At 55.1% G+C, this 115,343-nt stretch carries 92 protein-coding genes (1 of these 92 running past the window's edge); 39 read left to right on the top strand and 53 right to left on the bottom strand.

Annotation, left to right across the window (positions count from 1 at the left end; all coding sequences use genetic code 11):
- The 11 genes in view from murC to mraZ are tightly spaced (at most 30 nt apart) and all read right to left on the bottom strand, a layout consistent with a single transcriptional unit that may run on beyond the window.
- On the bottom strand, window positions 1-1,153 hold the 5' portion of the coding sequence (gene murC / locus MJ923_RS18880; RefSeq protein ID WP_240592432.1) for a UDP-N-acetylmuramate--L-alanine ligase. It extends 302 nt beyond the left edge of the window; 1,153 of the gene's 1,455 nt are visible here — the first part of the coding sequence; its start codon is at window positions 1,151-1,153; its stop codon lies beyond the left edge, outside the window.
- Between the two features lie 9 nt (window positions 1,154-1,162).
- The gene (gene murG, locus MJ923_RS18875; protein ID WP_240592431.1) at window positions 1,163-2,245 is read right to left on the bottom strand and encodes an undecaprenyldiphospho-muramoylpentapeptide beta-N-acetylglucosaminyltransferase; all 1,083 of its coding nucleotides are present in this window, start codon (window positions 2,243-2,245) and stop codon (window positions 1,163-1,165) included.
- A complete protein-coding gene (ftsW, locus tag MJ923_RS18870) occupies window positions 2,245-3,453 on the bottom strand; it encodes a cell division protein FtsW (RefSeq protein WP_126169191.1) in 1,209 nt (402 codons plus the stop codon). The genes murG and ftsW overlap by 1 nt, the downstream gene beginning before the upstream one ends.
- Window positions 3,443-4,762, bottom strand: a complete 1,320-nt coding sequence (murD, locus tag MJ923_RS18865) for a UDP-N-acetylmuramoyl-L-alanine--D-glutamate ligase (RefSeq protein ID WP_240592437.1) — start codon at window positions 4,760-4,762, stop codon at window positions 3,443-3,445. Before murD ends, ftsW begins: the two co-directional genes overlap by 11 nt.
- 15 nt (window positions 4,763-4,777) lie before the next feature.
- Entirely contained in the window at window positions 4,778-5,860 is a 1,083-nt protein-coding gene (gene mraY / locus MJ923_RS18860) for a phospho-N-acetylmuramoyl-pentapeptide-transferase (protein ID WP_126169190.1), read from the bottom strand.
- Window positions 5,861-7,228: a UDP-N-acetylmuramoyl-tripeptide--D-alanyl-D-alanine ligase gene (locus MJ923_RS18855; RefSeq protein ID WP_240592430.1), complete on the bottom strand. Its 1,368-nt coding sequence runs from the start codon at window positions 7,226-7,228 to the stop codon at window positions 5,861-5,863.
- Window positions 7,225-8,688 carry a UDP-N-acetylmuramoyl-L-alanyl-D-glutamate--2,6-diaminopimelate ligase gene (murE, locus tag MJ923_RS18850; protein WP_240592429.1) on the bottom strand — a complete coding sequence of 488 codons (1,464 nt, stop codon included), beginning with the start codon at window positions 8,686-8,688 and terminating at the stop codon, window positions 7,225-7,227. Before murE ends, MJ923_RS18855 begins: the two co-directional genes overlap by 4 nt.
- Window positions 8,685-10,421 carry a penicillin-binding transpeptidase domain-containing protein gene (locus MJ923_RS18845; RefSeq protein WP_126169187.1) on the bottom strand — a complete coding sequence of 579 codons (1,737 nt, stop codon included), beginning with the start codon at window positions 10,419-10,421 and terminating at the stop codon, window positions 8,685-8,687. The genes murE and MJ923_RS18845 overlap by 4 nt, the downstream gene beginning before the upstream one ends.
- Complete coding sequence (gene ftsL / locus MJ923_RS18840; protein WP_240592428.1) at window positions 10,418-10,729, bottom strand: cell division protein FtsL; 312 nt, start codon at window positions 10,727-10,729, stop codon at window positions 10,418-10,420. The genes MJ923_RS18845 and ftsL overlap by 4 nt, the downstream gene beginning before the upstream one ends.
- Before the next feature lie 10 nt (window positions 10,730-10,739).
- Window positions 10,740-11,681, bottom strand: coding sequence for a 16S rRNA (cytosine(1402)-N(4))-methyltransferase RsmH (gene rsmH / locus MJ923_RS18835; RefSeq protein ID WP_240592427.1), 942 nt, complete (start codon window positions 11,679-11,681; stop codon window positions 10,740-10,742).
- Between the two features lie 30 nt (window positions 11,682-11,711).
- Complete coding sequence (gene mraZ / locus MJ923_RS18830; protein ID WP_126169184.1) at window positions 11,712-12,170, bottom strand: division/cell wall cluster transcriptional repressor MraZ; 459 nt, start codon at window positions 12,168-12,170, stop codon at window positions 11,712-11,714.
- Between the two features lie 393 nt (window positions 12,171-12,563).
- Here mraZ and MJ923_RS18825 point away from each other — a divergent pair, with 393 nt between their 5' ends.
- The 5 genes from MJ923_RS18825 (at window position 12,564) to MJ923_RS18805 (ending at window position 16,965) form a co-directional block, all read left to right on the top strand.
- Window positions 12,564-13,250 (top strand): PepSY domain-containing protein, encoded by a 687-nt coding sequence (locus MJ923_RS18825; protein WP_240592426.1) that lies wholly within the window; start codon window positions 12,564-12,566, stop codon window positions 13,248-13,250.
- A complete protein-coding gene (locus MJ923_RS18820; protein WP_240592425.1) occupies window positions 13,247-14,287 on the top strand; it encodes a PepSY domain-containing protein in 1,041 nt (346 codons plus the stop codon). Before MJ923_RS18825 ends, MJ923_RS18820 begins: the two co-directional genes overlap by 4 nt.
- A gap of 51 nt (window positions 14,288-14,338) precedes the next feature.
- A complete protein-coding gene (locus MJ923_RS18815; RefSeq protein WP_240592424.1) occupies window positions 14,339-14,608 on the top strand; it encodes a hypothetical protein in 270 nt (89 codons plus the stop codon).
- Window positions 14,609-14,683: 75 nt separating this feature from the next.
- Complete coding sequence (locus MJ923_RS18810; RefSeq protein WP_240592423.1) at window positions 14,684-15,865, top strand: YjgN family protein; 1,182 nt, start codon at window positions 14,684-14,686, stop codon at window positions 15,863-15,865.
- A 2-nt stretch (window positions 15,866-15,867) separates the two neighbouring features.
- Window positions 15,868-16,965: a M48 family metallopeptidase gene (locus tag MJ923_RS18805; RefSeq protein ID WP_240592422.1), complete on the top strand. Its 1,098-nt coding sequence runs from the start codon at window positions 15,868-15,870 to the stop codon at window positions 16,963-16,965.
- Between the two features lie 32 nt (window positions 16,966-16,997).
- Here the strand turns inward: MJ923_RS18805 and glpK are convergent, their stop codons facing one another.
- From glpK to leuA, 7 genes are all read right to left on the bottom strand, one after another.
- Window positions 16,998-18,482, bottom strand: coding sequence for a glycerol kinase GlpK (gene glpK / locus MJ923_RS18800; protein ID WP_240592421.1), 1,485 nt, complete (start codon window positions 18,480-18,482; stop codon window positions 16,998-17,000).
- A 26-nt stretch (window positions 18,483-18,508) separates the two neighbouring features.
- Entirely contained in the window at window positions 18,509-18,988 is a 480-nt protein-coding gene (locus MJ923_RS18795; RefSeq protein WP_240592420.1) for a nuclear transport factor 2 family protein, read from the bottom strand.
- A 282-nt stretch (window positions 18,989-19,270) separates the two neighbouring features.
- Window positions 19,271-20,623 carry an outer membrane protein transport protein gene (locus MJ923_RS18790; protein ID WP_240592419.1) on the bottom strand — a complete coding sequence of 451 codons (1,353 nt, stop codon included), beginning with the start codon at window positions 20,621-20,623 and terminating at the stop codon, window positions 19,271-19,273.
- Window positions 20,624-21,141: 518 nt separating this feature from the next.
- Window positions 21,142-21,747, bottom strand: coding sequence for a 3-isopropylmalate dehydratase small subunit (gene leuD / locus MJ923_RS18785; protein WP_240592418.1), 606 nt, complete (start codon window positions 21,745-21,747; stop codon window positions 21,142-21,144).
- Window positions 21,748-21,749: 2 nt separating this feature from the next.
- Entirely contained in the window at window positions 21,750-23,162 is a 1,413-nt protein-coding gene (gene leuC / locus MJ923_RS18780) for a 3-isopropylmalate dehydratase large subunit (RefSeq protein ID WP_240592417.1), read from the bottom strand.
- On the bottom strand, window positions 23,162-24,256 hold the full coding sequence (leuB, locus tag MJ923_RS18775; RefSeq protein WP_240592416.1) for a 3-isopropylmalate dehydrogenase: 1,095 nt from the start codon (window positions 24,254-24,256) through the stop codon (window positions 23,162-23,164). The genes leuC and leuB overlap by 1 nt, the downstream gene beginning before the upstream one ends.
- A 69-nt stretch (window positions 24,257-24,325) precedes the next feature.
- Window positions 24,326-25,894 carry a 2-isopropylmalate synthase gene (gene leuA, locus MJ923_RS18770; RefSeq protein ID WP_240592415.1) on the bottom strand — a complete coding sequence of 523 codons (1,569 nt, stop codon included), beginning with the start codon at window positions 25,892-25,894 and terminating at the stop codon, window positions 24,326-24,328.
- Window positions 25,895-26,392: 498 nt separating this feature from the next.
- Between leuA and MJ923_RS18765 the strand changes: the two genes are divergently transcribed.
- A complete protein-coding gene (locus tag MJ923_RS18765; RefSeq protein WP_240592414.1) occupies window positions 26,393-28,147 on the top strand; it encodes a hypothetical protein in 1,755 nt (584 codons plus the stop codon).
- A gap of 29 nt (window positions 28,148-28,176) precedes the next feature.
- Here the strand turns inward: MJ923_RS18765 and recQ are convergent, their stop codons facing one another.
- Entirely contained in the window at window positions 28,177-30,006 is a 1,830-nt protein-coding gene (gene recQ, locus MJ923_RS18760) for a DNA helicase RecQ (RefSeq protein WP_240592413.1), read from the bottom strand.
- A gap of 208 nt (window positions 30,007-30,214) precedes the next feature.
- Here recQ and rarD point away from each other — a divergent pair, with 208 nt between their 5' ends.
- Entirely contained in the window at window positions 30,215-31,096 is an 882-nt protein-coding gene (rarD, locus tag MJ923_RS18755; protein ID WP_240592412.1) for an EamA family transporter RarD, read from the top strand.
- Window positions 31,097-31,194: 98 nt separating this feature from the next.
- Here rarD and MJ923_RS18750 read toward each other — a convergent pair whose 3' ends face one another.
- From MJ923_RS18750 to radC, 5 genes are all read right to left on the bottom strand, one after another.
- Window positions 31,195-31,728, bottom strand: coding sequence for a PH domain-containing protein (locus MJ923_RS18750; protein ID WP_240592411.1), 534 nt, complete (start codon window positions 31,726-31,728; stop codon window positions 31,195-31,197).
- 168 nt (window positions 31,729-31,896) lie between these two features.
- Window positions 31,897-33,219 (bottom strand): amino-acid N-acetyltransferase, encoded by a 1,323-nt coding sequence (argA, locus tag MJ923_RS18745; RefSeq protein WP_164551261.1) that lies wholly within the window; start codon window positions 33,217-33,219, stop codon window positions 31,897-31,899.
- Window positions 33,220-33,511: 292 nt separating this feature from the next.
- The gene (rpmG, locus tag MJ923_RS18740) at window positions 33,512-33,685 is read right to left on the bottom strand and encodes a 50S ribosomal protein L33 (protein WP_126169167.1); all 174 of its coding nucleotides are present in this window, start codon (window positions 33,683-33,685) and stop codon (window positions 33,512-33,514) included.
- Window positions 33,686-33,691: 6 nt separating this feature from the next.
- Window positions 33,692-33,928 (bottom strand): 50S ribosomal protein L28, encoded by a 237-nt coding sequence (rpmB, locus tag MJ923_RS18735; protein WP_011758449.1) that lies wholly within the window; start codon window positions 33,926-33,928, stop codon window positions 33,692-33,694.
- Window positions 33,929-34,047: 119 nt separating this feature from the next.
- The gene (radC, locus tag MJ923_RS18730) at window positions 34,048-34,725 is read right to left on the bottom strand and encodes a RadC family protein (RefSeq protein WP_126169166.1); all 678 of its coding nucleotides are present in this window, start codon (window positions 34,723-34,725) and stop codon (window positions 34,048-34,050) included.
- A gap of 84 nt (window positions 34,726-34,809) precedes the next feature.
- Here radC and coaBC point away from each other — a divergent pair, with 84 nt between their 5' ends.
- The 5 genes from coaBC to folE all read left to right on the top strand — a co-directional run bounded on the left by coaBC (window position 34,810) and on the right by folE (window position 40,057).
- Window positions 34,810-36,069 carry a bifunctional phosphopantothenoylcysteine decarboxylase/phosphopantothenate--cysteine ligase CoaBC gene (gene coaBC / locus MJ923_RS18725; RefSeq protein WP_240592410.1) on the top strand — a complete coding sequence of 420 codons (1,260 nt, stop codon included), beginning with the start codon at window positions 34,810-34,812 and terminating at the stop codon, window positions 36,067-36,069.
- The gene (gene dut / locus MJ923_RS18720; RefSeq protein ID WP_126169164.1) at window positions 36,066-36,524 is read left to right on the top strand and encodes a dUTP diphosphatase; all 459 of its coding nucleotides are present in this window, start codon (window positions 36,066-36,068) and stop codon (window positions 36,522-36,524) included. Before coaBC ends, dut begins: the two co-directional genes overlap by 4 nt.
- A 39-nt stretch (window positions 36,525-36,563) precedes the next feature.
- The gene (gene slmA / locus MJ923_RS18715) at window positions 36,564-37,157 is read left to right on the top strand and encodes a nucleoid occlusion factor SlmA (RefSeq protein WP_126169163.1); all 594 of its coding nucleotides are present in this window, start codon (window positions 36,564-36,566) and stop codon (window positions 37,155-37,157) included.
- 117 nt (window positions 37,158-37,274) lie between these two features.
- Window positions 37,275-39,224: an alpha/beta hydrolase family protein gene (locus MJ923_RS18710; protein WP_240592408.1), complete on the top strand. Its 1,950-nt coding sequence runs from the start codon at window positions 37,275-37,277 to the stop codon at window positions 39,222-39,224.
- Between the two features lie 182 nt (window positions 39,225-39,406).
- On the top strand, window positions 39,407-40,057 hold the full coding sequence (folE, locus tag MJ923_RS18705) for a GTP cyclohydrolase I FolE (RefSeq protein ID WP_240592407.1): 651 nt from the start codon (window positions 39,407-39,409) through the stop codon (window positions 40,055-40,057).
- Between the two features lie 104 nt (window positions 40,058-40,161).
- Here folE and pyrE read toward each other — a convergent pair whose 3' ends face one another.
- On the bottom strand, window positions 40,162-40,803 hold the full coding sequence (gene pyrE, locus MJ923_RS18700) for an orotate phosphoribosyltransferase (RefSeq protein WP_126169160.1): 642 nt from the start codon (window positions 40,801-40,803) through the stop codon (window positions 40,162-40,164).
- 104 nt (window positions 40,804-40,907) lie between these two features.
- Entirely contained in the window at window positions 40,908-41,621 is a 714-nt protein-coding gene (gene rph, locus MJ923_RS18695; protein WP_126169159.1) for a ribonuclease PH, read from the bottom strand.
- 243 nt (window positions 41,622-41,864) lie between these two features.
- Here rph and MJ923_RS18690 point away from each other — a divergent pair, with 243 nt between their 5' ends.
- Window positions 41,865-42,728, top strand: a complete 864-nt coding sequence (locus MJ923_RS18690; protein ID WP_240592406.1) for a YicC/YloC family endoribonuclease — start codon at window positions 41,865-41,867, stop codon at window positions 42,726-42,728.
- A 198-nt stretch (window positions 42,729-42,926) separates the two neighbouring features.
- Entirely contained in the window at window positions 42,927-45,605 is a 2,679-nt protein-coding gene (gene pepN / locus MJ923_RS18685; RefSeq protein ID WP_240592404.1) for an aminopeptidase N, read from the top strand.
- Between the two features lie 182 nt (window positions 45,606-45,787).
- On the opposite strand, the gene yjjG is transcribed toward pepN, so the two are convergent.
- Window positions 45,788-46,486 carry a pyrimidine 5'-nucleotidase gene (yjjG, locus tag MJ923_RS18680; RefSeq protein ID WP_240592398.1) on the bottom strand — a complete coding sequence of 233 codons (699 nt, stop codon included), beginning with the start codon at window positions 46,484-46,486 and terminating at the stop codon, window positions 45,788-45,790.
- A gap of 99 nt (window positions 46,487-46,585) precedes the next feature.
- Window positions 46,586-48,019 carry an alanine/glycine:cation symporter family protein gene (locus MJ923_RS18675; RefSeq protein WP_240592397.1) on the bottom strand — a complete coding sequence of 478 codons (1,434 nt, stop codon included), beginning with the start codon at window positions 48,017-48,019 and terminating at the stop codon, window positions 46,586-46,588.
- Window positions 48,020-48,137: 118 nt separating this feature from the next.
- Between MJ923_RS18675 and MJ923_RS18670 the strand changes: the two genes are divergently transcribed.
- Together MJ923_RS18670 and MJ923_RS18665 are read left to right on the top strand one after the other, a co-directional pair.
- Window positions 48,138-48,314 (top strand): hypothetical protein, encoded by a 177-nt coding sequence (locus tag MJ923_RS18670; protein ID WP_240592396.1) that lies wholly within the window; start codon window positions 48,138-48,140, stop codon window positions 48,312-48,314.
- 56 nt (window positions 48,315-48,370) lie between these two features.
- On the top strand, window positions 48,371-49,006 hold the full coding sequence (locus MJ923_RS18665) for a paraquat-inducible protein A (RefSeq protein ID WP_240592395.1): 636 nt from the start codon (window positions 48,371-48,373) through the stop codon (window positions 49,004-49,006).
- Window positions 49,007-49,045: 39 nt separating this feature from the next.
- Here the strand turns inward: MJ923_RS18665 and MJ923_RS18660 are convergent, their stop codons facing one another.
- The 3 genes from MJ923_RS18660 to MJ923_RS18650 all read right to left on the bottom strand — a co-directional run bounded on the left by MJ923_RS18660 (window position 49,046) and on the right by MJ923_RS18650 (window position 52,934).
- Window positions 49,046-50,083, bottom strand: a complete 1,038-nt coding sequence (locus tag MJ923_RS18660) for an MFS transporter (protein WP_240592394.1) — start codon at window positions 50,081-50,083, stop codon at window positions 49,046-49,048.
- Window positions 50,084-50,192: 109 nt separating this feature from the next.
- Window positions 50,193-51,506 carry a sensor histidine kinase gene (locus MJ923_RS18655; protein WP_240592393.1) on the bottom strand — a complete coding sequence of 438 codons (1,314 nt, stop codon included), beginning with the start codon at window positions 51,504-51,506 and terminating at the stop codon, window positions 50,193-50,195.
- A 3-nt stretch (window positions 51,507-51,509) separates the two neighbouring features.
- The gene (locus MJ923_RS18650) at window positions 51,510-52,934 is read right to left on the bottom strand and encodes a sigma-54-dependent transcriptional regulator (protein WP_240592392.1); all 1,425 of its coding nucleotides are present in this window, start codon (window positions 52,932-52,934) and stop codon (window positions 51,510-51,512) included.
- Between the two features lie 238 nt (window positions 52,935-53,172).
- On the opposite strand from MJ923_RS18650, the gene MJ923_RS18645 reads away from it, so the two are divergent.
- The 5 genes from MJ923_RS18645 (at window position 53,173) to MJ923_RS18625 (ending at window position 59,069) form a co-directional block, all read left to right on the top strand.
- Window positions 53,173-54,426: an efflux RND transporter periplasmic adaptor subunit gene (locus MJ923_RS18645; protein ID WP_240592391.1), complete on the top strand. Its 1,254-nt coding sequence runs from the start codon at window positions 53,173-53,175 to the stop codon at window positions 54,424-54,426.
- A gap of 30 nt (window positions 54,427-54,456) precedes the next feature.
- Window positions 54,457-55,182 carry an ABC transporter ATP-binding protein gene (locus tag MJ923_RS18640; RefSeq protein ID WP_240592390.1) on the top strand — a complete coding sequence of 242 codons (726 nt, stop codon included), beginning with the start codon at window positions 54,457-54,459 and terminating at the stop codon, window positions 55,180-55,182.
- A gap of 1 nt (window position 55,183) precedes the next feature.
- Window positions 55,184-57,586, top strand: coding sequence for an ABC transporter permease (locus MJ923_RS18635; RefSeq protein ID WP_240592389.1), 2,403 nt, complete (start codon window positions 55,184-55,186; stop codon window positions 57,584-57,586).
- 606 nt (window positions 57,587-58,192) lie between these two features.
- On the top strand, window positions 58,193-58,561 hold the full coding sequence (locus MJ923_RS18630) for a hypothetical protein (protein WP_240592388.1): 369 nt from the start codon (window positions 58,193-58,195) through the stop codon (window positions 58,559-58,561).
- Entirely contained in the window at window positions 58,554-59,069 is a 516-nt protein-coding gene (locus tag MJ923_RS18625) for a hypothetical protein (RefSeq protein WP_240592387.1), read from the top strand. The genes MJ923_RS18630 and MJ923_RS18625 overlap by 8 nt, the downstream gene beginning before the upstream one ends.
- Window positions 59,070-59,575: 506 nt before the next feature.
- Here the strand turns inward: MJ923_RS18625 and MJ923_RS18620 are convergent.
- From MJ923_RS18620 to MJ923_RS18595, 6 genes are all read right to left on the bottom strand, one after another.
- Window positions 59,576-61,636 (bottom strand): AIPR family protein, encoded by a 2,061-nt coding sequence (locus MJ923_RS18620; protein WP_240592386.1) that lies wholly within the window; start codon window positions 61,634-61,636, stop codon window positions 59,576-59,578.
- Window positions 61,636-62,601: a PD-(D/E)XK motif protein gene (locus tag MJ923_RS18615; protein WP_240592385.1), complete on the bottom strand. Its 966-nt coding sequence runs from the start codon at window positions 62,599-62,601 to the stop codon at window positions 61,636-61,638. The genes MJ923_RS18620 and MJ923_RS18615 overlap by 1 nt, the downstream gene beginning before the upstream one ends.
- Entirely contained in the window at window positions 62,594-65,257 is a 2,664-nt protein-coding gene (locus MJ923_RS18610; RefSeq protein WP_240592383.1) for a Z1 domain-containing protein, read from the bottom strand. Before MJ923_RS18610 ends, MJ923_RS18615 begins: the two co-directional genes overlap by 8 nt.
- Entirely contained in the window at window positions 65,254-66,732 is a 1,479-nt protein-coding gene (locus MJ923_RS18605; RefSeq protein ID WP_240592382.1) for an ATP-binding protein, read from the bottom strand. Before MJ923_RS18605 ends, MJ923_RS18610 begins: the two co-directional genes overlap by 4 nt.
- A 278-nt stretch (window positions 66,733-67,010) precedes the next feature.
- Entirely contained in the window at window positions 67,011-67,451 is a 441-nt protein-coding gene (locus MJ923_RS18600) for a very short patch repair endonuclease (protein WP_240592381.1), read from the bottom strand.
- 13 nt (window positions 67,452-67,464) lie between these two features.
- Complete coding sequence (locus tag MJ923_RS18595; protein WP_240592380.1) at window positions 67,465-69,027, bottom strand: DNA cytosine methyltransferase; 1,563 nt, start codon at window positions 69,025-69,027, stop codon at window positions 67,465-67,467.
- Between the two features lie 783 nt (window positions 69,028-69,810).
- On the opposite strand from MJ923_RS18595, the gene MJ923_RS18590 reads away from it, so the two are divergent.
- Window positions 69,811-70,014 carry a hypothetical protein gene (locus MJ923_RS18590; RefSeq protein WP_240592379.1) on the top strand — a complete coding sequence of 68 codons (204 nt, stop codon included), beginning with the start codon at window positions 69,811-69,813 and terminating at the stop codon, window positions 70,012-70,014.
- A 659-nt stretch (window positions 70,015-70,673) separates the two neighbouring features.
- Here MJ923_RS18590 and MJ923_RS18585 read toward each other — a convergent pair.
- Complete coding sequence (locus MJ923_RS18585) at window positions 70,674-71,177, bottom strand: lactoylglutathione lyase family protein (RefSeq protein WP_011758396.1); 504 nt, start codon at window positions 71,175-71,177, stop codon at window positions 70,674-70,676.
- A 270-nt stretch (window positions 71,178-71,447) separates the two neighbouring features.
- Here MJ923_RS18585 and MJ923_RS18580 point away from each other — a divergent pair, with 270 nt between their 5' ends.
- From MJ923_RS18580 to MJ923_RS18570, 3 genes are all read left to right on the top strand, one after another.
- Window positions 71,448-72,371 (top strand): LysR family transcriptional regulator, encoded by a 924-nt coding sequence (locus MJ923_RS18580; RefSeq protein WP_240592378.1) that lies wholly within the window; start codon window positions 71,448-71,450, stop codon window positions 72,369-72,371.
- An 8-nt stretch (window positions 72,372-72,379) separates the two neighbouring features.
- Window positions 72,380-73,063 carry a sulfotransferase gene (locus tag MJ923_RS18575; RefSeq protein WP_240592377.1) on the top strand — a complete coding sequence of 228 codons (684 nt, stop codon included), beginning with the start codon at window positions 72,380-72,382 and terminating at the stop codon, window positions 73,061-73,063.
- Window positions 73,064-73,260: 197 nt separating this feature from the next.
- Entirely contained in the window at window positions 73,261-75,627 is a 2,367-nt protein-coding gene (locus MJ923_RS18570) for a hypothetical protein (RefSeq protein WP_240592376.1), read from the top strand.
- Between the two features lie 56 nt (window positions 75,628-75,683).
- Here the strand turns inward: MJ923_RS18570 and MJ923_RS18565 are convergent, their stop codons facing one another.
- The gene (locus tag MJ923_RS18565) at window positions 75,684-76,448 is read right to left on the bottom strand and encodes a LytR/AlgR family response regulator transcription factor (RefSeq protein WP_240592375.1); all 765 of its coding nucleotides are present in this window, start codon (window positions 76,446-76,448) and stop codon (window positions 75,684-75,686) included.
- A gap of 65 nt (window positions 76,449-76,513) precedes the next feature.
- Window positions 76,514-78,109 (bottom strand): sensor histidine kinase, encoded by a 1,596-nt coding sequence (locus MJ923_RS20870; RefSeq protein WP_240592374.1) that lies wholly within the window; start codon window positions 78,107-78,109, stop codon window positions 76,514-76,516.
- A 26-nt stretch (window positions 78,110-78,135) separates the two neighbouring features.
- Here MJ923_RS20870 and MJ923_RS18555 point away from each other — a divergent pair, with 26 nt between their 5' ends.
- From MJ923_RS18555 to MJ923_RS18545, 3 genes are read left to right on the top strand one after another with little or no spacing between them, the layout of a single operon-like run.
- Window positions 78,136-78,441, top strand: a complete 306-nt coding sequence (locus MJ923_RS18555; RefSeq protein ID WP_240592373.1) for a hypothetical protein — start codon at window positions 78,136-78,138, stop codon at window positions 78,439-78,441.
- 26 nt (window positions 78,442-78,467) lie between these two features.
- Window positions 78,468-79,352, top strand: a complete 885-nt coding sequence (locus tag MJ923_RS18550; protein WP_240592372.1) for an ATP-binding cassette domain-containing protein — start codon at window positions 78,468-78,470, stop codon at window positions 79,350-79,352.
- The gene (locus MJ923_RS18545) at window positions 79,342-82,797 is read left to right on the top strand and encodes a hypothetical protein (protein WP_240592371.1); all 3,456 of its coding nucleotides are present in this window, start codon (window positions 79,342-79,344) and stop codon (window positions 82,795-82,797) included. The genes MJ923_RS18550 and MJ923_RS18545 overlap by 11 nt, the downstream gene beginning before the upstream one ends.
- On the opposite strand, the gene MJ923_RS18540 is transcribed toward MJ923_RS18545, so the two are convergent.
- From MJ923_RS18540 to MJ923_RS18520, 5 genes are all read right to left on the bottom strand, one after another.
- Window positions 82,757-84,187, bottom strand: coding sequence for an MFS transporter (locus MJ923_RS18540; protein ID WP_240592370.1), 1,431 nt, complete (start codon window positions 84,185-84,187; stop codon window positions 82,757-82,759). The two genes, MJ923_RS18545 and MJ923_RS18540, sit on opposite strands and share 41 nt — an antisense overlap.
- A 113-nt stretch (window positions 84,188-84,300) precedes the next feature.
- The gene (lgt, locus tag MJ923_RS18535; RefSeq protein ID WP_240592369.1) at window positions 84,301-85,059 is read right to left on the bottom strand and encodes a prolipoprotein diacylglyceryl transferase; all 759 of its coding nucleotides are present in this window, start codon (window positions 85,057-85,059) and stop codon (window positions 84,301-84,303) included.
- Window positions 85,060-85,141: 82 nt separating this feature from the next.
- Complete coding sequence (locus MJ923_RS18530) at window positions 85,142-86,206, bottom strand: phosphotransferase enzyme family protein (protein WP_240592368.1); 1,065 nt, start codon at window positions 86,204-86,206, stop codon at window positions 85,142-85,144.
- Window positions 86,199-87,065, bottom strand: a complete 867-nt coding sequence (locus MJ923_RS18525; protein ID WP_240592367.1) for an NTP transferase domain-containing protein — start codon at window positions 87,063-87,065, stop codon at window positions 86,199-86,201. The genes MJ923_RS18530 and MJ923_RS18525 overlap by 8 nt, the downstream gene beginning before the upstream one ends.
- Window positions 87,066-87,143: 78 nt before the next feature.
- Complete coding sequence (locus MJ923_RS18520; RefSeq protein WP_240592366.1) at window positions 87,144-88,724, bottom strand: hypothetical protein; 1,581 nt, start codon at window positions 88,722-88,724, stop codon at window positions 87,144-87,146.
- 211 nt (window positions 88,725-88,935) lie between these two features.
- On the opposite strand from MJ923_RS18520, the gene gmk reads away from it, so the two are divergent.
- From gmk to trmH, 5 genes are all read left to right on the top strand, one after another.
- The gene (gene gmk / locus MJ923_RS18515) at window positions 88,936-89,559 is read left to right on the top strand and encodes a guanylate kinase (protein ID WP_126169127.1); all 624 of its coding nucleotides are present in this window, start codon (window positions 88,936-88,938) and stop codon (window positions 89,557-89,559) included.
- 76 nt (window positions 89,560-89,635) lie between these two features.
- Window positions 89,636-89,914, top strand: a complete 279-nt coding sequence (gene rpoZ, locus MJ923_RS18510; protein ID WP_126169126.1) for a DNA-directed RNA polymerase subunit omega — start codon at window positions 89,636-89,638, stop codon at window positions 89,912-89,914.
- Between the two features lie 24 nt (window positions 89,915-89,938).
- The gene (gene spoT, locus MJ923_RS18505) at window positions 89,939-92,041 is read left to right on the top strand and encodes a bifunctional GTP diphosphokinase/guanosine-3',5'-bis pyrophosphate 3'-pyrophosphohydrolase (protein WP_240592365.1); all 2,103 of its coding nucleotides are present in this window, start codon (window positions 89,939-89,941) and stop codon (window positions 92,039-92,041) included.
- A gap of 37 nt (window positions 92,042-92,078) precedes the next feature.
- The gene (locus MJ923_RS18500; RefSeq protein ID WP_240592364.1) at window positions 92,079-92,462 is read left to right on the top strand and encodes a RidA family protein; all 384 of its coding nucleotides are present in this window, start codon (window positions 92,079-92,081) and stop codon (window positions 92,460-92,462) included.
- Between the two features lie 63 nt (window positions 92,463-92,525).
- Complete coding sequence (gene trmH / locus MJ923_RS18495) at window positions 92,526-93,251, top strand: tRNA (guanosine(18)-2'-O)-methyltransferase TrmH (RefSeq protein ID WP_240592363.1); 726 nt, start codon at window positions 92,526-92,528, stop codon at window positions 93,249-93,251.
- A gap of 44 nt (window positions 93,252-93,295) precedes the next feature.
- On the opposite strand, the gene MJ923_RS18490 is transcribed toward trmH, so the two are convergent.
- Together MJ923_RS18490 and MJ923_RS18485 are read right to left on the bottom strand one after the other, a co-directional pair.
- Window positions 93,296-95,695 carry a carboxypeptidase-like regulatory domain-containing protein gene (locus MJ923_RS18490; protein WP_240592362.1) on the bottom strand — a complete coding sequence of 800 codons (2,400 nt, stop codon included), beginning with the start codon at window positions 95,693-95,695 and terminating at the stop codon, window positions 93,296-93,298.
- A gap of 245 nt (window positions 95,696-95,940) precedes the next feature.
- A complete protein-coding gene (locus tag MJ923_RS18485) occupies window positions 95,941-98,511 on the bottom strand; it encodes a PKD domain-containing protein (RefSeq protein WP_240592361.1) in 2,571 nt (856 codons plus the stop codon).
- Between the two features lie 283 nt (window positions 98,512-98,794).
- On the opposite strand from MJ923_RS18485, the gene MJ923_RS18480 reads away from it, so the two are divergent.
- From MJ923_RS18480 to MJ923_RS18470, 3 genes are all read left to right on the top strand, one after another.
- On the top strand, window positions 98,795-100,450 hold the full coding sequence (locus MJ923_RS18480; RefSeq protein ID WP_240592360.1) for an AMP-binding protein: 1,656 nt from the start codon (window positions 98,795-98,797) through the stop codon (window positions 100,448-100,450).
- A gap of 219 nt (window positions 100,451-100,669) precedes the next feature.
- Window positions 100,670-101,929, top strand: a complete 1,260-nt coding sequence (locus MJ923_RS18475; RefSeq protein ID WP_240592359.1) for an anaerobic sulfatase maturase — start codon at window positions 100,670-100,672, stop codon at window positions 101,927-101,929.
- 39 nt (window positions 101,930-101,968) lie between these two features.
- Complete coding sequence (locus MJ923_RS18470) at window positions 101,969-103,540, top strand: arylsulfatase (RefSeq protein ID WP_240592358.1); 1,572 nt, start codon at window positions 101,969-101,971, stop codon at window positions 103,538-103,540.
- Window positions 103,541-103,606: 66 nt separating this feature from the next.
- Here MJ923_RS18470 and argH read toward each other — a convergent pair whose 3' ends face one another.
- The 5 genes from argH to argC all read right to left on the bottom strand — a co-directional run bounded on the left by argH (window position 103,607) and on the right by argC (window position 109,025).
- Window positions 103,607-104,977 carry an argininosuccinate lyase gene (argH, locus tag MJ923_RS18465; RefSeq protein ID WP_240592357.1) on the bottom strand — a complete coding sequence of 457 codons (1,371 nt, stop codon included), beginning with the start codon at window positions 104,975-104,977 and terminating at the stop codon, window positions 103,607-103,609.
- 80 nt (window positions 104,978-105,057) lie between these two features.
- Window positions 105,058-106,281: an argininosuccinate synthase gene (locus MJ923_RS18460; protein ID WP_240592356.1), complete on the bottom strand. Its 1,224-nt coding sequence runs from the start codon at window positions 106,279-106,281 to the stop codon at window positions 105,058-105,060.
- Between the two features lie 50 nt (window positions 106,282-106,331).
- Complete coding sequence (locus MJ923_RS18455) at window positions 106,332-107,237, bottom strand: ornithine carbamoyltransferase (RefSeq protein WP_240592355.1); 906 nt, start codon at window positions 107,235-107,237, stop codon at window positions 106,332-106,334.
- An 11-nt stretch (window positions 107,238-107,248) separates the two neighbouring features.
- Window positions 107,249-108,028 (bottom strand): acetylglutamate kinase, encoded by a 780-nt coding sequence (gene argB, locus MJ923_RS18450; protein WP_240592354.1) that lies wholly within the window; start codon window positions 108,026-108,028, stop codon window positions 107,249-107,251.
- Between the two features lie 16 nt (window positions 108,029-108,044).
- On the bottom strand, window positions 108,045-109,025 hold the full coding sequence (gene argC / locus MJ923_RS18445; RefSeq protein ID WP_240592353.1) for an N-acetyl-gamma-glutamyl-phosphate reductase: 981 nt from the start codon (window positions 109,023-109,025) through the stop codon (window positions 108,045-108,047).
- Window positions 109,026-109,297: 272 nt separating this feature from the next.
- Between argC and argE the strand changes: the two genes are divergently transcribed.
- The 3 genes from argE to MJ923_RS18430 all read left to right on the top strand — a co-directional run bounded on the left by argE (window position 109,298) and on the right by MJ923_RS18430 (window position 113,779).
- Window positions 109,298-110,449 carry an acetylornithine deacetylase gene (gene argE / locus MJ923_RS18440; RefSeq protein WP_240592352.1) on the top strand — a complete coding sequence of 384 codons (1,152 nt, stop codon included), beginning with the start codon at window positions 109,298-109,300 and terminating at the stop codon, window positions 110,447-110,449.
- A 160-nt stretch (window positions 110,450-110,609) separates the two neighbouring features.
- Window positions 110,610-113,246 carry a phosphoenolpyruvate carboxylase gene (ppc, locus tag MJ923_RS18435; protein ID WP_240592436.1) on the top strand — a complete coding sequence of 879 codons (2,637 nt, stop codon included), beginning with the start codon at window positions 110,610-110,612 and terminating at the stop codon, window positions 113,244-113,246.
- The gene (locus MJ923_RS18430; protein WP_240592351.1) at window positions 113,243-113,779 is read left to right on the top strand and encodes a YceB family lipoprotein; all 537 of its coding nucleotides are present in this window, start codon (window positions 113,243-113,245) and stop codon (window positions 113,777-113,779) included. The genes ppc and MJ923_RS18430 overlap by 4 nt, the downstream gene beginning before the upstream one ends.
- Before the next feature lie 64 nt (window positions 113,780-113,843).
- On the opposite strand, the gene MJ923_RS18425 is transcribed toward MJ923_RS18430, so the two are convergent.
- Window positions 113,844-115,118: a CinA family nicotinamide mononucleotide deamidase-related protein gene (locus MJ923_RS18425; RefSeq protein ID WP_240592350.1), complete on the bottom strand. Its 1,275-nt coding sequence runs from the start codon at window positions 115,116-115,118 to the stop codon at window positions 113,844-113,846.
- Window positions 115,119-115,343: the final 225 nt, after the last annotated feature.

Here is a 115,343-nt window from a genome sequence, read left to right as displayed (position 1 = left end):
CCCGGGTACGGGTATAGCGGTGCGGCTGATAGGCCATTACCAGACGCTTGTCCGGCCAACCGGCACGGGCAGCCTTGATGGTGGCGGCCACTTCGCTGGGGTGGTGACCATAGTCGTCCACCAACATCACTTCGCCCTTGGGAGTATCGAACTTACCCAGGTGCTGGAAACGGCGGCCAATGCCCTGGAATTCGGCCAGCGCCTTGACGATAGCCTCGTCTTCAATTTCATCTTCGGTCGCCACCGCAATCGCAGCCAGGGAGTTGAGCACATTGTGCTGTCCCGGCAGATTCACCTTCAGCGACAGGTCATCCTTGCCCTTGCGGCGCACGGTAAACCGGCAGCTGTGGCCTTCCTGAACAAAATCCAGCGCCTGCACATCGGCATCGTCACTGAAGCCGTAGGTCACTACCTGGCGGCCAATGCGTGGGATAAGCTCGCGCACCACAGGATCGTCCACACAGACCACGGCCACGCCGTAAAAAGGCAGGTTGTGCATAAAGTCCACAAACGTGGATTTGAGCTTCTCGAAGTCGCCGCCGTAAGTATCCATGTGGTCGGCTTCGATATTGGTCACCACAGTCACCATCGGCTGCAAATGCAGGAAGCTGGCGTCACTCTCGTCAGCCTCGGCAATCAGATAGCGGCTCGAACCCAAGCGGGCGTTGGTACCGGCGCTGTTGAGCAGACCGCCAATCACGAAGGTTGGGTCGCGGTCGGCCTGACCATAAATACTGGCAATCAAACTGGTGGTGGTGGTTTTACCATGGGTACCGGCCACCGCCACCCCATGGCGATAACGCATCAGCTCGGCGAGCATTTCGGCGCGGCGCACCACGGGAATACGATTGGCCTTGGCAGCCAGCAATTCCGGGTTTTCTTTGTTGATGGCGGTGGATACCACCACCACGTCCACACCTGCCACATTATCGGCACCATGGCCGATAAAAATACGGGCACCCAGACCACCAAGACGCTCGGTCACGGCGTTGTTCGCAATATCTGAGCCGCTGACCTGATAGCCTTCGTTCACCAGCACTTCGGCAATCCCACCCATACCGGCGCCGCCAATGCCCACAAAGTGGATTCGGCGTACCCGGCGCATCTCGGGGATCATGGTACGAAGCTGTCTGTACTTCTCTGTCTGTGTCATAACCAACCTTTACTTAGCCAGCTCGCGGCAAACGTCAGCCACTCGCTCGGTGGCATCCAATACGGCAGCCGCTCTGGCTCTTTCACCCATACGGGTCAATTCTTCACGGTCGCCGGCAAGCAATCTGAGCTTGTCGGCCAATAGCTCGGTGGAAGCGATGGGCTGGGGCACCAAGAAGGCCGCACCGGCATCCACCAGCACTCTGGCATTCATAGTCTGATGGTCATCCACCGCATGGGGATAAGGCACCAGAATGCTCGGCAATCCCACCGCAGCCAGCTCGGAAACTGTCAGGGCGCCAGCCCGGCACAGCACCACATCAGCCCAGCGATAAGCCGCTTCCATATCATCAATAAATTCAGCGATATTCACGCCGCCGTCCTGCCCCAGCTCCTGGTATGCCACCTGTACGGCCGCCAGGTTGTTTTTGCCGGTCTGATGCCAGACGGTCACGGCCTGTTCCTGCGCCAAACGCGCTGTCACGGCAGGCATCAGGTCATTGAATACCTTGGCGCCAAGGCTGCCGCCAACAACCAGCACCTTGAGCGCATCGCTCTGCACCTGACGGGGTTTGGCCCCCAGGGCCACCAACTCATCCCGAATCGGATTCCCCACGGTTTGCCCCTGAGTGCCAAAAGCACCGTCAAAGGCGCACAGCACCCGGCTGGCAATGCGGGACAAAAGCTTATTGGTCATCCCCGGAATGGCATTTTGCTCATGCAGTACCAGCGGGATGCCGCACAGCTTGGCAGCCACGCCGCCCGGACCACTGGCGAAACCGCCCATGCCCAGCACCACATCGGGCTTAAAGCTCTGGATAACCTTTCTGGCCTGCATCACTGAGCGCAGGATTTTCACCGGCGCCGCCAGCTTGCGCAGCAAACCATTTCCACGCACGCCCTGAATATCGATAAAGTCGATATCGAAGCCATGCTGTGGAACCAGACGAGCCTCCATACGATCGGCGGTGCCCAGCCAGCGAACCTGCCAGCCTTCACTCGCCAAACGACGTGCCACCGCCAGCGCAGGAAATACGTGACCACCGGTACCACCGGCCATCACCAAAAGACGTTTTCCTGACTGCGGGCCCATTAGAGTCTCCCCTGTACCGCCTGAATTTGACTCAGGCGTTTTTCATAATCGATACGAAGCAAAATACACACGGCCGAGGTCATCACCCACAGGCTTGAACCACCGTAACTGACAAACGGCAGTGTCAGCCCCTTGGTGGGCAGCATGCCGATGCTCGCGCCCACGTTCACCACGGTCTGGAAGCAAATCCAGATGCCGATGGCATAAGCAAGATACCCCTCAAAGGCGCGCTCCAGTCCCAGGCATTCGTTGCCGAGGCGAATCGCTTTGAGCGCTACGAACAGCAGCCCGGATAGCACCAGCACAATGCCAACAAAGCCCAGCTCTTCGCCAATCACCGCAAAAATAAAGTCGGTGTGAGCCTCGGGCAGGTACTCCAGTTTCTGAATACTGTTACCCAGTCCCTGACCAAACCAGTCACCGCGACCATAGGCAATCAGCGACTGCACCAACTGATAACCGCTGCCAAACGGGTCTTCCCATGGGTCGAGGAACGATGTCACCCGTCGCATCCGGTAAGGCTCCAGCAGTACCAGCGCCACAAACGCCAGCACTCCGGCAAAAATCAGCGCGAAGAAGTCCAGCATCCGCGCGCCAGCCAAAAACAGCAGCCCCACTGTGCCCACAAACAACACAACTACTGTGCCCAGATCCGGCTGCGCCAGGATCAGCAGGGCATACAGAGCAAACACCGCAATCGGCTTATAAAATCCCTTGGCGTTTTCACGCACTTCCTGCAGCCGCCTGACCAGATAACCCGACAGGTAAATGGCAAACACCAGCTTGGCCATCTCAGCCACCTGAATCCGGATAGGGCCAACGCTGAGCCAGCGTTTGGCGCCGTTTACCGTGGTACCCACCGCCAGCACGGCAACCAACAACAGAAACACCCCGAGCAACAGAAACGGGCTGAATTTTTGCCAGGTCTTCATCTCAACCCTGAGCACCACGGAGGCGATAACCACGCAGCCCAGCAGATAAAACACATGGCGGTACATAAAATGGAACGGATTATCTTTCAGGCTTTGGGCTTCCGGCATCGAGGCCGACATCACCATCACAAAACCAAATGCCATCAGCGACAACACAGCAGTCAGCAGCGATCTGTCATACAGCTGCGAGCCGGGGGCCTTCTGACTCCCGAACCAGCCTGACCAAAAATGACCGCTGCGCTCAAACAGATTGAGCTGTCTGCTGTCACTCGCCATAGACCCGCTCCACATTGGCCCTGAAGTCATCACCCCGGGCCATAAAGTTGGCATACATATCCAAGCTGGCGCAGGCTGGCGACAACAGCACTATGTCACCGGGATTGGCAAGCGCCTTGGCCTTATCCACCGCCTCGGCCATGTTGGCCACACGAATCGCGCCTTCCTTAAGCTCGGCAATCTTGTCGCCGTCACGCCCCAGGGTAATGAGGTGCGTCACCGAGGCAAATGCTGTCCGCAAGGGTTCAAAATCGGCGCCCTTGCCATCGCCACCGGCGATAAGAATGATGTCGCCCAGGTGATCCCTGAGGCCATTCAGCGCCGCCGCTGTGGCGCCTACGTTGGTGGCTTTGGAGTCGTTGACCCAGGCGATGTTGTCGTGGTTCGCCACCAGCTCGCAGCGATGACTGAGACCTGTGAACTCACGGGCCACTTTGACCATGGCCTCGCGAGAAATACCGGCCGCTTCGCACAGCGCCATGGCCGCCAGCAGGTTGGCATGGTTGTGGGCACCAATCAGGGCTACATCCAGCAAGTTCATGATTTCACTGGTGCCGTGATAGACCTTGCCATCCATCAGCCCCCATTCATCCCCTTCGGGAATGCCAAGGCCGAAACTGGTGGTATGACAGGGATCGTTCGGCTCTGTAGCCAGATCGTCACGGTTGAACACACTCAATTTTGACTGCGGATAGATACGCAACTTGGCCTGACGATAGGCTTCCAGATCGGCGTATCTGTCCATATGGTCTTCGCTGATGTTCAGACAGGTGGCGGCAATGCACTTGAGGCTGTGGGTCGTTTCCAGCTGAAAGCTCGACAGCTCAAGCACATAAAGCTCGGCAGACTGAGACAGCAAATCCAGCGCAGGCACGCCTATGTTGCCGCCCACGGCCACTTTTTTACCGTCGGCCGCAGCCATGTCGCCCACCAGGGTGGTCACAGTGGATTTACCGTTGGAGCCGGTAATCGCCAGCACGCAGGGGGCTCGCTCAGTAAGCTCGCGGGCAAACAGCTCCACATCGCCAATCACTTCGATGCCCATATCCATGGCAGCGCGCACCTCGGGGGTATCCACCGCAATGCCCGGGCTGATGATAATCTGCTGCGCCTGGACCAGATGACGGCAATCAAAGCCGCCACTCACCAGGGGCACATCCGGAAATTCGGCTGCCAGTTTATCCATGCCCGGCGGCTGGCGACGGCTGTCCATCACCAGCGGCGCAATGCCTTTGCCAGTCAAAAAGCGCACCACAGACAGCCCCGTGGCACCCAGGCCCAGCACTATGTGTGTATGTGGCTTATCCAGCGGCAGACCCATAAATTACCTCAGCTTCAACGTGGCCAGACCAAGCAGCACCAGGAACAGGGAGATAATCCAGAAACGGACAATCACCCGCGGCTCCGGCCAGCCCTTGAGCTCATAATGGTGGTGAATTGGTGCCATGCGGAAAATTCGCTGACCGCGCAGCTTGTAGGATCCCACCTGCAGGATCACTGACAGGGTTTCCATCACAAACACGCCGCCCATGATCACCAGCAGGATTTCCTGACGAACCAACACAGCGATGGTGCCAAGTGCAGCGCCCAGCGACAGAGAACCCACATCGCCCATAAATACCTGAGCTGGGTAAGTGTTGAACCACAAAAAGCCCAGACCCGCGCCCACAATGGCAGTACAGACAATCACCAGCTCGCCGGAGCCCGGCAGGTAAGGCACGTGCAGATAGTTGGCAAACTGCACGTGACCGGACAGATAGGCAATCAGCGCAAAGGCCGCCGCCACCATCACGGTAGGCATAATCGCCAGACCATCCAGACCATCGGTGAGGTTCACCGCGTTACTGGCCCCCACAATGGTGAAATAAGTCAGCACAATGAACATCAATCCAAGCTGCGGCAGAATGTCTTTGAAAAAAGGCACCACCAGCTGGGTTTCGCCCGGATGCTTGGCCGAATAGAACAGGTAAAAGGCAACCAGAATGGCCGCCAGCGACTGGAAAATGTATTTCCAGCGGGCAATCAGACCCTTGGGATCTTTGCGAACCACTTTGCGGTAATCGTCGATAAAGCCAATCAGACCGAATGAGCCCAGTACAAACAGCATGACCCACACGTAGCGGCTGCCCAAATCGCCCCACAGCAGCACACTGATAAAGATACCGGCGAGGATCAGCAAACCACCCATGGTTGGGGTGCCGCGCTTACTGAAATGAGACTCTGGGCCGTCGTTGCGAACCACCTGACCGATTTGCAGCAACTGCAGGCGCTCAATCAGTTTTGGGCCCCACCAGAGGCTGAACATAAGCGCAGTCAGCAGCGCCAGAATGGCCCTGAAGGTCACATAGGAAAATACGTTGAACCCAGAGTAAAACTGGGTCAGATACTCGGCCAGATAAACCAGCATTTATACTAACTCCCCGCGCCCGTGGGCGGCCGTTAAGGCCTCTACAACCCGCTCCATGGCGGCGCTGCGAGACCCCTTCACCAACAGGGTCACTTGTCCCTCTACCCCGTTGATATGTTTAATCAAATTGCTCACCAGAGCATCCAGCTCCACGAAGTGTTCACTGCCGAATGCCTCACTGGCTTGGCGGCTTAAGCTGCCAAGGCAAAACAAACTGTCGAGACCGGCTTCCTTCGCCCGCTCACCCAGTTGCCCATGCAAAAGGGCAGCATTGTCGCCCAATTCACCCAAATCGCCCAGTACCAGGATCCGGTTTGCACAAATTTCCTTCAGCCAGTCGATAGCGACGCCAACCGAGTTGGGGTTGGCATTGTAGGTGTCGTCCACCACAGTGATACGACCAAGCTCCACCGGCAGCATGCGGCCCTTAACAGGAGCGAGCTTGCCAAGGCCTTGGGCAATCTCATCGAGAGCCAGCCCAAGGGCAATACAAATGGCCGCAGTGGCCAGCGCGTTATGTACCTGATGGCGTCCGGCCAGTGGCAAGGTCACCCGGGCATGGCTGCCGCCATGACAGAGCACAAAGCTGTGGCGACCAAACGCATCACAGGCCACTTCACGGGCGGTCACATCGGCATCGCTGCCAAGGCCAAAACGCAGCACCTGTTTGCCCTGCAATTTGGCGAGCATCACATCGGCGTAGCGGTCATCGGCATTCACTATGCCCACGCCGTCCTCGGCCAGATGGTGGTAAATCTCTGACTTGGCCTGAGCCACACCGGCCTCGGAGCCAAAACCTTCCAGATGCGCGCTGCCAACGTTGTTGACCAGCGACACCCTTGGGCGCACCAGAGACGAGGTGTAATCAATTTCACCCTTGTGGTTGGCGCCCAGTTCAAATACTCCAAACTCGTGGCCCGCTTCGAGGCGCAGCAAGGTCAGCGGCACGCCGATTTCGTTATTGAAGTTACCAGCGGTGAAGAGTACCGAGTGGCGCTGTGCCAGCACTGTGGCCACCATTTCTTTCACGCTGGTCTTGCCGTTGGAGCCGGTGAGCGCCACACATACCGGATTGACGCGGTCACGCACCAGCGCGCCGATGCGACCCATGGCTTTCTGCGGGTCAGCAACCAGCAACTGCGGCACGGCGAACGGCAATTCACGCTCAACCAGCAAGGCGCTGGCGCCCAGCTCAACCGCTTTGTCAGCAAAGGTATGGCCATCAAAACGCTCGCCCTTGAGCGCCACAAACAGGCTGCCCGGGGTCATTTGGCGGCTGTCACTGCTTAAGTGATGTATAACCACATCCTCACCCAGCAGGGTACCGTCGGTTGCATTGGCCAGTTCTGACAACTTCAGCGGGATCACGATTTCTCCTCACAAAGCGCCTTTGCCAGGGCGCGTTCATCGTATTGGTGTTTCACTCCGGCGATTTCCTGATAGGTTTCATGGCCTTTACCGGCCAGCAGGATAAGGTCACCGGGATTGGCCAGCGCCACAGCACGGCGGATAGCCTGAATGCGGTCTACTTCGAACTGCGCATCTTCGGGCGCCTTCAGTCCGGCCTTCATATCATCGAGAATGGCCTGCGGATCTTCACTGCGGGCATTGTCGGAAGTCAGCACCAGCTGATCGGCAAAACGCTCGGCTGCCGCCGCCATCAAAGGACGCTTGCCTTTATCACGATCGCCGCCGCAGCCAAATACAATCCACAGCTGACCTTCGCAGTGATGACGCGCCGCCTTGAGCGCTTGCTCGATAGCATCCGGAGTGTGGGCGTAATCGACCACCAACGACAGACCATCTGCGCGGGGGAAACACTCCATCCGACCGGGCACCGGCGTCAGTTTTGCAGCCGCCTGCACCAGAGACCCGGCGCTGTAACCAAGCTGGTTCATCGCGCACAGGGCAGCGAGCAGGTTGGACAGGTTAAAGGCACCAAGCAGACGGCACTCGAGGGCAAATTCGCCTTCGGGGCACACCAGGTTGGCGCTGAATCCGGCATGGTGGAAGCGGGCCTGTTCAAACCGCCAGGCGGCCTTGGGATGCCCTTCGCAGCTGAAACCCACCGCGTGCCCCATTCCGGCAAACCAGCCTTCGCCTACGGCGTCGTCCAGGTTGATCACACTGGCCTTAAGGCTGCCAAAGGAGAACAACCGACGTTTGGCTGCGCCGTAGTTTTCCATGTCACCGTGGTAATCCAGGTGGTCGCGGCTCAAGTTGGTAAATACCGCCACCTCAAAGGGAACGGCTTCAACCCGTCCCTGCACCAGCCCGTGGCTGGAGACTTCCATGGCACATACCCTGGCGCCGCGAGTTTCGAAATGGTGTAAATCCGCCATCACCCGAATGGGGTCGGCGGTGGTGTTACCCACATCTTCAAGCTCGCCCCAAAGGCCATTGCCGAGGGTACCCATGACCGCTGCGCGGCTGCCGAGCTGCTCAGACAGCTGGGCAATCAGTTGGCTGACCGAGGTCTTGCCATTGGTTCCCGTGATACCGACTGTGTGCAGCTTACCGGGAGTCAGCTCATAGTACTGACGGGCCAGCGCCGACACCTGGCGGCTGAGCTGGAAGAAATGGATCACCAGCCCCTGCTCACGCTCCACCAATCCATGGGCCGCAGGGTCATCTGTGTGGGTCAGTACTGCCGCGGCGCCTTTGGCAAGGGCGGCAGCGATAAAATTGCGGCCATCTGCGGCATGGCCGGGAATGGCCACAAACAGGCCGCCTTCGCTGACCTGACGACTGTCGAGCACAGGTGCATTAACACTTTCAGTACCGGCATAGTGGAACCAGGGCGCCAATAAATCTTTCAACAGCATCATTCGGCCTCCCGTCCGTTGGCAGCCAATTGCATCTGTTCGCGGGAGCTGATGGGCTCCACATTCAGCATTTGCAGCGCACCGGCCATCACCTTGGCAAACACAGGCGCCGACACGTCGCCGCCGTAATATCTGTCGCCCTTGGGCTCGTTAATGACCACGGCAATGGCAAGCCTTGGGTTGTTCACAGGCGCCACGCCGGCAAAGGTTGCCAGGTAATCATCACCATAGCCGCCAGCCACGGCTTTACGGCTGGTACCGGTTTTACCGGCAACCGGATAGCCATCGATATGGGCCTTAAGCGCAGTACCGCCCTGCTCGGTTACGCCCACCAGCATGTGCAACACTTCGTCGGCAACCCGCTCAGAAATCACCTGCTGACCTTCCGGCTTTTGTTTGAGTTTGAGAATGGTAGCGGGATACAGGATGCCGCCATTGCCCAAAGTGGCGTACATCCGCGCCAGTTGCAGCGTAGTAGTGGTAAGGCCATAGCCGAAGGCCAGGGTCGCACGTTCAAAATCAGACCAGCGATGCTTTTCACGGATAAGCCCGGCGCTTTCACCCGGCAAACCTATGCCGGAGTAATTGCCCAGACCTATGGAATAGTAAGTCCCCAAAAGCTGCTCTACCGGCATGCCGAGTGACAGTTTGGCCACGCCCATATTGCTTGATTTAACGAGAATTTTCGTCAGCGACATATCGCCATAGTTGCGCGAGTCACGCACCTGGCGACCACCAATCCGCATCCAGCCCGGAGACGTGGAAATCACTTCACTTTGCTTGACGGTACCGGATTCGAGCGCCGCTGCCACCACGAAGGGCTTCACCGTGGAGCCGGGCTCAAAGGTGTCGGTCACGGCGCGGTTACGCATCTTGAAGCTTTGCCAGTCGTTGCGGCTATTGGGGTTGTAAGACGGGGTGTTGGCCATCGCCAGCACCTCGCCGGTATGGATATCAATCACCACCACAGAACCCGAGGTAGCCTGATGCATCTCGGTGGCGCGCTTAAGCTCGCGGTAGGCCAACTGCTGAATACGCTGATCGATACTGAGCACCAGATCGTTCGGGCTTTCACCTTCCTGAACAATATCAAGGCGTTCCACCACATGGCCATCACGGGATTTACGTACTTTCTGCTTCGAGGGCGTACCTGTGAGCCAGTTGTTGTAGGTGCTTTCAATGCCTTCGATGCCCACATCGTCGATATTGGTCACGCCAATCAGCTGAGCCGTGATTTCACCTGCTGGGTAATAGCGGCGCGATTCAGGTTTGAGGTAAACGCCGGGCAGCTTGAGCTGACGGATATAATCCGCCACCGCCGGAGTAATTTGACGCTTGAGGTAAGTAAAACGCTTGGCAGGATTGTCCTGAACCCGGGCAATCAGCTCGTCGGGCTTTTCGTGCAGCACATCGGCAAGCGCCTGCCAGCGTCGCATATCGGCGAAGCCGTCTTTGTCATGCACTTCTTTGGGATCGGCATACACGGCCTGCACCGGCACACTCACGGCCAGCATTTCACCGTTTCTATCGGTGATAAGGCCGCGCTGCACTTCACTGCTGCTGGTACGCAGGGTGCGCATATCGCTTTCGTGACGCAGACGGTCGGGTTCAATCAATTGAATATAGGCGGCGCGACCCACCAGACTGGTAAACAGCAAACACACAAAACCCACCACCACGTATAAACGCCATGGAATGGGTTGTGCTTTCTGATTGCGTTTTGCCTGCCTGCTCATGGCACTCTCACAACCACTTCTTCATTGGGAAGGGGTCTGACCATATTCAATTCCTTTGTCGCTATCCTTGTTATCCTGCTGTGCTCTGCCAGGGATTGTTCCTCGAGCAGCAGGTTGCGCCACTCAATGTTCAATCTGTCCCGCTCTTGCATCAGCCGCGCCTCTTCGGAGGTGAGTTTGCGACTGACATGACTTGTATATACAACTAAAACACCATGGGCCATCACCAGCAGCGCCAGCAGGACTATCCACTTGTGGTGCCACAAATCCAACAACACAACACGTGGCAAATCCAGTTGCTTACTCATCCGCAGATCCTCAGTAAGGCAGGCGTTCTGCCACCCTGAGCACCGAGCTGCGGGCTCTGGCGTTACGCTCAATCTCTTCATCGGACGGTTTCATCGCCTTACCCACAGGCAGCAGCATCCGCGACTTATTCAGCTGAGCCTCGGTTACCGGCAAGCCATGGGGCAACTCTTCCCCTTGACTGTGACGGCGGATAAAACGCTTCACGATTCTGTCTTCCAGCGAGTGGAAGCTAATCACCGACAGACGACCTTCCGGAGCCAGCACCTTGAGCGCGCCTTCCAGCGCCTGATCGATTTGCTCAAGCTCGCTGTTGATGTAAATGCGAATGGCCTGGAACACCCGGGTGGCCGGATGTTTGTTGCGCTCTTTGCTTTTGGCCACTCTGGCAATCAGATCCGCCAGTTCCTTGGTGCGGGTAAAGGGCGTTTTCTCCCGATCGGCGGCAATGCAGCGCGCGATATGACGGGCGTTGCGTTCCTCACCGTAGGTTTTAAATACCCAGGCCATGTCTTCGATTTCGGCACGGGCCAACCACTGGGCAGCGGTTTCGCCCTGGGAGTTGTCCATGCGCATATCCAGCGGACCATCGCGCAGGAAACTAAAGCCACGCTCGGCGTCGTCCAATTGCGGCGACGACACTCCCAAATCCAACAGCACCCCGTTAATCTTGCCCACCAGCCCCAGGTCTTCGACGTAAGAGGCCAGCTGACCAAAGCCGCCATGGACAATCTGAAAGCGGCTATCGTCGGCAAATTGTTCGGCCGCCTTGATTGCCTGCGGATCGCGATCGATGGCTATCAGGCGCCCATTGGGACCCAGGCGGGACAACACTTCTCGGGAATGACCGCCACGGCCAAAGGTGCCGTCGATATAAATGCCGTCCGCATGGATGTTGAGACCGTCCACGGTCTCAGCGAGCAATACGGATAAATGGGCAAATTCCTGGCTCATGGCTCTCTTCTTATCTTTTTGTATTCACTGTTACAGTGAAAAATCAGCGAGACGCTCATTGGCGGCCAGATCACCGGCGCGGATAATATCCTGCGCATCTTGGATCTGGGCTTGCCACTGGGCTTCGTCCCACAGCTCAAATTTGTTCAATTGCCCCACCAGCATGGCCTTCTTCTCCAGCTGGGCGTACTGACGCAACGGCGGCGGCAACAGCAACCGACCATTGCTGTCCATTTCTATCTCGTGGGCATAGCCGAGCAACATCCGCTTAAGCGCGCGCTCGGTGGGCTGGGTATCGGACAGCTTCAGCAACTTGGCTTCAATCAGGCTCCACTCGCTGGCTGGATAAATCAGCAGACAGTTCGCCTGAATATCCACGGTAATGACCAGCTTCCCCTCATGAGCAGACAGCAGAGGGTCGCGGTATCGCGTCGGAATCGCGATCCGTCCTTTGGCATCAAGATTGATTGCACTGGCCCCTCTGAACACTGGTGGCTGTCCCCCCTGTTGAAGTTGTTCGATCCACAAAGATCCACAATTTCCCACAATTGCTAAGTGTAGGGACAGTGCGCAACCTATGTCAAGGGTGCAAAATTGCTATAAATCCAGACGGCAAGCGGCCTCGCGCGATGTTCAAACTTTGTTGTTCGCGTGGGGAAAAGTGGCAAAAATTTGCTAAACGGTGGAAAAAACACACATTAAATGCCAGTGAATTTTTGATAATGTGCCCGGGATTGTGGAGCACTGTCCCATTTTGCAGACAAAAGGTGGATTTTCGACCTTGAATTGGCGCACACAAATCTGTGAAGATGCGTGACACCTTCGACTGATTTCCCTCTGTTCATGGCATCGATCACACAAGTTAGACGCTGGCACCGACTGTTGGCGCCCCTGATAGGTTTGCAAATCCTGCTCTGGAGCCTGAGTGGCGCCTACATGGTGCTGACCGATATTGAAGATATCCATGGCGATCATCTCATTGATGAGCCAGTACTGGTCATCGACCATGGCCAGGTTCAACTGACCTTTGCCAACGTACAAACACGCTATCCCGATGCCATGCATATCCGCTTGAAACAAACTGAGCATGGGCCTGTGTACTTCTTTACAGATGCCAGCGGCATCAAGGCCCTGGATGCGACCAGCGGCGAGCCCATTGCGCCACCGGATGTGGCGGCGATAAAAGCCAGAGCCAAGCTTGTATATACAAGTAATGAGCCCATTTCGAACATCACTCTTTATCAGGATGAAGCGCCGGCTGAAATGAGCCCCCGGCATCTGCCGATGTACCGGGTTGATTTTGATGCCCCACTGGCGCCCAGCCTGTATTTCTCAGCCATCACCGGGGAGCTTGTCGGCAAAAGATTCGACGGCTGGCGCCTGTTCGATGTGCTGTGGATGCTGCACATCATGGATTACGCCGAGCGTGACAATATCCACAACAACCTGCTGCGCGTCGCCTCTGTATTGGCACTGCTGCTTGCGCTCACCGGCACCTTGCTTGCCTGGCGCAGTCTTACTCCGGCAGTGAACTCCGCAGACGTGCCAAAGCAGGAGGCTAAGCGATGAACTGGTTGAAGCTTCATCTATACCTTGCTGCCCTGTGCGGCTTGCAGATGCTGCTGTGGCTGGGTTCTGGCCTGACGCTGAGCCTTATTGACGAAGACTATCTCGATGCCAACCGTTATCGCGTCAATGACATGGCCAAGACGACAGGGGCGCCGCGCCCCTTCGATCCCGATGGGCTTTCCCTGCCGGCTCAGGTCAGCGAGATCCGCCTCGACAGCCTATTGGCACGGCCGGTGTATCGATTGAAGCTCGGTGAGCAAAGCATGAGCCTGTGGGCAGATACCCTGGCGCCGCTTGAGCTGGACGATGCGCTTCTGCGGCAAATTGCCGCGGCCAGTATCAAGGCGCCGCTGACCAAGCGGCTACAATATCTGCCCGGTGATGCGATTGGCTTTCCCGGCTCGGCAAAAGTCGCCTTGTTTCAGGCACAAACCGACAGAAATACCCGGGTATTGGTTGATGTTGAGTCAGGTAAGCTGTTGGCGCACAAAGACAAAGGCTCAGATTTAAAAGAGCTGCTGCTGATGCTGCATTTTATGGACTATGCACCGGGCAATGGCATCGGCTTTAACCATATCGGCATCCGCCTGTTTGCGTTACTGACCTTGCTGATGGCGCTGTCGGGCACTGTGGTGGTGTGGCAGCGCTGGCGGTCAGGCTTTTATCGCTTGAGTAAGGCAGCGGCCTGCGAAGCACTGCCTTCCCTCAGCGTGCTGGATACCCAGGGTAATGAGCTTGGCCGCTTTAGCTCCGGCGCCTCACTGCTCGAAACCATCAATGCCAAAAGCCCCTTACTGCCAACCCAGTGCGGCGGCGGTGGCAGCTGCGGCATGTGTGCGCTGGTATTTATCGATACGCCGCCCGCACCAACCGAGGCAGACATTGAGCGTCTAGGGAAAAGAGTTGAGCAGGGACAACGACTTGCGTGCCAGCACGGCGCTTATCACGGCCGGGTCAGCCTCGCCAATAAAGCTCAGGAGCGCTATTGGCAAAAGCAGCGTGGCACCTGTGAACCGGACGCCAGCAAAAATGTCTAAATATTAGGCAGAATATGCCGATAACCAGTGCAGGAAGCACAGGAGGCGAGAATGAGTGGATTGGACAGCATATATGCCATGCTGGCAGCACCGGTAAAGGCAACCCTTGAACGTCGCCGCCGGGTAAAACAGCTGGAGAATGACACGGCTATCGACAAAGACAGCCATGAGGCGCCCCAATCCCAATTGCCACCGCAAACCTCAACCTCCGCCAGCAGTGGCACTGAAGAAAAGGAAAATCGGCCACGGGAAAGCGTGAATAAGCCTGCGGTAGAACGCCGGGCCCGACGCAGCGGCAGTCATATCGACATTGAAGTATAACGTACTGATTTATTTAAATTGAATTAAGTCGAAAGTACTGTATAAAATAGAGTTTCCAATGGATGGAGAACTCTAATGAATCAGGATATATCCTCTAAAAATCAAAATTATACCTTTAAATTCCACGGCAACGGCTCTGAGTTTTTCGGGATCTGGATAGTCAATATCCTGTTGTCCTGTATCACACTCGGTATCTATTCGGCCTGGGCAAAAGTCAGAACCAATCAATATTTTTACGGCAATACCGAACTCGATGGCGATAGATTCGAGTATCTGGCAACGCCGATGCAAATCCTTATCGGCCGCATCATTGCGGTGGTGTTGTTTATCATCTGGATTGGCACCAGTGCGCTGTTTCCGCTGATCAACGCCGGTCTCGCCGTGATATTGATGCTGTGCTTCCCGGTACTCGCGGCCAGAAATATTCGTTTTGATGCCCGCATGACCCGTTTCCGTAATGTCCGCTTCGATTTTCAGGGCTCCTATGGTGGTGCCTACCTGGCGTTCCTGGCGAAGCCAATCGGTGCCTACATCATTGCTTTTATTGGCCTTGCGTTCGTTGTTTCCGCTGTGCGATTCGGGAACATATTCGCCATCAGTGCAGCCGTACTCGCGATGAGCGGGTTATTTATCCTGGCTTACGGCTGGGTCACGGCCGGGATTGCCCGCTATGTTGCCAACGGCTACCGCTACGGCGACACCAAGTTTGAGGCCAAGGTCGACACAGGCGAATATCGGAAAATCGCGCTAGGCGCGGCACTGATTGTGCTGGGAGCCGTGGCGCTGCTGGCTCTTTGCGCCTTACCATTTGGATTGGCAGATGCCCTGAAAGGGCTGAACGATTCTCCAAGCGCCACAGAACCCAATTACGCCAAGCTGGCAGCCCTAAGCGGCTTCGTTATGGTGACTTATCTGTCGAGTTTCGTTGTCGGCATGTTTGTGTATGCCTATGTCAAAGCCAGCACCCGCAATTACCTGCTGGGCCAAATCCGCATCGACGACAAACTGAGCCTGAAATCCACTTTACCAGTGAAGGGCTTTGTCGGTCTTATCTTCACCAATATGCTGATCACCATTTTTACCCTGGGTCTGGGTCGTCCCTGGGTGGATGTCAGAACCGCCCGCTATCTGGCGGAGCACACCCATGCCGAAGGCGACATGAGCTTTACCAATGCCCAGGATCACAACGCTGGCCGCGACAGCGCTCTGGCCGATGAAATGGTAGACGTATTCGACCTCAATATCGGGGTAATTTAACCTTGGCGTTAGTTCTTGAGGGGCATTTACTTGCCCCTAAACAGGCACAAAAGCACCCTGCCAGCGTCAGCCTCGACAATCGCGGATTTGTGTCCCTGAGTTCTGAGCTGTATCAGTGCAAAGTTCACATCGAATTTGTTGAGGTGGCCGACGCAATCGGCACCATGGCGCGTCATCTCACCTTTGAGGGCGGCTGGGTGTTTGTGGCGGCCAAACCCGATGAAGTCAACCGCTGGCTGAAGCAACATAAACGCCACTCAAGGCTGTCAGTTATCGAACGCAGACCTCTGCTGGCAATGGCTTTTAGTCTGGCGCTGCTGGTCATCATGTGGGGCGGTTATCGCTATGGCTTACCTCTGGCTTCCAAGACCTTGGCGGCCATGGTGCCGGTTTCTGTGCAGGAGCATTTGGGCGAGTATAGCCGCGACAGCCTCGACAGCATTGGGCTGGGTGAATCTCAGTTGGATGAAGCTACCAAGGCTCAGGTGCAAAAAAGGTTCGATAGCCTGCTGGCCACACTCGAGCAGCAAGGGGTTCAATTCAGCCCTAAGCCCAAACTTTATTTTATGGGCAGCGCCGCCGAAGAAGAGGCGACTGACGACGCCCCCTCTACTTCACAGGAGTCGGACACTGCAGACGCCGGCAAACCCCATCCAGGCATGGTCAATGCCTTTGCCCTCGCCGATGGCAGTGTGGTGCTGACCGATGCCATGGTTAAGCTCGCAGACGCCGAAGGGGAATTGGAAGGCGTACTGCTGCATGAGCTTGGCCACCATCATCACAAACACCTGATGACATCGGTGGTGCAAAGTACCCTGCTGTCGGTGGCCGTGGCCATGATAATAGGCGACAGCAGCGGTCTGGCGGATGTGATGGCCAGTACCGCCGTACTGGGACTGACGCTGGGTTATTCCCGCGATAATGAGCGAGAGGCCGATGCCTTTGCCATTTCGCAGATGACATCCAGCCATGGCAGCGCCGAGCCGCTGGCAAGCCTGTACCAAAAGCTTAAAGCGCAGCCCGGTATGTTCGATGTGCCCGACTGGTTAAGCACGCACCCGGATTTGAACGAACGGATAGAAAACATCAGGGCGCATTGATTGCGCCCTTTTCTTATCTTTAACCCGCTCACTCAGCTCAGACTGCGGCGCACCGCATCCTGCCAGCCCTGATACAGCCCGGCTCTGTCCCTGTCATCCATCAGGGGCACAAAACGCCGGTCGATGCCGCTCTTGTGACGAATTTCATCGACACAGGACCAAAAGCCCACCGCCAGACCGCCAAGGAAAGCTGCACCCATGGCGGTGGTTTCGGTAAGCGCCGGGCGCAACACCTCAACGCCTGAGATATCAGCCTGAAACTGCATCAGAAAATCGTTGGCCACAGCGCCGCCGTCCACCTTGAGCTGTTTTAGGGCTACGCCACTGTCTTTACTCATGGCATCGAGCAGGTCGCGGCTCTGGTAAGCGATGGACTCCAGCGCTGCGCGGATGATGTGATTGCGGTTGGCGCCGCGGGTCAGCCCTACCAGGGTGCCGCGGGCATCCGGGTCCCAGTAGGGCGCGCCCAGGCCCACAAAGGCGGGCACCAGATACACACCATTGGTATCGTCCACCTTGGAGGCGAAATACTCAGTATCGCTGGCATCACGGATAAGCCCCAGCTCGTCCCTAAGCCACTGTATAGTCGCGCCGCCCATAAATACGGCGCCTTCCAGCGCATAGTTGATACCGCCATCGGCCCCCACGGCGATGGTGGTGAGCAGCCCATGGTTGGATTTCACCGCCTGCTTGCCGGTGTTCATCAGCAAAAAGCAGCCGGTGCCGTAGGTATTTTTGGCCATCCCGGGCTCGACACACAGCTGACCAAACAGCGCTGCCTGCTGATCCCCCGCCATACCGGCAACCGGAATTTCGGTACCTTCCCCGGCGATACGGGTAGTGCCATACACAGCCTGTGAAGGCTGCACCTGTGGCAGCAAGCTGCGGGGGATAGTGAGCGCCTTGAGCAGTTCATCGTCCCACTCACCGCTGTGGATGTTGTACATCAGGGTACGGGAGGCGTTGGTGGGGTCGGTGACGTGGACCTTGCCTTCGGTGAGTTTCCATACCAGCCAGCTGTCCACAGTACCAAACAGCAGCTCGCCCGCCTCGGCGCGCTCACGCACACCGGGCACATTGTCGAGGATCCATTTGATTTTGGTGCCGGAGAAATAAGGGTCGAGCAGCAGCCCGGTTTTATCCCTAAACAGCCCCTCCAGCCCTTCAGACTTCAGCGCCTCGCAGATGGCGGCACTGCGGCGACACTGCCACACAATAGCGTTACACACAGGCTTGCCTGTGTGCTTATCCCAGATGATGGTGGTTTCGCGCTGATTGGTAATACCGATGGCAGCAACCTGCTCGGCATGAATACCGGCACGGGCCAGCACTTCAATCAGGGTGGAGCTCTGGGAGGCCCAGATTTCCATGGGGTCGTGTTCTACCCAGCCGCCCTTGGGGTAAATCTGGGTGAATTCACGCTGAGAAACCGCCACCAGATTGGCATCGCGATCAAAAACGATGGCGCGGGAGCTGGTTGTGCCCTGATCCAGCGCCACCACATATTGCTTGTCCACTTGCATATCCTTATTGCCACAACCCATCAATGGGTTGCGCTCGCCTCGGGTGCCAGAGCCTCAGCGCTTTGCTCCATCTGGTTGTCCCTTGGCTCACACACGTGGGCGGGGTAATACCAAATGGAGGAAATTTTTTCGCCAATCAACTCGTACACGCCCAGAGAGCACTGGCTGTTTATTTCGCCATCCACGGTCCAGCTGACTTGCTCGAGAATGCTGACATAGCTGCCGGAGGCCGTCATCGACAGGATCTCGGCATGGGCGCCGGGCAGAGATTCAAAGTAGTCCTGCAGGGCGGCACCAAACTCGGCCTGGGTTTCGGCCTTGGTGTCCACCTTCTGGCCCTTGATATGGTTCCAGTACACTGCCTGATGGGTATTGGACAGCATCTGCGGAATATTCTGTTGATTGAATGCGGCTAAAAAGTCGCGCACCACGGCTTCGGGTGACGCATTGGCCATTGCAGGGAAGGTCAGCAAGGCTGTCAGTAACATCGCGGGTTTCATCCGGCACCTCTTGTTATCTTTATCCAATGAGAGAACAGGCGGGACTGTCGCAAACTGGCGCAGTATCCCGTCAAAAAAGATCCACCTTAAGCTGCACACTATACAACCTGCGCAAGCTGTACGCCATGAGTCTGGGCCGGGTGAAACCGGGAAATTTTTTGCCTGGGATTACGCCGTTAAGCCTCTTGCAATCAAGCGCTTAGTTGCGAGTAAACGAAAGTACTAGATGTGACATGAACATCAGATAGCAAAAGCCCCGCATCTGCGGGGCTTTTTGATGAATTACATCTTGTAGCTTAACTGCACACCGGCCAGCCACACGCTGCCACCGGCTTCACCGTTAAAGCTGACCTGAGCCAGACCGGCCAGATCCTGATGCTCATCGATAGGCGCGTAACCATGGGCACGAATATAGGTGATGGCCATATCCACGGTCAGGTTCTCGCTGGCGCGGTAACCGGCCCCCATGCTGAACCACAGACGGTCAGAGTCAGGGATGGTGGTGGTACGGAACTCATCGTCCACCGCAGTGCGGTCAACAGCAAAGCCGCTGCGTACGGTCCAGTCTTTGTTTACATTCCAGGTAGAACCGATGGCAAAGCGCCAGTTGTCCTTGAAGTTCTCTTCCTTCACCAGGTCGGACTCCAGGCCACCCACTGGCTTGGTTTCGCCGGGGAAGTAAGCCACCAGACGGTCGAACACGCTCCACTGGGTCCAGTTCACGCTGGCGTGCAGCGCCACATCGTCGCTCAGCTGATGGAAAGAAGACAGCTCGGCAAACGCAGGCAGTTCAAGGGGCAGATAACCTTCGATATCCAGGTTCTGGCCACCGGTGTACAGCAGGCCAGAGGCCTTGCCGGACAGTTCCAGCTCTACGCTGCTGTGGTAGGCCAGACCGAATCTGTGGTTTTCAGATGGCTGCCAGCTACCGCCGATTTGCCAGCCGTAGCCCACATCATCGCCTTCCATGGTTTTCAGCACTGTGCCTGGCTCAGGCAGACGAGCGGCAATTTGAGGTGGCAGATTAGGATTGGCCTTGATGGCACCTACCCAGTAAGGGGTTGACGCGCCAATGCTGCCTTCGCCGTAAACCACGCGCACACCGGCGCCCAGAGTCACGGCGTCGTTCAGGCGATAAGCGATGTTGGGGTTGAACTCAACCGTGGTAACCGCGGTTTCGCTGCCAAACAGGGAGGCGGCGTGGGTAGCAGGCAGTTCGGTGGCCAGACCGTAGTTGGAGTTCACCGCCAGACCCCAGGTCCAGTTGTCATTGATTTGGCTTGAGTAATAGAAGTTGGGGATAAGGGCGCTGTCGGCAACGTCATAGGCGTCGGCGTTCAGGGTCACGCCCTGTGGACCCAGCACAGGAGACGCAATGTGCACATCGCCGGTCACGTCCACTTCAGTGGCTACATAGATAGCGCCGCCAGACACCTGACGACCGCTCAGGTAAGCCAGCATGGCTGGGTTACGGGCCTGAGCAGCGGCGTTGTCGGCCATAGCCGCTTCACCGGCAAAGGCACGGCCAAGACCGGTGGCAGAATATTCGGCCAGCTGGAAACCGGCAGCGTTAACCTGAGTCGCAATCCCCATAAGAGCCGCTGATACGGCAAAAGTCAGTACACTCTTTTTCATTATCATTCTCTGCTGATGTTATTGATTTTGCGTTCGGTAAATAGAGCATTCACTCGAAACAAGTGCATGGCAGTTTATTCATACAGAAGATCTTTGCAACCAAAAGCCGCAAAACAGCGAATTCAACTACAACAATCAAGCAAGCGGAGTGAGAAAATGACCAGGATCACAGCTTTAAACAGAAAAGCAGCACACAAAAACGCGAGAACGTTCACAACACCGGATTATCACCAAAGCCAAAGCCAAACCTAAAGCACTGTTATATATAAACTTAACCATAATATCGCACAGAAACAGGCGTAAGCTAAAAGCAATGCCAATTTTCAGCACAAATCACTGGCCATTTAAATTTGGCAAACTAGAACCGGATTTAGCAAAGACTTAAACTCATAAAAATCAATGAACTACCACTGCATCACCACAATAAAAAACGGCCATTTGTAACCCGCGAAGGTTGCAAATGGCCGTATATCGAAATGGCTGTTACAGCTGTACGCCGAAATCTGTCAGCTGGCGGTTCAGCGACGCCAGGCAGGAATACGTGACTCGTATTCGCTGATGGCCGCTTCGTGGGCCAGAGTCAGACCTATGGCATCCAAGCCCTTGAGCAGATTCTGGCGGGCAGACTCGGCCAGGGTAAAGCTAAACTCGGCGCCTGAGGGCGACACCACCTTGAGGTTTTCCAGATCCACAGTCACCTCGGCGCCTTCGCATGCTTCCACTTCGTCCATCAGCTGACGAACGGCGGCTTCGGGCAGACGCACCGGCAACAGGCCGTTGTTGATGGCGTTGCCGTAAAAGATATCGGCAAAAGTGGGGGCAATAATGGCGCGCAGGCCAAAGTCCGCCAGCGCCCAGGGAGCGTGCTCGCGACTGGAGCCACAGCCAAAGTTTTCCTGGGCCAGCAGAATGGTGGCTCCCTTGTACCTTGGCTTATTGAGGTTGAACTCTGGGTTTGGGGTATCGCCGGCATCGTCCAGATAACGCCAGTCGTGGAACAGGTGAATACCAAAGCCGTCCTTGGTCACCTTGGACAGAAACTGCTTGGGGATGATCTGATCCGTGTCGATGTTGGCCGAATCTATGGCCACCGCCAGCCCCTTGTGGGTAGTAAAAGCCTGCATGATTAATCCTCCAAAGGACGGTGAACGCGAATATCGACAAAGTGACCGGCAACTGCGGCCGCGGCGGCCATGGCAGGGCTCACCAGATGGGTGCGGCTGCCGCGCCCCTGACGTCCTTCAAAGTTGCGGTTACTGGTAGAGGCGCAGCGATCGCCCGCCTCCAGCCTGTCATCGTTCATCGCCAGACACATGGAGCAGCCCGGCAAACGCCACTCAAAGCCGGCCTCGAGGAAGATTTTGTCCAGGCCCTCGGCCTCGGCCTGCAGTTTTACCTGACCTGAGCCCGGCACCACGATGGCGGTTACGCCACTGGCGACCTTACGGCCCTTGGCCTGCGCCGCAGCAGCGCGCAGGTCTTCAATACGGGAGTTGGTGCAGGAGCCGATAAACACCTTGTTGATGGCGATATCAGTCATTGGCGTGCCCGGGCTCAAATCCACATAGGCCAGTGCCTTCTCCATGCTGGTGCGCACCACGGGATTGCTTTCATCGGCAGGGTTTGGCACCACGCCATCGATGGCCACCACCTGGCCCGGGTTAGTGCCCCAGGTCAGCTGCGGCGCAATAGCGGCAGCTTCCAGTACCACTTCGGCATCAAATACCGCATCGGCATCCGTGTGCAGCTCACGCCAGTCGGCCAGCGCCTGCTGCCAGGCATCGCCCTTGGGCGCAAACTCGCGACCTTCGAGGTAAGCAAAGGTGGTTTCATCGGGGGCGACCATACCAGCCTTGGCACCCATTTCGATGGCCATATTACACAGGGTCATGCGGCCTTCCATGGAGAGGTCACGAATGGCCTCACCGCAGAATTCCACCACATAGCCGGTGCCGCCATCCATACCGATTTTGCCGATAATGGCCAGCACTATGTCCTTGGCGGTGATGCCGTCGGCAACCTTGCCGCGCACCTCGATTTTCATGGTCTTGGCTTTGAGCTGACGCAGGGTCTGGGTGGCGAGCACGTGCTCCACTTCCGAGGTACCGATACCGAAGGCCAGCGCACCAAAGGCGCCGTGGGTGGCTGTGTGGGAGTCGCCGCACACAATCACAGTGCCCGGCAGAGTAATGCCAAGCTCAGGCCCCATCACATGCACAATACCTTGATTGGGATGGTGAATGTCGTACAAACGCACATTGAAGTCACGGCAGTTGTCGGCCAGGGTCTCAACCTGAGTGCGGGCCATGGGGCTTAATGCCGTCAGGCTGGCACTCTTGGTGGAGGTGTTGTGATCCATGGTGGCGAAGGTTTTTTCCACTGCCCGCAGTGGGCGGCCAGCCATCTTCAGACCACTGAAGGCCTGAGGCGAGGTTACCTCGTGCACCAGATGGCGGTCTACATAGATGATGGGCGCTTCACCGGCAGGCTCGACCACCAGGTGGGCGTCCCACACTTTTTCATACAGAGTCTTTCCCATCACACACCTTCCCGGATTGCATTGGCGATAAAGTCGCCCATTTCTTTGGTTGATTTGGCATTGTGACGCTGGTCAGTTGACAGCAGCTCGCCGGTTAAGAAGCCCGCTTCCAAAGCGGCGCCCACGGCGCGCTCGATACAGGCGGCGGCTTCTTCCTGCTTGAGGCTGTGACGCAGCATCAGCGCAGCAGAGAGAATTTGCGCAATCGGGTTGGCGATGCCTTTACCGGCGATATCCGGCGCGCTGCCACCGGCTGGCTCATACAGGCCGAAGCCTGAACCGTTCATGGACGCAGAAGACAAAAGCCCCATCGAACCGGTGAGCATGGCAATTTCATCCGACAGAATATCGCCGAACAGGTTTGAGCAGAGCATCACGTCGAAATCAAACGGACGACGCAGCAGCTGCATGGTGGCGTTATCGATATAGATGTGCTCCAGCGTCACATCGGGGAAGTCTTTGGCTACCTCTTCCACCACCTCGCGCCACAGCACCGAGCAGGCCAGTACGTTGGCTTTGTCCACCGAGGTCACCTTGCCGCGACGACCGCGGGCCGCCTCGAAGGCGATTTTGGCAATACGGCGGATTTCACGGCGACTGTAACGCATTGTGTCGAAGGCTTCTTCCTCTTCGCCCTCGCCCTGACGGCCTTTTGGCTTACCGAAGTAGATGCCGCCGGTGAGTTCACGCACGCACAGCACATCGAAGCCCTGAGAAGAGATATCAGCGCGCAGCGGCGACATATGCTCGAGCCCATTGTGCAGCTTGGCCGGGCGCAGGTTGCAGAAAAGCTCGAAGTGACCGCGCAGAGGCAGCAGAGCGCCGCGCTCTGGCTGGTCATTGGGGGGCAAATGTTCCCACTTGGGGCCGCCCACAGAGCCAAACAGAATGGCATCGGCCGCTTCACAGCCCTTGAGGGTGGCATCCGGCAGCGGACAGCCATGATTGTCGATGGCAATGCCGCCCACATCGTATTCGCTGTATTCGATATCGAGGCCAAAACGCGCCTCTACTTCGGCCAGCACCTTACGCGCTTCTGCCATTACCTCTGGGCCTATGCCGTCACCGGCCAATACGGCTATCTGATAACTCATGCTTTGATCTACTCCTGCGACTCTTTGAATTTGTTACGTTTCGCCACGCGTTAATCTGGCTGTTGGGGCTTACACGCCGCCCAGCTCGCGGGTCTTTTGAATTTGTTGTTTGCAATAGGCGACCTTGTCGGCACGCCAGGTCAGGTTCATCACATGCACCAGTGCCTGCGCCGAGGCCTCAACCACGTCGGTGGCTAATCCCACCCCGTGGAAGTTACGGTCGTCATAACGGGCGGTGATGTCCACCTGACCCAGGGCATTCTGGCCTTCGCCCTTGGCACCAAGCTTATAGCTGCTGATATTGATGGTACGCTTGCTGGCGCGGGCAATGGCGTTATAGGCCGCATCCACAGGGCCGTTACCGGTGGCAGCCTCAGTGACTACCTCATCGCCAATGCGGATACGCACTGTGGCAGTGGCCTTGCCTTCGGTGGAGTCGGACTGCACAACGAGCTGCTCCATCACATAATGGTCGTCGTCTTCGGCCTGGGCTTCCATAAAGGCCAGCGCTTCCAGGTCATAATCGAATACCTGGCCCTTGCGGTCGGCCAGTTTCAGGAACTCGTCGTACAACACGTCCATATCGTAATCGTCTGCGCCATAACCCATTTCTTCCATGCGATGCTTAATGACATGGCGGCCGGAGCGTGAGGTCATGTTCAGGTTGTTACGGTTCAGACCTATGCTCTCGGGGGTCATGATTTCATAGGTGTTTTGCGCCTTTAACATGCCGTCCTGGTGGATACCGGATGAATGGGTAAAGGCATTGGAACCAACGATGGCCTTATTGGGCTGGATGGGCATGTTGCACAGCTGGCTGACCAAGCTGGAGGTGCGGTGGATTTCACGGGCGTTGATGTTGGTCGACAGCCCCAGCATATCTTTGCGGGTGGCCAAAATCATGGCGATTTCTTCCAGAGAACAGTTACCGGCGCGCTCGCCGATACCGTTGACGGTACATTCAATCTGGCGTGCGCCCATTTGCACCGCAGCGATGGAGTTAGCCACCGACAAACCCAAATCGTCGTGGCAGTGCACCGAAATCACGGCCTGGTCGATGTTGGGCACCCGGTTAAACAGAGTCTGGATGATGCCGCCAAACTCGCTCGGTACTGTGTAACCCACGGTATCCGGGATATTAATGGTGCGGGCACCGGCGTTAATTGCGGCCTCAACCATGCGGCACAGGTTGTCAATCGGGGTGCGGCCCGCGTCTTCACAGGAGAATTCCACATCATCGGTAAAGCGGCGGGCATATTTCACTGCGCCCACGGCCATCTCCAGTACCTGATCAAAAGAGCGCTTGAGCTTGCTCTCTACATGGATGCTGGAAGTGGAAATAAAGGTATGGATACGGAACTGCTCGGCCACCGACAGTGCCTGGGCGGCAGCATCGATATCTTTTTCAAGCGCCCTCGACAATGCACACACCCGGCTGTTTTTAATATTGCGGGCAATGGTTTGCACCGACTCAAAATCACCGGGAGAAGAGACAGGGAAGCCCACTTCCATCACATCCACACCCAAACGTTCGAGGGCCAGGGCGATCTGCAGTTTCTCTTTAACCGAAAGACTCGCGGCCAGCGCCTGTTCGCCGTCCCTCAAGGTGGTATCAAAGATGATGACTCTGTCTGACATTCCGCTTCTCCATGGAACCCTCAGGTTCTGTTTGCGTGTATTGGGCATTTGAAACAAAAAACCCCGCGTTGTTAGCGCGGGGTTTGTGTAGACTTTGCTTGGCTAGCGAGCGTGCGACACTAATTCCTCCGCGCAGAGATTGCGAGAGTAAGAAGGAGGAGACCGAGTAGCGCAACAATTCTATTCATGAAAACCAAATAATTATGCTGTAGAAAACCCAAGCGAGTGGCTAATATGTAACTTGGCCATCGGGTACTGTCAACCCCATTTTTTTCACGATGCAGAGTTCCGACCAGAGTCAGTGCGGCGTTTCCAGGCAGTAGCAGGGTAAAATCGATGCTTTTTCAGGCCACATCGCAGAGCGTGCGGCAAAGACACCGGATTACAGTCAAAAACTCAAAATGCAAATTGCATGGGTTTGATTTATGCAAAAGCATTCGAAAAATTGATATACTCCCTGCCGATTTCATGGATATACGCTGATTCTTCGGAGACCAAATGGACTTTCATCGTTGGTGTTGCTGCCTGCTGCTGTGGCTGATGCCACTGCTTGCCTGCGCGCAAGAACCCATGGATGAAATCAATACCCTGGTCTACCAATATCCCGCCGAAGCCAAACAGAAAATTGCCGAGCTGGAAGAAGCACATCGGCGCGGCTCGCCTTCCCCCTTTGAAGAATTAAGACTCAAGCTGCTTAAATGTGAGCTTTTTTTGCAGCTCGGTGAAAACGAAGCGGCCATCAACCTCGCACAGATGGGCGAAGCCACCGCCAAGCGACTGAACGCCGAGCATGTCCGGCCCTACTTTATGTCCTGCCTCGCCGATGCCTACAGCGCTTACGACAACCTACAGGTTGCACTGCCTCTGCTGGACACCGCCATTACTCTCGCAAAGCGTTATCAACAGCCGCAAGCTATGGTCGGCGCCTTAATGATAAGAGGCCAGCTGGACACTGATACCAATAACTTCGCCTCTGCCATTGAGGACCTGCGCCTTGCCCTCGATGCCTATGACAATATTCGGGGTCAGGAGGACGATTGGAGCGCCCCTCCAAAGGCTTATCTTTACGCATCAATGGGAAACCTGCTCGCTGCAACCGGCGATCTGGAACAGGCAATTTACTACACCCGCTTGGGCTTGGAACATCCTGACAGCAAAGGAAAAGTGAAGCAGGTTCTGCTTATCAATGCGGCCCGGATTGAACTGGATAGGGGCAACATCGAGGCCTCCGGCAATTTTCTGAATCAAGCTCGGCAACTGTTACCGGAACTGAGTACGCCTATCGAATTGGCTACCAGTTATGCGCTCATCGCCTCAATTGAATTGGACAGAGGCTTCCCCGGAAAAGCAGAAGATCTACTGCTGGTGGCATTAAATACCTTTGATTTACAGCAAAAACAGCTTCATGGAATGAGGAGCAGAGCCCTGTTGGCGCGGATTGAGTTTCTCAAAGGCAACGACAAGGACGCCATTGCACTGATGGAGCGAGTAATAGATACGGCGCAGCGACTTCAGCTGTATCGGGAATTGTCCGGTTACCAATTGCGCCTGGCCGATTACTTTGAATCCAAAGGCAAATATAAGGAAGCCTTTGCGCTTCTGAGCGCAAGCTACAAAGCTGCGGAAAAAGCCCATAAGGCGGCCAGCGATACCCGGATGCTGCAATTTAAGGCGCGACTGAGCCAGCGGGCAAGCGATGCCACCCTGGAAAAGTTGCTCAGTGATAACCTGGAAGAGCGCAGCAGTATCAGTTGGATGTATTTGATTTTACTGGCGATGATCCTGCTGCTATTGGCACTGGTGTTGTGGCAGCTGCTGCGCCATGTTTCGCTGCGTAAGCAATCCGGAGAGGCGCCCTTGCCTCAGTCGCCTGAGCAGCATCTGGAATATGCCATGCAGCATGCCAAGCGCGGCAACCACTCGCTATCGATTCTGCTGCTCAATATTCGCGATATACGCCCGGTTGACCTGCCGGCACTCAAAGGTGCCATTGAAAAACGCCTGCGGGAAACCGACATGATCCTGCGTTTCAGCCCGGACGAGCTGCTGTTACTGCTCCCCTACACCAGCAATCAGGGGGCGGAGCTGGTGATGAAACAACTGCAGCCGGTGCTGGACGATTGTCAGGAAGGTAAGATTTTGATTGGTCACGCCAGCATGCATCAGTTCGATACCAGCGAAACCCTGCTGAAACGCGCAAGTGTACGCGGCATGAGCCGGGCGCAGCTGGGTAGCTACAGCAAAATGAACTGAGGCTCTGTCCAGGCAATCAGACCCTTGGCTCAGTCGTTACTGATGTAAGCGGCAATCTCATCCAAAAAGGCATCGCCAAATTTCGCCAGCTTGCGCTCACCCACACCGTTCACCGCCAACAGCTCGGCTTCCGACTTGGGCAACATCCAGGCCATTTCGGCCAGGGTTGCGTCGTTGAATACCAGATACGGTGGCAGGTCATGCTCTTCAGCAATGGTACGGCGCAAATTCTTGAGCCGGGCAAACAGACGACGGTCATAGTTCACCGGCGCCCTGGCATTATTTCTGCGCCGTGGTGATTCGCTCACACTGATATTCAGTCGCGGCTCAGCCAGCATCAGTGCCACTTCTCCTTTCAGCACAGGTCTTGCGGCAGGATTAAGGCGAATAGAGGAGCCTCGGGTGATGTCCTGACTGGCCAGTCCCAGGTGAATAAGCTGACGGATAACGCTCAGCCAATATTCGTGGCTCTTGTCCTTGCCAATTCCCCAGGTCGAGAGTTTGTCGTGACCACGCTCGACCACATTGGCCGCCTTGGAGCCCCGCAACACTTCAATTAAGTGATTGATACCAAAGCGCTGTTCCAACCTGTATATACAAGATAGAACCTTTTGTGCGTCTTCAGTGCCATTGTATCTTTTTGGTGGGTCGAGGCAGATATCACAGTTTCCACAGGGCTCACTTGCTGCCTCGTCGAAATAGTGCAGCAGCACCTGACGACGACAGGTCTGCGCCTCGGCAAAGGCCGCCATGGACGACAGCTTATGGTATTCCACCTGTTGCTGTGGCCCAGGCTCCAACTGCTCAATATGGTGTTTCACCCGCCCAATATCTGCAGGGTCAAACAGCAGCAGCGCCTCGGCATCCAGACCATCCCGGCCACCGCGTCCGGTTTCCTGATAGTACGACTCTATGCTTTTGGGAATATCGTAGTGCACCACAAAACGCACGTTGGATTTGTTAATCCCCATACCAAAGGCAACTGTGGCTACAACCACATCGATTTGGTCTTTGAGGAACCTGTCCTGCACGCTGGCGCGCTCATCCTGAGTCATACCGGCATGGTAAGCCTCGGCGTAGAAGCCCTGCTGACGAAGCCTCGCAGCCACCTCATCGACCCGCCTGCGGCTGCTGCAATAGACAATACCACTGGCACCCTTGCGCGACTGGATAAACTGCCGCAGCTGATTGGCGGCATTCAGCTTCTCCACCACCGTGTAACGGATATTGGGCCGGTCGAAACTGGCGAGATGACGAAATGGATTGATGTACAGCCGTTCACAAATGCTGACACGGGTCGCTTCATCGGCAGTAGCCGTCAGTGCCATCACGGGCACATGGGGGAAACGCTGTTTAAGCTGGCCAAGCGCCGAATATTCGGGCCGGAAGTCATGACCCCATTCACTGATGCAATGGGCTTCGTCAACGGCAAACAGGCTGATATGCAGATCATCAAGGCGGCTGAGAAAATCCCCCTGCAGCAAGCGCTCCGGCGACACATACAGCAGTTTCAACTCACCAAACCTGAGCTGCCGGAGCACTTCAATAGCCACTTCGCGTGGCTGGGATGAGTTGAGATATGCCGCCGAGACCCCGGACTGACTCAGGCTGTCGACCTGATCTTTCATCAGCGAAATCAAGGGGGAAACTACCAGAGTCACCCCTGGGAGTACCAATGCCGGCACCTGATAGCACAGGCTTTTGCCGCCACCGGTGGGCATGATCACCAGTGCATCTTCGCCCTGACAGACCCGCTCCATCACGTCCCGTTGACCGGGGCGGAAATCCCGATAACCAAACACCTGTTGCAGGCAGTGGCTCAGGGGATCCGGGGTTTGACTGAGAGAAGCTGGTTCCATGAAAAGGCCGTCCGAAAATCAAGGCGCCCATTCTAACCAAGGCGGGGCTTGATGTCTTGTCGGATAAACCGATTGACCGGCACTATGGGCAATTAACCAAAGCTGGCTATACAACTTGCCAAACTGTGTCGCCGCTGTTTATTTGTATCGCTTGAGCCAACAATCAAGGGCGCTTACAATGCGCGCCCCGATTGCCGGAGACCCGCAAATGACTCAGGACCAGGAATACCGCAAAGGCATCATGCTCGCCATTGGTGCTTACACCATGTGGGGCTTCGCGCCACTTTACTTCAAATTGCTTGAGCAGGTTTCCGCAACCGATATTCTGCTGCACCGGGTGATTTGGTCGTTTGTGTTCACCATCTTACTGATGGCTTTTGTCGGCGGCTTTTCCAAGCTTAAGCAATTGCTGAAAAACCCAAAACAGCTGTTGGTGCTACTGGTGACGTCCTTACTCATAGCCGGCAACTGGCTGCTGTTTATCTGGGCCGTGAACAACGACCATATGCTGGATGCCAGCCTGGGTTATTACATCAACCCACTGCTTAACGTCCTGCTTGGTATGGTGTTTTTGGGTGAAAGGCTGCGTAAATTGCAGTGGCTGGCGGTATCGCTGGCGGGCATTGGTGTCGCTGTGCAGCTAGTGTCCTTTGGCTCAATTCCTGTGGTATCGCTGGCACTTGCAGGCTCATTTGGTATCTATGGTTTGCTGCGCAAAAAAGCCAATGTTGATGCCAAAACCGGCCTGCTGGTCGAAACCGCTATTCTGATGCCCATCGCCCTGGGTTACCTGCTGTACACCTTGCCAACGGCCGAACACAGCATGTTGGTGAATAACTGGCAGCTCAACCTGCTGCTCATTGCGGCAGGGCTGGTAACCACAGCGCCTTTGCTGTGCTTTGCCGGCGCCGCTGTACGTATCCCACTGTCAATGCTGGGTTTTTTCCAATATATCGGCCCAAGCATTATGTTTGTGCTCGCAGTCAGCCTGTATCAGGAACCTTTTGATATGGAAAAAGGCATCACCTTTGGCTTTATCTGGACTGCACTGGCCATTTTCACTGTGGACATGTTGCGGCGGCGGGGCTGACCTGTCCGCTTCCCTCACTGCAAATTGGCAAGGCCTATTGCAGCGCTGCTCGGGATTAAACTCTGAGCGGCGCTGACAGCTTGTCGAACTTATCGAGCTTATCTGGCCTGCTTGGCCTTCAGCGCCTCGAGTATGGCATCGCCTTGCGGGGTGCTCAGCAGCAGGCTGTAGCCATCTTCCACCGGAATAATCAGCAGCGGATCATCACCCGTAACTGAGGCCAGCACTTTGGCCTCGCCTCCCGTTAGGCGAAACCAGCCCAGGTTGTAACCCGGCATACCTACACCATTGGTTCGAAAACCCAGCTGCGGCGCATCGCCATCGTCTTTGCTGACAACCCTGGCTTCGGCCAATTGCAATGAACTCAGTGGGATATCCCGGCTATAAGCGGGTAAATCGAGCACTAACTTATCTTGCTCGAGCCGCACCTCAGGCGACAATGCCCCCACAAATATCCAACCCAGTAAGCCAACAACCGCCAGGATAAGCCCCGTCGTCACCGAACGCGCGGTGTGAGTGGTGGGTTTACGTCTGGCAATCGCACCGATAAGAAGTACACCGGCCAACAGGCCTATGGCGCCCCAAAGCGCGCTACCCGCCAAAGGTGAGAGTAAAAATGTGTCCGCTGCCATTTGATGTTCCTTAAAAGATAAGCGCCCTCAAGATTGCCCAATCGACATAATATGTCAACCATACTGACCCATTCACAGCGATATAAAGGCTGATTTGTCATATGAGCATAAACAAACAACCAGCCCGAAGGCTGGTTGTTTAGTGGCGATACAGAAATATCGAGCTGCTTACTGTAAATCCAAGGCGAGGATTTTCGAGCGGCGCTGATAGTTGTACAGCTGCTTTTTCTTGGTCGGCAGCGCGTCCACTTCCACCATGTCAAAGCCGTGCTCCAAAAACCAGTGGATGCTGCGGGTTGTCAGCGCAAACAAGCGGTGATAGCCCCGCACCCGCGCCTGGCTGATGATGTTCTTAAGCAGCAAGCTGCCCCGGTCGGCGTCGCGGTAATCGGGATGTACCACCAGACAGGCAAACTCGCCGGCGTTATCTTCTTCAAAGGGATACAGAGCCGCGCAGCCAATCACCAGACCATCACGCTCAATCACCATAAATTGTTCAATCTCGATTTCCAGCTGCTCGCGGGAGCGACGCACCAGAATGCCCTGCTCTTCCATGGGGCGAATAAGATTGAGGATACCGCCGATATCGGCAATGGAGGCGCGGCGCAGACGCTCGGCGCTCTCAGTCACGATTTGAGTACCAATACCGTCGCGGGAAAAGAGTTCCTGCAGCAAAGCACCATCATCCAGATAACTCACCAGGTGACAACGGGGCACGCCGTTGCGACAGGCATCGATACTGGCTTTAAGGAACGCCAGCGTGCCCACACAGGCCTGGCCGCCTTCCTGCAGCTTGGTGACAATCTTCTGGGCATCCCCCGGCATCAGCTCGGCAATTACCTCGCCTTCACGGTCGAGAATACCGTTCTGAGAGCTGAAGCCAATCATCTTATCGGCCTTGAGTTTCACCGCCACCTGGGTCGCCACTTCTTCTGCGGTCAGGTTAAAACTCTCACCGGTAACAGAAGCGGCAATGGGCCCCATCAGCACTATGCCGTGGCTGTCGAGTTGGTGTCTGAGACCCTGCACATCGATACGACGCACCCGGCCAGAGAGGCAATAATCCACGCCATCATCCACCCCCAGCGGCTGGGCAATCACAAAGTTGCCACTGACCACATTGAGCTGAGCGCCCTGCATAGGAGTGTTTGACAGACTCATCGACAGACGCGCCGTGATATCGAATTGCAGCGCACCTGCTACCTGCTTAATCACCTTAAGACTGTCTTCATCTGTGATGCGCACGCCATTGTGGTAGGCAGGCGCGATGCCGTGCAGCTCGAGGGCGGCATCGATTTGAGGGCGGGCACCGTACACCAGCACAATGCGGATCCCCAAACTGTGCAGCAGCGCCACATCGTTGATGATGGCACGAAACTGGGGTTGCACCATGGCCTCGCCGCCCAGCATGACCACGAAGGTCTTGCCACGGTGAGCGTTGACATAAGGGGCGGAATGACGGAAACCGTCAACCAATTCGGTGGTACGCACGGGCTGTATTGTCCTCACAAGCACCTGCGCAGTGACAGACTGCGCCAAGTTGAATTCTTGCGCAATTTTAGTGAATTTAAATTCACTTTAAAAGCATTTATTTTTATCACATCAATGTTTCAATCATATGAAACCTGTAAGTGGCATCAATAGCTTCCGCAGGCGTTCACAAAAACACACAGATGAATAAAAAAGCAAACGAGGGTTAAAGGGGAATGTGAAGGGAAGCAAATCGCAGCCAATAAAAAACCCCGGACCAGGCCGGGGTTTTTTCAGAAGCTAATCAGGTTAATTACTTGATTTTGGCTTCTTTGTAGATAACGTGCTGACGGATCACAGGATCAAACTTCTTGATCTCCATCTTTTCTGGCATGTTACGCTTGTTCTTGTCAGTGGTGTAGAAATGACCAGTTTTAGCGGTAGAAACCAGCTTGATCTTTTCGCGATTGCCTTTAGCTTTAGCCATTTTCTATTACACCTTCTCGCCACGGGCACGAAGTTCAGCAACAACTACTTCGATACCTTTTTTATCGATGATACGCATACCTTTAGTGGAAACACGCAGCTGTACAAAGCGCTTTTCAGTTTCCAACCAGAAACGGTGGTTCTGCAGGTTAGGTAAAAAACGACGACGGGTCGCGTTTTTTGCGTGCGAACGGTTGTTACCAACCATTGGTCGCTTGCCAGTTACTTGGCATACTCTTGACATGTCAATCTTCTCCAAACAGTTTTTAACGCTCGAGCATTAATGTACCTCGTATGGCCGTCGCCCGAGGCACAAAGAGGGCGCATTTTATACACGAAAGCCCATGGGAGATCAAGTAAAGATCAACCAATCCACCCTCGCTCGGCAAAGGAGACTATCTCCCGGTCCCCCACAACCAGATGATCCAACAGGGGAACATCGATAGTTGCCAGGGCATTTTTCAATCTATCTGTGATCCGTTTATCGGCCTGACTGGGCTCAGCCACGCCGGACGGATGGTTGTGGCAGACGATTACCGCTGCCGCACTTTTCTCCAGCACCAGTGCCACCAACTCCCTGGGATATACCGAGGCGGCGTCGATGGTGCCACGAAACAGCTCAACAAATTGGATTACCCTATGTTGACTGTCCAGCAGCAACACCGCGAACACCTCATAGGCTCTGTCAGCCAGTTGCTGTCTGAGGTAGTTCCGGGTCAAATCCGGACTGGTAAGCACCTGACCCCGCTGCAAAGATTCACCGGCAAGACGCCTGGCAAGCTCAGCGGAGGCTTGAAGCTGGGCGTATTTTACCGGACCCAAGCCCTGTAGTCGACACACCTGCTGCTTAGATGCGCTGAATAATGCTCTAAGACCGCCAAATTCCCCTATCAGCCGACGTGCTAAATCCACCGCATCTAGCCCCACAGCGCCGTTTCGAAGCAGTACTGCCAGCAGTTCTGCATCACTGAGCACCGCCGCTCCCCGCAGCAATAATTTTTCTCTCGGGCCCTCGCCCTTTGGCCAATCCCTGATTGCCATTTGTCTGCCTCCTGCCGTCCATGGCGCGATAACCGCTTCGCGTGAATAATTTGGCCTGGGTCGCTCACCCTGATGGCGGCGACTATGGTATGGTTAGCGCCAGTTAATTTTAGTCGGGATCTGTCCGTGAGCCTGAATAATCGAAAAATTCTGCTGGGGATTGGCGGCGGTATTGCTGCCTATAAAAGTGCTGATTTGGTGCGCCGTCTCAAAGAGCGTGGCGCCGATGTGCGGGTGGTGATGAGCCAAAGCGCCCGAGAATTTATCACTCCGCTCACCCTGCAAGCCCTCTCCGGCCACCCGGTTGCCATGGATTTGCTGGACCCCGCCGCTGAAGCGGCCATGGGCCATATCGAACTGGCACGCTGGGCAGATCTGGTGATAGTGGCTCCCGCTACCGCCAACCTGATTGCCCGCATTGCGGCCGGTATGGCCGATGAGCTGATTACCACTACCTGCTTGGCCACCTCCAGCCCCATCGCCCTGTGTCCTGCGATGAATCAGCAAATGTATGCCAATCAGGCGACTCAGGATAATCTCGCGACCCTTTCCCGGCGAGGCATCAAGCTTTGGGGCCCGGGCAGTGGCAGTCAGGCCTGCGGTGAAGTTGGCCCAGGCCGGATGCTGGAGCCGCTGGAAATCTGCGCCTTTGCCGAACGTCTGCTCGAAGAGGCCGCCACAGAGCTGTGTAAACAGAGCCTCAAAGGCCAAAAGCTGATGCTGACGGCAGGCCCCACCCGGGAAGCCATCGACCCGGTACGCTATATCTCCAACCACAGCTCCGGCAAAATGGGCTTTGCCCTGGCCGAAGCGGCCGCCGCCATGGGCGCCGAAGTCACTCTGGTGTCGGGCCCGGTTCGCCTTGCCACCCCGACAGGAGTGACACGCATCGATGTCGACTCGGCCCAGCAAATGCTGGACGCTGTGATGGCGCAAATCGATGAGCAGGATATCTTTATTGGCTGCGCCGCCGTAGCAGATTACCGGGTTGCAGACGTTGCCACCGGTAAAATCAAAAAGAGCAACGAGACCATGCAACTTGCACTGGTACGCAATCCTGATATCTTAGCCACGGTCGCGTCTCACCAGACAAGACCCTTTACGGTGGGATTTGCCGCCGAAACCCATGATGTGGAAACCTACGCCAGAGATAAGCTCAAACGCAAAAATCTGGACATGATTGCGGCCAACGATGTGTCTGTGCCGGGTCAGGGTTTCAACTCAGATACCAACGCCCTGCAGGTATTCTGGCCAAACGGACACCAGGAGTTACCCGCTACCGACAAGTTGTCACTGGCGTATCAACTGCTTTCATTGATAGCGACAAAAATAGCCAAAAAATGAAAACACCCATCGAACTGAAGATCCTTGACTCCCGCATCGGCTCCGAATTCCCGCTGCCGGCCTATGCCACTCCAGGCAGCGCCGGTATGGACCTGCGCGCCATGCTGGATACCGCCATTACCATAGCGCCGGGCGAAACCGTGCTGGTGCCCACCGGCATTGCAGTACACGTGGCCGACCCCAGCCTGGCAGCCGTAATCCTGCCCCGCTCAGGGCTTGGGCATAAACACGGCATAGTGCTTGGCAACCTGGTTGGCCTTATCGACTCCGATTATCAGGGCCCGCTGATGGTGTCCTGCTGGAACCGTAGCGACAAAGACTACACCCTGGAAATTGGCGATCGCCTGGCCCAGCTGGTGTTTGTGCCTGTGGTTCAGGCCGAGTTTAAATTGGTGGACGAATTCGACACCTCATCACGTGGTGAAGGCGGTTTTGGCCATTCTGGCACCCGTTAATTCCCTCGTTTTGTCAAAGTGTTGTGTGAAGGACTGTCAATGGCCACCAAAGAAAAACTGAGCCGCCGCGAACATATTCTCCAGTGTCTGGCACAGATGCTGGAAACCAACCCCGGACAACGTATTACCACTGCCAAGCTGGCCGCCGAAGTCGGTGTATCCGAAGCGGCGCTGTATCGCCACTTCCCCAGCAAGGCGCGGATGTTTGAGGGCTTGATTGAGTTTATCGAAGACTCACTGCTGTCTCGTATCAACCTCATCATGGACGACGAGAAAGACACCATGCGCCGCTGCCAACTGGTATTGCAGCTGCTGCTGTTGTTTGCCGAACGTAATCCGGGCATCTCGCGGGTACTGAATGGCGATGCCCTGCTGGGCGAAAATGAGCGCCTGCGCAGCCGCGTCAGCGCCCTGTTCGGCAAAATCGAAACCCAGCTCAAGCAAATCCTGCGTGAGAAAACCCTGCGGGAAGGCAAGGGATTCGAACTGGATGAGGCCATGCTGGCCAATCTGCTGCTGGCAGTGGCCGAAGGCAGAATAGCCCAGTACATTCGCAGCGAGTTCAAGCAAAAACCCACCGAACACTTCGATGAACAGTGGGGCTTTATTCAGAAACAACTACTACAAAGCTAGTTGATTTTAAAGAGAATTAAGGACGGTAAATCACCGTCCTTTTTTTATTGTTTGCGGCATACTTTTGTATTAACCTCCAAGACGGATTTCAATAACAACCCACAACAAGGATGTGACATGAAGCTACACCGTCTTTTTGGTGCGCTGGCCCTGTGTCTTTGTGCCTCTGCCAATGCTGCCACTCCCGAACAGGTGTTTGCCCGCGGCAGCCAGTTCAGTCAGGTAAGACTCTCCCCCGGCGGCGATTACCTTAGTGCCATTACCAAGCACGAGGGCAAAAACAAGCTGCTGATCCTCGACACCGAAACCCTGAAACTCAAACATGCGGTGTTTTTCCCTGCCAATGCCCAGGTCGGCGATTACGACTGGGTCAGCAACGAGCGCATTGTACTGGCCAAGGAATACCTCAAAGGCTGGAGCGACCACCCGCTGTACTACGGTGAACTGTTCGCGGTGAATGCCGATGGTAGCCGCGCAACCTACCTGTTTGGTTATAACGGCGGTGAGCAGCAAACCGGCTCCAACCTGAAAAAGAACACCCCCATCCGCGCCACAGCCTCAGTGCTCGATCCCCTGCCGGATGACGACAAGTACCTGCTGGTCAAAGCCTTGCCCTGGAGTGGGGTCGACTGGCAGGAAGGACTTGCCGATGTGTACAAGGTCGATGTGTACCGCGGTACCCGCAAAAAAGTCACCCGCGCCCCCATCGGCTATGCCAGCTTCCTTACTGACCATGAAGGTGAAGTACGCTTTGCCGCCGGTCGCGACAGCAACAACGACCTCAAGGTGTTCTTTCGCGATGACGGCGACTGGCAGACAAGCGACAAGCTGGATCTGGGGCTGGACGACTTCATTCCGCTGTCTTTTGTGGGCGACAACAGCAGCATTTACGCTGCCGGTACCGAAAGCGGCCAAACCATGGGCGTCTACCGCATTAATCTCAAAGACGGCAGCAAAACCAGGATTATTCAGGACCCACGGGTAGACCCGGCCAATTACTGGATAAACGGCCAAACCAAGCAGCTGTACGCAGTGGAGTTTGCCGACGGTTACCCTACCTATGCCTTCGTGGATGCCAATGACGAGCGCAGCCAGCTGCTGAAAACCCTGCTTGCCTCTCTGCCCGGCCATCAGGTACAGATAGTCAGTGAAGATCGCAAAGGCGAGCTTTTGGTTGTGGCCGCCAGCAACGACAGAAACCCCGGTGACTATTATCTCTACAATCGCAAAACCAACAAGTTGCGTTATCTGGTTTCGGTGAACGATGCTCTGGATCCCGATAAAATGGCCGAGGTAAAGCCCTTCGACTTTACCGCCCGTGACGGCACCAAAGTCCAGGCCTTCCTCACCCTGCCCTTTGGCGTCGATGCCAAAAACCTGCCCCTGGTGGTCAATCCCCACGGCGGCCCCCATGGCCCAAGGGATTACTGGGGGTTTGATCCGCAAAACCAGCTGCTGGCAAGCCAGGGCATAGCGGTGTTGCAGGTTAACTTCCGTGGCAGTGGCGGCTATGGCAACGCCTTCGAAGAGGCTGGCTACGGCAAATGGGGCAGCGAAATCCAGTACGACATCATCGATGCCACCAAAAAGGTGATAGCCGATGGCACAGTGGATAAAGACCGCATCTGTATCGTGGGCGGCAGCTTCGGCGGCTACAGCGCGCTGCAAAGCTCGGCGCTGGCCCCGGATCTGTTCAAGTGCGCTATTGGCTTTGCCGGTGTATACGACCTGGAACTGATGTTCGAAGAAGGTGATGTGCAAAAGCGCGATGCCGGTATGGCTTACCTGAAGCGCGTATTGACTCAGGACAAAGCATTGCTGCAGTCCATGTCGCCCACCCACAACGTGGATAAACTCAAGGCCGCCATCCTGCTGGTACACGGAGGTGAAGATGAGCGCGCGCCTATCGAGCAGTACGAAGCCATGGCCAATGCTTTGAAAAAGCACAACTATCCATTCCAGTCGCTGGTCATGGATGATGAAGGCCACGGTTTTTATAACGAGGCTCACCGCGCCAAATACTATGGCGAAATGCTTGGCTTCCTGAAGACCCATCTGAAGCTCTGACATCTGGCGGCAAACGCCGTGGTTATCAGCCGGGCCTGGCCCGGCTTTTTTATGGGCCGACTACAATTTCGGTATGAATTTACGCCAAATAGCGGTATCCTGCGCCACTCGCGCAATACCCAAGTAAATTGCCCTGATATTGCGCGGCGGCCAAGGCGCCGATGATGTGGTTGGAGGTAAAAATGGCACTCAGCGAAGCAGCACTCAAGGTACAGGCCGCGCTTATGGAGCGTGGACTGGAAACCCCTATGGTTCCCTGCGAACTCTCCCGCGAGGAACGCAAAGACAAAATCGAACAGCATATGCGGGCAATTCTTGGCCTGATGTCACTCGATTTGACCGACGACAGCCTTGCCGATACCCCCCGTCGCATTGCCAAAATGTACGTGGATGAAATCTTCTCTGGCCTCGACTACGAGAACTTCCCCAAAATCACCGTCATCGACAACAAGATGGGCGTGGATGAAATGGTACGGGTACAGGATATCAGCCTGACCAGCACCTGCGAACACCATTTGGTGACCATAGACGGCACTGCCACAGTGGCCTATCTGCCGCGTAAAAAAATCATCGGCCTGTCGAAAATCAACCGTATCGTGCGCTTCTTTGCCCAGCGCCCTCAGGTGCAGGAACGCCTGACTCAACAGGTTCTGGTGGCACTGCAGGCACTGCTGGAAACCAAAGATGTGGCGGTGAAAATCGATGCAGTGCACTACTGCGTTAAATCCCGTGGCGTGATGGATGCCACCAGCTCCACCACCACCACGGCACTGGGCGGCATTTTCAAATCCAACCCGGCTACCCGGGCGGAATTTTTGCATCAGCCGCGCTGAACCTTAGCGTATTCCCAATAAAAAACGCCGCAGATTGCGGCGTTTTTTATTGGGAATACGCTAAGGGCCCAAACTGGCGGGCGCTTACCTTTTATGGCTTGGGCTTAAATGCCGTACTGCTCGCGGTAAGCACGTACCGAGCTCAGCACCTCTTCCATGCCTGGCTTCTCGGCCAGGAAGGCAATCAAATCGGCCAGCTTGATGATAGCCACGATACCGCAGCCAAAGTCGCGCTCCACTTCCTGAATGGCAGACAGCTCGCCCTTGCCCTTTTCCTGACGGTCCAGCGCAATCAACACCCCGGCCAGCTCAGCGCCATTGGCCTGAATGATTTCCATCGATTCACGAATGGCGGTACCGGCGGTGATCACATCGTCCACCAGCATTACCTTACCCTTGAGCTCACTGCCCACCAGGTTGCCGCCTTCACCGTGATCTTTCTTCTCTTTGCGGTTAAAGCAGTAAGGCATATCCACATCGTGATGTTCGGCCAATGCCACGGCGGTGGTGGTGGCAATCGGGATACCCTTGTAGGCCGGGCCAAACAGCAAATCGTAGTCGATACCGGCATCCATCAGCGCTGCGGCATAGAAGCGGCCAAGACGGGCCAAATCACGGCCGGTGTTGAACAGGCCGGCGTTGAAGAAATAAGGGCTCTTACGGCCGGACTTGAGAGTAAACTCACCGAATCTCAGTACATTACGCTCGAGAGCAAACTCAATAAATTCGCGCTGATAGGCTTTCACTGTCTTTCCTCTATCATGTGTCTGGCCGCCAAAGCCGCCAATTTTACAAGGTGCAGGGTGGTAAAAAGGCCCCTGTCGGAGCCTTTAAAAATTCAATGTAATAATCAGTTCAGAGCCGCTTTCTGAGTATCGATGATCTCACGAATGCCGTGCTTGGCCAGCTCCAGCATGGTCAGCAGCTCTTCGTGGCTGAACGGCTCGCCTTCGGCGGTGCCCTGAACTTCGATGATCTTGCCGGTTTCAGTCATCACCACGTTCATGTCGGTCTCGGCGGCGCTGTCTTCTACGTATTCAAGGTCACAGATGGCTTCGCCGTTGTGAATGCCCACGCTCACCGCGGCAATCAAAAACTTAAGAGGGTTGGCCTTCACCATCCCTTTGCCACGGGCCCAGTTCAGCGCGTCAACCAAGGCCACACAGGCACCTGTGATAGCGGCGGTACGGGTGCCGCCGTCGGCCTGAATAACATCACAATCCACCACTATGGTGTTTTCGCCCAGTTGTTTCAGGTCTACCGCGGCGCGCAGGGCGCGACCAATCAGACGCTGAATTTCCTGGGTACGGCCAGACTGCTTGCCACGGGCGGCTTCGCGGTCCATACGGCTGTGGGTAGAGCGCGGCAACATGCCATACTCGGCGGTCAGCCAGCCCTGTCCGCTGCCTTTAAGGAAGCGTGGTACACCTTCGGTGAAGCTGGCGGTGCACAGCACCTTGGTTTCACCAAACTCAACCAGCACAGAGCCTTCGGCATGGGCGGTAAAGTTACGGGTGATGGTGATGGGACGGGTCTGAGCCGATGTACGGTTACCTGGGCGCATGGTAATTCCTGTGACGTGTGAACTTGGCTGTAAATTGGCTGCATATTATAGGGCTATGGGCGCCCAGTTGCCATGACCCTTTTGCATGGATTGGTTTAAAACAGCCCGCTCGGGGCCATATTGGTCACGCCCAAACCCGGGTATGTGCCCTGAGTCGCTGTTCGTAAAGCGCTTTCCATGACGCCTTGGCAACATCTGGTTATAATGGCCTTTCGACTCAGACGAAAACCAGCCGGAATCCTTATGATCCACAGCATGACCGCCTATGCCCGTATCGAGCATAAAGCCACCTGGGGCACCGCCTCCTTCGAAATTCGCTCGGTGAATCAACGCTATCTCGAAACCTACCTGCGCCTGCCAGAGCAGCTGCGCAGCCTGGAACCGGCCCTGCGTGAACGCCTGCGTAAACGCCTGAGCCGTGGCAAGGTGGAAGTGAATCTGCGTTACGATCTCGCCAGCGATAACAGCAGCGAGCTCAGCATCAATCAGGATCTGGCCCGTCAACTGCTGGGCGCCGCCAACTGGCTTAAGGCCGAAGCTGGCCAGGGCGATATCGCCCTCACCGACATTCTGCGCTGGCCTGGAGTGATTGCCACCGCCGAGCAGGATATGGATGCCATCAGCGCCGAACTGCTGGGCGCCTTCGACAAGGCACTGGTTCAGTTCATCGAGGCCCGTGGCCGCGAAGGCAGCGCCATCAAAGAGATGCTGGAAAGCCGCCTTGGTGCAGTAGAAGGCCAAATCGCCATTGTGCGTGAGCATATGCCCAGAATTATGGAATGGCAGCGAGAAAAACTCACCAACCGCCTGTCTGAAGTGCAGGGCGAACTCGACAGCACCCGCATCGAGCAGGAAATGGTACTGCTGGCGCAAAAGCTGGATGTCGCCGAAGAAATGGACAGACTCGAAGCTCACGTTGCCGAAGCCCGCCGCATCCTCAAAAAAGGTGGCAGCGAAGGTCGCCGCCTCGACTTTATGATGCAGGAGTTCAACCGCGAGTCCAACACCCTCGCCTCCAAGTCCATCAGCACCGAAATCACCGCCGCCGCCGTAGAGCTCAAAGTGCTTATCGAACAGATGCGCGAACAGATCCAAAACGTGGAATAACACCCCTTTTCGCTTCTGCAATACAAAGAGCGCCAGTTGGCGCTCTTTGTTTATCTAGCCAATATAGTTCTTGTCCGCTCTTACCCCCCACAGCCGCCAAACAACACCTCCGGTTACAATTTTTACACTGTGGCGGCCCACCCGGCCATGCTATACACGGGCACAGATTAAGAGGGGAATCCACAAGGCGATAACAGCATGAAAAGAAAAATAATTGCAGCAGCCATCACTGGCCTGCTGTTGGCGCAGGGCTGCACAAATACTGCGTCCGATAGTGCATCTACAGGCAAGCAGACTTCAGCTGCGGCAGTCGGTGCGTTTGCGCCGAGGGCAGTGCAGGATTCACTGGAGCAAGGCTATGCCGCCCAGCGCGCTGCGATTGTCAGCAATCTTGACTATCGGCTGTCGATTGACTTCACCCGTGGCGACAGCGAATTTGCCGGCACCAGTCTCATCAGTTTCGACTATAAACCACTTACCGAACTGCCACTGACGGTAGACTTTTATCAAGGCGATGTTGAGGCAGTCCTCATCAACGGCAAAGCCGCCGAATTCAGCTATCAGAAATGGTTTATCAGTATTCCTTCTGCGCAGCTCGCCAGTGGCCACAATCAACTGGAAATCCGCTACCGCGCGCCCTACGGCAATACCGGCACTGGCCTGCACCGCTTTGTGGACCCGGAAGATAAGGGCGCGTACCTCTATACCGATTTTGAACCCTACGATGCCAACCGCTTGTTCCCCCATTTCGACCAGCCGGATCTCAAGGCGCGCTATTTGCTGGATGTAAAGGCCCCCGCCGACTGGCAGGTAGTCGCCAACCAGCGGGAGCACAAAGTTGAAGCCGAGGGGGACAATAAACACTGGCAGTTCAAGCAAACCGAACGCTTCTCATCCTATATTTTTGCACTGCACGCCGGGCCCTATACCGTGTGGGAAGACAACTCAGGCGCTGTGCGGCTCAGGCTGTTTGCCCGCAAAACCATGGCCAGATACGTCAAACCCGAGGAATGGTTTGGCCCAACGCAAAAGTCGATGGCCTTTTTTAATCAATACTTTGATATCCCCTACCCTTACCACAAGTACGATCAACTGGTGGTGCCCGACTTTAACTCCGGCGCCATGGAAAACGTCGGCGCGGTGACCTTCAACGAGAGTTACCTTAGCCGCGGTGAAAAGACTCAGGATGCGCTGCGCAACCAGGCCAACACCATAGCCCACGAGCTGGCGCACATGTGGTTTGGCAATCTGGTCACCATGAAGTGGTGGGATGGTCTGTGGCTCAACGAAAGCTTTGCCACCTTTATGTCGAACCTGGCGCTGTATAAAACGGAAATGTTTCCCGGTATTTGGGAAAACTATTACAGCGGCACCAAGCAATGGGCTTACGATGCCGATGACTCGGTTACCACCCATCCCATTCAGCTGGATGTGGCCAACACCACCGAAGCCTTTGCCAACTTCGACGGCATTACCTACGGCAAGGGTGGCTCAGTGCTCAAGCAGCTGTGGTTCTATCTGGGCGAAGATAAATTCCGTGACGGCGTAAGCCACTATCTGAAGACCCACAGTGAAGGAAACACCCAACTGAGTGACTTCATTGGCGCCCTCGGTGAAAAATCCGGCGTCGATCTGAGCGCCTGGTCAAAGGAATGGCTGTACACCCCGGGCCTCAACACCCTGCAGGCAAGCTTTAGCTGCGAAGGCGACAAAATCGCATCGTTCAGCCTGCAACAGGGCCACGGCGAGCATGACAACAGCCTGCGCACCCAAAAGACCCGCATTGCCCTCTACAACCAGCGTGGCGGCAAGCTCAACAAGAGCCTGACTCAGGATGTTATTTTCAGCGGCGGCAGCACCAAGGTCACCAGCCTGGTGGGAGCCAGTTGCCCCGACTTGGTGTACCCCAACGATGAAGACTTTGCCTACATCAAGGTGCGACTGGACGCCAAGTCACTAAATACCCTGAAAACCCATATTAATCAGGTAGAAGACGCCTACACCCGGCTGATGTTGTGGCAAAGCCTCAGCAATGGCGTGAAAGAAACCGATATCAGCCCGCAGCAGTTTATCGACTTCGCCCTTGCCAACCTGCCCGCCGAGCGGGATGAAACCATCATCAACGCCGTGGCCGATGGCCTGGGCTATGCGTCCAGCTTCCTGTGGGAAGCCCGACGTCAGGGTAAAGATGTGCAGCCTTATATCACCGCCATGGAAGACTTCAGCTGGCAACAACTGCAATCTGCCAAGCCCGGCTCTGATCTGCAAAAACTCTGGTTTGATATGTATCTGGGCAGCATCGACAGCCCACATCAATGGAACATCCTCAATGCCATGGCCAGAGGCACCAAGACCATTGACGGCTTAACCCTGGATCAGGACAAGCGCTGGCGCATAGTGGCCAAACTCAATCGAGAGCTAAAAGGCGACTACGACACCCTGCTGGCGACAGAAAAGCAACGGGACGGCTCCGACAGGGGTAAACTCAACGCGCTGGCCGCCGAAGTGGCAAGACCCACAGCGGCCAACAAGGCCAAGTGGGTTAAGATTATTCAAGAGGGCAATCAAGGCCTTAAACTCAGAGAACAGCAGTACATCCTGAGATCTCTGCCCGATAAGAACCATCCTGAACTTATGGCGCCTTTCCATGCCGAGGTGCTGCAAAGCATTCCGGAGCTGAACAAAACCGCAGACGATCGCTTCCTGGTGAGTTACGTCAACGCCATGTTGCCTTCAACCTGCAGCCACGAAAACGCCGCCGAACTGGGCACGCTGCTGAATGAATGGCAGGGGCTTAAATTCCCTCTGGTACGGGCGATTAAACTCAAAAAAGAACGGGTCGACCGCTGCGTGAAAATCACTTCAGCGATGAACTAGTCTCCATAGCAGTTTGTCGGCCCACAATAAACAAAGAGCGCCTGCTGGCGCTCTTTGTTTAACTTTATTTCGATAGCTTTATTTCGATAGCTTTATTTCGATAGCTTTATTTAGATAACTCTATTTCGGGAACGTGGGGGAAATAAGCCTCGAAGTCATAACATGGCTTGGGGAAGTGCAGCTCAATCCGCTGGCTTCAAAAAGGCGCGCAGTTCACTGTAGCAACGTACTTCCATATGCGGCACTGTGGCAGGGTCGGCTGCTTTGCCATCGGGGTTGTACCAGCAAGTATGCAGCCCGGCATTGAGGCCACCTTGAATGTCGCTCGACAGGGTATCGCCCACCATCAGCACCCGTTCGCGGGCAGGGTTGCCCATGGCATCCAGCGCATGGTCGAAAATCGCCTTATCGGGCTTGGCCAGGCCCACTTCTTCAGAAATCACCAAGAGTTCAAAGTGATCGGCAAAGCCGGTGCGCTCGAGACGAATGCGCTGCAACTCGGTAAAGCCATTAGTGATAATGCCAAGCCGGTAACGGCCTTTCAGGCTTTCAAGCAGTTCGGGCACCTGGGGCAGCGGCGCACAGATGTCGGCCATGGCCTGCAAAAAGCCCGAGTTCAGTTCACCGGGGGCAACCCCGAGCCGCTCACCCCACTGGGCAAAGCGCTGCTCCTGCAGGGTTTTGGCACTGATCCGCCCATCCTGATACTCAAGCCATAAGGGCTTATTTACCTGCTGATATTCCTCGTAATGGGCCCCGTCGAACTCCACCTCAAAACGGGCAAACAAGCGCTGTAGCCCGGCAAAGGCATCGAAGTGAAACAGAGTTTCATCGGCATCGAATAATACCCAGTCAAAGCTGAGTGGTGAGCAGTTGGACATCATTTATCCTGTAAAATACGGCATCAGGGCGCCCGATTGTACGCCCAAAAAGCTGCCAGCCCAAACCCTGCATTGCTTATCCGTTGCCCGCTATCTTCTTCAGCGACGGGCCACCGGGTCTTCATTGTCTGCCAGTTGATGCCCATGGGCATGCAGGCGACGGAAGTAGTCTTTGGCGGCTGCCCGCACCCGTGGCGCCAGCAGCAGCGCTGCTGTCATGGTGGGGATGGCCATCAGACCGTAGGCGCCATCAATGATATTGACTATGTCGGTGAGGCTGTTGGTGGCGGCGAACAAAATGGCCAGCAAATACAGATACAAATACCAGCGCTCGCGCCTTGCGCCAAACAGGAAAGCGAAGCACTGGCTGCCGTAAAAAGCCTGGGTGAAGATGGTGGTAATGGCAAAAAAGCTGACGCAAATCAGCAGCAGATAAGGCCCCACACCAGGCATGGTGGCCGCAAAGGCGGCGCTGGAGAGGCTGATGCCGTTGGCACCGCCCTGCTGCCACACACCGGAGATAAGAATAATCAGCGCCGTGGCGGTACACACCAAAAGGGTGTCGATGGCGGGGCCGAGCATGGCCACCAGCCCTTCTTTTATTGGCTCAGAGGTCTTGGCGTTGCCATGTACCATCACCTCTGTGCCTATGCCCGCCTCATTGGAAAAAGCCGCCCGCTTCACCCCGGTGAGCATGGTGCCCAAAATGCCCCCGGCCACCGACTGCACCGAAAAGGCATCCTCCACTATGCGCCACAGGTGCATGGGCACATCGCCAAGGTGGCTTAAAATCACATAAAGCGCGCAGCCCACGTACAGTAGAATCATGGTAGGCACCACTCTGATGGCCACCGCCGCGATCCGCTTAATCCCGCCCAGGATCACCAGCGCCACCAGACTCATAATGGCGAGCCCCAGGCCCAACTCTAGGTAAAAGTGCTCGCCACTGCCTACGGCAACGCCAGCGTCGCCGGGGGATAAAAACAGATATTCCTTGAGGATTTGCACCAGCTGATTGGTATTGAACAACGGGAAGTTACCCACCAGCCCCACCAGACAGAAGAACACCGCCAGCGGCTTCCATTTGGCACCAAGGCCGTGGGTGATGATATACATGGGGCCACCGCGCACCCGGCCGGTTTCATCCTGGCCGCGATACATGATCGCCAATGAGCAGGTAAAAAACTTGGTGGCCATACCCACCAGCGCGCTTATCCACATCCAGAAAATGGCGCCCGGACCGCCCGCCACTATCGCCAGCGCTACCCCGCCAATATTGCCCATGCCCACGGTGCCCGCCATGGCACTGGAGAGTGCCCCGGCATGGCTGATATTACCGGCGGCACCTTCTTCGGGATACTTGCCGCGTACTATATCGATGGCATGTTTTAAATAACGAAATGGCGCAAGCCCAGAGTAAATAAGGAAAAACAGCCCACCACCCACCAGCAGAAACAGCATGTGTGGCCCCCAGGCAAAGGCGGCAAATTGTGCTGCGGCAGCAGCAAAATCGAACGAGGTGTCGGCAGTCATTTGTTGAGGATATGTTAATTGGCTTTCGGCTAACTTATCAGCCTACGTCATGGATAGAAAGGGATTAGGGGATGGGAGGGGATTGAGGGATAGAGGAATGGGGAATAAGGGAGGGAATATGCGGGTAAAGGACGGAGGGCTTACCTTGCCCGGCCAGCTCAGCTATTATCCCGTCGCCGAAAAGGCTGAACCCGCGCCATCGGGCTTCACCCAAGGGCGCAGCCGTGTTAATACCATCCTCATTGCGCTAACGGACGAAGTCATTCAGCCAGCCTTCATCTTGTATGGCGTATAACCACAGTTTTTTACCGCTACAGCCTGACTCGTTCGGGCTGGATGTACGGAGTGCGTATGACCTCAACCCGCAAATGGCCGCAACTGCTGCTGATTTTGATTGCACTGGCCCTGCTTATCCCGGGCCTCAGCCTGCCAATGCTGAGCCTCGATGGTCAGGCCGATAAATCACAGTTTGCCCAAACCACTATCGAACTCATGACCGACGATAGCGACGTGCGCGGTATTCTGGGCTCGATGTCGGCCTTTCTGGGTTTTAATCAACTGGAAGGTCAGGTCGAGATTTACCAGAAAAGCCGCAGCATTATCGGCACCATCACAGACCTGTTCGACAGCGGTAACCTGCTGGTTGGCATACTTATCGGCACTTTCTCGGTGGTGATCCCTACGCTGAAACTCTTATCGCAGGCCGTGCTGCTGTTTGTCTCAGGCACCCTCGCCCGCGGCCTTAAAGGCTTTATCGATGCCATCGGCAAATGGAGCATGGCCGATGTGTTTGTGGTGGCCATTATCGTCAGCTACCTTGCCGGCAACGCCAAAGGGCAGATGGGCGAACTTATCATCATGAACGCCCAATTCGAGCCCGGCTTTTGGTACTTCACCGGCTACTGCCTGTTTGCCATTGCATCGAATGTGATGATGAGCAGAAGGTTAAAATCGGCGTCTGACACGCTCAGTTCAAGTGCCATCTAAACCTATCGATATGAAGCGGCAGCGCTAAGCAGACAAGCCTTATGCAGACAACAGCATTGCCGCGACGGCAGCGGTTGTGGCGAGATATTTGGGGTTTGCCCTTTGCAGCAAAACCGACATGGCCAGCGGATACAGCAGCGCCTGCACCAGGCCCGCGGCAACCACAAACAGCCACACCATTGCACTGTCAGGGTCGCTGATAAGGCCACTGCAAAAATAGGCCAGAATATAGAGCGCCACTATCAGCATCAATTTGGGGATAGAGGCGCTGGGCTTAAACCAAAATAGTAGTCCGAAGAAGATCAGCGCCAACGCCATCACGATTATCGACCCATTGCTGACAAGCAAAGAATCGGCCTGCAAACCGTCTAAATGCAATTCGCCAACAAACATACTCAGCGCGCCAACCGCCAGAACGGCAATAATCCACAGCAAATCCCGCTTTGGCCAGGCACTGGCGTCTGCGCCCAGGCTTCTGGCACCACTCACCGCCGGTAATTTACCCAAGATAAACAGAATACAGCCCAGACTCAGCAGCTGAGCCAGAGCAGCACACAGGAAGCCGCCACTCCAACTGTATTGGCTGATAGCGATACCCACCAAAATGCCACTGAGCATAGCGGCAAGATTAATTAAAAAGCTGTTCAATATCATTGCACTATCCAGCTTTTCCTGTCGCTCACAAAACAGCTGCCCAATCAGTGCCAAATGGCTGGAGGCAAAGCAGCCGCTGCCCAGCGCAATCAAGCCAACGCCCACATAGGTAACAGCCGACACTCCGCTGGCCAGCAAGGCATATCCCAGTAGCAGTGTCGCCGCGCCAAGTAACAACACTTTTCGAGTGCCCAGCAGCAAATCGGCGAGCAAGCCCCCCAGCAGCTGACACGCCAAAATCGCAACGGTAAAGGTGGCGTAAAGTTCCAGAGCATCTGCATGCTGCCAACCGGGACCGTTGGCAACATCAACCAGATACAACACCAAAATGGCTCGCATCGCATAATAGCCAAGGCGCTCAAAGGCCTTGGCAAACATAAGAAAAGTAAAGTTTTGTGAAAACTGCCTGTTGGTAATGTCCATATTGATTTGCTCTTCTTTTTTTAAGTACTCAACGTGTGACTATTCATGGGTGATACAAGCTGCAGCAACCAGGCGTTTAATCGACCTGATTTCGGGCACACGCAGCCCCTTAAACAAAGCTCAGTCGCAGGCAGGCGCCGGAGGGCACGGCTACCAGCGCCAAATCACCGCCGTGGTTGACCATGATCTGCCGTGCCAGTGCCAGGCCAATGCCTGAGCCCTGCTGCTTGGTGGTAAAAAAGGGCACAAACATCATCTCGGTGGCCTCAGGCGTGACGCCGGGGCCGTTATCTAGCACCTCAAGTGCCAGATGGGCATCTGTCTCAAGCACCGAGCGGATTTCCACCACGCCACCGCCTGCGGGCCGGGCAATCGCGATGGCCTCAATGGCGTTTTTCACCAGATTAATAAGCACCTGCTCTATCTGGGCGGCATCGAGCAGCACCATGGGGCTGTCGCTCACATCACAAAGCAGCGTCACCCCGGCCTCGCGGCACTGGGTTTCCAGAATTGGCCGCACATTGGAGAGCAGCGTTGGCAAGGTCATCGGCTGCGGCTGCGGCTTGGGAATGGCCGCCACCTTGCGAAACTCCTGAATAAAAGCCCCCAGATGATGGCTGCGACTCGACAGCGTCTTCAGCGCCAGCGCCAAATCGGCCCTGTCCTCCTCGCTGTCGAAAGACAGGCCCGGTGGCACCAGGCTCTGACAGGTATCGGCCAGCGATGCCAGCGGGGTGATGGAGTTGGCCACCTCGTGGGTCAGCACCCTGGTGAGGCGGCTGTAGGCCTGCTGCTCGCGCTGATTGAGCGGGTCGTGAATAGATTGCAGGCTGATAAGGTGAATAAGCCGCCCGGCGATTTGCACCTCGCTCACCTGCAGCGACAGGGTATCCTGTCGGCCATCGAGGGCCAGTGCTGCAGTGGCATGGCCGGGGACGCGCATCAGTCGCCCCAGCTCGCCAAAGCGGTTGCCAAGTTCGGTCAGTGACTTAAAGCGGCCGCCAAGCAGCCTTGCCGCCGCCGGACTTTGCTCCAGCACCTTGCCATCGCCATCGCAGATAAACAGCGCAAGGTCGGTATGCAGCAGCACCTGACGTAAAAACTGCGCCTGCTCACCGGCCTCGGTGCGCGCACTCAGCATCCGCTGCCGAGCCTCATCAAACTGTGACCGCAGCGGATGCTCGGCACCCAGCCCCAGGGTGCCATCGCCATTGGCAAGCGCCCGCAGGAGCTGCTCGGGCAGCCGCTGCTCACGGCGAAACGCCAACAGCACGGCGCCAAGGCAGGCGATGATAAGCACCAGCACCACCAGCAGCAGCGCCCCGACACCCCGCCCCTGCCACAGGAGCGCCGCCGCCCCAGCCAGCAGCGGCAACAACCCCAGCGGCAGCGCCAATCTCAGCATTTGCTCATTGATATGCATAAATCACAGCCCGTATTTTTCCATGCGGCGGTACAGCGCGCCGCGGGTCAGACCGAGCGCCTTTGCGGCGTGGCTGACATTGCCCTGAAAGTGGCGCAGCGCCGCGGCTATGGTGCTGTGCTCAACCTGCTCGAGGTCAAACACAGGCTCGCCTTCATCCTGCGGGGGCTGACCAAGATGCCCAGCTGATGCCGGCAAAGATGCCGCTTCAGCTGTAAAGGGCAACTCAGTGCGGGCAGCAAACAGCAGCGCCGTGTCGAGCCGGTCGCCATCGGCCAAAATCACCGCCCGCTCAATGGCGTGGGACAGCTCGCGCACATTGCCGGGCCAGGGGTAGGCCATGAGTTCATTCAGCTGCGACGGCGCAAGGCGCAACTCGCGGCGGTACTTGCGGCCAAAGTGTTCAAGGTAGTGATTGGCCAGCAGGCCAATGTCTTCGGGCCGCTCGCGCAGCGGCGGCAGACGGATTTCGATGGTGTTGATGCGGTACAGCAAATCCTGGCGGAAGCGGCCATCGGCCACCGCCTGTGGCAGAGCCTCATTGGTGGCACAAATCAGCCGGATATCGGTATGAATGGGTTTGTTGCCGCCAAGGGGAGTCACCTGCCGGTTTTGCAGCGCGGCCAGCAGTTTTACCTGCTGCTCCAGCGGCAGGTTACCGATTTCATCCAAAAACAGGGTGCCGCCACTGGCGAGCTCAAAGCGCCCGACCCGGTCGGCGCGGGCATCGGTAAAGGCGCCTTTTTTGTGGCCAAAGAGTTCGCTTTCCATCAGCGAACCCGATAGCGCTCCCATGTCGAGACCAATAAAAGGCCCTTTGGCGCGCAAACTTTGCTGATGAATGGCATGGGCGGTCAGCTCCTTGCCGGTGCCGCTCTCGCCTGTGATAAGGATATTGGCATCGGTCTGGGCCGCTTTGGCAATAATCTCAAATACCTGCAACATGGCCTTGCTGTGACCAAGCAGGTCCGGCACCGCCCGTGACATCACCTGACTGAGCCCCTGAGCCTTGCGCGCCACCTGCCCCAATGCCCGCTTGTCGCGGCCATGGTTAAGTGCGGTCGCGACCGTGGTCAGCAATTGCTCGTTCTGCCATGGCTTGGAAACAAAATCAGTGGCGCCGCACTTGATGGCCTCCACCGCCCGCTGCACATCGCTGTAAGCGGTCATCAGGATCACCGCAATCGCCGGGTCGAGCCCATGGATGTGTTTCAGCCAGTAAAAACCTTCCTGACCACTTATGGCGTCGCGGCTGAAATTCATGTCCAGCAGCACCACGTCCACGGCGTGTTCGTTCAGCATGGCCTCGATGCGGTGGGGGTCGTCCAGGGTCAGTACCCGCTCATAATGGGGCTTGAGCAGCAGGCGGGTAGCCAGCAGTACATCGGGGTTATCGTCCACAACCAGCAGGGTGGCGTCCTGTTTCATGGCGCAGCATCCTTTTGCGTCTTGCATGAAGAAGCCACCAGCCTACCCAAAGCCCTGCAAAGTGTCCACAAATGGACGTTTTTCCCGAGCGCCAGTGTTCATCAGTGGACAGTGCTTTGGATGCACACTCGCCAAAATCACATAAGCCATTGTAAATATTTAATATAAAAACTTGGCATGCGCCTTGATATATCCAGTCATCACCACAGCACGACTGTGACCGCAAGGAGACAAGACCATGGATAAGAAAATCACCAAACCCGGCTGGAAACGTTCATTCAAAACCAGCGCCATTGCAGCCGCCCTCTTTTCAGTTGCCGCCATCGGCTACGCCTTCACCAATGGCCATTCCGGCAGCAGCCAGCACGTGGGGCTGCAGGGGTTGGATGTGGCCGTGGTCAAGCAGGGCGTGTTTCAGGACACCCTTGCCGTGCGCGGTCGGGTGCTGCCAAAAACTACCGTGTATCTCGACAGCGTGGCCGGCGGTCAGGTAGAAGAGCGGCTGGTGCAGCACGGCGACTACGTTGAAAAGGGTCAGCCACTGCTGCGCCTTGGCAATACCGCGCTGCAGCTTGAAGTGATGAGCCGCGAAGCTCAGGTTACAGAGCAGCTGAATTTCCTTCGCAACACCCAAATGACCATGGAAACCAATCGCCTGAACCTCAAGCGCGACCTGCTGGAGACCGAGCTGCAAATCCGTCAGGCCAAGCGGCGGTTAAGCCAAATCAGCCAGTTGGTCGACAAGGGCCATATCGCCAAGGACGATTTTTTGCAGCTGCAGGAAGACCTTAAATACTACGAAGAGCGCCGCAAGCTCACCCTGGAGCAGCAGCTGCAGGAAAACAGCATCCGCCAGCAGCAGTTGGCCCAGCTCGAAGACAGCGCCCAGATGCTGCAAAAAAACCTGACCCTGGCCCGCAGCAACCTCGACAACCTGCTGGTGCGCGCCCCGGTGTCCGGCTTTTTGAGCGAGCTAAACGTGGAAGTGGGCGAATCCAAGGAGCGCGGTGCCCGCCTCGGCCAAATCGACGTGCCGGGCGAATTCAAACTGGTGGTGCAGCTCGATGAGTTTTACCTCAATCAGGTCACTCAGGGCATGGCGGTACGGATCAACACCGCCAAAGGCCCGGTGGAAGCCAGTATCAGCCGCATCGATAACCGCGTCAACCAGTCACAGTTTCAGGTAGAAATCGCCCTGCCCAGCGATGTGCAGGACATCCGCCGCGGCCAGAGCCTGGATGCCGAACTGGTGCTGGGGCAGGAGCAGCAAAATGCGCTGCTGCTCAAGCGCGGCGCCTTTTTCTCCAGCAGCGGCGGCAACTGGGTCTATGTGGTCAATGCCAGTGGCGACAAGGCCGAGCGCCGCCCCATCCGCCTTGGCAAACGCAATCAGGATTATTTCGAAGTCACCGACGGTCTCGATAAGGGCGAGCAGGTGATAGTGTCGGGCTACGGCAACTTCGATAAAGCAGATACACTCAACCTCAGATAATTGAATATCACAGAATATTAAGGACATATCATGATTAAGCTCACCAATCTCAGCCGTGTTTTTTGCACCAGCGACGTTGAAACCACAGCGCTGGACCAGATTAACCTGACCATCAACAGCGGCGAGTTTGTGGCCATCATGGGCCCATCGGGCTGCGGCAAATCCACCCTGCTGTCGATTTTGGGCATGCTGGACTCCCCCTCGGCAGGCAGCTACCAGTTCGATGGCGCCGAGATAAGCCAGTACGGCGAAAAACAGCTCGCAGCGCTGCGAAAATCCAGCATCGGCTTTGTGTTTCAAAGCTTTAACCTGATTGATGATTTAACCGTGTTCGAGAACGTCGAGCTGCCGCTGCAATACCAGAACATCGGCAAAGATGAGCGCAAACAGCGGGTGCAGGCCATGCTCAAGCGGGTTGGCATAGATCACCGCGCCGACCACCTGCCGCAGCAACTCTCCGGCGGTCAGCAGCAGCGGGTCGCGGTGGCGCGGGCACTGGTGATTCAGCCCAAGCTGATTCTCGCCGACGAACCCACAGGTAACCTCGACTCCAAAAACGGCGAAGAAGTGATGCAGATGCTGCGGGAACTGAATCAGGAAGGCACCACAGTGGTGATGGTGACCCACTCAGAAAAAGAAGGCAGCTACGCCGACCGCCTGGTGCGCGTCCTCGATGGCAAGATACTGCTCGACCGTGCCAAGCAAGCTCAGCACAACAGCACCAATAGCAACAACATCAGCAGCGAGGTGGCCTAAGATGATCCACAACTACCTTATTACGGCGCTTCGAAGCTTTGGCCGCCACAAACTGCACTTTATGCTCAATGTTTGCGGCCTGGGTATTGGCCTTGCTGCCGCCATTCTGATTGCACTTTACGCCAACCTCGAAGGCAACTACGACCAGCAGCAGCCCCATGCTGACAGTGTATGGCGGGTCGAGCAGTACTTCTCCCAAATTGGTGCCAAGGTACCGCTGGCCAACCAGAACGTCCTCAATCGCCTCAGCAATCTGCCCGGCATCGAGGCCCTGTATCTGCTCGAAAGCCGCCCGGTGGGCGACGAGTACCGTGTCGATGGCAACAGCTTTAAGCTTGATGCCATCATGGGCGCCGAGCCAAACATTCGTGAACTGCTGAACCTCGAGGTGCTGGATGGTAACCTCGAACAAAGCCTCGCCACGCCGGACACCATTGCCTTAAGCCGCAGCAATGCCATTAAGCTGTTTGGCAGCGAGCATGCCAGCGGCAAAACTCTGCAGCAGGGCGACAAGCGCTGGACCGTGGCCGCCGTGTTTGCTGATTTGCCGCAAAACACCCACTTTGCCTTTAACGGCCTGGTGCAAAAGAGCCCGTTTTCCGATTCCTTTCGCAATAACAATGGCTATGCCTACCTGCGTATCAGCCAGGGCACCGACATTGACGCCCTGACCCAGGCGCTGCAGCAAGGCTACCTTGAACTCGCCTACCCCGGCGCCGACAGCAACATAGTCGCCTTGAGCCTTGCGCGACTGACCGACATTCATCTAAACGGCGGCGAGCGCTTTGAGATGAAAACCACCGGCTCACGCAGCGCCATCTACATCTGCGTTGGCCTGAGTGTGCTGCTGGTGCTGCTGGCGGGCTTTAACTTCGTCAATATGAGCATTGCCCAATCGGCGCGCCGCGCCAAAGAGGTAGGCGTACGCAAGGCCATGGGCGCCTCACGCGGCCAGATTGTCAGCCAGTTTTTAACCGAGTCGGTACTCACCACCCTGATAGCCGCGCTGCTGGCCTGCGCCCTGGTGGAACTGAGCCTGCCCTGGTTCAATCAACTGGTGGAGCGCGAACTGAGCTTAAACTACCTGTCGCAGTTTGGTCTTGGGCTGCTGGCCGTGGTGCTCATCACCGGCCTTGTCGCCGGTGCCTACCCGGCGCTGTTTATGGCCGCCTTCAGCGCCAAGCGGGTGCTCAGTGGCGACCTTGAGCGCGGCAAAACCGCCATCATGGTGCGCAAAACCCTGCTCACCCTGCAGTCCGGTCTGTCGGTAGCACTCATCATAGGCGCGGTGCTGTTACAGCAGCAGCTGCAACACCTGCAAAACCTGCCGGTAGGCTATCGCCACGAGGGTAAAATTCAGGTGGTCGACATCGACAGCTCACAGCTGATGTACACCCAAAACAGCCAGCTGCTGGAGCGGGTACGTGGCATCGATGGGGTAACCCAGGTCGGCGTGGTGGATATCGACATCACCAACACCTTTAACTCCTCCATGGAATTAAGCTCCGCCAACGGCGTGCTCGCCAACCAGAGCGTGCCCTTTATCGGCATGGGCATGGATGCGGCCAAGCTGATGGGGCTTGAACTCATTGCCGGGCGCGATTTCAGCAACGCCACCGCCAGCGACTGGTTCCACATGAAGAGTAAAGACGAAGCCGCCGCCGCTGTGCTGCTCACCGAATCACTGGCACGTCAGGCCGGCTTTGCCAGCCCCGAGGATGCCATAGGTCAAACCCTGAATACCCGCGATGGCCGCGACAACCCCTTTACCCTCACAGTCGTGGGCGTGGTCAAAGACATTCGCGTCGGCTCCGCCCGGGGCGAGCAAGCCGCGCCGATTATCATCTGCGGTTACACAGTCAATTGGTACAGCCGCCTGGTGATGGACATCGACATGCAAAAGCTGCCCACCATCCGCGATGAACTGGGCACAGTGCTCGGTCAGGCCATCAACATGTACGCTCCGGCGGTAGAAGTGTTGTCGCAAAACTACGCCGCCATTTACCGTAACGACGCCAAAATCGTGCAATTGGTGGGGGTTTTCAGCGTGCTAGCCATAGTGCTTGCCTGCTTCGGCACCTTTGGTCTGGCCTCCTTCTCGGCGCTGCGCCGCCAAAAGGAAATGTCAGTACGCAAGGTGCTCGGCGCCTCGCGCCTCAGCATAGTCAATCTGCTGGCCAAGGAGTTTTTAACTCTGGTCGCCATCAGCGTGGCGCTGGCCTTCCCGCTCACCTTCTATCTGGTCGGCGACTGGCTTGCCAACTTTAACGAGCGCATCGACCAGACGCTGTGGGTCTACCTGCTCGCCGCCGCTGCCGTGGCCGCCATCACCTGGATTACCGTCGCCAGCATCGCCTTCAAGGCCGCCAGCAGCCAACCGGCGCAGATACTGCGCTACGAATAACCCTTCCCGACGCTCCCGGCACAGCTTCATCAAGTGTCGGGAGCCTTTCGCCTCTCTCGTCCCCAAATGCCTTGCCAGAGCACAGGATCGAACGCCTTTCGGGCGCCCAACCAGGATATGGCCCGACAGTTCAGCATCCTCAAAATCTGACATACCACTTACTTTAAAGTGTTACCTATGTGTCCGAACGTTTTGTAACCTATGTCTCCGGTCTATACATTTCCACAGGCCCCCTGCGTCCCCCCGACGAAGCCAAACACTTTGGCTTTGGGGCTGAACACGGCCACCATGACCGACTCGCATCCTGCTCGATGGTCCCTGCCTCGACGAAGCATATCCTTATGCTTCACTCCCAGCTCGGCTATCCTGCCACGCGGAAATGAAGTACCGTAAAATCTACGAGCGAGCTGTTAGCCTACCTCAACGTCGCACCAGACCTTGGGTACTTCGTTGCGCAAAAGTGTTGTACATAGCCTTGCTTTGCTGATTCGCCCCCTCCTTAGCTTTGACTAAATTTAATGCACTCCTGTAAACTCTATAAATCAACAACATACAACTTGCTTCCCGTATTCCATGACGAATGAATTTATCTTAAGAGTCGCTAAAGTGTTGAATGCAAATAGCGTCAACTACTTCGTTACAGGCGGTGGAGCGGAGTTTATACGGGGAACAAAAACCTATACCAAGGATCTGGATATCGTCGTCAGGGTAGATGATGACAATATCAAGGCCATACGCCGCAGCTTTGACTTCTTAAACATCATTAGGAACAAGGCATTGCACGATTTGAAGGCTGGCAGAATCGTCAGAGCCTCTTTATTTCCGTTTAGTCTGGATGTCATGCCAGTTCTCGATGGATTGGATATTGATGAAGCCTTTTTGAACATTGAAACTATTCACTTTGATGGTCTTGCCATTCCCGTAATCAATAAACTTGATCTGAATAAAAACTATAAAGCGATTAATCATGAATAGAGACTGGTGCCAAAGAATAATCATCTCTGCTGACAAGGCTGAATATGAACAAGATAGGGACTTTAAGTCTATCGCCCACTTCGTCCAGCCAACCGAGTGGGGTGAAGATATGGAAACCTATGAGTTCATAATTCATTTTTATCCAACCTACAGCCTTCTGGACAACGACTTCAGTTTTAAAGAGAACAGGGCTGACGACGGCGAGTGTAAACTCCCATACCAGAAGTATTTATATCCCTGGCAAATCTGGTCACTCTCCTACTTCGATTACTCAGGCGAGAAAATTTATCGCCTGGCTATCCAAGATCAAAGCAAACACACTGATTGGGATGAGATTGACGCGAAAAACTTGGTGCTGCTCACCGGAAGGCTGCTCAAGTACTTACGCAGACACCCTCTGTCTGAGTATCAGGCTGAAACACTCGAAGAACTTGAGAAGCTCAACTTAGTCGCCAAGTTCTGTAAAAAGCACAAGTACACGATTATCGCATGGGGTGCCGACAATTGAAGGAAGGGCAGCCAGAGAACTTATCAACTCATAAGTTTTGAGTGAGTTCATTGGCCGGGAAAGGTATTTCCAGATAGTGACCTCCGGACTCCAGCCACTGGGTAATTTGCTGCAGGACCTGCGACTCAGGCAATTTCTCTGTTCCCTTGAGCGCACACTCCCACAACAGCAGTACACGCCAGCCATGTTTTACAGAGTTATCGCTGATTAAGGCGGCAAAAAAGCCCAACTTCGTTTGGCCAAAGTCGTGGGTCTCCTACCCACACCCGGGAAAAGGGCGAACGCGTACCCTTGGGCAGGGGACAGAACGGTTTCTGTCTCTTAACTTGAGCCGACGGGCCTCTGGCCCGCCACACGGAGACAGCTTCTACTGACAATTGCATCCGTGCCAATGCCATTTTGTCCAACGCCCGACGGAGAATTCTAAGAATAGATAAAGAGTGACACCCTTAAGTACAGTGTCTAAAGAATAGCGGGTATCCTCATTCTCTTCGCTCGTTAAAATACTAACAAATACCTTCAACCTTCCCTTTCTCTAAAATATCTAGCAAAACAAAACTCTGCTTTTCTGTTGGAACTTTATACGGCATTTGCATAGCCACTTTTAACACTCCCACCTCCTTCGAACTAATCTCCTCCCTTTCAGTGAGCCGCTGGAGAATCTTCCCCCAATCTTCTGCCGAAACTGACAAGACTCTGCGCTGCGCTTCAATTCCATTGTCAATCTTTTGTGTCAGCCTTGCTGAACGCACGGCTTCCTGTTCATCATCTAGCGAAACTAGCTGACTGTAAAAGTCTTCGGATAGATGCGTACCAATTGCTTCTGCACGAGCCTGAATACGTATCCAGCATGCTTCCTTTTTGCACCACTCGGAAATATTCGAAATACCCGAAGGGGGCCTCATGATGTCATCACAAACCGTCTTTGATATGACTGCAATCGCTTCTACCAATATAGAGTCAACCTTTTGAGCATTCCAAATTTTTAGAAAGTCCACACTTTGTTTTCTGTTTTTTGCAATCTCAGCTAACGTAGCCAATGTGTAAATCACTATATTGGCTCGATAGCCGCCGTTATACCAAGGCTGCGAAGAGATTACGCGCTCCGTAGTTCGAAAAATCAGGCTACGTGCTACGGCCCGTTTAAAATAAAACTCACTGAACCTATCGGATGACTTCTCCCATTCTGACCCGATTCTGGCAGCATAACGGGCAAAGTTCTTCTGAGAGCCAAGGTTTACCCATTTCGGATGGTCATCCCAGACATTGTCAAATTTCGCTAAATCAGTCTTTGTAAACATCTGCTGTTTGGGATGTTCGGCTTTAAATCGCCTTAACTCAGTAGGAGTGAGTTTCGATTGAGCGTCAGCATATTGACCACGTGCTCGCTCGTAAAACCAACGAGTTTCACGAGTTGCGCCTTTTTGAGTGGGAGCCCAGATCCGGCGGGAGAATTCCTCCATCCGCACATGAAATGGGTGATTTGAAAAGAAATCAGCAGCGTTCACCCTATTCTGAGTATTTGCGTACTCCGATATTTTTGGCACTACCTTCTCGCTTTGTAGACTATCAATGACGGATAGCTTCATTTGGACATATATTTCGGAAAGGTCAGCCTTATCTCGCTTTCGCGTATGAAAAAGCGACGCAGTAGTCTGCCCACCATTGACAATCTGGAGGTCAGAAATTCTGGTTATTATCAAGCCACATTCTGTCCTCTCGGTCTCAACACTTTGGGCCGTAGCAGTGATTCCGTTGTTATAAGCAAAAAACATTGTTGGCTCGCCAAGAATCGTTGCTCGTATACCTTTATTCACATTGCCGCGGGCTTGCAAGAACGTGCGCACGTTTTGCTCCAGAAGACGTGCGCCAAATCTTTCATAAAGAGTTGCCAGCATATTTCCAGGCATTGCCATCAGATAGGATTGATAGGTTTCAACCCCTAAGTGTGCCGGCAAGCAGCCGATACCGCTGCCAAACATGCTTACCAAGTCGAGATCGAGTGACTCCTTGTGATTACGTGAACTACGCAAGCGATGAAGTCTCGAAATATCCCAGATATGGTAAGTTGCCGCTATACCTGCCAATTCAGCATCTGGAAGCGTTTGGATCCTTTCGCTGAGAGCCCTCTCAGAGAAAAGGATTAAGTTAATCTGTCTAACGCCACTCTTACGATCCTCGATCTGTCTTGCCAGACCGTACTCTGGGGAAGTCACTTCCAAATCCGCAGCCAAATTTTTGCACACACTGGCTTCAAAGAATTTAACTACACGTTTAAATACCGCTTCCAATTCTGTCTTAGAAAGTGAAATAAGTTCAGTCCGTGAGTCAAAATCAGCAACAAAAAGGTCTAAAACGCCCTCATCATTAAACCAGTATCCGTCTACACGCATGCCACGGGGCGTGCGGAAATGACATTGCTCAAAACCCTCGCAGACTCCTATTTCTATGAGCTCGTCAGCCACGCTTTCCATGAACTCATCAAGCTGGAATCGTCCATTTATCTCAGCCCCCGCCAACAACTCCTGCCGAAAATTGTGAAAGAACTCCTCGTCTGTTTGGCCCATCATTTTTCTCCGTAAGCAGCTGAGTTATCGCACTTGAATTGGGCAATTGTTTCAAGTTTTATGTCATAGGCTACTTGATCAATACCTGAAGTAAGTTGCGAGCGGATAATACGCGGAAACCCATCTCGAACCCGATAAGTACATAAGTCACTCACGACAAACCGTGGTTCATCATAATCAGGAAGCGGTGCATAGCCGTACGCAACCAGTTTTAGATCAAATGCCTCTATGGCCTCATTATCAGAGAGCCTTGAACGAGCAGCCCTAATTATTTCGTTAAGAGAACAAGCACCTTCCGCATCAGCTAAATTACTCAGCCGATATATACGCAAGAAAAGTTCTTCTTTGAGTGTTTCGAGCTGATCTTCTGATGAAATCCGAATACTGTTTCTTTCTGATCCCGATAGTGATTTGACCTCGACGGCTGTATTACCAAACATGAAATCTTGGTGCGACCGCTCTGGACCAAGCCAAGATTCAACAGCGGTATTAACTGCCCTCCCCCTATCAATCAACTCCATCAAAAAGACGATTTCAGAGTATAGACCCCTAACTTCATTTGCTGTCAGACGTTGTACACAACCTGAGAAAAATACCTTCCAACGGCGGATGTGATCCATAGAAACAGCCAAAGAACTTGCCGAGTCCGCGGCCTTTTCAAGAGCAAGAATAAGACCACGACAGAGTCTCTCGAATAAATCCCGGTCGACTTGTTTTTCCAGAGAGAGAACCAAGTGCTGTAGCCCCTGAAAACCTGTGCGAAAATCTACATTTACCCCATTCACTATCACGGCGCTTTTTCGATACTGTGTAGAGAGGTCCCCCTCCAGCTCTACAACAAACAGGCAGGAACCGCTCGTATCACGCCCCCAAAAGCATGGCACGGCTGTATTTGCTGCAACCTGCCGGACATTAAAATCAGCTACAGGAACGGTAATATCTTCCCAAGGTGAAGAATCAGTCATCACAGTCCTCCTCTTCACTGGGATCATCGGCATACCCCACCATCTGTTGGAGCCAGACCTTATTCACAACTACATTGATGGTTGTTGAATGATCTCCGTTAGGGAAACTAACACCGAATGCAGCTATCGGACCTTTCACTAACTCGCCCTTTGGCTCCAAACTATGGATCATTAGGAGCGGCTTATTCCTCACCATGCGGTAGTGAGTATCTGATACCGATCCAGAACCATCTTCCTCACCAGCAAGTTTCCTTGCTTCATCACATTCAGATGAACTAAGTCCTAATTTTTCGTCACCACGTGAAGCAACTCTGTCTTTATTCAAGCGCCATGCGGTTCCATTAGGCTGCCCCTTACTAAGAGCACGAGCTTGATTCCTCAAGGTATACTTACCTTCTCCGCCGGAGCCACCCGAAGGAGAGATCAACAAAACATCAGCAAACGGATGCTTGATTGCTATCCGTTCTAAATAGCTAACTACGTTAGACTTCTCACCTGAAAAGCTGGAATGGCATTCAAAATGGTTGAGGAAGTCACTTATCACGTCAACGGATACATCTCTAAAAATAAGCCCTTTCCCAGTATTCACCCCTTGATGACCACCGAACCCATTTAACCAATAATCGGATATCAGCTTGAAGTTCTTGGAGTTCACGTTGGGGTCTGTAGAAACGATGTAACTCTCACGTAACCGCCCACTGAAGCTCTGTTCAACAGTGAATTCTTGTCCGGTACGCATCTTATTAGCAGCCGTGATTAGCAAGCGGTCAGGGTGAGAAAGGACATACAGTCCAAAATCTACTGGACTGAGGCCGTCACGCCGCATCCGCTTGACCTGCTGTACAAGTTCTTCGGATGCCTCTGCAATGTGTGAATACCAATTGATAGAATCGAGTGAAAGATGAACACGGCAGAGATCTTCAAAACCCAGTCTGTATCCAAACCACCTGCCCATCTGCATGAGAGTGTCGTACATCTTGGTATTGCGATACATATAGCTAACTGTCAAGCCCTCAATTGTCAGGCCTCGTGAAAGACTCAGGCCACCAATAGCGATAGCTGTCAGCCCAATGCCATCTTTTTCGTATCGGCTGTAGTCAAGCACCTCATCACTTTTGCTATTGATGACGTAAAGGTGAAGGTGGTCGAATACACCTCGGAGAGCCGACTTCACCTCCTCCCAAGTAAATTCAGCGCCAGCATACTCGGCGCTGAAGGCATCCTTCAACCCTTGCATATAAATATTTCTTGAAGAAATATTCTCGGGCATCGCATAGTTCGCAAAAACAGCGTCCCTAATCTTTTTCTCCCTGAGGCTTAGAAAATCACGCACAGCTTTCTGCACAGGGACAAAGCGCGACACATTAACCATCATTGAACAATGCTTGCGAACTTGACCACGCAAATTCCGAATCGCACGAGCAACAATAAACTCGTCCAGTGCACGATAAAGACTTGGGGGCAATTCAAAGACAGGATTTTCGCGTTTGTGTGAATAAGGTATGAAGTCCTCACAATCATCGATCTGTCTGACGATAGATTCGCTACTCTTCTCATCAAGAAAGACCTTTTTAGCCCCAAAATAATCTGGTTCTGGCGCATCTAAGCAGTAGATGAAATCACGGGGGAAAAGCTCTTCCCGTACATCATCATCATAAGAATCCGGATTAATGAAGATATTGGCGAACGGTGTTGCCGTATAGCCTACATAGCAGGACTTCGCAAACAACCCAAGGATGCGTCGAATCATTGCATTCGTACGAGTCGGGTCCAAGTCCTCTTTATTAGTGTTAATCGATGCGTTGTCCGCCTCGTCGTCAATAAGCAACATTGGTACATCGGAGATACGCTCGCTCCCTCCAGCGTTTAGTTCTTTCAACCACCTATGCAAAGCTGTGAGCGTCGTTACATTTTTCTTAATGACTAATATTATAGGCTTGCTGAAGTCATTAATCTTCCACCCGCTTTTTGCAGCAGTGTTTTTGTTGAAATCTTCATTGACGTTAGTGAGCGTTGCCGGATGCGGGTAACCGGGGTTTAGACCAACCCCTATATTACGGCGGTCCTCCGGATCACTTGAGCGACCGATAAAAGCCTCATCAATTCGCCGCTGTGTCTGCTTACGAAGGTTATTGTGAATACCCGCTATAACGATAATAAACTTGTAACCAGCATCAGCTGCACGCGCGATCAGGCCCGTATAGTTAGCAGTCTTGCCTGATTGCACATGGCCGATAACCAGGCCACGCCGATTCCAGGCTGTACCTTCACTAAAAGGATCTTGAAGATGGCCAAGAATCCTAGTAGTCACGTCGCTAAGAGACTGAACCATCTGCGGAGCCCAACTTTCGGTTCGAAGGAACTCCTCATATGCCTCGGTATAAGTCCAATTAAGATGCTCACGCTTATGAACCCATTGATCGTCATGCTTGGCAGTCACATCAACCAAGGATACACCTGCCCCCATACGAGTCACTACCGATGCCATTGCTTCTGTAACAATACTACGAAGATCTCCTGAATATCCAAATATTGCAGCGATCTGCTTTGCCTTTTCCTCAACCTGTTCTCGCGTAGGAGTTTCAGGCATATTCGCAAGGCCAGAAATTAGGGCATTTGCAATATTTCTCTCTTCCTTTATCGTGCATTTATTCATTTAAATGTCTCATTTACGAACTTTTCAGCCAGTTCTATCTGACCGTCAAAAATATGGGTAGAATGAACAATTTGAAGAAAAGCTCTTACGTCACATGGCCCATCACCGTATAGGGCCTGTCGCAGACTTATCAAGCGTTCGAGTGTTTGAGTTTCATCGATGGTTTTTTGATTAATTTCACGTGGATGAGTTGAGTAGTCAGAATAAATCATTTCTATTGGCAACGAAGCAGCTACCGAACTCAATACTGTACGCAACAAAGTTGCGTCCTCCTGAGAAAGTCTTCTTGCAAGCGAAGCAATTATTGGATGCTGCTCATTTAGAGTGAATCGAATGCCATCATGATCAGCATAACGCTCCCAAATCGGAGATTCGGCATCTTGAAATAATTTTTGTCCTCGCCCACGATGAACCGTCACGCTACGATTAGTAATCTTAGCAATGATTTGTCGCAATCGCTCACGCACCAAATGAGGTGGCTGCGCGCGCGATTTCTTTATGTCAATTGTCCATGCTTCATCAAAGCTGCTCGGAAAATCAATCTGAACGCGCGCTAGCTTGGTAGCTTCTCCCTTGGGAACCAAACGAAACCAATCGCCCCACGCCATAAGCCGTCCGTTTCGATAGACGTAACAGCCTTGATTTGAAATGAAATCACTACGGCTCTGATAGTAGTCGTAATCTGCGGCAGATAATCGGCTATGGTGAGGTAGTACATAGGGCTGAATGCGAACTTCCGCTCCATCTATTCTGACAATTTCTTCAGGAAGAGTCTGAGTAGCAGGATTTTTCCTGCAAAAGGGATCGAATGCAGACAGTGGATGGCCATTAATCGTTAATGAGATCTTCTTGTACCCTTTTACCTCTCCAGAAAGAAAACGGTGAAAGACCAAAGACAAATGCCGACCAACCCCAGCGAGCTTTTCGTTCACAATTTCCTGACTGCGAGAACCGGACTCGTCCTCAGTCAAACGATCAAGCTGCTGCCAGATAACGGAAGTACCCTGCTCACTAAGATTGTCTATAAAGGGCAGTTTGCTTATTTCCGCCGCATCAAGAATCCTGAGGATCCAATCATCTCTTGTGTCAATAAGATCCAAATTCCACTCAGCCGCACATATTGAAGAGTCTTTTTTACCTACAACGGTGAGGGAGCGACACTGGGAGAATGATGCAGTTTTCAATCCCAAACCAAAGCGACCAAGATCTTTTGTCGAACGCATCGCTTTGGGGTTGATTGACCCATGGCGCATTGCGTGGATTAGTTCTGCTTCTGACATTCCCTTGCCATTATCGTGAATGACTACAACCGGATGCAATCCAGACACATCACAAATGATATCTATCTTGTCAGCTTCTGCAGCAATACTGTTATCAATCAAGTCTGCGATCGCTGTTTCAAGTGAATACCCCAGATCCCTCATCGAGGCTGAAAGGCAAGCGGCACTGGGTGGGTGTCGATATTCGCGGGTCATTGTTATCCTTTTTGCAACTCTTAATAAACCACCCTATCTATCTCCCAGTCTGATTGGTTCAATGGCAGATTGGCGAGTGGGTGACGAATTCCCTGTCATTGACAACGCTCAAGGCTATTCTAAAGCCAAATATTAAAAAGAAAATTAAATCAAGCAATTGTAACTGTCAAAGTATTCGATCTAGGTCTAACAAATTTTCACCGGTTTGTATCGCCAGAATTCATGCGGCAAATTTAAGTAAAGAAACAAAGGAGCTAATGGTATTTCCAGCTTGCTGGTTATACATCATCCGGGAAAGGTATTTCCAGATAGTGACCACCGGCCCCCAGCCACTCGGTGATTTGCGCTAAGACCTGCGGTTCCGGCAACCTATCCTTCCCCTTGAGCGCACACTCCCACAACAGCAGTACACGCCATCTAAGCTCACGACACTTTTCGATGTTCTCAAGATCCCGCTGCCGATTGCCAATCAGTTTCTCCCGCCACCACTGCGGCCCACGCCCTTGGGTGGAGGAAGACGCAGGGAATTGAAAGAAGCGACATTGATGCATGTGCCAGAAGCAGCCGTTTACAAAAATCACGGCGTGATATTTAGGGAAGACAAGGTCGGGCTTCCCCGGCAGGCGTTTGTCGTGCAGCCGGTAACGAAACCCCAGCCCATGGAGCCGTTTCCTCAGCCACATCTCGGGGCGGGTATCCTCACCCCGAATGCGTGACATGTTGTAGCTGCGCTTATCCTTCAATAATTTCCTTCACAATCTTGGCTATCTTGTACGCCAACAGAGGAGGAACAGCATTGCCAACCTGATGGAATTGCTGAGTTCTGTTACCCTGGAAAAAGTAGTTGTCCGGGAATGTCTGCAATCTGGCAGCTTCCCTCACGGTTAAACTTCGACACTGTACCGGATCAGGGTGAATAAAATAGTGGCCATCCTTGGAGATATGACTAACCACTGTAGTTGACGGTCTGTCATAAATCTGAACCCTGAATCGGTCGGCAAATTTACCGCTTTCCCAATTTTCATGTGCAGGAGCCAAGCCTTTGTAATTAAAATCTTTATGCCCCTTCGGTGACACTCCGCGTGCCTGAGCAAAACACGCGGCATACATGTATCGTTTTAAATCCGAGTCCATGTGGCCTCTGGCCTCATGATTTAAAACAACGCTCAGCATATCTGCGTTTTTCCCATACCACCAATCCAAGGTGCCAGTCTTTTGCTCACTAAGATTCCATTCGTAACGCAAAGAGCCTTTAGATAAATCTCGACGAACACCATTTAAGGTGTTTTGAAACTCATGCTCTAGGTCCTCATCACCCCGCCCCCGGGACTCTGACAGCAGATTCTCTAAGTGGTGTCTGATAACAGAGTGCCAATCTTTCTCTGCTTCCGCTCCACGAGACAAAGTGCTCCGCAGTTTTGGAAGATCACCAATCACATCTCTGACTGAGATCTCTGGAGCTTTCTCAAGAAGTGGGAATGCTCCCTTAGCAATGACAGTCTCAAAATGCGATTGCTTGATACCCAACAAAATCACACGATGCCGGGCTTGCGGAATGCCGTAGTCTTCGGCACGAATTACAAACTGACCAGCATCAAACTTAGAAGCGTCATCGCCATGATGGTACTGGGCATCAGTAACGAGAGAGCAAATAACATAGCGTTCGCCGCTGTCGGACACGCCTAAAGCCGCATCTGGATTCGACAAGTCATGAAGAATTTCATGAAAAACTCGCTTCCCACCTACGGTTGAGGAGAGAATACCTTTAACATTTTCCATAACGAAAACCGTAGGCTTATTCTGCTGAATAATCCTCAGGTACTCTTTGTACAAGAAGTGACGATGGTCTTCTTCAGGTCTGTAATCTTTCTTCCCTTTATTTCGGGCTCGACCAACCATAGAGTATGCCTGACAGGGTGGCCCGCCAATCAGTACCCATGGTGCATCTTTATTAAGGCTTTTCTTAATTGCACTGTCCAGGCGAGCATTACCTTGCTCCGAACCCAACACAAGTTGCAGGGCTTCTTCGCCAGCCTCTTCCCATAATGGTTCAGTTTCCGAACTATAGGGTTTGTCAAAAACACCATTACAGAACGCAAAGTAATCATCCAATTGGTTGGGTGCATGGTTAGAAAGCAAGCGATAAAAAGCTCTCAAACGGAGAGTTTGATGAGCGAAAGGGTCCATCTCCGCAGAGACCAAAATTTGAAAAGTCCCACCTACTGAAGAAAAGCCTTCACCCAAGCCTCCAGGCCCTGCAAATAAATCAACCACTTGCACAGTTTTTTCAGTCATGCGTCACACTTAAAATCAATTATGCCTTTGATTGTACACGCTATATTTAAAACGAAGAATTAATTCTTTTAGCCACGGCCCACATTGAACTGCATTTGATCAATATCCCTTGATCCCGATTAAAATTAACTTCTGGTGCAAGCAAAGTTTCTCCCTTAGACATGTAAATGGACTATACAAACCAACTCGAAAGGACCTCTAGGTGTGTATGGTCAATGCATGATGGAGTCAAGCAGGGAAATTCGAGAAGCTGATCGTTGAAATTAATTCCTAGTACTTGCCACACTAACCAAGTCGTTCCTAGTCAGCGCAAGGAGCACTTCAATCGCAGATACCACCTCACTTTCATTCCCCCTTCGAAGCCGCCAAAGGGCGTTGGACGAAATGGCGTGTGCGAGGCAGGACGCCGAGCCAGCTTCAGTCGAATCAGGGATGAGCGTCTGAAGCGTTAGCCAATTTCGTCCATGAGACCGAGGGAATTTCGGCTTCGTCTGGGGTCGCCAGGGGATTGGACAAGGGGGCAAGTCGATACTGCCCCCTTTCCTCGGGTGTGGGTTGAAGTCCCACGACTTTCCGGCCGCAGCAGCGGCCAGTCCCGCAGGGACATGATCTCCCGAGAGAAATACGTCCCCATGCCACTGGCACTGCCACAGGCACAGGCACAGGCACAGGCACAACTATATATGACACCAGAGGCCCAATGTGACTCATAGTCCGTGGCCTACCCAGGCCAATCCTCATAATCTGTATCCAAGACTTCCCGCCCACAATCGAGGTAGCACTATGACAATTCAAACAGAGCATGAAATAGCACTTGGCGATTGGCGCATCTACATCGAGCCTAATCCGGACAGATATCGTGGTGGCCTCATGTGGTGGATATTCAAAGACGATGGCATTTGGGACGACGGCTTAGCCTGGACGACTGAAGAGGCAGAATCCGCCGTTATAAAGGCCATGACCTCTATACAGTGCAGTGAGATGTAAAAAAGCCCATCGTCCAGGCTTGGATAAAAAGAGTAGTAGCCATAACGCTTCACTCACAGATCACACCGTACTCAAACCCCGCTTGAAGCGGCTGAGGGTGTTGCTGAAAATGGCGTAGCGAGGCAAGGATGCCGATGCAGCGCCAGTCGAATCAGGGAAGAGCGTCTGGCGCGTTAGCCAATTTTCAGCATAAGCCCGAAAGAGTTTTCCGCTTCGGGGCGGGTCGCTGGGGGATTGGACAAGGGGGCAAGTCGATACTGCCCCCTTTCCTCGGGTGTGGGTTGGCGAGTGTCGCGCAGCGGCATGCTCACGAGCGAGAGCCAAGGAAGGCGAACTGGCCGTTGTACATGGATGTATTTGACCCACGACTTTCCGGCCGCAACGAGCGGCCAGTCCCGCAGGGACAGCTACGGCGTGGTCGATAGTCAAAGACGATGACATCTGGAACGCAGGGACAGCTACGGCGTGGTCGATAGTCAAAGACGATGACATCGGGAACGCAGGGTTAGCCTGTACGACTGACGAGGCAGAATCCGCACTATCAATCACAACGCTCAAGCAGCCCTCCCAACACGTTGCAGACACAAAAAAGCCCGCTGTCTCGGCTCTGGGAGCGCAAAGAAGCGGGCTGGATAGCAGTGGCTAAAGCCTGAAAACGCTTAGCCGGTATAAGCACCACTCGAATAGTGCAGCTCATAACTGTGGCTGTAGATCTCAAGGATATTTCCGAAGGGATCTTCCATATAAATCATGCGGTAAGGCTTTTCACCCGGGTAATAGTAGCGTGGGGCCTTCATGCGCTTTTTACCACCGGCGGCGACGATTTTCTCGGCCAGACCTTCGACATCCGGGTCCTGCACACAGAAATGGAAGATACCGGTTTTCCAGTATTCAAAGTTGTCTTCCGGGTTCTCTTGGTTTTTGAACTCGAACAGCTCGACGCCAATGCGATCGCCTGTGGACAGGTGGGCGATGCGAAAACGCTCCCAACCGGCACCGAAAACATCGGTACACATTTCGCCTATGGCGGAGTCGTCTTCCACAATCTCGGTGGGCGGCATGATGAGATACCAGCCGAGTACCTCGGTGTAAAACTTCACTGCGGCCTCAAGATCGGGCACAGAAATACCAATGTGAGAAAAACTGCGTGGATATGTGTTCATAGCTAACCTCGTATGCGTTGCAATGATGGGCTTCGCTCGTCTGGTTGCGCTTAAGTACTCGTGTTCCATTGCGCTGACGCACTGTTATTCCGTTGCGTGACGCGTTTGGGTTTGAATGCTCAGACGCTGGAGCCTTGCCCGATGCGACAAAGATTAGGCTATCGATGGCTCAATGAGAAATTATCATATATTCTTATTTTGATAATTTTTTGTAATGCATAATGCAGAATGCCAAACAGCAAGTGCCCGCTATCAGGAGTCCACAGGCCCATGCTCAATCCCCTCTGGTTGAAAACCTTTATCACCTTGGTAGAAACCGGCCACTTTACCCAAACCGCAAACAAGCTGTTTATGACCCAGCCCGGGGTTAGTCAGCACCTCAATAAGCTGGAGCAGGCCTGTGGCCACCAGCTGCTGATGCGCAGCCGCAGCGGCATTGAGCTGACCGAAGCGGGGTCGCGGCTGTATCAGTACGCCCTAGAGCAGGCTAAAGCCGAGGCGGCGCTGCTTGGCAGTTTGGATGAAGACAATCCCTACAGCGGCAGCTGTCGCCTCGCCTGCTCCGGCTCGCTGGCGCAGCTGTTATACCCACAGCTGCTGGCGCTGCAAGCAAAGCATCCGGGGCTTAAGGTGCATATGGAGGCCGCGCCCAATGCCCGCATCATCAATGAGGTTCAGCAGGGCGAAAAAGACCTTGGCATTATCACGGCGCCGCCGCCACGGGGGCTGTTTAATGAAACTGACATAGGCACCCAGGCGCTGTGTCTGGTGTTACCGGCGAGCAGCGAAGCCAGCAAAGATGAAACTACTCTGCCTTCAATAGAGGAGCTTAAAACCCTTGGGCTTATCAGCCACCCGGATGCGGCCCATTATCTGTCGCTGTTTTTTGCCCACAGCGGCAACCCGGGCTACCAAAACGCCTTTGTCGAAGACTTTCCCATCAGCAGCTACATCAACCAGTTAGGGCAAATCCTGTTACCTGTATCCATGGGGCTGGGTTTTACCGTGCTGCCGCTGTCTGTGGTTTCGCAGTTCAACCAGCGGGACAAACTCAGGGTGTGTGTTGGGCTGGAGCGAGTGTTCGAGCCCCTGTATCTGATTTATAAACGCCAGCGGCAACTGCCTGCCCGATTTGAGACTATCCGCAGCCTGATCCAATCCGTGCTGACAAGCACAAGTGACAGCCAGCAATGAGCCAGCCTTTGAACAAGACTTTTATTATCAGCCTGCCGCGAACCGGCACCACCAGCGTGTGCGTGGCGCTGCTTGAAGCAAAAACCAAGGCCGGACAGCAGCCACTCAAGGTGGCACACATGGCCTTTACCCAGGCGAGCTTCGAGGCCGCCGATGCCATTGCCGATGCGCCCGTGTTCAGTGATTATCAACAGCTGGACAAACTCTATCCCGGCAGTAAGTTTGTTTACCTTGAGCGCACAATTGATAGTTGGCTGCCGTCGATGCAGCGACTTTTAGCACGGATGCTGCCAAGGCTTACCCCTACCGCCAGGGGCGCGTTTCACCCGCAGCTGCGGCGCAGTTTTAATGAAGTATTTGAGCTGAATAAGGCGCTGGCAGGCACAGTGGATATTATGAGCCCGGCGCACCTTGAGCCCTGTTTTACCCGCCACAGGCAAGGGGTAGATACGTATTTCCATGGCCGCGATGATCTGCTTTGTCTCAATCCCGCCGCGCCCGGCGCACTGGCGGCGCTGCATCAGTTTTTACAACTCGCCGAGGTGGCCGAAGGCACGCCCTTCCCCCACCTGAATCAGGCGGGCCGGGTGGCGGCATTTGATGAGTTCAAACATCCCAATAAAATCCCCGCCGAGCTGTCGGGCCCACAGCGGCGCGCCTTTTTCGACTACGCCAGCAGCCGCAAGGGCTGATCCTCCCCATTATTCGACCTATCTTTACCAATTTTCCCTGCGACCTTCGGCTGAGGTTCTACACTTTGTAAGGTTCGAAGCAGCTCAATCACACCGAGGGAGACCAACTCCCCGGGCAGGCATGCGCAGCCGGATGAGTGCCAACAGGCACACGCTTTGAAAAACGGAAATACAGCGAACATCAGCGGAGCGAACACATGGATTTCAATAAACTACTTATTGCCGCCGCCCTTGGAACGGTACTGACCGCCTGCGGCGGCAGCGACAACAATGATGCGCCCACTCCCCCTACACCACCAACGCCCCCCACCACCATCAGCCTCGATGGTAAAGTCGCCGATGGCTATCTGGTGGGTGCCAAGGTGTGTCTGGATCTGAACCTGAATAAAGTCTGCGATGATGGTGAGCCCAGTGCCACCACAGGGGCGGGCGGCAGTTTCTCTATTACAGATGCCACTCAGGAGCAGCTGGATACTTACCCCCTGGTGGTGGAAGTGACCGCCGGCACAGTGGATGAAGATACCGGCGAAGCCATCACCAATGGCTATACCCTCAGCGCCCCGGCGGGCTATGAGTTTGTCAGCCCACTCACCACCATGGTGCAAGGGGAGATGGAACAGGGCAGCAGCGAAGAAGAAGCCGAAGCGGCGATTAAGGCATTGCTGGGGACCACCATCGAGCTGACTCAGGATTATGTAGCAGCCCAGAATGACGACAGTCTCAGCGACGAGCAAAAAGCCGAATATGAGCAACTGCATCAGGTGGCGCAGGTTACCGCCAGAGTGATTGCCAACAATCTGGTGCAAATCCAGGCCGCCGCCGATGCGGCGGGTATTTCGGCGGACGATCTGATTGCGCTGATTGTGGACACTGTGGTTGATGCGCTGGAGACCATAGTGGCGCAGGTGGAAGCGGCCAACGAGGCCGGGGATGATTTTGACCCCGATGCCATTGCCGGTTCTGACGAAGTAGAAAACGAGGCGTCGGTTTCCGAAGACAACCTCGAAGAGCAAGTTGAGGTACTGAACGCCGAGGCCAATGCGGCGGCGGCCAATCTGGTCGCCGAAGTAAGTGGCGACGGCATTTTCTGGTTTGATGGCGACTATGATGTTGATGGCCTGTGGCTCGAGTACGGCCATGTGAAATACGATGCCACCAACCAGAGCACCACAGAAGTGTTTTACGAGTTGGTCAACGGCGAGTTTGTGGCTCACAACAGCAACGAGTTCGACACTGACGACTTTATTCTGACCGCCAACGGCTGGCAGGCCACCACAGATGAGTTTGTGATCACCGCACTCAATGACGATGGCACCATCACCCTGGGCCACCCGGACTTTGCGCAACTTGCCGAAACCCTGAGCGCCACCGAGTACGCCCTCAGCGGTCTCAATATCAAGGTGCTGCTGGCCAAGCAAGACAATACCTGGCCCTGGCACAAGGTGATGCCAGCCGATGCCGCTTTCAGCGAAGGCGCCAAAGCCTTTGCCATTAAAGCCAAAACAACCAGCGACCAATACCGGCTTTACTATTGGGACGACTGCGGCGAAGGCGACATGGTGGGCGGATACTGCAACAGTGTCTGGTCGCGGATGGCAGGCGGCAGCGAAGGCCCGGCTACCAGCCTGAGCGCCCTTATCTCAGCCACCGCCTCAGATGGCACCCTGGCCAATCTGGTGGGCCCTTATGTGGCCTGGCACGGCGATAAGCAAATCCTTGCCGAGCTGATTGAAGGCGGCATGGTGAAGTATCACAAGGTGTATTGGGGCCAGAGCAGCACCGGCGAGGCCGAGCAATCGGTCATGCTGTATGCCACTGGCGAGTGGCGGCAGGTGACTGAGGCAGGCCAGACCCTGGTGCTGATGAAGCTGCCAGACGATGTGCGCCGCTTTGGCGAGCACGAAGACGATGGTGAGCTGCTGCTGGCTGTGTATCAGGGTGCAGTGCGCCGGGGCGAGTTTATCCCCGCAGGCAGCGGCGACGACGATGAAGTGATATTTAATCAGACGGCAAAAAACGACATTCTCACCAAGCTGGATTTGAGCCTGATGTCTGGTTCAGGCACAGAAGAGCCCCAGAGCAGCTTCCTGTGTGAAACCGGCGACTCCGAATGGGACGACAGCAGCGACAGCCCTGTCACCGCCACCCTCAAGTCGCTGACCCAGTACCGTGCACTGGTGAGTGAATGCCGCAATGGTATGGATGCCATAGCCTTCACCAGCGAGATGTTGGTGGGTTTCCAGTTCAAAGAGTATGACTCTGACGGCACCCTCGAAACCCTGATTGTGTTCAACGCCGAAGGCGGTAACTTTACCGATTATCACGAAGATCCGGTGGAGACTACTGATTTCACCTGGGGCATCAATGACATGGGTGAGATAGTCGTGGAAGTAGCCGACGGCAATGGCGGCGTGGCAATGCGCGCCTACCTCAGCGTCATCCGTAAGGACGGCGACTATTACTCCATGAAGGGCTACAGCGAAGAGGCAGAGTGGTCGCAGATGGACGGCAGTGCCGGTGAAGTATGGAGCGACAAATGGCAGCGAATGGCTCAGGCCAATTAACCCACTGAGCTCTGGCTCTGTAAGTGTTAAAGCCCGGCAGTGCCGGGCTTTTTTGTTTACCAAACCTGCGACAGCCCTGCCTTATAGGCCTGACCAATCCGGAGTTTCACACCGGATTTCAGGGTCAGTTGCTGGCTGCCGCGCCCGGCAATCTGCGCCACATTCACGGCAAAGGATTTATGGATCTGTACGAAGTGGCCATTTGGCAGCCGCCCCAGCAACTGCTTTAAAGTACTGGCCGTGAGCAGGCAGTGATCGCCAAGCCAAATCTTGACGAAGTTGCCGTAGGCCTCAAGGTAGTGAATATCGGCCAAAACCAGTTTGCGATCTTCCCTGTCGACCCGAACGAGCAGGCTGGCGTTGCCATCTTCCCTGCCGCCCGCTGGGCTTGCGATAGCGGCAGCCTTGCCCATGACATGCTCTGCGACAGGCGCATCAGGCTGCACCGCCAACGACGCCAGTGCCCGGCGGCGCACCTTTTCGAGCGCCTCAGCAAAGCGTACCGCCCCCACAGGTTTTTGCAGATAATCGGTCACGTCCAGCGCAAAGCCTTCCAGCGCATAATCGCTGTAGGCGCTGACAATCACCACCTGCGGCCGATTGGCCAGTACTTTAAGCAGCGCGATGCCACTAAGCACCGGCATCTGGATATCCAGAAACAACAGGTCGACCTCATTGTCAGCCAGAAACGCCAGCGCCTCGGCGGCGTTGAAGCAGCTTTTCAATACTTCAATGTCCGGATGCTGACTCAGATGGTGGCGCAGCACCTGATGGGCCAGCGGCTCATCGTCAATCAAGAGCGCGCGAAGAACAGGACGCAAACCTCATCTCCTCTGGTACAGGGCAATCACGGCCATCCGTGTCACTGTTTATCAGCTGCAGGCTTTCAGGATGCAAGTGTCACCTCCAGTTGGGCAAACCAATGCTGGCCCCGCTGCTCACTGACAAGCCGGTGGCGACCGGGATACAAAAGCTCAAGGCGTCTGGCCAGATTGTCGAGCCCCATGCCGCCAACCTGTTTGGTGGGCGCGACCCGCGGCAGCGAGTTTTCACAGCTGAAACAGAGGCTCTGGCCTTGCTGCCAAAAGCGCATGCGAAGCAGCCCCTGCCCCTCCCCGGGCTCAAGCCCGTGCTTAAAGGCGTTCTCCAGCAGCACCAGGTACAGCAGCGGCGCAATCAACAGGGTTTCGCAGTGCTCATCGGGCCATTGCACCTCCAGCTCGAGCCGACTGCCCTGACGGATTTGTTGCAGCGCCAGATAATCCTTGAGACAGGCCACCTCTTCAGCCAGGGTCACCTCGCTCTGCTGACCACGGTAAACGCTATATCTGAGCAACCCCGACAGCTGCAACAGCCGCTCGGGCGCTTCGTCGGCTTTCATCAGGGTAAGCGCGTACAGGCTGTTGAGGGTGTTGAACAAAAAGTGCGGATTCACCTGTTGCTGCAACAGTTGCAGTTCGGTCTGGGCTTGCTGCTGGGCAATGGCGGCGAACCTCGAGGCCTGTTGCTGGCGCTCAAAAGCCAGAATGATGGGGGTAGAAAGCAGCCATACCACAAACATAAAGCGGTAGTTGTGGGCATCGAAGGGGTTGCGGTTTCCGCCGGGCACCACCAGCTCAATCCCCTCGGGCAACTGGTTCACCGGCAGCGCAATGATCAGGCTGGCAAATAAAGGGGTCAACAGCAGCAGCGCCAGCAAAGCTGCCATAACAAAGGTAGGCACCCCAAAACGATGCAGGCATTGGCGGATAAGCAGATAGCGATTAATCCAATAAAAGCTGAATACCAGCAGGGCCATCAGCACAAACTGCCAGCCGTAACTGAAAAGTGATGGCAGATGCTCAAGCTGCCTGCCAAGGTCGAGCACCAGTTCAAAGGGCTGATTGAGCATAGGATCGTCAAGACTGTTAAACACCCCGGCCATCAGGAGTGCCCAGCTGCCAAGTCCAAGCAGCACCATGGCATCGAGGCTCAGGAGCTTGGTCGTCCGGGCGCCTTCGTCGGTATTAAGCCGGGCGCGCAAAAGCTCGGTCAGCCACCAGCCTGCCGCAGCCAGCGGCAGCCCCAAACTGGCGTCGCTCATGCCAATAGCACTCACGCAGATATCACTCTCGCAGATATCACTCATGCCAATAGCACTGGCAAAACCCAGCCCCCATAGCAAGGGATACAGCACCAGCCCTATCGCCGCCAGTAGCCAAAGCAGCAGCCGCTTGTTGCGCTGTGCCCCTGGCGCACCGGGCTGTGACTCAGGCACGCAAGGCTGCCGATAACATAGCAGCGCCAGCGCAAATTGCCCGGCAAACATGGGGCCAGACCACAACAGCAATATCAGTTGTCCGGGCCAATAGCTGCCATCGCCCGCCCCGGAAGGCTGCACCAGAGCCTGCGTATGGCCAATCAGCAAACTCACCAACAGCAGGGGCAGCAGGGCAACCCAGGGCAAGCTGCGCCTGTCTGTTGATAGCTTATCGATTTTCACCCACTGCCCCCTTCACCAATTGCCCCTTGTTCATCATTGGCCTGTCGCGGCTTAAGCTGTGCCTGTCAGTGTTGCGCCCCGGCCAGCGCTCATCAGCAAGCCAACCTCCATCAACAAGCCATCAGCCATCAGCCATCAGCCATCAGCCATCAGCCATCAGCCATCAGCATGCCAACTGCGGCGCCATTCAGGGGCACAATCATGACCAAAGGGCCGATTTCCGTGACCAAAGTCCTGCCCGCCGATTAATCAGCATTTTCACCACCTTATCACTGAATTCTGCGGCTCAGCACGATTTTCATCCACGGCAGATTACCGCTGGCAAGCTGTAAAAAATTCGGTCACATCGGAGCGTCTTATGCTGAGTCTCACCCACCTATCCAAAACCTACGCCGATGGCACCCGCGCATTGCAGCAGGTGTCGCTGGAACTGACTGCCGGGATGATTGGCCTGCTGGGAACCAATGGTGCAGGCAAGTCGACCTTGCTGCGCACCCTTGCCGGGATCCAGGCGCCGGACAGCGGCAGCATACTGTTAAACGGCGATGATGTGCTGAGCCATCCCCAACTTCTGCGACGCCAGCTTGGGTACCTGCCACAGAGTTTCGGGGTCTATCCCAATATGAGTTGCCACGCCCTGCTGCTGTACCTTGCCACCCTCAAGGGCCTCAGCAAGCTTGAAGCCCTGCAGCAAATCGAGCAGTTGCTGGCGATAACCAATCTTAAAGATGTTGCTCACCGAGCCGTGAGCCGCTTCTCCGGCGGTATGCGTCAGCGCTTTGGTATTGCCCAGGCACTGCTTGGCAGTCCGTCAGTGCTGATCCTGGATGAACCCACAGCCGGACTTGACCCCACAGAGCGCGAACAGCTCAACCGCGTACTGATAGGGCTCAGTCGCCAGCGGCTGGTGTTGCTCTCGACCCACATAGTTGAAGACATAGAAAACCTCTGCCACAGAGTAGCATTGCTGCACCGGGGAGAGCTGCTGGATTTTGGCACTGTGGCCGAGCTGATTGCCCCCATGACAAACAAGGTATGGCAATGCCCGGAATCTGCGGCTCTGGAGGGCAAGGCCCAGGTGCTTGGGCGCCACTTCAGCCACGGCGAAATCACCCTGCGGGTATTTGCCGAGCATCAGCCCCATGCCGATGCTCGCCCCTGCGAAGCCCGGCTGCAGGACAGGTACTTTTTCGAAACCCGGCTCGACGCACAGCTGGAGCAGGAGGTGCAACATGAAAACTGAAAATGCACTTTCCCTTACATCCGGGCTGGTGAATGAGTGGCGCTTTCTACGCCGCCAGCCACTGCTGTGGGTGACAGCATTTGCCACCATGGGCTTTGCTACCTTACTGAGCCAGGGGCTGGCCATCGATGAGATGGCGCCCGCCGCAGCGATGCAGCTTGCGCTGATGACACTGCAACTGCTGATCATGCCCGCCATCGTGGCCGCTATAGCGCCACTTATGCTGCTCAAAGACAGGCGCTGCAACATGGCTGAGCTGATTGCCGCTACCCCACAAAGCGGCGCCAGATTGCTTTTTATTCAAGCCGCCGGGCTGTTTGCGCTGTGCTTTTTGCTGATGCTGCTCGCCGGGCTTCCTGCGCTGGGGGTATTCGCACTGGATGCATCCCCACAGGCTGCCTCCGCTCTGACGGGCAATATCAATACGCTGCAACACCCGTGGCCACTGCTGTGGGTGTTTGCCGAATTTCACATAATGTGGCTTGCGCCCAATTTGCTGCTGTGGACAGGCCTGGCCCTGTGGCTTTGTCGGCAAGGCAGCAGCGTGACCCTGTATGTAACCCTTAGCCTTACCATGTTTGCTTACCTTTACCTTTGCAGCCTGATGGGCTCGCCGGTACTGGCTGGCAGCCAGGTGGTCAATGAAGACTTTTACCACCTGATGCTATGGCTGGACCCAATGAACTTCGTTGCGCTGACCCAGAAGCTCGGCTCCGGCTTCAATCAGAGCAACCTCAATAGCGCAGGCTTTACCACAGAACAGGCCTTTGTCCTCAACCGGCTATTGGTACTGGCAATGTCGGCCGGGCTCTGGTGGCGGGCACTGGCCGCCATGGCGAAACCATCCGATCAACAAAGAGCCCCGGGGACGCGGCCAAATACCTGCTGCAAAGAGGAAAATGCCGTTACAGATTCACTGCCGGTTACAGTGGCGCCAGCGGTTACAGTGGCGCAACCGGTTACAGCAGAGCCGCCGCAAATAACGGCCTTGGATGCCAAGCGCTCCGGGGGCGAAATACTTTCAGGCTCCGGCACAGGTCGCAGGCTGCTGGCGCTGTATCTCAATGCCCTTGGCACTGTGGTGCGCGAAAGGCTGGATCTGGCACTGCTGGGGTTGTGGCTTTTGTTTTGCGCCAATGAAGTGGCCAGTGGACTCACCTTTGCCGAGCCCTTGGCGCGCCTGATTTCACCCGGCAGTATCGATGCCCTGAATCGCATCATGTTTGATTTGGTACCTGTTGGCGGCAGCTTGCTGCTGACCCTGTTTGGCTGGCAAGTGGCCACTGGGGCAAGCCGAATTGGCTTTGGCGAGCTGATAGCCGCTACGGCCGTTAAAAGCCGGGAACTCATTGCAGCCCAGTGGCTGGCGCTGGTGACGCTGGCATTGCTGTTACCTGTACTGGCGGCCGTTGTCACCCTCATAGTTCAGCTGCTGTTTGCCAGCCCCATCAGCGGCGCGCCGTATCTGCTTACTGTCGCAGTGCGCTGGCTGTCTCTGGCGCTCTGGGGCGGCTGGGTGCTTGGCGTGTGCCATTTGCTGCGCTCGCCTCTTGCGGCCGCCGGCAGCCTGCTGCTGATGCTGGTCATTAAATACAGCCCGCTGATGGCCGGGCTTGGGCTATCCCATCCGCTGTGGAACTTCACTAATATTCCGCTGCAACCCGGTGATGACTTTTGGGGCTATGGTGCAAGCCTTGCCACTGTGCTGCCCTACAGTCTGCTGTGGCTGACGCTGACCCTGGCAATATTGGTGACGGCTGGCTTTGCCACTCATCGTGGCGGCGGCTTCAGACCGCCCGCGGCCCGATTATCCCCCGTGCTGACAGCTCAGATCATGGCCGTTGCTGTTATCACCCTGCTTGTTGGCCACAGTCAGCTTATCGCTGAAAAGCCACTGCTTAACACCCGAATGAGCGAGCAATGGCGCGCCGACTATGAGCATCAATATCTGAGTTTTGCCGATAAGCCCGCCCTGAAGCTGACCCATCTGGAGGCGCGGGTGGATTTCTTTCCCGGCTCAGGCAACGCCGTGATTGAGCTTGAATATCTGCTGGTTAACCCTCACCAGGAGCCGGTTGAAACCCTGCTGATTGGCCGCTATGGCAATTATGTGGGCGGCAACAATGAACACAGCAAAATCGAGGTAGATGACGCCAGCCTCGAACAAGGCAGCATTGAAGGTGGCCCCAACCTTGGCCAGCAGCTTTACCGCTGGCACACGCCGGTAGCGCCCAATGACAGCCGCCGGATCAGGGCCAGTCTTCACTTTCGCCAGCCCGATTGGTGGCCTGCCAATAACCGTCATTTCATCAGCAAGCAGCTCAGTTACCTGCGCGCCTATCCCTTGATCCCCATGGTGGGCTATCAATATGACTGGCAACTTACTGACCCCAAACTAAGGCAAAAACATGGCCTGCCCAAGCAAAGCCGCGCCAGACCCGATGGCTATGACTGGATAAGTATCTCCAGCACGGTAAGCAGTTGCGACAATCAAACGCCCCTGGCACAGGGTCGGCGGATTGATGACACTCAGGCAGACGGCAGGCGCACCGTCCGATATCAAACCCGGGGGCCAATACGCAATCTGCCCGCATGGATGTCGGTGGCGGCTCAACCCAGTCGCTCAGTTGCAGGCGAAGTCGAAATCAACATCTTTGCGCCATACCTGCCTGAGCAGACACTGGCCCTGCACCGCCGCGCCATGACGGATACCCTCAACTGGTTTGCCGCCAATATCAGCAGCTATCGTGGTCACGCCCTGAGTCTGGTCGCCTTCCCTGAACTGGCTATGAGCGGCTATGCACTGCCACAGATGATCTTGCTGAGTAACAAATTGGGATTTCGCGCCGAGCCTGAAGCCAATGCAGGTTTCGATCAGCGCTATCGCCGCACTGTGCATGAAACAGCCCACCAATGGTTTGGCCACGACCTTGGCAATGGCACAGGTGAGCAGAATGCCTTTTTGGTGGAATCCATAACCAAATACCTTGAGTTGGTACTGATTGAAGAGCGCTACGGGACAAAAGCCATGGAGGCGCTGGTCGCCTACGAAGCCAAGAGGTACAGGGAGGCAGAGCGCAGTGAGCTGGGAAAAGACTTGCCGCTGATCCACGCCCTCTCATCCCATCAGCAGTATTCGGCGGCAACGCTTGCCTTTGCCAGCTTGCGGTCGGCCATGGGGGATGAGCCGATTCTGGCAACCCTGCGTTCGCTGTGGCAGAACCATGGGTACCCCAAGCCACCCGCACGGGCTGAAGACTTTGTGGCCGGGCTTATCCGTCAGCAACCAGAGCACAGGGATTTGATTAGCCGACTGTTCTTAATGCCAACTGGGGTGGACGCCATTGCAGACGCCCGGGCGCAGACAACCACGGTTGGCGCGAATCAGACGACCCGTCGCGACGCTAGTCAGACGACCCGTGGCGGCGCTTTCGCACCACGGTGAGAAAGTCCAGCGCCACGCCGCTGATGGCATTAAAGCCGCGGATGCGAAACACCAGCCGCAGCAGATCTGGCCTTGGTCGCAGCTTGGGCTCAACTGAACGGGGGATAAACCAGAGGGTGACCAGGGTGCGCAGCAAGGTAGACACTAAAAACACCACGAAAATCGGGCTGGCAAGCTGCCAGCCAATCGCATCCAGTACGGCCTGGGCATGGGTCGCAATATAGCCGCCCACCATGGCGCCAACAAACACCAGGGCGGCGCTTAACGCCGATTGCACCGCGGCGTAGGTGGCAAAGTCGGAGCGAAACGGCCGAATATCGTAGAGGTAGTTGGCGGTGCTTAAGGTAAAGCCGCTCCATGCAAAGCCGGAAAAAGCCTGAATCGCCAAGATATACAAATAGTTATCTGAGAAAAGCCACAGCAAGGGCAAACTCGGGATAAGGCAGGAGGTGATAATCATCACCAGCCGGTTGCCGTAGAGGTCGCTGAAACGCCCCCAGAATCTTAAGGTAACAAACTGGGTGACGATGGACGCCACGCTGGCAACCACAAACTCCAGATAGCTGAATTGCAAATCTTCGAGCATATAGACTGCGAAAAACGGCGCCGAGATAGCCACCATCGCCTGCATCCCTGCCACAAACAGGCTGTATTGGCGGAAAGTGGCGTCCTTCCAGGCTTCGCGAAAGTGTTTCAGGGTGCGTACAAACACCCCGGGGCTGCGGGCTTCCATTGGCTCAGGGTCGTGCATCTGCCACAACAGCCAGGCCGACACCCAGCGCCCCATGGCTGCAATGGAAAACAGCAAGCTGAAACCAAGCCAGGCCATGCCCGCGCTGTCGCACAGACTCAGGATCCCGCCGCCGAGGAAGAACACGGTAAGCGATGCCCCCATGGTCAGCCGGGTGCGTGCCGCAAAGAAGGCGCCCCGTCGCCGCGGCGGCACCACAGCGCCCATCCAGGCACGCCAATGGGGTTGAATAAGATTGATAAAACCGTGGTACAGCGCCGCCAGCGCGATAAAGAGCCACACCCCGTGTTCCGGGCGAAAGGCCGCCAAAGCGCCCATGCTAAGCACCACCAGTGCCTGCAAGGCCGCGCACACGGTAATAAAGGCCTTGCGGGCAAAATGGCTGGCGAGCCAGACGGACAAAAGCTGGGAGATAGCACCAAACAATTGCGGCAAACCGCTGACCCAGGCCATCTGGCCCAAAGTCGCGCCTAAAAATATCGCAAAAGCATTGAAGAAATTGTCAGAGGTGGCCGTCATGGCCGATGAGGCAACCGCCTCTTGCTGGGAGCGTTTTAAGGTCTGTCTGAGCCAGCGGCAGCGCTCGCTGCGACGTCCACAGGCGCTGGCGGTTTGTTCATCGGGAATGGGCACAGACATGGGTTCGGCGCGGTTGCTGGGAAACTGAAGTTGCCGAAATTATGGCCAAGGGCGCCTGCAAGCGCAATTGGCCAATTAACAAAAACTTGCTGGGAAGCTATAAGACAGGCGTACTAGCGGCGCGCCGGACGCAGCCACAGCCAGATACCCACCAGAATAAAGGGCACGCTGAGGATTTGCCCCACAGTCAGCGGCAGCGACGGGATGTAACTGGCCTGCTCGGGCTTAACCAGCTCCACCAGCATACGGATAACAAACACCCCCACCAGGAAGGCGCCGAACAGGCGGCCCTGCACTGCCAGCAAACCACGGCGCAATTGCCACAGCACAAGCGCCAGCAGCAGATAACCCATGGCTTCGTACAGCTGCGCCGGGTGCCTTGGCAGCAGATCGACCCGCTGGAAAATCACCGCCCATGGGCCTTCGGTGACCTTGCCGTAGATCTCTGAGTTCATGAGATTACCCAGGCGCACACACACCGCAAATACCAGGGTGGGCAAGGCAAGATAGTCGAGCAAATACATAAGGGTAAGTTTGTTGCGCTTGGCAACCCACATCACCCCCAGAATGGCACCCAAACCGCCGCCGTGACTGGCAAGGCCGCCCTTCCAAATGTAAAGAATTTCAAGAGGATGAGCGAGATAGAAGTCCGGCTCATAGGCCAGGCAGTGCATCAGGCGCGCGCCGACAATGATGCCGATAAACACCGGGAAAAACAGCTCGTCCACCAGCCCCACATTTTGCTGTGACTCACCCAGCATCCGCTTGAGCAGGGCAGCTCCGCCCCAGATCCCACAGGCAAACAGCAGCCCGTACCAGTGCAGACTGATGCTGCCGAATTGAAACAGTATGGGGTCGATGTTCCAGGTCATAGCTGTGGCTCTCTTGTCGTTATGCGAACGTCAGGACAGGAAAACACCGCCTGCGTTAGCTACGCCCGGCGGTGCGGCCCTCTTAGAAAATACAGGCTTTGAGGCGGTCAGCCTGGCTGAGCAAACTTTGGTACAGGGTAAACTGATTCGCGGCGCGATCCAGGTTATGCCCTGCACGATGTACATGAAAATACACATCGCCATTGAGGTGATCGGTGAGGAAGCGAATGCCTATCATCAAACACATGATACGGGCACCCAGCCACAGGCTTTCGCGCTCGGCGGCTTCCAGCACATCGCCAAGCTCGGCCAGGTAGCCACGACAGATGGCGGCGAAGATCTCCGGCCGCACCTGCACACGCTCAAGCTCGGTGCTGTCTTCGGCCTCCGGGGAGGTAAAGGTACGCACCATGTCGCCAAAATCATACATCAGGTGGCCCTTCATGCAGGTGTCCAGATCGATAATGGCCATGGCGGAATCGTCACGCTTATCAAAAAGCATGTTATTGATTTTGGTGTCGTTATGGCAAACACGCAGCGGCAGCTTTGGCTCAAGTTCAGCCAGTTCTGCCAGTAAATCCTGCTGACTCAGGGCGAAATCCACCCACTGACGGCAACCATCGAGGCGGCCGGCTTTATCGTCAGTCACCGCTTTTTGCAGCGCTGCCATACGGCCAGGCAGGAAGTGAAACTTGGGGATCACATCGCCGATGCGGGTGGCGTCGAAATCACACAGGGCGCGGGCAAAATGGCCAAAGGCCTGGGCGGCCTGCTCGGCCTGAGCCTCGCTGCCAACCACATCTATGCTGCTGGAATGTTTTAGGTAGCGGATGGCACGCCAGAAACCGGCATCACCCAGGTCGATCCCCAGATCACCTTCTGCGGTGGTTTTGGGGCTCACCACTTTCAGGCCATAATCGTTACCGGCTTTTTCGCCCAGATGTTGGCTGATAAGTTCGGCGTTTTCCACCAGCGTCCAGGGGGTGGTAAACACTGTAGTGTTGAGGCGTTGCAGCACCATGCTGCCATCATCCCAACTCACCAAAAAGGTGTCGTTAATGTGCCCGTTACCCAAGGGAGAAACCTTGGCAGCATCGCCTTCCAATCCATAGTGAGGCAGAACCCGCTGCCGGATAAGTTCAATCACGCAATAACTCCATCAATCTTGTTCTGACCCGGGGGGCGTCCTCGGCATAGGTGACTCCCAGCCATTCTCCCCGGGCGGTTTCTACCCGAACCTTTTGTCCCTGCTCGATACAGGCTTGCACCACATCGGGAAGATAACATTCCTGCCGGGCAGATGGCGATGCAAAAAGGAAGGATATTAGCGCCTGTCGCAACACTTTGACAACGCTGTCATCAAATCCCCACAGGGTCATGGAAACCAGTGCCCCGGCATCGAGCGGCCTGATGTCGCCATTATGGCTGCCACAAAGCCCGCTATCTGTTTGCTTAATATCGATAAATTCTTCAACCCGCTGCAACAGTCCTTGCTGAACATCGCATATGCCGCGGTTAACGCCACCGTGCTCAGACAGGGTCGCCGACAGCGGATACGCCACCATCAGCCAGCCGCCCTGCTTAAGTCCCTGAGCCATGGTGGCAAGAGCATGATCACCATAAAAGTCATCGGCGGTGATCACCGCAAAGGAGCCATTGAGGTGCTCGCGAGCGCAATAAAGCGCATGGGCTGTGCCCCAGGGCTTTTGCCGACCTGCGAGCAGACCTGGAATGGAACCGGCATCTACCGGCAAATCGTCGGGACGCTGATGACAGAAGGCAAGGGGGAACTCAGCCGGCAAAGATCTGGCCAGGCGTGCCCCGAGCTCGGCTTCAAGTTCGGGACGGATCACCAATACGGCGCGGCTGAACCCGGCACGAATAGCACTTTGCAGCGACAACTCCAACATGGTCTCGCCATTGGGGCCAAGCTCTGCCAGCTGCTTGTCGCCGCCGAAACGACTGCCAAGTCCCGCCGCCAGGATAACCAAAGTCAGTTCTGCCATACCTGCCTGTTTACCGCTATTAACCACAAGAAGCCCGAGAGTTTACTGCATCGCCATTTGCTTGAGCCAGCACAAATGTCAGGGTGCCAAAAGACCGGCAAAACGTGGATTGCCTTCAATCAGCGCCTGACTGCCCTTCAAACTGAACCCCTGGCCGCACAGCTGCACGTTCCCCCTGAGGGCAATGTCACGCACAATCGCCTGGGTATCCAGCGGCGAGAATCTCGCTTCCCGCATGTTGCCTTTGGCGCTGACCTCCAGCGGCCGGTAGCGATTACCGTTATTAAACAGCAAGGTAGCACAGTGCCGCTCACCTTCGCCGCTGGCCAGCGACCATATCAGCCCTCGGCCAGGGGAGCCTGAATCCCAGCTCAGTATCAGCACCTCTTCATCAAGGCTTAACCCCAGTCCCGAAGGCAACTCCGTCCGCCCTGCACTGCTGTCACGGGGAGCTACGCCGTTTGCCGCCGTATCCGCACCTGGTTCATCCACACCGATGCGCATGCTGATGGCGGTTACCGCGCTGATAAGAAGCAGGGCCGCAGCGCCGGACAAGTAAAAGCGCCACCAACGTTTCAAATGGAAATATATGGCTTCCATCAACACTTCCAGCGAGCCTTCTCCATTGAAGGCATCGCTCCAGGTGCGGGGCGGCCTTGCCTGAGTGGCAGCCTGGGGAACGGCATGAGTATCGGCTTCGTCCTGGTTCAATCCCGGATGACTCTGGCGCTCATCATCCAGATAACCGCTGCGCTCGACCATCAGGGCGTCGGCGCCCTGAGTGAAATAGTCGGCCCTGTCCTTTTGGGTAAACCTGTGCCACACAGGCCCTTCCTCATCGGCAGCGGCCCGCAGGGATTGCTGATTTGGGGAGGATTGAGCGGGTTCCTGCTCCGCTGCACCTGAAAAATCCGGCTCCGCAGTAACTGAAAAGCCCGGCTTCGCTGGGCGTGAGAACTCATGCTGACTCGCGCCGTGCGGTTCAAGCCGCACAGCTGGCACTACTTCGGGCTCGTCGTAGTCGTCATTCAGTGAGGTGTGCTGACCAGGCTTTGGATATTCCGCATCGCCATGGCTGCTGCCATAAAGGTCTTCATGATGCGGAGAATCGATTGCCTGAGCGCCATTTTGCGCATCCGCCTCACAGTCGCGTCCAAAGGCGCTCTCGGGGCTATCAAAAACATGGGCATCGGGTGCAGAAGCCTGATGGGTAAAAGCCGGCTCATCGCCTCCAAGCGTTGGCTCTCGTCGCGGTGGTAAAGGTGTTTTGGCTGGCATATCCGGGTGCCAGTAACCGTCCTGATATTCCTTAACCGGTTTGGCGGGCAGCACGCTGATAAGCAACGTCAGCGCCAGCCCTATGGCAAAGCAAATCAGCCCCAGTGCGGCGTTGCCCGCCATGGCCAGCACCAGCAGCCACAAGGGAAACGGCACCAGAGCAGCCACCAGATAGCCCCGAGGCCGATGGGCATCACGGCAACGGCGCACAAGCGACAGTGCGAACAGGAGTCCCAGAGCAAGCCCTGGCCCCCACAAATAATGTCCACTGCCAAAAAGCAGGGCGATAACACCACTGCCGCCGTAGGCTATCAGCCCCAACGCACCGGTTCGTACACCCTGATCACATCCTTCAATGCTGAAAAAACTGCGTAATTGCAAAAGGCACTCCAAAAAAGTCAGCCGGCATCTCGCTGCGGCAAGGGACAAGGCCACAGCCCGCTTGGGCAGCCTATCCAATTTTCAGCGAATTGTCAGCGGCCTTCTCTGTCGCTGGCGCAGCAGGTGGCAGACAGAATATAATGCCAGGCTTAGCCCTTGTTTTTGAGACAGGCCCCGAGCCTGTCCGCACAGCCCAGTAAAAGGCCAATCGATGAGCACACGTGGAAACCTCTTTATTGTTTCGGCACCCAGCGGCGCCGGTAAGTCATCGCTGATTTCAGCTCTGCTGAAAGATAAACCCGCCGACATGCAGGTGTCTGTTTCCCACACCACCCGCCAGCCACGTCCCGGCGAAGAAAACGGTGTGCATTACCACTTTGTCAGCGTGGATGAGTTTAAAGCGCTTATCGAGCAGAATGCCTTTTTCGAGTGGGCAGAAGTATTTGGCAACTTTTATGGCACCTCGCGCCTGACTGTGGAAGAAACCCTGGAGCGGGGTATCGACGTGTTTTTGGACATCGACTGGCAAGGCGCCCTACAGGTGAAGAAACTGATGCCGGAAGCTATTGGGGTATTTATTCTGCCGCCAAGCCGTGAAGAGCTGGAGCGTCGCCTCGTTGGCCGTGGCCAGGACAGCGCCGAAGTCATTGCCTCACGTATGGCGCAGGCGGTGTCGGAAATGTCCCATTACCAAGAATATGAGTATGTTATTGTGAATGATAACTTTGATGAGGCACTGGCCGATTTGAGGGCAATCATCCGCGCCGGGCGCTTAAGCTGCGCTGGTCAAGCCCGCACCCACGGTGATATGCTTAAGGGTCTGTTGGCAGACTGACTGCCTTAGTGTACACTTTTGCGTCATTTTTTCATTGTCCCGGCGCTTTTGCCGGATAATTTGGGAGTTCCACTACATGGCTCGCGTAACTGTAGAAGACGCCGTAAAGCAGATCGGCAACCGTTTTGACATGATCCTGGTTGCGGCCCGTCGCGCCCGTCAAATCGCCGTGCAGGGTAAAGACCCCATGGTGGAAGAGCAGAACGACAAGGCCACTGTTATCGCCCTGCGTGAAATCGAAAAAGGCCTGGTAAACGCCAGCACTCTGGATGCCGACGAGCGTCAGACCGTGCGTGAGCGTGAAGCCGCCGAAATCGCCGCCGTGGCTGCCATTGCAGAAGGTCGTTCACTCTAATTTTTAGCCCGGGAGGTATGCCACTTGTATCTGTTTGAAGGTTTAAAGGAATCGGCTTCCGCTTACCTCGACAGCGGCCAAGTGGCATTACTTAAACAGGCTTATCAGGTCGCCCGCGATGCCCATGAAGGGCAAATGCGCACCAGTGGCGAGCCTTATATCACCCATCCTGTGGCAGTGGCGAAAATTCTGGCCGACATGCGTCTCGATCACGAGACCCTGATGGCTGCCCTGCTGCACGATACCATTGAAGACACCCACGTCACCAAAGAAGACCTCGCCGAACTGTTTGGCGATGCGGTTGCCGATTTGGTGGAAGGTGTCTCCAAGCTCGACAAGCTCAAATTCCGCGATAAAAAAGAGGCCCAGGCGGAAAACTTCCGCAAAATGATGATGGCCATGACTCAGGATATCCGGGTCATTCTCATCAAGCTGGCCGACCGCACCCACAATATGCGCACCCTCGGCGCCCTGCGTCCGGACAAGCGCCGCCGCATCGCCCGGGAAACCCTGGAAATTTACGCCCCCATCGCCAACCGTCTCGGTATTCATAACATCAAGACCGAGCTTGAAGATTTGGGTTTCCAGGCTTATTACCCGATGCGCTATCGGGTGCTCAGGGAAGTGGTTAAAGCCGCCCGCGGCAATCGCAAAGAGCTGATTGCCAATATCGAATCTGCCGTGGCGACCCGTCTCGAAGACACGGGGATCCCGGCCAAGGTCAAGGGCCGGGAAAAGAACCTCTACTCCATCTACAACAAGATGCGCGGCAAAGAGCTGCAATTCCAGGAAGTGATGGATATCTATGCCTTTCGCGTCATCGTCGACAACATAGATACCTGCTACCGGGTGCTGGGTGCCATGCACGGCCTGTATAAGCCGCGTCCCGGCCGCTTTAAAGACTATATCGCCATTCCCAAGGCCAACGGTTACCAGTCGCTGCACACTTCCCTGTTTGGCCCCCACGGCGTACCGGTAGAAATCCAGATCCGTACCGAAGACATGGATCAGATGGCCGACAAAGGAGTTGCCGCCCACTGGGTGTACAAGAGTGGCAGCGACAACAGTAGCAGTACTACCACTCAGGTGCGTGCCCGCAAATGGATGCAAAGCCTGCTGGAGTTGCAACAGAGTGCCAGCACATCCTTTGAATTCGTTGAAAACGTTAAGACCGAACTCTTCCCCGACGAGATTTATGTGTTCACACCGGAAGGCCGCATTCTCGAGCTGCCGGTAGGCGCCACCGCGGTGGACTTTGCCTACGAAGTGCATACCGACGTAGGCAACACCTGTGTGGGTGCGCGGGTGAATCGTCAGGCCTACCCACTGAGCCAACCGCTTATCTCAGGTCAAACCGTTGAAATTATTACGGCAAAAGGTGCTAAGCCCAACGCTGCCTGGCTCAACTTTGTGGTTACCGGTAAGGCACGCGCCAAAATCCGTCAGGTACTGAAAAACCTCAAGCAGGATGAGGCCATCACCCTGGGCAAACGCCTGCTTAATCACGCCCTCGGCGAAACCAAGCTCGACAGCATCTCGGCTGAGCAGCTGGAGCGGGTGATTGCCGATACCAAACACAAGGATTTGGATCACCTGCTGACCGATATCGGCCTTGGCAACGCCATGAGCATAGTGATAGCCCAGCGTCTGCTTGGCGATACCGTGCCTGAAAGTCGCGGTGAGTCGCATCTGATGCCTATCCGCGGCGCCGAAGGCATGCTGGTGTCCTTCGCCAAATGTTGCCACCCAATTCCCGGCGACGCGGTTATCGCCCATGTGAGCCCGGGCAAAGGTCTGGTGGTGCACATGGAAAACTGCGCCAACATCCGTGGTTATCAGGGCGAACCGGACAAGTACATTCCGGTGCAGTGGGACAAAGTCGACGGCGTCGAGTATCAGGCCAATCTGCGGGTGGAAATTGTTAACCACCAGGGGGCACTGGCCAAGATCACCTCGATTATCGCCAGCGAAGGCTCCAACATTCATAACCTCAGCACTGAGGAGCGGGATGGTCGGGTGTATCTGATTAACCTGCGGATTTCAGTGCGCGATCGTATCCATCTGGCCAACGTGATGCGGCGCATCCGGGTTCTGCCCGAGGTGCTCAGAACCTCCCGCAATCGCTGAGTTGACCGGCTTCTACTCATTCAAAGGAAGAATCACCATGGCTGAAAAAACCATTATCGCCACCGACAAGGCTCCGGCCGCCATCGGCACCTATTCTCAGGCTGTGAAAGTCGGCTCAACCGTGTATCTGTCTGGTCAAATCCCACTGGACCCAGCCACCATGGCGCTGGTTGGTGACGACTTTGAAGCCCAAACCGTGCAGGTGTTTGAGAACCTCAAGGCCGTATGCGAAGCCGCCGGTGGCAGCTTCGATGATATCGCCAAGCTGAACATCTTCCTCACCGACCTGTCGAACTTCGCCAAGGTAAACGAAATCATGGGCCGCTACTTCAGCGAGCCTTACCCTGCCCGCGCCGCCATTGGCGTAAAAGAGCTGCCACGCGGCTCGCAGGTAGAAATGGATGGCGTGATGGAGCTGTAATCGGCTCATCACTCTCAGGGCGCCTCGGCGCCCTTTTGTTTTTTCTTAACGCAGGAATATGCCATGAGCCCGGAACGTTTTGCCCGCATCAATGAGATGCTGGACAACCGTCAACCGGATCTGACCGTCATACTCGACCAGGTCCACAAGACCAATAACATCGCCGCCGTGCTGCGCAGCGCCGATGCCGTGGGAGTCCACCAGCTGCACGCCGTTTGGCCCGAGAACGATATGCGGGTGTCAGGCAATACCGCCTCCGGCAGCCAGCAGTGGGTGAAAACCAAGCGCCACTCTAGAGTGACAGACGCCATTGCAGCGCTGAAGGCTGAAGGCATGCAGGTGGTGGTGACCAACTTCTCCAGTAAAGCCAAAGACTTCCGCGAAGTAGACTACACCAGGCCCACCGCCATAGTGCTGGGGCACGAAAAGTTTGGTGTCAGCGATGAAGCCCAGGCATTGGCCGATGCCGAAGTGATTATTCCCATGGTGGGCATGGTGCAATCCCTCAATGTCTCGGTGGCAGGCGCACTGGTGCTGTTTGAAGCCGAGCGCCAGCGCCGTCAGGCCGGTATGTATGGCAGCCGCAAACTGCCGGAAGACTACTGCCAGCAGCTGCTGTTCGAGCAAGGCCACCCCATCTATGCCAAGGCCTGTCGCCGTAAAGGATTGGCCTACCCCGCCATCGACGAAAGCGGCCAAATTCAGGCATCTGCTGAATGGTGGCAAAAGATGCGCGAAGCCGACCCGGACGCCCCCCGCCCCGAGCGCGGCCGCCAACGCCGGATGTAATCAACGCAACGCCATAAAAAAGCCACCCGAGGGTGGCTTTTTTATTATCTCAAATCCAAAGTATCGGCGTTTAGCAAGTCAGGTTCTACGGCCTCTGCTTGCTTATGTCCCCATGACCAGGGGGAGCTAACCTTCATCGGTTTCAGCTTTTGAGGCACCTGCTGAGAAACGGCTTGGTTTGGCAGGCTTATAGGGCGCGCGCCAACCTTAAGCCAACTACGGTTACCATCGGAAGCATAGTTAAGCACATGCTTATCCACGGGGATTTCCCCCAATAAATCTAAACCATAATAATCGAGGAAGAATTTATGGCCATTGTTCAGGTAATATCGATTACCTATCACACTATGCAACTCCCAACGGCGCTCATGGTAAAGCACACAGGGGTCGTTAAAGGTGGGCTCCCACTGTTGTGGCTCACAGAAACCTCCCGAGGAAATATCTCTGTTTGCCCGATAACGACGGATCACCAGGTCACCGGAATTATCCAACATCCATAGTCCAGGCATAATGGAAATGTCATCCTCATCCAATTGGCCATCGCTGAACCAATCGTATGTAGACACTGTCAGAGCCCGACCATCTTCATACAGCTCTATCCAAAAGTACTGCAAAGGATCAAAAAAGCTCCAACCCAGATCATAGATCCCCGGGATATCTGCAATTACCCACTGGGTACTGCCCTTTTCAAGTAAATAGCCACCACCACTGCGAGAGCTTGTAGTTAAGACATTGGCCTTATTGATATTCTCAGTTGAATAGAGCGCAATATCCAGACTTGGAGCACTGCTGTCGGCAGGAATCACTTTAAGGGTACCCGCATCCGTTACACTGTAGGTTGCCGCAATATCGAAGTAGCTGGAAGTTCCATCATTGGAATATCGCTGGCGGGTCAGAGTCGCCGAGTTAGTTTGACCGATGGTGAGTTTAATGGTGTTTTCAACTGAGTCCGACGCATCATCGTGCAGATTTTCAACCGGTGATGACAGCAAGGGAACCGGGACCGAATAGGTCGCACCCGCTTTAATCACTTCGGTGGGCTCAATTAGACCTGCCTTCTTAATTGCCGATTTGGAAACAGAGAGTACCTCATGAACGGCTTCTTCTACGCCGGTTTCGGGAATTATGGTAAGCTCATCGTGCCCAATCACCATCTGCGCAGAAGCGTCGGTATTGCTAATCCACTTAATTAATGTGGATGTTCTGTAGCGCTCATAGTGTACCTGGCTGGAATTAACGTTGGCATACCAATCCCTCATAAACATACCCTTGCCAGGGTACGTGATCAGAGTACCTTCATCTGTGTCAGTCCAACTGAACGAGGATGCATTGGAAACGCCGTAAAATTCACCGCTGCCGTTAGCAAAAAAAACGATTCTGTCGGCGGCAAGGTTACCTTCGGTAGAGGTGAAATAATACGTGCCAGCAATGGAGGATGTAGGGCTGCTGGCAAGAACCTCGTTATCTTCAACGATAGCCTCTATCGCTTCGAAATATACGCCTTCCTGTGCTTGAAATGCATTATTGAGATAGCTGCTAACCCTTGTGAGATCGTCAACCAATTCAGCAACATCGCTAATGCCATCAGGCAATACCAGTTCGGGATAATCCGTTGCATAGTCCAACACCAGCTTGATTGCAGTTGCCAATGACAGCACCAGACCAGCATCGTAGTTCTGTTGGGCCGCGTCGAAACTCTCTTTCGAATCGAGTGGTTCTCCACCATTAGCCTGCTTCATCAGTGCGTGAATAGCCGTAGTGACATTAGTGACATTTACAGCGAAGGCTTCATCTTTAGTGAGTACCATATCGTCGCCAGCGCTTTCCAGAAGGCCAGACACATCACCGAGCAGTGAAATCAATTTTGTTTTGCTGTTTGCCTCTGGTCCGACAGCAGTAATTCTCACCAAAGCATTGGCAAAGGAGTCATCCACACTGACATCGGCCGAATAGTTGCCATCAGTATCAGCGACTACTTCAACTTTTTGTCCCGCCACTTCTACCGTGACTTTGGCATCGGCAACCGGGTTATCTGTCACTTTGCCGCTGATGGTAAACATCAGCATATTAGCAGTAACAGTGACAGTAACATCCTTCGTTGCCGATGCGCCCTTGTCATCGGTTACGGTTACAGTGAACACCAGATCCTGATTTTCAGTCACCGCAGGTGCAGTAAAGCTTACTGCTGCGGATGTCACTCCTGACAAAATCACTTGTGGACCGGCTTTCTGAACCCACGAATAAGAAACGATGCTACCGTCAGCATCGGCAGCAGTGGCAGACACTGTCACAGCTGACACCTCAGCAGCACTGAGATTGGATACAGAAACTGTTGGTATCTGGTTAGCCACAGGAGTGGGTGTATCTGAACCACCACTGCCACCACAGGCGCAGAGAGAAGCAGCGACCAGCGTCGCCAATATAGACTTTTTATAAGTATTCATTCGTTGTGTATTCCTTGACTGGCCAAAGGCCTGGCCCCTTCCCGGTACCGGTTCCCAAAATTACTGTCGAAACAGTAAATGTCCCTGATGCATCATCCAAAAGACTTGCGCGGCAATAATAACAACATAAAAAACACATTTCCCTAACTTTTATTGAGCGCCGAACACATTAGCATCTCATTTATTAGTCAATAAAAAGCCACCCGAGGGTGGCTTTTTTGTTCAGACGTTAACCGTGAACAAGATTACAGGCCTTCCGGCAGCGTGATGGGGCGCTCGGTAATCTTGGTCCAGCGACGGTTGTCGGTTTGGGCCGAGTCAAGTACATGCACATCGGCTGGCAGGTCAGCCCCCAGGTAGCTACGACCCTGACTGTCCATGTAGAAGCGGTGCAACTGGCTCACGTAGTAGCTGCTGCCCTGCTGCTGTTGCAGCGTCCATTCACGCTCACGCGCCACAGCGCAGCTGTCATCCAGACCGGTTTCAAAACCCGTCGCCTCACAATAGCCATATTTACCGCTCACCTCATGGTTATAGCGATAACGGCGCATGGAGACGGTGCCGCTGTCGTTAAGACGCCAGTATCCGGGCATCTTGCTTACTTCCGATGCTTCAAACAGGCCATCTTTGTTCTTATCAAAGGCATCGAAGGTCAGCATGGTGCCATCTGCATTCAGCTCAACCCAGAAGTAAGAGCCTGGAGTGAAGAAGTCCCAATCCAGGGCATAAATGCCAGCCGCGGTGGCAGCCGTCCATTGGGCGCCGCTCTGCTTAAGCATCAGGCCAGAGATGGCATAGCCGCTGGCGGCCTCTACCACGTTGACCTCAAGCGGCGTGTCACTGCCAAGGAAAGCCACATCCAGGGCGATATTGTCTTCGCCATCTTGTGCCATCACCTTGAGGTTGCCATTGTCACTGAAACTGTAACTGCCGCTGAGCGCCTGATACTGAACCGAACCATCGCCAAGGAATTGCGGGATATTCACAGTCGCACTGTGGTTATCACCCAAGATGAGCCCCAGGCTGCTGCGGTACATTTTACCTGCCTTTTCATGACCATTGAGGATAGCCATGGTCTCGGTCGGCACAGGCAAACTGAAGCTGGAGCCTGCGGTAATCAGGGTATCGCCCTTGGCCAGGCCTTCGGTTTTCACCACCGAGAAAGTGCGATGCTGCTCGCTGAACTCATCTTCTCTTTCGCCGTTTGGATAATGATGAACCATGTAATCGGACACCAGCAGCTGCGCGCCGGTGGCAGAAGCGTCAATCCATTTGATAACCTTGTGGGACAACAGGTTCTGTCTTTGCATCAACTGGCCGCCGGAATAGACCGAATCCTCATACAGCAGCACCCCGTCGTTCGGGAGGGTCAAACGGACATCCACTTCCGTTTTCTCCCAGGTAAAGGCGGTTGCCGCGCTGCCAAGATGCAACTGGCCAGTACCATTGGCGGCCAGTACCAGGCGGTCACCCCGCTTGACACCATCCTGATATTTGAAGAAATAACTGCCGACAACCTCACTGCTTTGTACCGGAGCCCGCATCAGGTTGGGATCGTCAATAATCTCTGCCTCAGCGGCTTCATAGACTGACAACAGCATGCCCTTAACCTTGGTCAGGTAAGCGAGCACCTGCTGCTTGTCTTCCACCAGCGCCTGGGTGTCAGCGACGCCTTCAGGCAGCTTGAGCAACTCATGGGCGGGCGCAAAGTCCAGTACCAGCTTGATGGCAGTTGCCAGCGGCAACACGCGGGTGGCATCGTATTGATTTTGCAGGGCATCAAAGGTTTCTGCGCTAGTCACGGCTTCGCCGCCATTGGCTTCTTTCAGCAAGGCCGCCACCGCTGTGCTGACGTTGGTCACGTTGACCAGAATCGTCTCTTCCCGGGTCAGGGTCGCATCAGTGCCCGCCATTTCCAGCAAACGATTCACACTGCCGAGCAAGGCCACCAGTCGGGTTTTGCTGTCGGTCTGGGGGCCAACTGCACTGAGCTTAACCAGCTCACCCAGCTCGGAATCATCCACCGTGAGCGCCAGACGGTATAAGCCATCGACATCGGCAGTGGTATGGAACTGCTTGCCCGCCACGTCGGCGGTCACCTTGGCGTTGGCCACCGGATTATCGGTTACCTTGCCTTCCAATGTCAGCGACACCAGATTCGCTGTCACAGTGACAGTTACATCGCGGCTGCTGGTTTCACCATCGTTGTCGGTGGCGCTGAGGGTAAATACCAAGGTTTCATCGGCTACTACGGCCGGTGCGGTAAAGCTGAGGGTTTGGCTATCGGCGCCGCTCAAAGTCACCCCAGTACCCGACTTCTGGCTCCAGGCGAGCTTGGTGACCGTGCCATCGCTATCGCTGACATTGGCAGTCACAGTAGCGCTCTCGCCTTCCTTCACACTCACATCTGCCACGGCAATGCCTGGCAGACTGTTGTTCACCACGGTCACCTCAACGTCCTGAGACGCGGTGGCGCCCTGGTTGTCAGTCACCGTCAGGCTGAATACCAGGGTCTGATTTTCAGCCACTTCAGGTGCAGTAAAGCTTAGGGTGGTAGAAGTGTCACCAGACAGGGCAACCGCAGCGCCGGACTTCTGGATCCAGCGATAGGAAGCAATGCTGCCATCGGCATCGGAGGCTGTGGCGGTCAGTGACACCTGGGCGCGCTCTCTGACACTGGCATTGGCAATTGACAGGGTTGGTGCCTTATTGGCTGTTTGCGGTTCGGGTGTGGTATCTCCACCGCTACTGCCACCACAGGCAGATAAAGATGCGGCCACCAGCGAGGCAAGAATGGTTTTTTGGAATGAGGTCATCAAACACGCTCCATGCTTACAGAATTCAACATCTTATCCAGGTGTTGTCCCAACACCCACCGCAATCCAAACAGGCGTTTTACGGTTTGCAATCCTGTAAAATCAATAGTTTAATAAAAGGAAGGCCGGATGTTAACCCAGCTTCATTTATCAAACAACCCGCTAACATCTGACCACAACTAAACCATTTGCCCGCCGAAGCAAAAATCGACATACTGGAAATTAAACGCGCGTTTGAACCCATCAGACGCAGGAAAGCATAACGAACAAGATGGAAGTAGAGATGCAAGCCACTATCAAGACTCCTGTAGAGATGCTCAACCACTGGGTGGATACCCAGGGTGACACGGTTTATCTGCGCCAACCGGTAAACGGCCAATACCGCGATTTCAGCTGGCGTGACGTGAAACGCCAGATGGAACAAATCGCCGGTGCGCTGCGCCACTTGGGTCTGGCCCCCGGTGACAAGGTGGCTGTGCTGTCGAAAAACTGCGCCGAATGGTTTATTACCGACCTTGCGCTGATGCATGGCGGCTATATCAGTGTGCCCATCTACCCCACCGCCAATGCCGATACCATCCGCTACGTGCTGGAGCACAGCGGCGCCAAAGCCATTTTCATCGGTAAACTAGATCACTGGGCTGAGCAGGAAGCCGGTGTCGGCGGTAATATCCTGCGAATGGCATTCCCCTACGACACAATGCCAACCCAATACGGCTGGGATCAGCTGCTGGGCATGGGTCAACCACTCACCGATGCGCCGCTGCCACAGGCTGAGGACATCATGACCCTGATTTACACCTCAGGTTCAACCGGTAGCCCCAAAGGTGCCATCCAAACCTTTGGCGCCTATGCCTGGACCTGTACCGCCGTAGTGCGGGATCTCAAGACCGGCGGCGAGGATCGCCTGCTCTCTTACCTGCCACTGGCTCACATCACAGAGCGGGTGGCCATCGAAGGCTCGTCCTTCTATTCCGGCAGTGCCGTGGCCTTCGTAGAAAGCCTGGATACTTTCGTCGCCGACGTGCAGCGCATGCGGCCAACCGTGTTCTTCTCGGTGCCACGTCTGTGGACTCTGTTCCAGAAAAACATCATCGACAAGGTGGGCTTCGACAAGCTCAACTTCCTGCTCAAACTGCCCATCATCAGCTTTCTGGTAAAGCGTAAAATCCATAAAGGCCTGGGGCTGGATAAATGCCGCTTGCTGGGTTCAGGTTCGGCGCCAATTCCACCATCCCTTATTCGCTGGTACAACAGCATTGGCCTCAACATCTGTGAAGCCTGGGGCATGACCGAAAACTGCGCCTACTCCATCATCAATTACCCGTTTGATGAGCGTAAAATCGGCACCGTGGGCAAACCGGTGGAAGGTTGCCAAATCCGCCGCGGCGAAGATGGCGAGCTGCTGGTGAAAAGTCCGGGCCTGATGAGCGGCTACTATTTGCAGCCGGAAGCGACCGAAGCCTCCTTCGATGAAGACGGTTTCTTCCACACCGGCGACCTGTGCGCCATCGATGAAGACGGCTGTGTCAGCATCACTGGCCGGGTAAAAGACAACTTTAAAACCGCCAAGGGCAAGTACGTAGCACCTGTGCCTATCGAGCGTAAACTGGCACAGGACCCCCATGTTGAGCTGATTTGTGTGATTGGCTCTGGCCTGCCGCACCCCATAGCCCTGGTGCAACTGTCAGACGGCGCTACGCTGCAGGCCCGTGAAGAAGTGCGGGTTTCTATTAAGGCTACCCTGGATGCGGTGAACCCGAACCTCGAGTCCCACGAAACCGTGGATGCCGTAGTGGTGGTTACCGAGCCCTGGACCATCGAAAACGACGTGCTGACCCCTACCCTTAAGATCAAACGCCATGTACTGGAAGGCCGCTTCTCGGCCAAAGTCGATGGCGTTCGCGGCGCCAAGGTGGTATGGGAAGACGAAATTTAACCTTAGGTTTCGAAACAAAAAAGCTCGCCGGTTGGCGAGCTTTTTTTATGCATGGGCCTCATGAATCTACACCAATCAAAAGTACCGTTTATGTCTCCAAGTGAGGTTTTAGTTTGATTTGCCGATGATTATTTAGTCAGATGGCAGGATGACTTTATTCCGGCTATAACCCTGCTTCTGCATGCCGGATCCATACGCCAGGATGGCGGGAGGAAGAGTGTGACAGCGATTGATGTAGTATCTGTAACCGACTTCCCTCAGCTAATGCGGGCCAAAACCGCTGTTGGCAGCCAGTTTCGCTTCCATGCAATGATTAAACCCAGCGGCGCCCAATGTAACCTTGATTGCCGCTATTGTTTCTATCTCCATAAAGAACAGCTGTTGGACCAACCCAAGCGTCCCCGCATGAGCGACGCGACCCTTGAGCAACATGTTCGTCAGTATATTGAAGCTCAAACATCCACGCAGGTAGTTTTCAGTTGGCAAGGCGGTGAACCCACGCTGATGGGGCTTCACTTCTTTCGTAAAGTGGTTGCCCTGCAACAGAAATATGCAAAAGCGGGTCAGCGCATTGAAAACGACCTGCAGACCAACGGCACGCTGCTGGATGATGAATGGTGTGAATTCCTCAAGCAGCACAACTTCGTCGTGGGCTTGTCTATCGATGGCCCCGAAGCGCTGCATGACTTGCACAGATACAGCAAAACTGGCGGGAAAACCTTTCACGCAGTTAAGCGCGCAGCGAAACTGCTGCATGCCCATCAGATCCCTTTCAGCGCACTGTGTGTGATAAACCGCGACAACGCGCAATATCCGCTGGAGGTGTATCGCTTCCTGCGTGATGAAATCAGACCACGACTGATCCAGTTTATTCCCGGGATGGAAAAAGCCGACTTTATGAATTCTGCACCCGGGCATTGGGATATTGACAATCTGCCCGACGAAAATGCCAAAGAAGCACTGCCGGGTCATCCTGGCTCCGTGGTGACATCCTGGTCTGTCGCACCTTCCCAGTGGGGGAATTTTCTCACCCAGGTCTGGGATGAATGGCTTGCCAGAGACTACGGCAAGGTGTTCGTGGATCAGTTTGAAAATGTGCTTTCGATGATAACCGGACAAGGCTCGCAGCAGTGCGTAACCAGTCAGGTATGTGGAAAGGCTGTCGCTCTGGAACACAATGGCGATCTCTACAGCTGCGATCACTTTGTTTATCCGCAATACCGACTCGGCAACATCCACCAGCAACATCAGGGGGATCTGGCCTTCAGCGAGCAGCAACAAGCCTTCGGTTATGCCAAATCAGCCAATTTACCGTCCAAATGTCGGGACTGTTCTTATCTTTCACTGTGTTGGGGCCATTGCCCAAAAGACAGGTTCCTGAAAACGGCAAGCAACGAACCCGGGTTACATTACTTATGCCATGGCCTGATGATCTTTTATCGCCATGTTATAGCGGCATGTGACCGGCTATCGGAATAACCAACTCTGGTTAGTTTGTTCAACAGCAAGGAGCAGAACATGAAGTTAAAGCACTTGGCCGCAGCCGTCGGGCTTGGCTTGGCATCACATAGCTATGGTGCAGAGCAGCCAAACATTGTCGTGATATTTGGTGACGACGTAGGCTGGCAAAACGTGAGCGCCTACGGCATGGGTACCATGGGATACACCACGCCAAATATCGACAGCATCGGCCTAAACGGCATCCGCTTCACCGATCACTATGCCCAACCGAGCTCCACCGCCGGGCGCGCAGCCTTTATCACAGGCCAGTACCCCATCCGCAGCGGTATGACCACGGTTGCCATGCCGGGCGGCTCGTTAGGCATCAAGCCGGAGTCACCATCTCTCGCGGAAGTGTTGAAGAAATCGGGCTATGCCACGGGTCAGTTTGGCAAAAACCACCTCGGCGACCATAACTTTGCCTTACCGACCGTGCATGGTTTTGATGAATTCTTTGGCAACCTCTACCACCTCAACACTCAAGAGGAGCATGAGCAGCGCGACTATCAAAACTTCGCCAAATCTTACGCAGGCTCGCTGGAGGCATACCACAAGAAGTTTGGTACCCGCGGTGTATTGCACTGCTATGCAACTGAAGAAGCTGATAACACCAAAGATCCTCGTTTTGGTGCGGTAGGCAAGCAACGCTGTGAAGACACAGGCCCGCTGGGTCAGGAGCGCCAGCAGGAATTTGACCGCAAAGAGATGATCCCGACGGCGCTGAAGTTTATCGACAAGGCCGTTAAGGACGACAAACCCTTCTTCGCCTGGGTTAACACCAGTCGCATGCACCTCTACACCCGCCTGAATGAAAAATGGCGTTACGCGGCAGAAAATATTTCTTCCGACTACGACATGTACGGCAGCGGCATGATGCAGCACGATGATGACATCGGCTACCTGCTCAAAGAGCTTGAGGCGCGTGGGCTCAAGGAAAACACCATTATCGTTTACAGCACCGACAACGGACCTGAGCACTCTTCCTGGCCACATGGCGGTACCACACCGTTTCGCGGCGAGAAGATGACCACCTATGAGGGCGGCGTGCGGGTGCCGGCCATGGTCAGCTGGCCGGGCAAAATCCCTGCCGGTCAAATCCTCAACGGGATCCAGGGGCACCAGGATCTGTTCACCACACTGGCGGCGGCAGCGGGCGTGCCCGACGTTAACGAACGTATGCTGAAAGAGAAAAAGCAGTACATCGACGGCGTCAACAACCTCGATTACTGGACCGGCAAGAGCGCCAAGTCCGCACGTGACCATATCCTTTACTACTTTGAAGGTCAGCTCTCAGCAGTCCGCCTCGGCCCTTGGAAATTCCACTTTGCCATTGCCGAGCATTACTACGACAACCTGGTGCCGCTGGCCAAGCCCAAGGTATACAACCTGAGGGCCGATCCATTTGAGAGTTACGATTCAGTCGACTCCAACGGCCACCTGGTGCAAAAAATCTCCTGGATGCTGGCACCGGTGAGCGAGATTGTGCAAAAGCATGTTGAATCACTGGTCAAGTATCCCCCAACCCAGGGCGGTACTTCATTTGACATGACCAAGACCATCGAAGATGCAATGAAGAAGACCCAGCAATAATCTGAGTAGGTTCACCCACAAAAAAGCTCGCCAGATGGCGAGCTTTTTTTGTTCCAAATACAGACATCAATACTGCTGTTTTTTCGCAGCCAGCGCCGCGGAAACCTGATTGATAGCTGTACCGCCAAGCACGTTGCGCTTGGCCAGGCACTCATCCAGGCTCAGGTGCGGATACACATCCTCGCCAATCACGGCGGCAAAGCGCTGCAACTCGGCGATGGGCAGGTCTTCAAGCGCCACACCCTGAGCAATGGCATGCAGCACCACTTCGCCCACCACATGGTGTGCCTCACGAAAAGGCATGCCCTTGGCCACCAGATAGTCGGCAAGCTCGGTGGCGTTGGCGTAACCCGCCTGGGCCGCCTGCTTGGTGTTGTCGCGGTTCACCTTCACCCCTTCCAGCACCAGCGCCGCCATGTCGAGACAAATACCCCAGCTGTCGATGGTATCGAACAGGCCTTCTTTGTCTTCCTGCATGTCCTTGTTGTAAGCCAGCGGCAGGGCCTTCATGGTGGTGAGAATGCCGACGAGGTTGCCGTAAACCCGGCCGGTTTTACCACGGATAAGCTCGAGTGCATCCGGGTTTTTCTTCTGTGGCATCAGGGATGAACCCGAAGTCACATTGTCTGCCAGCTCCACAAAAGCCGCTTCGCCGGTGTTGAAGAAAATCAGATCTTCCGCCAGCCGTGACAGGTGCATCATCGACAGTGACGCCGCAGAGCACAGCTCTACCACATGGTCGCGATCCGATACCGAATCCAGGCTGTTGAGGGTCGGACCGCCAAAGCCCAGCGCCGCGGCCAGCGCATGACGGTCGATGGCATAAGCGGTGCCCGCCAGGGCGCCCGAGCCCAGCGGGCAAGTGTCGAGACGCTTCAGGGCATCAGCCAAGCGGGACAAGTCCCGCTCAAGCATTTCCACATAGGCCAGACACCAGTGACCAAAGGTCACCGGCTGCGCCCGCTGCAGGTGAGTATAGCCTGGCATCACTGCATCCAGTTCGCGGCTTGCCAATGCCAGCAGCGCCTGAATAACGGCTGTCAGCTTGGTTTCAAGCAAACTGCCCGAGGCTTTGCACCAGAGCTTAAGATCGGTCGCCACCTGATCGTTACGGGAACGGCCGGTGTGCAGTTTCTTACCGAGATCACCTACTTTTTCAATCAGTTTGGTTTCGACAAAGCTGTGAATATCTTCGGCGCCGCTGCCAATAATGGCAGACTCGTCCTCGCCCACTTCTTCAAGCAGTTCGCTCAGCGCGGCCTTAAGACGGCTGCATTCATCGGCATTAAGCACGCCCACGCTGGCGATGGCATCGGCCCAGGCGATGGAGCCTTCCACGTCCTGCACAAACAGTCGGTAATCGACCGGCAAAGAGTCGTTAAAGAGTTGGAACAGGGCACTGGCCTGCCCCTGAAATCTGCCGCCCCACAAGGCCATAGCGATTCTCCTTCTGCCCGGGCTTACCCGGAAATCAAAATGAATGGGGGCCAACAAAGGCCCCCGACTGACAAGGCGGCTTACTTAGTGTTGTAAGCGCGGATGCGGCTTGCCAGCGAGTACAGGCGGATAAAGCCCTCGGCGTGCTTCTGGTCGTATACGCTGTCCTGACCGAAGGTGGCAAAGGCTTCCGAGTAGAGGCTGTTGGGTGAGCGCTTTTGCACTGCAGTGGCCTGGCCCTTGTAGAGCTTAACTACCACTTCGCCATTCACCTGGGTCGCCAGGGATTCGGAGGCGGCCAGCAGTGAGTCACACAGTGGGGTGAACCAACGGCCGTCATACACCAGATGCGCCATCTTGGCGGCGATCTGCTCGCGCCACTCACGGCAGCTCTTGTCCAGCACCAGCTCTTCGATGGCCCGCAGCGCAGCAAACATCACTGTGCCACCGGGGGTTTCGTAGCAGCCACGGGACTTCATGCCCACCAGCCGGTTTTCGGTGATATCGATACGGCCAACACCATGTGGCGCAGCAATGGCGTTGAGGGTCATCAGCGCCTGATAAGGGCTCAGGGCCTCACCGTTCACTTCAGTGATACGGGCATTTTCCACCTTGAGGGTAACAAAGGCTGGCTGGTCAGGTGCATCTTCCGGGTCAACCGTCATGGTCCATACCTGCTTGGAAGGCTGATTCCATGGGTCTTCCAGCTCGCCACCTTCGTGGGAGATGTGCCAGGCGTTGGCATCGCGGCTGTAGATCTTGGTGGCCGAAGCCGAGGTTTTGATATTGCGCTCGGCAAGGTAAGCCAGCAGATCTTCGCGGCTTTCCATGTCCCATTCACGCCATGGGGCAATCACCTTCAGATCCGGTGCCAGCGCGGCGAAGCAGCCTTCGAAACGCACCTGATCGTTACCCTTACCGGTACAGCCGTGGCACAGGGCATCGGCGCCCACTTTACGTGCCACTTCCACCTGCGCCTTGGCAATGATGGGACGGGCCATAGAGGTACCCAGCAGGTAAGTGCCTTCATAGATGGCACCTGTGGCGATGGTGGGGTAAATGTAGTCTTTTACAAAGGCTTCTTTGAGATCGACGATATGGCACTCGCTTGCACCCGAGGCCAACGCCTTTTCGGTCAGGCCCACCAGCTCTTCTTCGCCCTGGCCAACGTCGGCACAGAAGGCGACAATTTCACAGTTGTCGTAGTTTTCCTTCAGCCAGGGGATAATTGCCGAGGTATCCAAACCGCCCGAGTAGGCCAGGACAACCTTTTTTACACCGCTTTTGTTTTGTTCAATTGCCATAACTGTTTCCCAGAAGGCGCCCCGGGCGCCGATTACTCATCAGATTGAATTTAACCGAGCAGTGTTACCAACACTGCATTTTGTGCATGCATGCGGTTTTCCGCCTGCGTCAGAATAAGCGAACCTTCACCGTCCATCACTTCGTCTGTCACTTCCACGCCCCGGTGGGCTGGCAGACAGTGCATGAAATGGCTGGCACCGGCCTTTTCCATCAGCGCCTTGTTCACCTGATAAGGGGCAAACTTGGCCTTGATATCCGCAAGCGACGTGCTGTCGCCCATGGAAATCCAGGTATCAGTGTAGATGGCATCATGGCCTTCGATGGCGTTAACGTCCGAGGTCAACACTATCTCACCGCCATGCTCGCGCGCAATTCGCTGCGCCTGCTGCACTTCAAAGCCATCAGGAAAGTGACCTGGGGGGCAGATCACTGTCATGCGGGCCCCGAGCAGCGCCGCGCCATACATCAGTGAGTGGCAGACATTATTGCCATCGCCGACGAAGGCGAGTCGCACCTTGGACAAGTCATCGAAATGCTCGGCCAGACTCTGGAAGTCCGCCAGCCCCTGACAGGGGTGGTAGAGATCCGACAGCGCGTTAATCACGGGCACTGAGCCATGCTCGGCCAGCCCCTGCACGGTTTCATGGGCAAAGGTGCGCGCCACAATGGCATCGGCCCAGCAAGACAGGTTAGACGCAAAGTCCTTAACCGACTCCCGCTTGCCCAGCGCACCATTTTGTTGATCCAGATACAAACAGTGACCACCGAGCTTATTGATACCGATATCAAAGCTGACGCGGGTACGAAGCGAAGGCTTCTCGAACAGCATCACCACACTCTTGCCAGCGAGGGCGCGGGAGTATTTGGCTGGATCGGCCTTAATTTCTGCGGCAAGCTTCAGCAGATCCAGCAATTGCGTTTGCGTCAGGTCTTTTATCGATATCAAATGCTTCATGGTCTTTTCTCCTAAGGTTGTATCTGTGTGCCCACGGCCTCACCCTTGATAAGTGCGGCCATCTGACCGCTGTCACGCCAGGAGGCAACCTGTACCGGCTGCCCCAGCCACTCGGCGACTTCCAAAGCCGCTTCCACTTTGACTTTCATGCCTTTTTCAATCACGCCTAGCTTTACCAGCTCATCGATTTGAGCGCGGCTGAGGCTGTCAATTAGGCTGCCTTTGCCATCCAGCACCCCGGACACATCCGACAGCAGCACCAGCTTGCCGCCGAGCAACTTGGCGAGCACAGAAGCGGCCTGGTCGGCGTTAACATTCAAAAGCTCACCTTCGTCGGTCATGGCGATGGAGCTGATGATTGGCAGCCAGCCCTGGGCGAGAATAAATTCCAGCGCGGCGGCATCTTTGGGGCTGACTTCACCCACCATGCCAAGACGCTCATCTTTCACCACAGCACTGACCATGTTGGCATCGCACAGGCTCATGCCCATGCTCACCACGCCCGCTTTGGCCGCAGCGCCCTGCAATAACTTGTTGGAGGTGCCCGCCAGCGCGCCGGCAATAATCGGCATCTGCTCGGCAGGAGTCACCCGCAGGCCATCGAGCTTGACGGTTTCCATGCCGTTGGCCTTGAGCTGCTCATCCACCAGACAGCCGCCGCCATGCACCAGTACCACTTGCTGGCCTGACTCAAACAGCTTGGCGATGGTGCCCATCAGCCGGGTCATACCCATCTCGCACTGCAGCAGTGCACCGCCTACTTTTAAAACCAATACCTTGTTTACTGACATCCCGATGCTCTCCATCTCAAACGCCAAAATGAATCTTTATGCACTGATGTGCCTGACTGGCCGCGCCTTTCATCAGGTTGTCGATGGCACTCGCCACCACCAGATAGCCGCTATCTTCATCGAACTTCCAACCCAGATGGCAATTTGGGGTATGCACCACATCATCCACCTTGGGGAATTGGCCTTCTTTTACTGTCACGATTGGGCTCTGGTCATACACGCCATAGGCCTTTTCAACATCAGCACGGCTGGTGCCAGGCTGTAACTGCACTGTGATGGTGGCCAGAATGCCACGCTTAAAATTGCCAAGATGCGGAGTGAAGATCACTTCCTGCCCCAGCTGAGTGGCGATTTCAGGCTGATGTCTGTGGCCCAGCACGCCGTAGGGGGTCAGGCTCACTTCGCAAAAACTGGTATGCAGCTGCGCCTTGCGGCCAGCGCCGGTCACACCGCTGACGGCATTGATCACCGGGCGTGCTTCAGTCAGCAGCGCCTTCAACGGCTTAAGCGCGGTAAGAGACGCGGTGGGATAGCAGCCAGGCACCGCAATCATGCGGGTGCTGGCAATGGCGTCGGCATTCCATTCGGCCAGACCATAAACCGCCTCAGCCAACACCTCTGGGTGACTGTGCTCGAAGCCGTACCACTTGGGATACTGAGCGGTATCGGCAAAACGGAATGCACCACTCAAATCAAATACTGCCAGCCCCTGCTGGTAGAAATACGCCGCCAGCTCCAGTGAAACCGAGTGCTCGGTGGCCAGCGCCACTGCATCGGCCTCGGCCACAATGGCGGCCTTGGCTTCACTGCTCAGGGGTGACAGCGTCAAAGAAAGATGACTGTAGGCCGGATACAACTCGGCAAGGGCTTTGCCTTTGTCAGCACTGCCTTCAGAAACATAGAGCCCCTGAATTGCAAAAGCCGGATCGGCAGCTATCAGGGCGGTTAACTGTGCCCCTGTGTAACCACTGGCACCAATGATGGCGATCTTTTTCATGAATATTTGATTCTTAAAACAAATTTGCTGATATGTGGATTGAGTATCCCGTGGGTGGGCGGGACGAGCCCCGGCGATAACGCCTGATGCCGCGACTATCGTCGCAGCGTATGGAGGTGTGCAGGCAGTGTGTGGGATTTGATGTTTAAATAAACCATTTTCTCTCTCTGCTCGAGGCCTTCGCTATGGTGCTCGTTCCAGCTGTTTGCTAGACTAACACAACTCTTTAATTATGCAACATGCATGAATAACTATTTTTCAGGATTTACCCAGTGAACCGTATCCCAGATCTCAAGAGTCGCTTTTCTTCGCTTATTTACGCACCATCCATCAGCGCATCAGAGCCTGAGCTGGATATGAGTAATCATTCAGTTATCGCCATGCTCAGCGACTGGTTTTCCACCCTAGGATTTCAGTGTGAAATATCCAAGGTAGCAGCCACACGTGACAAACAAAATTTAGTGGCAAAAATCGGCAGTGGCGAAGGCGGGATTTTGCTGGCGGGTCACACTGACACAGTGCCTTTCGATGAAGGCCGCTGGAGTCAGGATCCGTTCACACTGACCGAGAAAGACGACCGCTGGTACGGCCTTGGCAGCTGCGATATGAAAGGCTTTTTCGCCCTGGTGCTGGAAGCGGTAAAAGACCTGCCGCTGGGGAAACTGAAAAAGCCTGTCTACATCTTTGCCAGCGCCGATGAAGAAACCACCATGGAAGGCGCCAAGGCCTTTGCCGCCAATACCGATATTCGTCCCGACTACGCCATTATTGGCGAGCCCACGGGCCTCAGACCCGTGTATATGCATAAAGGACATCTGGCGCAGGGCATCCGTATTACCGGCCGTAGCGGTCATTCATCGGACCCGGCGCGCGGACTCAATGCCATTGAAATCATGCACAAAGTTATTAGTCAGCTGCTGCAACTCAAACAGCACCTCGCCGATAACTACCGTGAAGATGCCTTCAGCGTGCCCTATCCCACCATGAACTTTGGCCATATCCACGGCGGTGATGCCGCCAACCGGATTTGTGGCTGCTGCGATTTGCACCTGGATATCAGGCCATTGCCGGGCATGTCGCTCGAAGACCTCGAGCTGATGTTGCTCAATTACCTTGGCGATATCAGCCGCGAATATCCAGGCTCGGTGGAAATCCGTACCCTCTACCCCGGCAGCGAAGCCTTTGCCGGCGTCAGAGACAGCGGCTGGACCAGGCTGGTCGAGAGCCTCAGCGGCCAACAGGCCGAAGTGGTGAACTACGCCACCGAAGCGCCCTACATCAATAAACTGGGTTGCCAAACCCTGGTACTGGGCCCCGGCAGCATCAATCAGGCCCATCAGCCCGATGAATATTTAGCAATGGATCAACTAAAACCCACGGTGGAATTATTAAAACAGTTGATTTACAAGGCCTGTATTCAATAAATCACAAACCGACCTCTGAAATACCACAATTGGACTGACCAATTGACCTTGGTCAGTTGACCCCGAACGCAGGGCTGTTTATTGTGCTTGAACGGCTTTGGCTGAGATCTGTAACCCCGTGAATGGAGATACCATGACAGACGTAAAGGGTACCGAGAAAGTGACAGACATGTATGCCCAGCTGAGGGCCAACGTGGGCATGATGGGGCAAATCCTGGGTGACACCATGAAAGATCACCTGGGCGAGGCGTTTCTGGAAAAGGTGGAGCAAATCCGACTGCTCGCCAAAGACAGCCGCAGCGGTGACGACCATGCAAGGGAAAAAATGCTGGCCTTGCTCAGTGAGTTGCCCGATGAGGAACTGGTGCCTTTCGTTAAAGCCTTTAACCAGTTTCTGAACCTTGCCAATATTGCCGAACAATTCCATACCATCAGCCGCAATTGCGATGAGCTGGTGTGTGTACCCGACCCGGTTGAGCAGCTGCTGGGCCGTATGCTGGGTGGCAAGGTCGATGAAAAGCAGATGCTGGCCACATTGAAGACGCTGGACATAGATCTGGTGCTGACTGCGCATCCGACCGAGATCTCCCGCCGCACCCTTATTCAAAAGTATTCCGCCATTGTGGATTGCCTGCAGGATTTGGAAAACCCGCAGCTCACCGAGCGCGAGCACAAAAACGGCACGCTGAGACTACGTCAGCTGATTGCCCAGATCTGGCACACCAACGAAATTCGCCGCGAACGGCCTACCCCGGTAGATGAAGCCCGCTGGGGACTGTCTACCATCGAGAGCTCGCTATGGCATGCGGTGCCGGACTTCCTGCGCCAACTGAACGATCAGGTTGAGCAGGTGACAGGCAGTCAAATTCCCACCGACATGGCACCGGTACGCTTCTCCAGTTGGATGGGCGGCGATCGCGATGGCAACCCCTTCGTTACCGCCAAAGTGACCGCCGAGGTACTGGATCGGAACCGCCACACCGCCGCCCGCCTGTATCTGAAGGACGTGGTTGAGCTGGTGAACGAGCTGTCGATGGAAGAATCCAACGCCGAGCTAAAGGCATACAGCAACAACTCCTGCGAGCCATATCGTGACGTACTGCGTTGCCTGCGCAGTAAACTGCGAAACACCATCGACTATCTCAACGCCCGCCTCGAAGGTCACAACCCCGAAGTGGTGCGCGAGCAAATCATTTGGGAACAACAGGATCTGGAACAGCCACTGAAACTGCTGTACCAGAGCCTGTGTGACTGTGGCATGCGCCTGATTGCCAATGGCCGCCTGCTGGACATGCTGCGCCGTCTGGCCTGCTTCGGCATCCATATGCTCCGGCTCGATATTCGTCAGGACGCTGGCCGCCACGAGGCCGCCATTGCCGAGCTGACCCGTTATCTTGGCCTGGGTGACTACGCCCACTGGAGCGAAGCCGAGAAACAGGCGTTCCTGCTGAAAGAACTCAGCGGTCGCAGGCCGCTGATCCCTGCCAACTGGCAGCCATCGGACGAAGTCGCAGAAGTGCTGGCCACCTGCCGTCTGGTCGGCACCCAGCCGCAGCAGGCACTGGGCTCTTACGTGATCTCCATGGCGAGCCTGCCGTCGGATGTACTGGCAGTGCTGCTGCTTTTGAAAGAGTCCGGCTGCCGTTATCCCATCCGGGTAGTGCCCCTGTTCGAGACCCTCGACGATTTGAACAATGCCGCCGACTGTATCACGGCGCTTTTGGATATCGACTGGTACCGCGGTTACACCAAAGGCATGCAGGAAGTGATGATTGGTTACTCCGACTCCGCCAAGGATGCCGGGGTAATGGCCGCAGCCTGGGCTCAGTATCGCGCCCAGGAACAACTGGTGAAGGTCTGCAAGAATGCTGGCGTGAAGCTGACGCTGTTCCACGGCCGCGGCGGCACCATCGGCCGTGGCGGTGGTCCTGCCCACAAGGCGATTTTGTCGCAGCCACCCGGCAGCGTTGATGGCCGCATTAGGGTAACCGAACAGGGGGAGATGATCCGCTTTAAGTTCGGTCTGCCAAAGCTCGCCGTGCAGTCACTGGCGCTCTACACCTCGGCGGTACTGGAAGCGACCCTGCTGCCACCACCCGAGCCCAAACCAGAGTGGCGCAGCGCCATGCAGCGCATCGCCGATGAATCGGTTGAAGCCTATCGCGGCATAGTGCGCCAGGAGCCTGACTTTGTGCCTTACTTCCGCGCCGCCACCCCGGAGGTGGAGCTGGGTAAGCTGCCACTTGGCAGTCGTCCGGCCAAGCGCCGGGTCGATGGGGGTATAGAGAGTCTGCGTGCTATCCCGTGGATTTTCGCCTGGTCGCAAAACCGACTGATGCTGCCCGCCTGGCTCGGTGCCGGCGAAGCTCTTAAAGCCGCCGCCGATCGAGGCGAGCTTGGGCTGCTGCGGGAAATGGAGCAGGACTGGCCCTTCTTCAATACCCGCATTTCCATGCTGGAAATGGTGTACAGCAAGGCCGAGCCGAATCTGGCCCGTTACTACGAGCAGTGTCTGGTACCTGAACCGCTGCATCACCTGGGGGTTACCCTGCGTGAACGTCTGGCCCTCGGCATCGATGCCGTACTGACGCTTACCGGTGAAGACAGCCTGATGGCGCACACGCCATGGAACCGTGAGTCAGTAAGGCTCAGAAATCCTTATATCGACCCGCTGAACTTCCTGCAGGCCGAACTGCTTGGCCGTACCCGCCGTGAAGAAACGCCGTCGGAATCTGTACAGCTGGCGTTGATGCTCACCATCGCGGGTGTGGCAGCAGGCATGAGGAACACCGGATGATCCGGCTGCTGGCGGTGTCGGCGCTGCTGTTGCTGTCTGGCTGCGTTAGCCAGTACAGCATCACTGAGCGGGAAATGGCATCCTATCTCAATAAAGAGATTGGCCTTGAGGTGAAAGACAACTCGGGGCCGCTGGGCGCCCGGGTGTCAGTCAATCAGATTGAGGTAAAGCTTGGCCACAAGGCGGATACCATGGCGGTCACGGCAACCAGTCTGGCCGAAGTGAAGACGCCGCTTATTCCGCTGCGGGCAACCCTCACCACCACTTTCGAGGCCAAGCCCTGGTACGACAAACATGCCCACGGGGTATACCTGAGGGACTTGCAACTGGTGGATGTGAGTGCCAATCCGGCGGAGCTTAAGCGCTTATTGCAGGATTTGGCCCCTGAGCTGATGCGGGTGGTGAGAAGCTTCCTCGAAAGCCAACCTGTTTATGTGCTGGATACCGAAGATGCGGCTCAGGCCAAACTGGCCGAAATGACCGAGCGGATCACGGTGAAACCCGGCAAGCTGGTGCTGGAATTCACCCCCTGAGTCCAGAGCTCAGTACAGATAAAAACGCGGCCTTTGAGCCGCGTTTTTTTATTCAGGATAAGTATTACTTGGGATAACGGCTGATGGAGCTGTAGTCCACAATCACCGCCTCACCATTGAGTTCACGGCGCAGCATGTCATAGGCCACTGCTGCGCTCACTTTACGCACCATGTCTCGGGAGCGGCGAGGCAATTTCACCATCTGACTGTACACCCCGCCCTTGGTCGCAAGAGCAATCGCCACAGTACCAACCGGCTTTTCCTCTGTGCCGCCATCCGGGCCTGCAATGCCACTGGTGGCCAGTGCAAAGTCGCTGTCCAGAATCGCTCGTGCGCCCCTGGCCATCTCTTCAACGGTTTGAATAGACACAGCGCCATAGTCGTCCAGCGTCTGCGGCGACACCCCAAGCACTCTGACCTTGGACTCATTGCTGTAGGTCACCAGCCCCTGATGCAAATAGGATGAGCTGCCGGGGAAACCAACCAACTGACTGGTGATAAGGCCGCCGGTGCATGACTCAGCCACACTGAGGCTCATGCCAGAATTGTGCAGTCTGGCGTGGATCTCCTCCTCCAGCGAGGTACGGTTTTCCGCCACGACCACATTGCCAAGTCGCTCAGCGATTTCATCGGTTACCGCCTCAAGCGCCTTAATTGCATCGCCGCCACGGGCAAACACCTTGATTTCGATATAAGGCATAAAGGAGCGGTAACCGAGCGTGATACCTTCAGGCAAAACCATGGTTTCAAGTTCATCCGCCAGCGATGACTCACCGCGCCCCAGAGTCAGCAGTTTACGCAGTGCGACCTGACTGCCTGCATCAAAGGATTGTTTCACAAAGGGCAGGAATTGCTCTTCCACCATCTGCTTAAACTCAAACGGCACTCCGGGGGTGAAGAACAGCCAGGCGCGGTTGAGTTTTACCCTGAAGCCACAGGCCGTGCCGACCGGGTTATCCACCATCACGGCTGATTCGGGCAACCAGGCCTGCTTGATATTGCTCTTTGGCATTTCACGGCCATGGCGGGTAAACCAATCGTGCAGGCGCTCGGCCCATTCTGCGTTCTCTACCAGGGATTCTCCCTTGGCTTTGGCCATAGCTTCGGCGGACATATCGTCAGAAGTCGGGCCCAGGCCGCCATTGACCAATATCACGTCGGCGTGCAGGCTTCGCTCCTGAAACACCGCCACCAGATCCTCAAGCCGGTCACCTACGGTCACCCGCCGCTGCACTTCTATACCGTTTTCCATCATCAGGTTGGCAAACCAGGCGGCATTGGTATCCACTATCTGTCCTGCAAGCACCTCTTCACCGGTGCAAATCATCTCAAGCTTCATGCCTGCTCCTTCGATATAAGTTGGCTATAAGGTAGGGAAGGGCCAAGGCCATGGCAATAGTCCTTGGGTGTATATCGGGTTTTAAATGCGCGGGCACTGTAAAGCAGAGTGGAAACAGGAAAGGCCGGAAGGAGATTCGATACTATAGAAATGCAAAAAGGCCACCCGCTTGGGTGGCCTCTTCACTTATTAGGCGTCTGGCAATGACCTACTCTCACATGGGGA

The sequence above is a fragment of the Shewanella zhuhaiensis genome (assembly GCF_022484835.1).
GTDB classification, from domain to species: Bacteria; Pseudomonadota; Gammaproteobacteria; order Enterobacterales; family Shewanellaceae; genus Shewanella; species Shewanella khirikhana.
Note: the sequence above shows the minus strand (reverse complement) of the source record. Positions and strands in the feature narration are given on the sequence as shown.

Bases quoted from the DNA above. Each gene is read 5' to 3' on its own strand.
- MJ923_RS18750 (WP_240592411.1), bottom strand. From the start codon at position 31,728: ATGGCAGCGGACACATTTTTACTCTCACCTTTGGCGGGTAGCGCGCTT.
- MJ923_RS18580 (WP_240592378.1), top strand. From the start codon at position 71,448: ATGCTCAATCCCCTCTGGTTGAAAACCTTTATCACCTTGGTAGAAACC.
- MJ923_RS18470 (WP_240592358.1), top strand. From the start codon at position 101,969: ATGAAGTTAAAGCACTTGGCCGCAGCCGTCGGGCTTGGCTTGGCATCA.
- MJ923_RS18525 (WP_240592367.1), bottom strand. From the start codon at position 87,065: ATGGCAGAACTGACTTTGGTTATCCTGGCGGCGGGACTTGGCAGTCGT.
- MJ923_RS18795 (WP_240592420.1), bottom strand. From the start codon at position 18,988: ATGAAACCCGCGATGTTACTGACAGCCTTGCTGACCTTCCCTGCAATG.
- mraY (WP_126169190.1), bottom strand. From the start codon at position 5,860: ATGCTGGTTTATCTGGCCGAGTATCTGACCCAGTTTTACTCTGGGTTC.
- MJ923_RS18585 (WP_011758396.1), bottom strand. From the start codon at position 71,177: ATGAACACATATCCACGCAGTTTTTCTCACATTGGTATTTCTGTGCCC.
- murG (WP_240592431.1), bottom strand. From the start codon at position 2,245: ATGGGCCCGCAGTCAGGAAAACGTCTTTTGGTGATGGCCGGTGGTACC.
- MJ923_RS18425 (WP_240592350.1), bottom strand. From the start codon at position 115,118: ATGAAGCTTGAGATGATTTGCACCGGTGAAGAGGTGCTTGCAGGACAG.
- MJ923_RS18645 (WP_240592391.1), top strand. From the start codon at position 53,173: ATGGATAAGAAAATCACCAAACCCGGCTGGAAACGTTCATTCAAAACC.
- MJ923_RS18790 (WP_240592419.1), bottom strand. From the start codon at position 20,623: ATGAAAAAGAGTGTACTGACTTTTGCCGTATCAGCGGCTCTTATGGGG.
- yjjG (WP_240592398.1), bottom strand. From the start codon at position 46,486: ATGTCCAACTGCTCACCACTCAGCTTTGACTGGGTATTATTCGATGCC.
- MJ923_RS18670 (WP_240592396.1), top strand. From the start codon at position 48,138: ATGCGGGTAAAGGACGGAGGGCTTACCTTGCCCGGCCAGCTCAGCTAT.
- MJ923_RS18615 (WP_240592385.1), bottom strand. From the start codon at position 62,601: ATGACTGATTCTTCACCTTGGGAAGATATTACCGTTCCTGTAGCTGAT.
- radC (WP_126169166.1), bottom strand. From the start codon at position 34,725: ATGGCAATCAGGGATTGGCCAAAGGGCGAGGGCCCGAGAGAAAAATTA.
- MJ923_RS18845 (WP_126169187.1), bottom strand. From the start codon at position 10,421: ATGAGCAGGCAGGCAAAACGCAATCAGAAAGCACAACCCATTCCATGG.
- MJ923_RS18765 (WP_240592414.1), top strand. From the start codon at position 26,393: ATGGACTTTCATCGTTGGTGTTGCTGCCTGCTGCTGTGGCTGATGCCA.
- folE (WP_240592407.1), top strand. From the start codon at position 39,407: ATGGCACTCAGCGAAGCAGCACTCAAGGTACAGGCCGCGCTTATGGAG.
- ftsW (WP_126169191.1), bottom strand. From the start codon at position 3,453: ATGGCGAGTGACAGCAGACAGCTCAATCTGTTTGAGCGCAGCGGTCAT.
- rpmB (WP_011758449.1), bottom strand. From the start codon at position 33,928: ATGTCAAGAGTATGCCAAGTAACTGGCAAGCGACCAATGGTTGGTAAC.
- argC (WP_240592353.1), bottom strand. From the start codon at position 109,025: ATGAAAAAGATCGCCATCATTGGTGCCAGTGGTTACACAGGGGCACAG.
- MJ923_RS18640 (WP_240592390.1), top strand. From the start codon at position 54,457: ATGATTAAGCTCACCAATCTCAGCCGTGTTTTTTGCACCAGCGACGTT.
- MJ923_RS18675 (WP_240592397.1), bottom strand. From the start codon at position 48,019: ATGACTGCCGACACCTCGTTCGATTTTGCTGCTGCCGCAGCACAATTT.
- MJ923_RS18810 (WP_240592423.1), top strand. From the start codon at position 14,684: ATGAATCAGGATATATCCTCTAAAAATCAAAATTATACCTTTAAATTC.
- MJ923_RS18540 (WP_240592370.1), bottom strand. From the start codon at position 84,187: ATGTCTGTGCCCATTCCCGATGAACAAACCGCCAGCGCCTGTGGACGT.
- MJ923_RS18485 (WP_240592361.1), bottom strand. From the start codon at position 98,511: ATGACCTCATTCCAAAAAACCATTCTTGCCTCGCTGGTGGCCGCATCT.
- MJ923_RS18605 (WP_240592382.1), bottom strand. From the start codon at position 66,732: ATGACCCGCGAATATCGACACCCACCCAGTGCCGCTTGCCTTTCAGCC.
- lgt (WP_240592369.1), bottom strand. From the start codon at position 85,059: ATGACCTGGAACATCGACCCCATACTGTTTCAATTCGGCAGCATCAGT.
- ftsL (WP_240592428.1), bottom strand. From the start codon at position 10,729: ATGAGTAAGCAACTGGATTTGCCACGTGTTGTGTTGTTGGATTTGTGG.
- MJ923_RS18625 (WP_240592387.1), top strand. From the start codon at position 58,554: ATGAATAGAGACTGGTGCCAAAGAATAATCATCTCTGCTGACAAGGCT.
- argH (WP_240592357.1), bottom strand. From the start codon at position 104,977: ATGGCCTTGTGGGGCGGCAGATTTCAGGGGCAGGCCAGTGCCCTGTTC.
- MJ923_RS18430 (WP_240592351.1), top strand. From the start codon at position 113,243: ATGATCCGGCTGCTGGCGGTGTCGGCGCTGCTGTTGCTGTCTGGCTGC.
- MJ923_RS18650 (WP_240592392.1), bottom strand. From the start codon at position 52,934: ATGAAACAGGACGCCACCCTGCTGGTTGTGGACGATAACCCCGATGTA.
- MJ923_RS18620 (WP_240592386.1), bottom strand. From the start codon at position 61,636: ATGGGCCAAACAGACGAGGAGTTCTTTCACAATTTTCGGCAGGAGTTG.
- rpoZ (WP_126169126.1), top strand. From the start codon at position 89,636: ATGGCTCGCGTAACTGTAGAAGACGCCGTAAAGCAGATCGGCAACCGT.
- murE (WP_240592429.1), bottom strand. From the start codon at position 8,688: ATGATGCTGTTGAAAGATTTATTGGCGCCCTGGTTCCACTATGCCGGT.
- MJ923_RS18655 (WP_240592393.1), bottom strand. From the start codon at position 51,506: ATGCATATCAATGAGCAAATGCTGAGATTGGCGCTGCCGCTGGGGTTG.
- MJ923_RS18480 (WP_240592360.1), top strand. From the start codon at position 98,795: ATGCAAGCCACTATCAAGACTCCTGTAGAGATGCTCAACCACTGGGTG.
- MJ923_RS18490 (WP_240592362.1), bottom strand. From the start codon at position 95,695: ATGAATACTTATAAAAAGTCTATATTGGCGACGCTGGTCGCTGCTTCT.
- MJ923_RS18570 (WP_240592376.1), top strand. From the start codon at position 73,261: ATGGATTTCAATAAACTACTTATTGCCGCCGCCCTTGGAACGGTACTG.
- MJ923_RS18600 (WP_240592381.1), bottom strand. From the start codon at position 67,451: ATGTCACGCATTCGGGGTGAGGATACCCGCCCCGAGATGTGGCTGAGG.
- MJ923_RS18550 (WP_240592372.1), top strand. From the start codon at position 78,468: ATGCTGAGTCTCACCCACCTATCCAAAACCTACGCCGATGGCACCCGC.
- MJ923_RS18815 (WP_240592424.1), top strand. From the start codon at position 14,339: ATGAGTGGATTGGACAGCATATATGCCATGCTGGCAGCACCGGTAAAG.
- leuD (WP_240592418.1), bottom strand. From the start codon at position 21,747: ATGCAGGCTTTTACTACCCACAAGGGGCTGGCGGTGGCCATAGATTCG.
- argB (WP_240592354.1), bottom strand. From the start codon at position 108,028: ATGTCAGTAAACAAGGTATTGGTTTTAAAAGTAGGCGGTGCACTGCTG.
- MJ923_RS18610 (WP_240592383.1), bottom strand. From the start codon at position 65,257: ATGAATAAATGCACGATAAAGGAAGAGAGAAATATTGCAAATGCCCTA.
- leuB (WP_240592416.1), bottom strand. From the start codon at position 24,256: ATGAGTTATCAGATAGCCGTATTGGCCGGTGACGGCATAGGCCCAGAG.
- slmA (WP_126169163.1), top strand. From the start codon at position 36,564: ATGGCCACCAAAGAAAAACTGAGCCGCCGCGAACATATTCTCCAGTGT.
- MJ923_RS18460 (WP_240592356.1), bottom strand. From the start codon at position 106,281: ATGGCAATTGAACAAAACAAAAGCGGTGTAAAAAAGGTTGTCCTGGCC.
- MJ923_RS18455 (WP_240592355.1), bottom strand. From the start codon at position 107,237: ATGAAGCATTTGATATCGATAAAAGACCTGACGCAAACGCAATTGCTG.
- MJ923_RS18660 (WP_240592394.1), bottom strand. From the start codon at position 50,083: ATGGACATTACCAACAGGCAGTTTTCACAAAACTTTACTTTTCTTATG.
- rpmG (WP_126169167.1), bottom strand. From the start codon at position 33,685: ATGGCTAAAGCTAAAGGCAATCGCGAAAAGATCAAGCTGGTTTCTACC.
- rsmH (WP_240592427.1), bottom strand. From the start codon at position 11,681: ATGAGCCAGGAATTTGCCCATTTATCCGTATTGCTCGCTGAGACCGTG.
- leuC (WP_240592417.1), bottom strand. From the start codon at position 23,162: ATGGGAAAGACTCTGTATGAAAAAGTGTGGGACGCCCACCTGGTGGTC.
- rarD (WP_240592412.1), top strand. From the start codon at position 30,215: ATGACTCAGGACCAGGAATACCGCAAAGGCATCATGCTCGCCATTGGT.
- MJ923_RS18595 (WP_240592380.1), bottom strand. From the start codon at position 69,027: ATGACTGAAAAAACTGTGCAAGTGGTTGATTTATTTGCAGGGCCTGGA.
- pepN (WP_240592404.1), top strand. From the start codon at position 42,927: ATGAAAAGAAAAATAATTGCAGCAGCCATCACTGGCCTGCTGTTGGCG.
- MJ923_RS18590 (WP_240592379.1), top strand. From the start codon at position 69,811: ATGACAATTCAAACAGAGCATGAAATAGCACTTGGCGATTGGCGCATC.
- recQ (WP_240592413.1), bottom strand. From the start codon at position 30,006: ATGGAACCAGCTTCTCTCAGTCAAACCCCGGATCCCCTGAGCCACTGC.
- gmk (WP_126169127.1), top strand. From the start codon at position 88,936: ATGAGCACACGTGGAAACCTCTTTATTGTTTCGGCACCCAGCGGCGCC.
- leuA (WP_240592415.1), bottom strand. From the start codon at position 25,894: ATGTCAGACAGAGTCATCATCTTTGATACCACCTTGAGGGACGGCGAA.
- MJ923_RS18500 (WP_240592364.1), top strand. From the start codon at position 92,079: ATGGCTGAAAAAACCATTATCGCCACCGACAAGGCTCCGGCCGCCATC.
- rph (WP_126169159.1), bottom strand. From the start codon at position 41,621: ATGCGCCCAGGTAACCGTACATCGGCTCAGACCCGTCCCATCACCATC.
- MJ923_RS18710 (WP_240592408.1), top strand. From the start codon at position 37,275: ATGAAGCTACACCGTCTTTTTGGTGCGCTGGCCCTGTGTCTTTGTGCC.
- trmH (WP_240592363.1), top strand. From the start codon at position 92,526: ATGAGCCCGGAACGTTTTGCCCGCATCAATGAGATGCTGGACAACCGT.
- MJ923_RS18820 (WP_240592425.1), top strand. From the start codon at position 13,247: ATGAACTGGTTGAAGCTTCATCTATACCTTGCTGCCCTGTGCGGCTTG.
- coaBC (WP_240592410.1), top strand. From the start codon at position 34,810: ATGGTATGGTTAGCGCCAGTTAATTTTAGTCGGGATCTGTCCGTGAGC.
- MJ923_RS18635 (WP_240592389.1), top strand. From the start codon at position 55,184: ATGATCCACAACTACCTTATTACGGCGCTTCGAAGCTTTGGCCGCCAC.
- MJ923_RS18665 (WP_240592395.1), top strand. From the start codon at position 48,371: ATGACCTCAACCCGCAAATGGCCGCAACTGCTGCTGATTTTGATTGCA.
- MJ923_RS18690 (WP_240592406.1), top strand. From the start codon at position 41,865: ATGATCCACAGCATGACCGCCTATGCCCGTATCGAGCATAAAGCCACC.
- dut (WP_126169164.1), top strand. From the start codon at position 36,066: ATGAAAACACCCATCGAACTGAAGATCCTTGACTCCCGCATCGGCTCC.
- MJ923_RS18545 (WP_240592371.1), top strand. From the start codon at position 79,342: ATGAAAACTGAAAATGCACTTTCCCTTACATCCGGGCTGGTGAATGAG.